This is a genomic window from Parahaliea mediterranea, assembly GCF_017255185.1.
Classification (GTDB): domain Bacteria; phylum Pseudomonadota; class Gammaproteobacteria; order Pseudomonadales; family Halieaceae; genus JAFKCZ01.
Window position 1 is genome coordinate 288,358 of record NZ_JAFKCZ010000006.1, and the last position, 115,343, is coordinate 403,700.

The following is a 115,343-nucleotide window of genomic DNA, read 5'->3' on the forward strand; positions in this document are numbered from 1 at the left end:
ATGCTGACCGTGCCCATGGCGATTACCGGCGGCTTGCTGGCCCTGTGGTATTTCGGCCAGACCCTCAACATTTTCTCCCAGATCGGCTTGATCATGCTCATCGGCCTGGTCACCAAGAACGGCATCCTGATTGTCGAGTTCGCCAACCAGCGGCGCGATGCCGGACTGAGTATCGCCGAGGCGGTGGAGGAAGCCGCCGCGGCCCGCTTCCGCCCCATCCTGATGACCACCCTGTCCACGGTGCTCGGCACCCTGCCGATCGCCCTGGCCCTGGGGGCCGGCGCCCAGAGCCGGGTGCCCCTCGGCCTGGCGGTCATCGGCGGCATGCTGCTGGGCTCGCTGTTATCGCTGTACGTGGTGCCGGCGGCCTATCGCTGGCTGGCGGCGCGGCGGCAGGCCGAGGAGCGGGCTGCCGTCATGGGTACCGAGCCGCCCGCCCCCTCCGCGAACTGAGCCGCGTTCAACTGTCTGTCTGCGGAGAAACGCCGTGGACAGGCAGGGTTGAACCGGAGGCCGGGTCGTCACCTGTCCACCTGGGGTAAGCTGCGGGAAGAAAATATCAACTGCAAACCGGAGACCCCCTCAATTCCTACCAGAAACTCCGACTCCGGTGGAGGAATTAGACCAACATTTTCGGCGCCAAAGAACATGCCATCACCTGCCATATTCCATTAGCTTGGCCACGATATCCTCGCTTTCGTCCAATAAGATAACCAAGACCAGGGGTGCAGTGACCATGGATAGCCGGGCAAAGAACACGTCATCGTTTCACGGCTACAAGATACTTGGCCTGGCGGTTTACAGCCAAATCGTTGCAATTGGCTGCTCTGTCTATATCTATGGGCTTTTCATCGAGCCCGTCAGTGAAACCTTCAACACATCCAGAGGCGCCATTGGCTGGGGACCGACCATCTTATTCCTGACTTCTTCCAGCCTGGCGCCGATTATCGGTAGATATCTGGATCGCGGCAAAGTCAGGCAGATGATGCTTCTGGGAAGCATCTTCATTGCGTCTGGATTATGTCTGCTTTCAGTCGCAACGTCCCTGGTGCAAATGGCGCTGATTCTATCGCTCATGGTTGGCGTGGGCGTTGGGTGCCTCGGACCGCTGCCCTGTTCCGCAATGGTGGTTAACTGGTTCAGAAAACGCCGCGGTTTTGCCCTGGGCCTTTCGGCAACTGGAGCTTCCCTTGGCGGATTTTTACTCCCCCCGCTCACCGCAATGCTGATTACCGACCTGGGATGGCAACAATGCCTTCTTGCGCTCGGGATCGCCATCGCACTTACCCTGATTCCTGCCGTGTGGTTCCTGTCGATCAACAAACCCGAAGATATCGGTCAACACCCCGATGGAGATAAAGAGGCCGTAACAACGCTAGCGAATGCGGCACCCGCGGCGGACATAGGCATCGGCAAGATAATTTCTTCCGCAAATTTCTGGTTTATTGGGCTGACGATAAGTTTGATTAACGGCACAGGCGCTTTCTGCGTCACCTACATGGTCCCCTTTGCCAGGGAACTTGGTGTCACAACCGAGTTCGGCGCTGTTCTGGTATCCGTATTGGCGGGCTGCTCTTTGACCGGAAAGTTTGTTTTTGGCTACCTCTGCGACAGAATCAGCCCCCAGCGGGTACTGATTAATGTCATTCTCGGCTTCATGTTGGGATGGACACTATTGATCATGGTCAATAGTGTGTTTGACGAAGCCACAAAGACGGGCTTGGTTATCGCCACAATGGTCATGGGTCTGTCACTAGGCGGGCTGCTACCGGGGTGGAACACGCTCGTAGCCAAGGTCTACAGCCAGGACATCTTCGCAAGAGTGCTGAGTTCCATGTACTTACTGTCAACTCCTTTTATTCTGTTACCTGGACCACTAGGTGGATATGGCTTTGACTACTACCAAAGTTATCTACCAATTTTCAAAGCGGGCTGGTTTGTGTTTCCACTTATGTTGATCCTGGCGTGTTTTATCAAAGTGCCGCGCAACGAGGTGCCAGCAGCAGCGACCGCCTGACCGTGCCGACATCAACCGAAACCGCTGGTGTAACGCTCGAAGCCGTGCTTTATATCGGCAGTGCTTTAATTCCAAACTGCTCTCTACTGGCGGGATCTGACTCAACTCTGGCCTGTATCGGCATGACGTCTATCTAGAGCTAATCCGCGGAAGACCTATAGTAAGCCTGTACGTATTTTCATCCGAAAGTCCGTTCACCAAAACATGATCCTGGAGACTCTCAATGCACTCACTAATACCGATTAAGCAAAATAAAAGGTCTTTAGTGGCAGTAGCCCTTTTATTTCCCCTCAGCCCGACGTCCTCTGCAATAGCCGCGCAACTTGAAGAAGTGGTTGTGACTGCGCAAAAGCGCGAATCAAACTTGCAGGAAACGCCAATTGCGATTTCAGCCTTCAACGCCAGCGCACTCAAGGAAATCGGCGTTACGAACTTTACCGACATCTCTGATTCCACGCCAAACCTGACTGTGTCCCCTATACCGGGACAAAACGGCACGATCGTCAGTATACGGGGCATTGCCGGAGCGGACCCTTCCTCGGCCATTGACCCAAAGGTCGGAACATACGTGGACGGTGTTTACATAGCCCGGAACACCGGCAACATTTTTGATCTGGACATCGAACGCATTGAAGTGCTGCGCGGTCCACAGGGAACGCTGTGGGGAAAAAATACCACGGGCGGCTCGATAAACATCACCACAGCCAAACCTTCGGGAGAGCTAGGTTTCAGCCAGGATCTAACCGTGGGTGAATACGGGTACATGAATAGCCGTACGCGCCTGGACTCACCCAGCCTCGACCTCGGTTCGCTGGGGTCTCTAGCTGGACGTCTCACGCTGATGCGCAAGGAGTATGATGGCTGGCAGAAGAGCGCAAACCGGAATCAATACCCGCTACCAAAACGCTTGGGCGAGATAGAGAGCGACTACGCTCGCATCGCAGTACAATGGTCACTGGGCGATTTCAGTGCCGATTACTCCTACGAGAAGATGGATCGGGACGGAACAGCCCATCAATCACAGCTGATAGGAGCGGACCCTGCGTTTGGCGTGGATGAATATGTATTCCGTGACAGGCAAGACCGTTTCGACCTCAACTCCGCCGGCAGGGATGGCACGGATGGCGATGGCCAAAACCTGACCCTGAGCTGGGAAATCGGTAATATCACGGTAAAATCGATCACCGGCTCCAGGCATACAGGCGTCCAGTATCAGCCCGACCATGACGGAAACCCGCTGGTCTCCACCGGCTTCCTGGTATATGGCCTGGCATCGTCGTATACCGGGGGAATGTACGATTTCAAAGGCGAGCGAAACCACAAACAATTCTCGGAAGAGATACAGGTCATCGGGTCGGCCATGGATTCTCGCCTGGATTTTACAGCGGGGCTGTACTACTTCACGGAAGAGTCCGATGAAGATACCGATTCCGCGATTTTTCGCTCTTCCGGTATTTTCATCGACCTCTCCAAGGCCTACGACATAGAGAACACTTCTCGCGCAGCCTATGGTCAGTTGAGTTACACGCCGGGTTTCGACGATAGCCGATGGACCTTTACCGCCGGTGCGCGGTACTCCGAGGACGAGAAAGAAGCGACAAAGACAATCCATAACGGCGTCCCCATTGATCCTGCGCTCTACGGCAAGAAGGATTGGGACAATATCAGCCTTGCGGCCACGGTTGAGTATAGCCTGAGTGACGACATCAATACTTATATGCGGATTGCCCAGGGATACAACGCGGGGGTATTCAACACACGGTCCAGCCAGGAAGAGACATTTTCCAATCCGGCGGACGAAGAAACCCTGATCACTTACGAGCTTGGCCTGAAAGCGGAGCTCGCTGATCGGCGTCTACGGATCAATGCCGCAACGTTCGCATCCAAATACGATGACCTGCAACAGCAGGTGTTCATCAACGGTTCAGAAAGCCTCGCCACCAACGTCGGAGAGGCCGAGTTCCTGGGCATTGAGCTGGAAACGACGTATATCGTAACAGACGCCATTTCACTGGGTTTCAATCTGGCTCACCTCGATTACGACATGAGTGGCTATATTGTTGACGGCGTCGATGTCTCCGGCCGGTCTACCCTGGGTTTCAGCCCCAAAAAGACCGGCGGTGCATTCGTGCGATACGAGAGACCCGTCGGCGAACTGGGGTTGCTTGGAATAAAATTTGATGTTGCCTATAAGGGCGATACCGCCTTCACCGCGATTGACTACAAGGATGTAATGGCCTCCAGCTACTCCATCCTGAACGGGCGTATTTCACTCAGCGAAATACATATCGGCCCCAGTGAAATGAGTGTAGCGCTGTGGGGTAAAAACCTGGCCGACAAGGAGTATCGCGTGTTTGGTGTCAATTTTGGTGAATTCCAAACCGGCGTTTTCGGGGCTCCACGCTCCTTTGGTGTCGATTTCACCCTGAACCTGTAAACCTCACTGAGGCGATGGCATCGACAGCAGGCCTGTCGATGCCACCTTCAAGCACATTCGTATGTCGCCCCCCTAAAGACAAACTGCGACTTTATACTTTTTACCACTAACTGAATTAACCGGAAAAATGCTCACCCCACCCTCCCGGCACAGCGCTGGCGAGGCCGCGCCACGCCTGCAAGGCGCGTGAAAGGCATAAAGTTCAACGACCGCCTGTACGCCCCATACAGCAGCGTAACCCTCTACTCAAACGGGCGGTTATAAATGGGGAATTACAGCTTAAATTATTCCAGTTAAAGCGGCGCTAAAAATTCCCCGGGCAACCCACATGCTTCAACTAACATACCGTCCAATACTACCGGCGTACCGTTTACGATAGTAGCCTTCACTCCTTTTGGCTTCGAGGCCCAGCGCCGCTGATTTCCGGGAAAGTCGTTTACAGGCTGCTTCCAGTCGGGCCCGATTGTGGCGTGATCGAAGATCACGATATCCGCAGCGTTACCCGGAGCCAGAACACCCCGATCGCGAAAACCCATCAGTGACGCAGGAACCAGTGATAATTCGCGCACTGCCTCTTCCAGCGTCCATTTCTCCCATTCGCGCACCCAGTACTTAAAAAAGTACGACGTCATTTCAGCGCCGTCATCGCGGCCCAGGTGCGCGCCAGCGTCGGAAGTGCCTACAATCATCTGCGGGTGTCGACTCGCGAGGCAAGTGGCCTCACGCCATTCTTCGTTTTCCGTGCGCCAGGTAAATTCTGTGCGCAGGCCGTCGGCAATGGCGACGTTCGCCAGCGCATCCATAGGCGCAATTCCTTTTTCCACGGCAATTTCGGCAATGGTCTTGTTCAGAAAATCCCGACTTTCCTGAGCTTCAACACCGGTCACAACCAGCATATCGAAAGCTGGGGGTGGGAGCAGGTCCAGGTCCCTCTCCTCCACCGCATGACGAATCTTATTTCTAAAATCAGTGCTATTGAGCATAGCCAAACGCTCTACCACTGATTCCGCCTCCGTAAAAAGTCGATGGAACTCGGGAACCCCCTCATACAGGGACGTACCATCTGCCAGATTGAATTTTCGATTGTAGGGCCGCGCCATGAGCATAGAGTAAACCGGTGCGCCCAATTCCCGCGCGCGATCCAGATAGGCTTTGGAACTAGGCCAGGTAGCGGTGGGCGCATCTACCTTGCTGCGAGCACCGAGGCCCTGAATGATGATGGGTACGCCGCTAGCGAGCCCGAGATCCATCAGAAAATCGCCATCCTCCGGGGTAAGGCCACCGATCGCGCTTTTTGGCAGGTACGATATACTGCCGCGGTTGCTGCGGCCCACGGCCTGGACTAGCGCGCGTAGCTCGTCATAACTGGAGAAGCGGCTCGGCACTGGCCGGTTGTCCATATCCATATCCGTAGGGCAATGACTCGACGATAGACCTGCGGCGCCAACCTCCATCGCTTCGCTTACAAGCGCCTGCATCTGTTCGATTTCATCCAAAGTCGCTTCCCGCTCGCTGGCCGCTTTTCCCATAACATAACGGCGAAGATTGGAATGTGATACGTAGCAGGCAGCATTGATGCCCAACTTGCCCTTGCGAGAGGCAACATATTCCGGAAACGTCTCAAAATCCCAGGGAATGGCGGCGAGCGCTTTGGGGTTCATCTCCTCAACACGCGCAAATATGGACACCACGAAATCGCGATCTTCTGGCCGAGTGGGAGCCAAACCAAAACCGCAGTTTCCCGTTACCACGGTTGTAACCCCGTGATAGCAAGAAGATGTAGCGTAAGGCTCGAAAGTCATCTGCGGGTCGTAGTGGGTGTGGATATCGATAAACCCTGGTGCTACGACATGACCCTCGGCATTGATAACCTGCTTCGCCTTTGCGCCGTCAAAACGGCCCACGCCAGCAATTCGGCCATCTTTGACCGCCACATCAACACGACGCCGCGCAGTGCCGGTACCGTCTACGACCATTCCATTACTTATTAGCAGATCGAACATTTTTCCCTCACTTAAGTGTTATTAATATTGAAAGACAATGCCCCTGCAGAGACAGACGATCACCGAGGTTATTGCAGCAATAATGTGATATCGACACCAAACGCCCGAGGATCACCAAAGGTGCCGGTCTGGAATTCGCCGAAATCGACGCCGAAGATGCGGTGCTCCTCATTGGTAAGATTGCGGCCCCAGAGGGCGAGACTGAATTCGAAATTCCCGGCATGCATATCGGAAAGCTCCATACGCGCGTTGTAAAGCGTGTAGCTGTCAGCTTCTGAGGACTCGAAATTAAGTGGCGCGAATGCAACCCTGCCCTTGTGAACGGTATCCAGTCTGGCACTCAACGTGCCAAAGCCATGTATAGGCGCCGTGAATTCGACAAACGCACTGGCGGATTTGTCCGCACTGAAAGGGAGAGTTGCCTGGTCGGACACATCTGTATCGTTGTTGATGAATTCCTTTATGTCGTAATCGAGATGGGCGTAATTGGCCCCCACTGTAAAGTATTCGCCCAGTATGACCAGTGCCTCGAGTTCAATGCCCGACAGCTCTGCATCACCAACATTGACCGCGGTACTATCACCGCCGACAAAGAGCAGTTGCTGCATATCACGATAGTCTGACAAAAAGGCGGCAAAGTTCAGCCTTAAACGGCGGTCCACCAATTCGGATTTGAGGCCCAGCTCATAGGAGGTTAGGGTTTCTTCCGCGGCGGGCGTGGAAAAAGTCGATGTCTGGCTGGAACGAATATTGAAGATACCTGCGTTGTAACCCTCGGCGATACGCACGTAGGTATTGACGGATTCACCGAGGCGATACTCGGCGACACCGGCCATACTGATGTTGTCCCAGTCCCTTTCACCGTGCAGTGCAGTTGCCAGGCCATTGTGGACCGTTTTATTCGCCTGTTTTACATCTTCCGAGTAGCGACCGCCCAGAGTCAGACGCAGGCGGCTATCCAGTACATCGGGCGTATAACTCAACTGGCCATAAACCGCCCGGGATTCGTTCTCCACTGTGTATACCTTGGAAAGGTCGGTGAACGCGTCGAAAGAAGCGAGGTACAGGATTGCCGTGGAATTCTCTCCACCTTTCTCTGTGAAGTAGTACAGCCCCCCGGTATATTCGACCCGGCCGGCGAGCGCGCTACCGACAACCTGGAATTCTTGCGAGAACTGTTCATGATCCCGGGTTCCGAGAAAATCATATATGCCACCAGTGTGTGGCGCGAGGCTTGAGAGAAGGACTGAAGTGAACTGCGCAGGAGTCCCATCAAGGTCTGGCTGAAAAAAGGTATCGCTCTCGCGTTTTCCGGTGATCGACTTGACGACCAGGTCTTCATCGATCTCCCAAGTCGCAGTCAGTGTGTGGCTTTTTCCCGACAAGCGATCGGCGCCAGCCGAGTCCAACTGAAATTTTTCCAGACGGCGGCTCGGCTCGGTGAATTCGGCCACGCCCAGCCCTGGAATCGCATGCAACATCTGATCTTGCCTTGCGGTACCACGGCGGTTGTAATCCTCGTAGCTGTAGTCCAGCGAGATGCTGTTGGAGAGTTCCCCGCGCAAGGCCAAACGCACGTACTCGCTGTCGATCTCACCGAGATCTTCCGGTCCGGCAACGAGCGAATTCACGCGATCAGCCCAGCCATCATAGCGCTTGGCAAGGTAGGTGAGACGACCGCTGAGTTGCCCGGCACCGCCCATGTCCATGGTGGGAGAGTCAAGCCGCGTGCGCGCATAACGGTAGCCAAATTTACCGATACCAATATCTTGCTCTAGCCCAAGCTGTCCGCCGGGTTTGGCTGTTGTGACGTTGATAGAGCCGCCGGTGGTGTTTTTGCCCCACAGCGTACCTTGGGGCCCCCTTAATACCTCGATGCGCTCCAGGTCCAACTCGAAGAGATTCCCCGTGCTGCGTGCGACGTAGACTCCGTCGATGTATAGACCCACCTTAGGATCGATGGCGGAGGACGGATCACCGGTGCCAATCCCGCGGATGCTGATGACCGTACCGTTTTGTCCCGGCATTGGAGCGATCACTACATTGGGTGTGTAGTCGCTGATGCTGGAAAATTCGGTAGTACCGATGGAGTCGAGTGCCGACTCGTTGTACGCGGATATCGCGATCGGAGTGTCCTGAAGACTGGATTCGCGTTTCTGGGCGGTAACAACCACCTCTTCCAAAACTGCCGCAGAAACTGTGCTCAACAGCAGCGTCTGCAGCCCAACAGTCATTAGCAGTTTGCGGAACATTGCAACTAATGGGAACTGCATGGTTCTCTCCTCGATGCCAGATTCCGTGATAAACCGAGTTGATGTTACTGAGTGCTGTCTAACTGGCTTAAGAGGCAAAGTGATTCGTTTGTTGCCAGAGGTGTGTCGATGCAGGTCAAGGCATGACATTCCGCCGTCTACTTTGACGACGGGCTGGCTTCGCGTAGCGCGCCCTTGAAGCCCCGCAAAGACTGGGCGAACGCTTCAGGCTGCTCCATCGCAGCAAAGTGGCCACCTTTTTCATGCTCGGACCAGAATATCAAATTGTAAGCTTCTTCCGCCCAGGCTCGCGGGGGCTTCATCACCTCGCGAGGAAAGCGTGCGCAACCGGTCGGCACGCTGACGTACGGCACATGCGGCGCTGGATTTTGGGTGTTGCAATCACGGTAAATACGCAGGCAAGACGCCACGCTCTCGCTGAACCACAGAAGGCTGATATTGGTCAGCAGCCGATCCCAGCTAACGGCGTTGCGAATTTCACCCTCACAATCGGTCCAGTCGTGAAACTTTTCGGTCAGCCAGGCGCAAAAGCCGACTGGGGAGTCGTGCAACCCATAACCCAGGGTTTGTGGCTTGGTGCTCTGGATTGCGTGATACCCCATTTTATCGGTGACAAATCCCTCGAGTTCGTCCCAGCCTGCGCGCTCAGGGGGGCTGAGCTTGTCGATATTTTGCAACTGTAGTTCCGTGGGAAACAGTATTTGCATGCTGAGATGAATACCCAGCAGGTGCGCCGGCGCCTCACCGGCGAGCTGTGTGGAGACCATGGCGCCGAAGTCGCCGCCCTGGACGATAAAACGCTCGTAGCCGAGTGCTCGCATTAGCTTTAGCCAGATCTTGGCGATATCGCGAACGTTGGTTCCAGCTTTACGCGGAGCGCTGGAATAGGCGAACCCCGGTAAAGATGGACAGACGACATGGAAAGCATCGGCTGAGCAGCCGCAGTATTTCTCCGGTTCTGTAAGTGGCTCAATAACGTCGAGAAACTCGACGATACTGCTTGGCCAACCGTGGGTCATAAGCAGGGGTGTGGCATCCTGGTGTGACGACCGCTGGTGAATGAAATGAATCCGAAAGTCGTCAATGGTCGCTCGGTATTGAGAAAAGCGATTGATCAGTGCCTCTTGTTGGCGCCAATTGAAGTGATGTCGCCAGTAATGCACTAACTCTCGAAGATACTCGCGCTCCGTTCCATATTGCCAACCCACGCCATCGAGTTGGTCGGGCCAACGGGTTTGGTCGATCCTGCGGCGCAGATCGTCGATACTGCCGTTAGCGACATCGATTCGAAAGGGGGTGATCTCCACAGAAAATTCTCCTGACGTCCAATGTATGCAACGAGCGATTATAGGTGAAGGGATGCCAGCTCAATGTGTCATTAGTGGACAATGTTATGTCAGCAGGCGCGTCTTTCTGGATGACGGCTTTACGTTGAGTTGACATAAGCCTAGTTTTGCCGGGGAGCAACGACCGAACATTTCCCGTGAAAGAGGCTTCTTTATGATCGAATTGTTACAGTGGCGAATCGGTGATACCCGTATAACGTGTATACCGGAAAGCTGTCAGTCCTACCCGCTAAAGAACATTATTCCTGACGCAAATGCGGACCGATTGGAGGTTCACCGCTCCTGGTTGGCGCCACATTTCCTCGAAGGACAAGATGGCCTTTTGATATCGGTACATGGCCTATTGGTTGAATCGCGGGGCAAGCGAATTCTGGTGGATACCTGCATTGGCCCGCATATGCCCGGTCACGAGAACAGCATCGTCTTCCTGAAAAATCTTGAGGCGGCCGGCTTTTCTCCCGGTGATATCGATGTTGTCATGTGCACTCATCTTCATTTCGACCATGTGGGTTGGAATACTACCCTAATCGATGGTCAGTGGGTGCCGACCTTCCCCAATGCTCGATATCTCTATGCCCGAAGGGAATGGGATCATTGGAACAACGCCCGGGACAAGGGTTTCGCCATGACCTTCGCAGAGTGTGTTTCACCCGTGATGGAAGCAGGGCTGGTGGATCTTATCGACATGGATCACGCTATCACCGAGGAGGTTCGCCTACTGCCGACACCGGGACACACACCAGGCCACGTTTCGGTATTGATTGATTCCAGGGGGGAACAAGCGATCATCACCGGTGATATGGTTTTTCATCCGGTGCAGTGGGCAGAAGTGAATTGGTTGACGGGCGGCGACGGAGACCGCGACCAAGCGGTCGAGACCCGGTGCCGGATACGTGATCGTTATGCAGACACCGGGGTATTGATCATCGGTACTCATTTCGCCTCGCCAACTGCCGGATATATCAGTAAAAATGGCGACGAAGGCTACTGGTTCAAGGTCTAAACTCAACAGGTTCTAACAGACTCTGCGCAAGCTCAACGCCGGGCTTAGTGGCGCCTAGTCGTTTCGCGTCAAGGCGCCGCCAGATCGCCACATATAGCAGGAATTCTCCGCTCCCGCCAAGGGCCTGTCACCTGGGTCGTCCATACCGTTTCGTATCCTGACAATCCACTGTTCTGCCAGTGCGCCGGCCACTTGAATATAACCAGGCGCGAGTTGCAGCAAGGCCTCGAGAAGCAACAGCCTATCGCTGTGATCGCGACATACTTCCCTGGCACGGCCAGCCAGGCCTGGCAGAATGGGGGTATCGAGAAGTTCACTTGCCCAGTCGTTGCGCGTTCTCCAGGCTGCCAGCATAGTATCGGCGTCTCGCCGGCGTACCGCGGCAAGCACCTCCCGCATTTTCAGGTTCTGCGTATCCACACTGGTGTAGAAACGAAGTCCGTTTTCCAATGCCAGTCGTTCAATATCGCCCCCCGCTTTTCCCTCCGGCTTCAGATATACGTCATTAATCTGAACGGCCAGTTCAATTTTCTGGTGAGCTGGTTGAAAACCGTCGAGTGTCATGTTGCTATGAAATGCAAACTCATTGGGTGATCGCTCCGCTGCATATCCCAGCTCGAATTCGAGCGCCCGAGGTATCACCGAGGCGACGTAATGAAACAAGGTCAGTAAATGAGAACAACCCCGCGGTCCGCCAAAGGTCTGTGACAACTTCCTGTTAAAATCCGCGTCTATCCGTACGCCCAGAAGGGCATCAAGATTACCCAGCGGATCGCGACAGGATTCTCCGGCGCTATGTTTTGTGGGTTCAAAGGCAACAACGTCCTGGCTTGACTGAACGGACTCGATGACATGACTGCCAGCACTGACATCGATCTCCAATCTCATATGGTGAATGATACCCGGTGGCTGCAGACTGAAACTCATTGGTGCCAAGCCGCTTTTTCGCAAATCAATGATTTCCCCGCGAAGACGCCAGCGTTCTTGTGGCGTCCAAATCAGCGAAACCGTTATTGAGCGGGTGTGTAATGGGTGACCGGAAATTGGTAGATACATAGTGCGCTGCGCTCCTCCAAGCGCCATTCCGACAGAATTTATTCACCAAAACGCGAGCGTTACCGCGCCATTATCCGAGCCTAATTCACTCACGCTGTACAAGCAGCCATACGACGAGTCGGCGGAAGCGGTCAGTAGCCGTTCAGGCGGCCAAAACGATCACGATGGTAGCTGCTATCGCCAAGAATCTGTATTGCAACCCTCGCTCTCTTGAGGAATAGCCCGATATCAAGTTCGTCGGTCACACCAATTCCCCCGTGCATTTGCACAGCTTCATTCGTAGCAAGCAGGGCGATATCATTCAGGCGTGCTTTTGCCAGACTGGCGAGAACCGAAATCGAACCTGGCGCACCATCCAGGGCCGCGAGGCCAGTGTCCACAACCGCTTTACACAGCTCTATTTCTGCAAACAAGTGCGCCGCGCGATGGCGCAATGCCTGGAAGCTTCCAATTTTCACGCCGAATTGCTCACGATCTCGCAAGTACTCAACAGTACGTTCGAAACATTCGCATATACCGCCCAACATTTCAGCGGCAAGAAGTATTCGTGCCGCATCCAGGGTCGGCTCGAGATACCGCCACGCATCATTCATTGAACCAACAAGGTCATCTTCACCAACGATTACATTATCGAAGTCCACACTTGAGTAGTCACGCGCATCAAGTAGATGCAGTTGCTTGCGTTCGACCCCTTTGCGGTCTATATCGACCAGAAAAACACTCAACCCTTTTGCGTCCCCCGGTTTACCCGAGGTGCGTGCAACCACCAGGAAATAATTCGCGCACTGGCCATCAACAACGAATGTCTTGGTACCATTCAGCACAAAATTACCGCCATCGGGCTGGGCGGTGAAAAGGGTTGCCAGCGGATCGTGATGCGGCCCTTCTTCGATTGCCAGTGCCAGGCAGGTGTCCCCGCACACCACACTGGGAAGAATGTCTCGTTTTTGCGTGTCTGATCCTGCACGAAGAAGATATTGCGCACCAAGGCAAACGGAGGCAAATAGGGGCGAAGCGAGCAGGGTACGGCCGGACTCTTTCATAATTGCCCCCAGACCCACATAACCGAAATCCAGGCCGCCGTACTCTTCCGGCAGTATGATACCTGACCACCCAAGGTCGCAGATCTGTTTCCAGTGCTGACGGGAGTAACACGGTGAAACGCTGTTGTCGCGCAGGTGCCTGAAGGCTGAGACCGGGCAGTTCGCCTGCAGAAACTGCCTTGCGCTGTCCTGCAGCATGATATGTTCGTCACTTGGTACTAAATGCTTCATTCACGGGGTCCTATTCTGGCAGATCAAGAACGCGCTTGGCGATCACATTGAGCTGGACTTCCGAGCTACCCCCTGCGATGGTAAGCGCTTTTGAGAAAGCCCATGTCCTCGGCTCCATGAGTTCATCGCTGTCAAATCCCGGGCCGCTCCAGCCCAGCCCCTGTGTACCCATCAGCGCCAGCTTCAACTCACCTCGCCGTTTATCGAGTTCCGTCGCGTAATACTTGAAGAAGGAGGTGGAATTTGGGTCTAGCCGGCCCTGCCCCGATTCTTCAAAGGCTTTCTGGTTTGACAAAGCCAGGGCCATGGCGTCCATTTCATACCTGACCAACTGTTCACGAAGGCCACTATTGGTCAGAACGCCGTTTTCCAGTGATAGGTAGCGTCTGGCGACTTCCCCCGGAGAGAACTTTGGACCAACAGCAATCTCCGATAGCTGCGACATTAGCGTTCTTTCGTGCTGCAGCAGGCGTTTGGCAACCGTCCATCCGCGGTTAAGATCACCTAACAGGTTATGCTTTTCAGCCCGGGCATTCTCAAAAAAGACCTGGCAGAAATCAGATTCGCCAGAAATCAGTTCGATTGGTCTCACTTCAATGCCGTTTTGTCGCATATCGATCAGCAAAAAGCTGATTCCCGCCTGCTTGGCCGCCTTTGGATCCGTGCGTACAAGGCAGAAAATCCAGTCGGCCCTATCGGCGTTTGATGTCCATAGTTTGGTACCGTTGACAACAAAATGATCGCCTTTGTCTTCCGCCCTGCACTGAATATTGGCTAAATCAGAGCCCGCCCCTGGTTCGCTGTAGCCCTGACACCAGCGTACCTCTCCGCGCGCAATCCTTGGCAGGTGTTCGCGCTTTTGCTGCTCGCTTCCGTACTCGAACAGCGCCGGGCCCAGCATGGCTATACCCTGCCCGGTAGCGAGCGGTGGCCTGCAACCGAGCCGTTTCATTTCAGTTTTGAGCACTTTTGCCTGACCGGGGGAGAGGCCGCCGCCGCCGTATTCCCTGGGCCAGTCCGGGACAGTCCAGCCCTTTTCCCGCATTCTCTCAAACCAGGTCCTGGCATCCTGGCTCGAGAAACATCCCTTGGAGCCACCCTGGTAGAGTTCCTCGGGGCCCGCTGGCTCGCGCTGCGAACGCGGGCAGTTATCTTCCAGCCAGGCAACTACTTCACGCCTGAACGCGTCTAATGGTTCCATATATATTCCTTTTGGGGCTAGCACTACGCCGGAACCCGGTCAACTATATAGCTCGCTTGTCTAAGGATTGCGCCAACTGGTGGCGTGGATAACGGTAGAGTCCGGTCAATTAGCCTTTTACGACGGGTGGCAACGCCATATCCCGTCGTTGGCTGGGCTTAGTCGACAAGCCTTTGCTTTCGCTTGCGCCGAAGAGGCGCCAAAACACCATATTCGAAGCCGGCTGTATCACTGGGATAGCACGATGAAATCGCCACTGGTCGCAGATTGTGTGCAGCGCTCAATTTCTTGCTTCAGCACTTTGCCCGAAGCGTTCCTGGGTAATGGCGTAGTTGCGAAATACCAGTGCTCTGGCACCTTGAAAGGGGCAAGCCCATCGCCGACCCAGCGAGCCAATGTATCCGTTAGCCGTTTCGGGTCGAATACTTCAGCATCACGTAGCACCACGCAGGCGCCCGGCACCTGTCCATGTATCGGGTGCTCAATTGCAATCACTGCTGATTCGATCACGTCTGGATGCGCATCCAACCGGTTCTCTATTTCTACCGGATATATATTTTCCGCAGACCGGAGGATCATGTCACGAGCCCGGGAGTTTACCCAGAGCAGACCACTCTCGATACGACCGACATCGCCAGTTGCCAACCAGCGCCGATCGTCAAATACTTCCTGTGTCGCCGCGGTATTATCCCAGTATTCCAGCATCGAGAAGGGACTACGAACCCATATCTGCCCATTCTTTCCTGGCGGACACTCACGCCCTTCAGTATCACGAATCTGCAGTTCATGAAGAATGTTTACCCGACCGGTTGCGCCGGGATTATCGATAAAGTCCTGGCCACCAAACCCCACTGGTACAGAGACGGTCTCGGTGGATCCGTATCCTATCGACGGAGTACACTGCGCATTGGGAAAACGCTCTCGCAATCCTTTAAGAACAAACTCACTGATCGGCGCGCCGCCGAAGGTAATCGACCTCAACGAACTACAGTCGAACTGGTCCAGCGCGTCGCACTCAAGCACCATCGGCCCCATGCCACCCAGCAGGGTCCAAGTTGTCACTCGTTCACGTTCAATAAGATGTAGCGCTTTCTCTGCTGAAAAACGACCGCGAAGCAGCACAACGGTATCTCCCATGGCATAGGAGAACAAAATGTGCCCAGCCAGGCCCGACATGTGGAAGAAAGGAGCCACGCCGAGGATCTTAGCAGGCTGCCGTGATTCGAGGGACAGTCCCGCTGCCTCCATTCCCCGTGCGACATTGAACTGATTGGTTTGTACAAAACCGAGTTCACCACGATGCGAAATCAAAACCGCCTTGGACCGCCCTGTGGTTCCACTGGTAAACAGAATGACGGCGGGGTCATCTTCATCAATTTCAACATCGGGTAGAGTCTTTGCTGACGGCACGTCCCATAGCGGACTTTCTTCCCAGTCGATGACGTGCGTATCCAACTTCAAGTCTCGCAGTCGATCAAGCCGTTTTCTGTCACCAAGTAACAGTTTCGGTTGACTGAGCCGCCATGCATGATCAAACTCCGCTTCGGTCCACCACCCGTTCATTGCAACTGCAACCGCTCCCAGGGCTGTTACAGACCAAAATGCAATGCACCATTCGACACGATTCTCGGCAAATATCGCAACGCGATCGCCCGAACCAATACCAAACTGCTGTGAAAGCATGCGGCTGTAGCCGCAAACCAATGCGTAGTGTTCCTCATAGGTAATCCGCACATCGCCATCAACCATGTATTCCCTGTCGCCAAAGGAGAGTCCGGACAAGAGGAGCTCGCGCAAGCTCTTTTTACGATTACGAAATTGCAGGAACTTATGTCCAAGTACCGTCTCTTCGACAAGCGAAAAAGGCCCATCTTCCGTCAGCAGTTGACTTTCAGGTTGGCTTTCCAAATGGGGCACGTTCCCGCCCTCCCGGCTATACATAGTTGTGGTGTAGGTCAGCTGGATTCCGCTATGGCCTTTGCGGAAGCATAATCGGGTTTGCCGCTCGGAGATCTGGGCAGCCTTTCTGTCACAACAATGGAACGCGGCACCTTGTATCCAGCTAAGTATTGACGGCAATGCCGTTGAATATCATCCAGACCTACAGAAACACCATCGCGTGGTTGAATAACAGCTACCACTTTGCTTCCCCAGCGCTCATCCTTCACACCCACAACCAGCGCATCGAATACCGAGTCATGGGATTTCAGGACGTTCTCAACCTCTTCTGGAAATATCTTCTCCCCGCCGCTATTTATACAGTTTGACCCCCTACCAAACAGCGTGATGCTTCCATCCCCTTCGATCTGAGCCGCATCGCCAGTGAGAAGCCAGCGCCTGCCTTCAACGTCGACAAATGTTTTTTCGGTCTTTTCCGGGTCGTTATAGTAGCCTATGGGAATGAAGCCTGACCGCGCAAAAATTCCATGCTCCCCCGGCTGTGCATGACGTAACACACCGGCATCTTCTTCAACGACAATTACATCCATAAATTCCGAGCGCTGTACATTTCCCAGGCTGGAGATTCCTTTCTGCGATCCGTTGTCGGCCCCCATCTGACCTGATTCTGAAGAGCCAAAACTGTTGATGATTCGAATGCCTGGGAAATACTTCCTGAAGGCGTCTTGTTTGGAGCGAGAAAAAACAGCACCGCCTGAACTCATACTGAAGATGGAGTCTAGCTTCCAGCGTCCGGGGTTTTGGTCCAGGGCGTCGATAAGCGGGATTGCCATGGCATCACCGACGATTTGAAGCGCATTGATTTTCTCGCGTTCGCAGATATCCCACACTTGATCTCCCACCAACGAGCGGTGGTGGTTGAGAACCAGTTTGTTACCTGCCAAAAGTTGTATGCAGGCATACCACCACGATGCGCCGTGCATCAGCGGCGCCAGGGCGATACCGTTCACCGGCTGGGGTGCGATTCTCGATATGATGTCCTCTGGCGATCGACAGATTCCCTGGGCAGAGAAATGGCCGCCCCCACCCAATGCAGCAAAAAACAGGTTTCGGTGGGTCCAGATCACGCCTTTGGGATTGCCGGTCGTACCGCCCGTATACAGTATAAACAGGTCGTTTTCGCTTCGCGGCGAAAAGTCACGTGTATCGCTCTGCGCACCCAGGGCACATTCGAATTCGTCAGCTTCAATACATTCGATCGGCTCATCGCTACCGTCATCGACCGAAACAAACGCCAGGGAGCGAACAAAGGTGTCGCTGATGTCCCTGATATACGGAGTGAACTGCCGGTGATAGATACAGGCTACTAGGTCCGCGTTATCAAATATGTAACGCAGCTCCTCATCGATGTAACGATAGTTAATATTAATTGGGACTGCACGTATCTTAAAACAAGCCAATACGGCTTCGAGATACTCGATGCAGTTGTACATATAAAGGCCGACGTTGTCGCCGTTTGACACGCCTTTCGTCTGTAAATAATGCGCCAGTTTTGTAGCCCGCCTGTCCAGGTCTCTGTAGCTGACTCGCTTTTCACCACATACCAAAGCTTCACGATCAGGCACATGGTCAGACACCGCCTCGATCATATCGGCAATATTGAACTCCATCGTCATACCACCTCCTGCGCCGCGATGCTTCCACCGTCTTCCGGACGCGTCGCCACTGCTATACAGACAACAACGAGCACGCCTGCCAGTACGCCTGTCCAAACCCCTTTCAGAATCGCGTATTGCAGAGGATCAACTCCGCTTGGGAACAGCACTGACAAAAGTGCCAGCATCGCACCACCGGCGATCGACGCGGAAAGAACCGCCATGACAATGGCACTTAACCACAATCGCGAAGGAAGCCAGGAAACCCCTGCACCGGGCTGAACCACAGGCAATTCGCCACGCTGTCGTTTGCGGTAATGAATCACCAGGTTGATCCAAGAAAACAGCCACGATAGCAAAAGCCCTGTGAGCAGTATGTCCCTCACATATCCGTGTTCGCCGGTGGCCGTCAGCAACTGTAGGTCATTTAGAATCCAGTAGGCCAATGTACCGTTGATGACAAGGTTTGCCAGGAAACTGATAAGCACTTGCTTTCTTATGTAACCCTTAATGGCACTCACAACGAGTTATCCCTTGCCATTTTCATCGAGAATATATCCATAGGCATTGTTGCTCGTACCTACGCCGCGAGCGTGATACTCGCTTTTCATTCTTTCAATTGTGTCCTTCTGCAGGGAATCGGCGCTACCGGCGGTATTGAGCCCGTACAGAGCAGCACCATTCAAGCCCAGAATGGCTGACTTGATATCGCCTTCCTCGTGGCCAAGCGGTGAGAACCCATGCTTTTTCTGCATATCGTCGGGAATTTCCAGGCGACGAAGCGCTTCTATCTGCCATTGCGGTGAACCATACCAAACCGAATCCGTACCCCAGATCACATGATCCGTACCCATCCCTTTGAGTAGCGTGCCCATGAATGCTGCGCAGAATCTCGGATTGGTTACAGCTGACTGGGCGAAGGAGGATCCAATTTCGCCATAGACATTGTTGACGCCGTATTTCTGCGGAATTTCCGCGAGATCCGAGACCCAGGGTATGTATCCGGTGCGCTCAAACTCCGCCATCTCTTTGTCCGGCGGTTCCAACCAGGGGCGCAACCCGGCATGGTAGATAACAAAGTTAATGTCCGGCCAGTCGAGCGCCGCCTTCGGCACGTCATCCACCGTGGCGTAAGGCCACAGATCCGACATCTCGGTCAGGTAATTTTTGGGCAGCAGTCCTTTATGAATACATATGGTTTTTATGCCTGACTTGACCATTTTCTCATAGAACGGATACATCAGCTTCTCATCGTCAAGACGATAAGGAAGGTTTTGTGGATGGAAGGGATTTCCCACTGTGTAACCTTTCCATGCATCCGGCTTCAGGGTCTCCACCATCTTGTCTACGTCATCGAGCCAGTCATCCTGACCAGGAATGATCACACTGTGGCATAACATGCGCTGGCTACCTGCCAGGCGATTCACCAGCTCCCGCGTCAAGGCCATCTGCTTGTTGGATATCAACAGACCGGAAAGATCCCCGGAAGTTGGCGCGCTGGACACCAGGCAGACCTTGGTATCACTATCCAGGTACACTTCCTTGATGAAGTTGTCGAACCGGTACCGGTCCAGTGTCAGCCCGATATCCTGGTACATATCCGGGTTCCAGTGCTCACCTGCATAGGAGGCGTAATCCAGCATGAACTCGGTGTCAAAATCTTCATGTACAAAATGCACCTGGTCATCGAACACAAACTGACTGGCCAGTCGTTTGCGGCGCTCTTCAGCAGCATCAAGGTCTGAGGCCTCAGCGGCTTGCACATCGAAAACCGGCCCATAAACGCTGTTCATCGCGACGAATGCAGCGGCCATGCCGCTGCTGCTCTTAAGAAACTTCCTGCGACTCATTCCATGCTTCAATGCCTGTTTTTCGGCCATCTCATTGATCAGGCTCTCCACTCGACGCTGCTCGTCGGTTCGCGGCAGTGGATCATACTCTCCATTGGAGATGGAGTGGGTTGGCACCGGTGTCTTATTCGCGAGTTTGCTTGCCTGCGCGAATTTACTACGCTGTTTTCGGCTGAAGAAATCACTCATGCTAGAACCGCCTCACTATGATGGCCCGTGGTGTATTGATCAATTGCGAGGGAACCGTACCGACTGCTTCGCGTGCCAAACAGCACACTTTGAGCTGTACCAAACAGGAATTCTTCCAGCAACACATCTTCAAGCCCAAGCGTGTGAGCCTCTTTTACGCACCGCTCTATGCTCAGTACAGGGTGGTCAGATGCGAACATGACCTTCCCGCGCCCGCGGGTTTTCATAAAGTGCAGCAGCGATTGCGGAAAATGACGTGGCGCATAAGCAGATGTCATCATGTACAGATTGCGATACTTGATCATCAGACGAATCGCAAAATCCCACCAGGGGTCTGCGCCGTGCTGCATGATCAGTTTCAACTCTTTGAAATGATGACAGACCTTGTCCAGATGCATGGGATTCTGGCATTCGCTGGGCATGGGTGGCCCGCAAATGCCGGTATTGATACCGACAGGGAGATCCAGTTCAACACACTTGGTATAGAGCGGATAGTACAGCGGGTCGTTTGGTGCAATACCGCTTTGAAACGGCGCTACACGAGCCATTGCGACCGGCACATCCCTTGCCAATGCCTCCAATTCCCAGAGACCGCGCATCCCGGCTGCCAGGTCAGGAACAACAGCCAGAAATATACGTTGTGGATATTTCTCCGAAAACTCCAAAATCCACTCTTTGGGTTCCTGGAGGTTATAGGTAACCAACGATTTTTCGACGTTGTACCGATCCATCTCGGCGATCAGTTCTTCTGGAGAGATGTTGCGGAAGAAACTGTCGTCGCCCTTGAAATAGTCGTTTTTGACTGCCTGCATATACGGGACGTCCGCGGCATCCCCCATATTGACGTTGACCCAGGGGTCTATGGATTTTTTATAGTTCACGGCCACCTCACATCAGAATCATGCACGGAATATCTCATGCTCCCGCGAGGAATGCTTGACGAAACCCGTCTAACTCGCCATGCAAATAAACTCAGCGTGGAAAAGCCGCCGGCAATCCCGCTAGCGCGGCATATGCAGCATACGCTCCGCGATAATGTTCTTCTGAATTTCGCTGGTACCACCTCCCAGCGAAACGCCAAACGACCACAGCATCCAGTGCGGCCAGCGCCCCAGCGAACCGCTCAAGCTGATTCTCGAAGTCTGAAGCAACTTCATCGCCAGCCTGCCGAGTTTTTTTGTCAGTTCCGAATAGTGCAACTTCAACATAGAACCTTCTGCGCCGGGAATTCCGGATTTCTGGATCCTGGAAATAGCCATAATGGTCATCGCCTGTAAAGATCTCACCTCGGCGGCCAGTACTGCCAACTCCTCCAGGTACCGCTCGCGCCTGTGGCCCGCGGGAAGCCTGGAACATACGTCCTCACGCAGTGCTTCCACCGCCTGCGCCAGCTCAATCTGCAAAGGCATGAAGGCAGAGCCCCGCTCAAACCCGAGCTGCCCCATCGCGACCCTCCAGCCGTTGTGCAGACCACCCACCACATTGGCGATGGGTACCCGAACATCGGAATAAAATACCTCATGCAGGTCATCGCCACCTGCCATATCCTGGATAGGCCGTATGGAAATCCCGGGAGTATCCATTTTCAGGATCAGCCAGGACAAGCCTTTGTGCCGCTGCGACCCCGGGTCACTGCGTACCAGTACTTGCTGATAGTCGGAAAACCGGGCAAAGCTCGTCCAGATCTTTTGACCGTTAATCACCAGACAGTCCCCGTCTACAACGGCCTTGGTTTGAATCGCCGCCAGGTCGGATCCGGCACCGGGCTCTGAAAATCCCTGGCACCATATGGCCTCTCCGCTTAGGATTGGCGGCAGATATTGCGATTTTTGTTCATCGGTACCGAACTCAATGATGGTAGGCCCGCCGAGGTTCAGGCCATTGAACCGAAACCCCTCGTCCGGTGCGCCCGCCCTGGTATATTCCTGAAGAAAAATCAATTGCTCAATCGCATCCATCCCGCGCCCGCCGAACTCTTTTGGCCACGCGATCCCAGCCCAACCGCCTTCGTATAACTTTTGCTGCCAGCTCAGGTCAAAGGCCTTTGCCTCTTCACTCGTTGAAGGCGGCCTTGGCTGCTCCGGGACGTGCTGGGATAGCCATTCTCGAACCTGCAAACGCAGTGCCAGCTGCTGTTCTGTAAAATCAATGTTCATTATTTTTTCCTCAACAGGCGACTACTGCCATAAACACCGGGTGATCAATACTAGACGAAACGGCCTGGTATCGGACATCGGCACTCGGAATCGAATGCCGCAAAGTTGTATCAACACTAGACAGGCACACCCGGCTTACCATCCAGGACCGATTTGGTTTACGCGACAATCGCCATTGCGGCAATGCGTATTCGCAGCGGTCTGACTTCCAGGCCGTTAGAGCCCGATTCGTACCGGCGCCCACGAGGGGAACCTAATTCGGCGGGTTGGACATCGCCCAACCCTCCGGTGGCTATTGACAATCATTACTGGCTTATTGGGCTGCTCGCAACCTCGCTTCGCGTAGCGCACTTCGACGGACTTTACCCGCATCGTTGCGAAGCGGACGGTTCACGTATTCAAAGCGATGAGGTATTTTATACGGTGTAATCAGCGCTTCCAGGTGTGACTTTAGAACTTGGTCGTCCACCGAGCCCGGCTCACAGTCCACGATAGCATGTATCAACTGCTCAGATTGTTCGTCGGGCAGGCCAATGACCGCACACGACCTTACCGTGGGATATTTCTCGATCGCCCCCTCTATTTCGGCGGGATAGATGTTGCGGCCATTCACGACGATCATATCGGCACGCCGATCAGCCAGGTAGAGGTAGCCCTCGTCATCCAGGTAGCCCATATCGCCAACCGATTCCCAGCCGTCCTCGGTCCTTCTCGATTCTGTACCCCGGTAGACATAGGTCGACCCCGGTCCGGAAACAGGCATAAAGTATATCTCGCCAATCTCGCCCGGGGGGCATTCCTTGTAGGCTTTATCAAGAATTTTAATGCGGCAATACGGTAGTGGCTTACCTACCGATCCCGGGTGCTGCAACCACTCATGTCCACTGATGAAGGTGCCCCCGATACGCTCACTGGGCCCATACGCCTCATGCATGACATCCGGCCCAAGCCACTCTATCCAGGCTCGCATCAACCACCTTGGCAACGGAGCACCACCACTGATTACCATTTCCAGGCTGGAAAGGTCATAGCGTAATCGAACGTCCTCGGGTAGATTCCAGATTCTTAACATCATCGTGGGAACCAGGGTGATTCTGTCCACACGATGCCGCTCAATGAGTTGGAGAAACTGTTCGGCATCAAAGCGCCGCATAAGAACTACTGTGCAACCGTTAAGAATCCCTTGCCATACCGCGGTGAAAGGCGTTGCGTGGTATAAGGGGCCAGGTACTACAGCGGCATCTCTAGCCTGAAACAAGGACAGTACACTGCCGGCGTCCAATTCAGCTCGATTGCTCGGGATTATCAGCTTCGGAACGCCAGTGCTGCCCCCCGACGCCAATGCCCGCTCGCCCCCGACTATCGGCAAATCCGGCAGAGGCTCATCAGGCCAATCTTCGCCTGGCTCAAAGTCCGTTGGTAGACAGGTATAGTCGAGGCCGCTGGCATTGTCAGCCACAATGAGCGCAGGCCTGGCCCGCTCGGCTAGCTGTATTAACTCAGCTTGAGGCATACTGGACGATATGGGATTGGGTAATGCACCCACTTTCCAACAAGCGAGTATCGCAACCAGCACCTCGATGCCATTTGGCATCGCAAGGGTTACGACGTCGTCGTACTTGACGCCAAGACCACGATATGCCTGCGCCATTCGCGTTGAGCGCCGGTCGAGATCAGCAATCGTTAGTTGTTGCTCTTCGACATAGATGGCAACACGTTCAGGTTCTTGCGCTGCCAGTTCGGCAATTACCTGAACGTATGGCTTTGCATTATCTGACTTCATACCCGCCATTCCCACCGATTACTAAAGCCACAGACACTCATATAGTCACCGACTAACAATAGATAGTATATTAGTGCTTGGAGCTAAACAGACACTAAATAATTCCATTAAAGCCAAATCAGATTCATAATTAACCAGCAAGAGACGTCAACCCAGTGCGGAATCCATGAATTTACAGCGCAGCGATTCAAAGAACAAAATCTCGTACTACCTCAAACGGATGGCTTATCGTGGCTTCAGCGAAAGTGAAGTTTTGGATGGTTGCAGTATCCGCAGCAGTGCTAATCCATCCGAGGGTTTTCGTGCTGCGCCTGATCAATACCGGAAGGTCATCAGCAATATGCTGAGACTTACCGGCTGCGAAAGCCTCGGACTTGAACTCGGCGCGGAAATTAAAGTCAGCGACCTCGGAGTTCTCGGCTATGCGACGCTGAGCAGCACCACCCTGGCTCAGGCACGTACGGTCATTCACCGCTACCATAACCTAAATGAATACCTCGTATTACCGCTGGATCATATACACGGCAACAAGTGGACCTGTGAACTGAAGGAAATGTTTCCTCTGGGCGGACTGATTCGCTTCGCCACCGAGGAGTTTATCACTCGCGCCATGGCGCTATCTTCTACCTTGACCGACAGGGAATTCCTGCCTCTTGAAGTTCATCTTCAGTATCCCGAACCAGCTTATGGCAGTAAGTACAGCAAGATTTTCGGCTGCCCGATCTATTTTGATCAACCCAAAACACTGATTCATTTCGACGCACGTCGACTCGACGACCCCATTGTGATGGCCGACGAAGACGTCTTTTCCCTGTGCGACCAACTCTGTAGCCAACTGATCAAACAACAGCAGCACTCCGATAAAATTTCGGAGCGCATACGCTACATTCTTCTTAATATGCCAGGAAGTTTCATCGGCCTGAATGAAATGGCGGAGAAACTGTCTATCAGCCCCAGGACCCTGGCGCGGCGCTTGCGAAGCGAGGGCATTACTTACCAGGAGCTTATCAATACGCTGCGCAAAGAATTGGCACTTGAATACCTTTCATGCACCGATCTTACGCCAAAAGAAATCAGCTACGCCCTGGGATTTTCAAATGTCAGCAACTTCAGGCGCGCTTTCAAGAGCTGGACCGGGAAGAAAGTCTCCGAGTATCGGCAAGAATAGTACTATTGTCGCAACACTGTCTTTTTCGGACACATCTTACTGATACCAGCGGCTTCGGATTATGCGAGCATTTAACTCAAGATAAGCAATGAAGCAGTCGCAATGAACTATCTGCCAGATTCAGACCAAGAACAGATAATCGCCGCCTTTCAGCAGGTACTGCAAAGTAAATTTCCATTATCGAGGCTAAATCCACAATCCGGCACTGCGCCTTCTGACCTCGCGCTTTGGCCAGATCTCGCGGAACTGGGGTGGCTGGCTATCTCCTCTGAAGAAGGAATAGGCGGATCAGGGCTGACTTTGGCAGAGGAGGCCTTGCTCTTCATCGAAGCGGGAAGACACCTGCTGTCACCCCACTTTTTAGCCGGTAGCCTTGCCCTGACGTTGCTTTGCAACTCAGATATGGATCAAGTCCGGCTCTCCATCGCCAGCGGCGAAAGCATTGTCTGCCCGCTGATTGGCAACGATTTAAACACATACAATGGCAATACCGTTTCCGGCTCGTTCTATGCACTGGATGCGGAGCGTTGTGCCTATGGCTTGGTTACCGGCACTGAAGGCAGCTGCCTGGTTGCAATGAGCGCAGGAAAAGTCACCGAAGAACGCGGTATTGACGAGAGCATACCGCTATTTCGTATCGATTTCGACGGTGTGCCCCCCGTGACCGCCAGCAACAATAGTTACGTGTTTTACCAGGCTGTGGTAATGGCCGCCGCCATGGCGACCGGTGTATCCGAACGCGCACTGGCGTTATCTGTTGACTATGCAAAAGAAAGACAGCAGTTCGGCAAGCCGATTGCCTCATTCCAGGCAATGAAGCACTATTGCGCCGAAATGGCGCTACGCAGCGAAGCTGCGCTATCCCTGGTGGTGCAAGCTGCCCTGGAATTGGAAAGTTCCGACAAAGCCGCGACTTATGACAGCCTTGCGGCCAAGTGGATGGCCTGTGAGGCCGCAAGAAAAAACGCAGAGCTGGCAATACAGATTCATGGTGCAATGGGGTTTACACAAGAGATGCCAGTCCACTACCTTTACAAACGTGCCCATATACTGGAAACCTTGTTTGCGGACCAGCAAATGCTGGTTGAGCAGCTTAGCGAACAGGCGTCTCCCTCAGTATGACCCCAGTGGATATGCCGGCGCCGCGATATCGCCTCGGCGCCTACATCCGTGTGACAGCCAAGGGGCGCACGCAGTGCTGGACAACAAGATTGTACAGTTGGAAGGCCACCCGACGGTAAAGGCGTTCAGACCAGCCGATTAGCACGACTTGCTCAAAACTCCGGTATCAGGCAGGAGTGAATGGACTCGTCTCCGGGTATCTCCCGCGCAAGCGTTTTGATCGCGAGTTCCGCGTCTTTCAGCGGGAAATTATGGGTATGCATCTCCTGAAGTGGATATCGCCTCGCTTCGATGGCACGAATGGCTGATCGGTAGCCACTGGAGGTCACACCACTCGCCCCCTGAATCGTCAGCTCCTTGCCAATAACTTCGTCGCTGACGAATCCGGGGATCTCCTTGGCGCCTTTCATACCAGCCAGGACAATACGCCCACCTCGACGAGCAAAGCGAATGGCATCCGTTACCGGACGGGTGGCATAGGGAGTCAAATCGATGACGACATCGACACCGCGGCCCTGGGTCAACTCCTTGACGCGGGATTTCGCATCTTCGTTTTCAACATCGATCGTGTGGCTCGCCCCAAACAGTTTTGCCAGTCGCAGCTTTTCCGCGTCGGCAGCCAGCCCCGTGACTATTATGTCACCAGCACCCGCTTCACGGGCCGCAATAACACTCGCCAGCCCACGCTGACCTGGCCCCATTATCAATACCGATTCTCCCAACTGTGTCCGCGGAAGCTCCACCGCCCAGCGAAATCCAGCTCCCAGCGGATTGAACATTACGGCTATCTCCGCGGGTAACGCCGGATCAACGGGATGTACGATGGAATTGGCGTCGATATACATGTACTGGGAATAGGCGCCCCACAGACCTGGCCTGTAAGTAAGCGGCAAAAAGGAATACACACGGATATCGCTACACTGCTGATACTGACCGCTGTAGCAGGTATGGCAATGGTGACAGGCAATCTGTGCTTCCACGGCTACCCGATCACCGACGTCAACCTTCCATCGGCGCGCCGCCTTGTCACCTATCGCGGCTATTGTACCCAGGGGTTCGTGGCCGGGAATCGCTGGATAGGGAACTGGCAACTGGCCTTCATACTGCTCGTAGTCGCTACCACAGATACCACAGGCTTCGATCTTTAGGATCGCGCTTTCATCGTCGATATCGGGTATCGGGACGTCGCGTGCCTCCAGCGTCCTGACGCCGGTTTGTACCATAGCAAACGAGGTTTTCGGGAGCATCTTTGCAAGCCTTCGTGGAGTTTCTATCCCGGATTATCCCGCATTTGCGTGCAGCCCGGAGAGTCAAAGCCCCCCATAAACGCCTGTCTTATCCATCCACTTTACCCGCCTCATTGCGACTTTCAGCAGCTTGGAAAGCCGCTGATTCAGGCGATGGCGCGCTGCGCCTGTCGATAGCCGGACAAACCCACCCAGGCCACAGAAGCCGCCAGAGGGTAAAATACGAGTGCCACCACTGCCATTGAATAGTGCAGTGAATAGTCGTCTTTGAATACATAGTCGGTAAAAAAGGCGATACAGCTACCACCCAGCGCCAAACCAAACAGGCTCGTGGCAAACAGGAATAACGCCGATACCTGCGCCCGCATCCGGTTGGGTGTAATCAGCTGGAGCGCCGCCAGACCTACGCCAGCATGGGCAAACTGGAAAAACTGCGCGATCGCAAATAACACCATGGACAGCCAAGCGCTTGGGACTAGCGCTGCTGCGATCGACGGCAGGGCAACCGCACTGGCAATCAAGGCCACCAAACGCAAGTTTGCATCGCCAAACCCCCTTCTTTCCAGCCAGCCGGCCATGGGAGCCCCGCAGATCGTTCCCAGACAACCGCCAACAATGAACACCAGGCCAAGAAACGTGCCGCTGGCGGATTTAGACATGCCGTGTGTGCGAAAGAAAAACTCTGGAAGCCAAATTGTTACCCCGTAGCCAACAATCGCCATCATCGACATGCTGCCTATGACTCCAAAATAAGCCCGACGATAAGTGCAAAGGTGTAACCAAACGGCAGTGACCGGCACCGGATCCCCGGTATCCAGGGCTGTTTGTTTTCTAGGGGGCTCCCTAACCATCAGCAACAAAAAAGCGATGATAAACCCCGGCAAGCCGACACTGACAAAAGTCATCTGCCAGGGTTTCAATACGACGCCAAGGGCGGGAACGGAAATGGCCCCAATCGATGCGTACCACTCATACAGCCAACCACCAATCATATAGGAGCCGCCGCTACCCAGTGCAATACCGGACGCATAGATTGAGGTCGCATACTTCAGGCGTTTCGGGGGAAAGTAGTCGCCGAATAACGAATAGGCCGCCGGAGACAGCGCAGCCTCACCGACACCCACGCCAGCGCGGGCCAGAAACAAACCGGCATGAGTCTTGGCGAGACCACAGACTCCCGTCATGCAGCTCCACAAAGCTATGCCAGAAACGATAATCCACTTTCTCGAAAAGCGGTCGGCCAACCAGGCGATGGGAAAACCGAGAAAGATATAGAACAGGGTGAAAGCCCAGCCATGCAAAATACTGAACTCGAAGTCAGTGAGGGAAAACTCCTCCCGAATTGGTCCCACCATGACTGCGAGAATGTTTCTGTCTACAAAGGACAGGATATAGGCGAACACCAGCAAGGCCAGGACATAGTTAGCGACCCTTGGGTTCGGATAAGTACTCTGCTGTTCCGAAGACACGGCGAGGTACTAGCGCTCAATGCCAAGAATGGCGACGGCACAGCCGGTTGGGAAACCGCCAATATTATGTGACAGCGCAAGGGTCGCGTCTCGACGAATGGATCTCTCACCCGCCCTTTTTTGAAGCTGAAGCACGTTCTCGACCATCATTCGGACACCACTGGCGCCTGTTGGGTGACCGAAAGCCTTCAAACCGCCATCCGTATTTACTGGCAATCCCCCGTCCAGTTCAAAGTAGCCGTCGTCGATGTAGTTTTTGGCTTCACCTTTTTCAATAAAGCCAAGATCTTCATAGGAAAGCAGCTCGGTCAGCGTGAAACAATCGTGTACTTGCGCCAGATGAATCTCCTTTGCGGGATTGCTCACTCCGGCCATGGCGTAGGCTTCGCGTGCGGCATTCTCGGTTGGTTTCCATCGACGGAAATCAAAGGTTGGATCTCTGTTCGGATCCGGTGCGCAGCCGCTGCCAATACCTTTGATGTATACAGGATTGTCCCTATACGAGCGCGCCTGATCCGCCCTGGTGAGAATAACTGCGGCGCAACCGTCGGTTTGCGCCGCGCAGTCGTAAAGACCAAAGGGCCAGGATATCATCCTGCCATTCATAGCCTCTTCTACGGAAATACGTTTCTTCAGAAAGGATTTTGGCGCGAGAGACCCATTATAATGATTTTTGACAGCGATCTTTGCCAGATGCTCTTTGCCGGCCCCATACTTTTCAAAATAGGGTTGTGCACATACGGCGAACCAACCAGCCGGTGTCGCCGGAAGCCCCCTGACATCTGAAATGTTCACTGTAGGACCGGAAACGCCTCGATCTTTTGGCTTGTCATAGCCAACCACCAGGACCGTTTCATACACACCCGCAGCAATAGACATGGCTGCGGCACGCACGGCTTCCGTTCCGGTCGCGCAATAATTCATAACCGATGTCAACGGCTTGTAGAGCTTCAGGGCTTCGGAGACTTCCACCGGCCCACTTTTACTGTATAGAGAACCACAGTAGATCGCGTCGATCTGCCCCGCCGGATCATTGATACTCGCATCGTCGTAGGCTTCGTAGACCGCGTCGACGATCATATCCTCCTCGCTGCGATCCCAGTTTTCACCGAACTGACAACAGCCAACCCCTACAATCGCTACCTTGTCTTTCAAACTCATACTGCCTGGCTCTCACGCTCATCAATCGGAACACATTTCCAGAAATAGTTTGGTCGCTTGCCCGCCCGGTGGATGCATCGAAATACGAACTTGAGTTGCATTCCACATCGCAGAGCGTCTTTTTCGCATTCAGCTACCTGGATATGCATCCGCGGGCCCCTGGACTTACCGCCGTCCACCGAGTGCCGTTCGACCTCAACGATTCCAGCGAGGGTCGGCGGTTCTGGTGCCGGGAAAAATGCATCCTTCGTATAAGTGAGCAATCTCGCAAAGTCTCTCGAATAGCAGACCTCTTCCCAGCTGTCCTTCTCGCCGCATTGGCCGCAGACTCTCCCTCGCGGAAACTGATGCGTATCGCAGCTTTTGCAACGCTGGCCAACCAGGCCCAGGTTCTCCTTTGCATTTCTATATTGGACTGTCGCGGATATCCCCTGGTAATCCGCATCAGCATATTCACTATGCTGTAAGCCCTTTGCCGACAGAAAATCCTGATAGCGCAGAACCGGCTTGCGGCGCTCGAGCGCTCTCGGAACCGTGGCGTGACTGGGTGGTGCGCTGACAAGCTCAAAAGCCAACACGTCGGCGCCGTCGCCATAGCTCGCCAGGAGTATCCGATCGCCTACATTCAATGACTCGAATGCGGCCACTAGCTGAAGCAGTGCTGCGCCGACACCGATATTTCCAACACGGCCGAAGAAGGGATCCTGAACGCACTCCTTTGCCACGTTCAGCTCAGACACTGCTGTCTTGTGGCTGCGCGGGTCCGGAGCGTAGAGACACACCCGGCTGAAGTCCTTCACTTCACAGCGGTATGACTCGCAGAACTCGCGCACGGCGCTCACCAGAACATGCTGATAGCCATGCTTCTTGATAAAGCGATCTTCCCAACTATGGAGATAGCGATCGCCGGATCGCCGCCAGACGTCCATCATCTCGTTATTGGTGCTACGAGACCCGCTCAGTGCGAGCTTCACGTCATCGGCTCCAATCAAGAGCGCGACAGCGCCATCTCCAAGATCAATCTCGCCCGGGGAACCTGGCGCCACAGCCCGTTCATCGGACGCAAGGACCAGCACCCTTTTCATCTCTCCGGATTTCACCGCCGCCACGGCATACTGAATTGCGGTCGTTCCGGCCCGCAATGACTGCGCTACATCCATTGTACTGACATGGCTGGGAAGATTGAGTGCGCGCGCGACAATACTGGCGCCCTGCTTTTCATCATAGGGCGAGGATGTGCTGGCAAGGATCAGTCCGTCTATGTCAGGCCACTGTGCGTAGGCCAGACATTGACGCGCTGCCTCCACAGCCATGGTGATACTGTCTTCGTCAAACCAGGCAACGGCTCTTTCCGGCGCCGCCGCATCGTTTCGGCCACCCCGAATGACCGGCAGCGAAAGCCGCCGGTAGGGAATGCAGCAGGCGGCCGTTTCCACACCCACCATCATGCTCAACTACCCTGCTCCGTGGCTGCCTGGGCAGCAATGGACTGGATGCCGTCATGAAAGGGATACGGCTTGCCAAGCACGCCGAAGGGGCCAAACTCCGCCGGCATGTGCTGCAGGAAATGCTTTCTGATATCCTCGATCTCCCAGCCGCCTTCGCGCGTCAGGGTCTTCCCATAATGCGGTTGCACCATGTGGGAAATGCGTTCGCCACCGGTACCGAATACCTGGCCGGATATCGCGTCAGCCTCATCGCTGCACAACCAGCATACCATCGGCCCGTTTGCCGCTGGATCAAAATACGGCATGTTATCCGCGTCTTTATACGTTGCCGACATGTGCGTGGTTGCCAGCGGACCAATGGCATTGACCCGAATCCCCTTCCTGGCCAGCTCAATTGCCCAGGTATAGGTCATCGAAGAGATAGCGCCCTTTGCGGCCGAATAGTTGGTCTGTCCGAAGTTGCCAAACTGCGCTCCCGAAGTCGTATTCAGGATGGCGCCACCATCGCCCTGCTCCACCATTTTTCTTGCCGCGTGCTGACTGCACCAGAATGTGCCCATAACATGCACACGCCATACGAGTTCAAAATCATCGTCATTGAGTTTCAGGAACGATTTGTCCCGTACAACACCGGCGTTGTTGATGAGAATGTCTATTCTTCCATAGTGTGCGCAGCAACTTTCAACCAACTCGGCACACCCTTCACGACTGCCAATATCAGCGTAGTTCGCCACAGCCCGGCCACCGCTTGAGACCAGTTGCTCGACAAGCAAATCCGCAGCTTCACGGTCTATGTCGTTGACCACCACAGACGCGCCGTTCTTAAGCAGGTGTTCGCAATGACCTTTTCCGATGCCCTTTCCGGCTCCGGTCACAACTGCTATTTTCCCTTCAAGTAACTTTCCCATCACCATCTCCACTCAATCATTGTAGGCAGCCCAGCGAGGGCTCCTTCGCTCTTCCATTGCGACCAACCCCTCCTGGGTGTCAGGGTGGCTTCTATGCTCAATGATCTCTCGCCATGTGCGATCCAAAGCCTCTGTCAATCCGGTTTCCTTGCTTCGCCAGATGGCCTTTTTACTCTTCGCAAGCGCGGCAGGCGAATGCCTGGCAATCTTTTCAGCCAGTTCCATCGCGCGAGTCATTAGATCCTGTTGGCCAACGACTTCGCCAATGAGCCCGCAACGCAGGGCATCTTCGGAGGACATTCTTTCCGAGCCACCCAGAAATGCCAGCCTGAATACAGAATCGAGAGGTATACGCCGGGCAAGACCGACGGGTTCCAGGCCGGCAATCAACCCAAGCTTCACGTGCGTGTCGAAGAAGGTGGCATGGTCGGCAGCGATAACGATGTCGCTGTCAGCAATGAAGTGAAATCCGCCACCACAAACCATGCCGTTTACCGCGGTTATTACTGGTTTCCAGCATTGTTGCTGCAGGGCGGTCATACGAAAGATTGGCGAGTCCTGCATACCGGTACAAAACACACTCTCGATCAGTTCCGGCGACACATTCGACAGATCCATGCCAGTACAAAAAGCCTTATCTCCAGCGGCACTGACAACGACGACCGCAACGGAATCATCTGACTTGATGTGGTTCCAAACGCGGTCCAGTTCGACCATCATCGTATGATTAAAGGCATTATGGGCTTCGGGACGATTCAACGTGACGACAGCCACCTTTTCTTGCTTCTCGTAGATGAGCGTCGCAAGCGATCCAAGGCCGCCAGACTGAGTATTCACCGTCAATCTCCCTTTATCGAGGTCAGGCTGCAAAAGGGTCGGCCGCCGCGATTGCACAGCCCTTGTCCAGGACCGAATGTGCAATTTCGGCTTCCAGCGCCCTGCTGTCCAGCCAGTTGAGTTGCTGCTGTTTGGCGCGCCGGAAATAGAGCTGGATATCGTATTCCATGGTGAAACCGATACCACCGTGTATCTGCTGCGCCTTTGCCGTAACAGCACGAGCCACTTTGCAGGCGAACAGCTTGGCGGCAGCCGCCAGGGTAGCGTGCGGCAGGCCCTGGTCATATGCCCAGGCGGCCTCCGCTACCAGTAATCGGGCTCCCTCGACTTCAGTAGAGCAGTCGGCGAGATAGTGCGATATCGACTGGAAAGCGGCAATTGGCTTGTCGAACTGCTCCCTGGTCTTGGCGTATTCGACCGTTATATCCAACGCTTTCTGCGCCAGTCCAACTGCGCGAGATGCATCCAGGATAATCGCCTCCAACAAAACCCCGTGCCAGGTACGCCATCCGGCACCACCAGTGGTGAGGCAAGCACTATCCGGAACGAACACATCACGCAGCATCACCTGATACTGTGTATCTGACGCCATGCTCAGCTCCTGATCCAGCGTTAACCCAGGCGCATCCGCGTCGACCAGGAACAGATCAATATCCTCCGGTTCGTCGCCAGTCCTTGCCAGTACGATCAATTTTTCCGAGGATCCGGCAAAAAATACATGGCGTTTGAGACCATTTAGCCTGACACCACCTTCCACTCTGGCCGCTTGACAGTTTACGCCGACCGGTTCATACCCCGAGTCCGGCTCCAGCCAGGCAATCGCCATCACAATATCGCCCCCGGCGATTCGAGAAAGCAGCTGCGCCGATTGCTCCGACTCACCGACTTCCTGTAGTAGTCTGGCTGCGAGAATGGCCGTCGTGAAGTGTGGGCATGGCGCCAGGCTCCTACCAAACTCTTCGTACATACTGACATTTTCCAGCATACCTATCGGATTACCGCCGTATTCCTCGGGTATCATGGTGCCAAGCAATCCGGAATCCGCCAGTACCGTCCACAGCTCGTCTTTGTAGCCCTTGGGATCATTCTCCATGGCACGTACCGCTTCGGTAGTCGAGTGGTCGCCACATATGCTGCGGACAAGATCGGCAATGGCTGACTGTTCTTCTGTGTGAGAAAGATTCATTGATTACCCCATTGATAGAAATTTGGATTCCACTGACTATGCTCCAGCGTCCAAAGATTGGTATCGGCTTGTACAGGCAGCGCAAGTGTGATCGCCGCACTGGTGGCTATTCCATCTTCAGTGGACACCAACACGGAAATACCAATCCAACCAACTGCGGAGTTCTGGATACGCTTGCCATTCACTTCACCGGCCAGAACCATTGTTGAACCGGGAAAAATCGATTGCTTCATCGAAAACTTCATTCTCCCGAGTCTCGCCGCCGGCCCGGCCCAACGTGTAACGTAGTGCTCAAGCCAGCCAGCCTGGGTCGGCGTGTTTAGGAATATGTCCCTAACACCATTACGCTCAACCGCAAATTTCTGGTCATGGTGCATTGGTCGCCAGTCGCGGCTCGCCACCGCGCCCAGAACAATATCGGTTGCGGTCACATCGAAACTCAATGGTGGCAGAGTGGTCCCGACATCGACATCGTCAAAGCGCCGGCACTCGAATCGCTGTTTAGTCATTGTTTTACATACCCGAATGCGGTGTAACTATCGCTGCCCAGAAACACCCCTTCCTCATTCTCTATCACGACATCCACAACCCAGAATCGCCCAATACCCAGCCGCGTTGTCTTGTAGTCGCTGATTGATTTCACAACCTGGTAAGTAAGAATACGTTCACCCACTCGAGCCGGGGCACCAAAAGTCAGCTCATTATCCGAAATGATGGCCTCGGGCAACTCCAGCAGCATTTTCAGATCGAAGTGCGCACGCAAAGCCAGTTGTGGTTCATCCGCACCCGGCTTCCAGTGGTGTGGCCTGAACCAGGTTGAAATCATGGAGGGCGGTGCGAATTGATAGCCTACCGTTTTCACTGCACAGTCTTCGCTCCAGTACAGCGGATTACCGTAGCGAACTGCCGCGCAAAAGTTTTCGATTGCTCCCTGCTCAACCGCGACGTCCCCAAACATCTCATACTGGCGTCGACCGATAAGTTCACTAACCTGAGGGGGCAGTTCATCCTTCCGGGCATTCATTGCAGCGTCCCTTCCTCAATCCAGGCGTCAATTTCGACAGACCCAGCTCCAACTTCCCGCAGAATCTCTCGAGCCTGGGAACGACCACGCTCAACCTCAACCTCCTCAATGGGTTCTGAACCGGCAATCATTGGGCCGAGCTGCTTGAACCTGGCTTCCGGGCCTACGGATACGTGGTTAAAGGTACCGCGCTCTAGCAGGTGGGGATCGGAAACCACTTCGTCGATACCTAAGACCGGCGCGACACAGGTGTCTCTGGAGCACAGCACTTTCACCCAGTGGAGCCGCGTTTCCGACGCAATGACCTTCGCTAGTTTTCCCCGCAGTTCTTCCTGAACTGAAAGGTCAAACTGTTGTTCCGTATATTCTGGCAAACCGAGTTCTACACACAGGTTGCGATAGAACTTCGACTCAATCGCACCAATGGATACGAATTTTTCATCAGCCGTACGATAGCAGCTGTACCAGGCGTATTTACCTGTCAGTAAATCGTTGCCTGCGCTTACTTGCTCTCCGGTTGCCAGATATTTGTCAATATGTAGTGACATCATCGAGAGCATGCCGTCCAGTACCGAAACATCCAGGTATTTCCCATCACCGGTAACCTGCCTGTTCAGCAATGCCGATTGAATTCCTATAACAGCCTGCATGCCGCCACCAGCACTATCTGCCACGGTAGCACCTGGTATAGCCGGTACCCCGTTGATGTCCCTGCCGCTACAGTCCAGAAAACCACTTACCGCGAGGTAGTTGATGTCGTGTCCAGCCCATTGGCTATATCGCCCCTGTTGTCCATATCCCGATACAGAACAGTACACCAGTGATGAATTGACCTTACAGAGCGATTCATAGTCCAACTCCAGTTTTTTCATTACCCCCGGGCGAAAGCTCTCTATCAACACATCGGCCTTTTCTATCAACAAGTGAAAGGCTCTCCTCCCGGAGATACTTTTCAAATCTATCCTCAGGTGCCGGACGAACCTTGACGCACCATAAGCGTAAGCCTCCGGTTCGATCTGCAGAGCGCCGCGGGATGTTGGCACACCAACCTGGATAACGGAATATCGGAGATCGGCGAGTATTTGCGCAGCCCTCGCCCCCGGCCCCACACTCGCCAGATTGATAACTGTGAGTTTTTTCGTCACGGCAGACCCTCAGAAGTTCTTTGGCAAACCAAGTTTTCGCCTGGCCAGAATATTTTTCTGGATCTCGGAGGAACCACCGCCAATAGTGTCGATCACGGTGTAGGTATAGGTACTTTCCGCTCGGCCTCTGAGCGGAGCGGTTTCGTTCCCAAGGCACAGCTGGCTTCCAGGACCGGCAATATCCATGGTCTTGTCTGCGACACGTTGAGAGAGTTCCGTTGCGTACAACTTATAGGCAGAGGCTTCGCTTGTCGGCGGCTTCCCGCCCGCCAGCGCTGCCGATACGAACTGAAGACCCAGCAATCGGGCAACCTCCCCCTCAACCACCGTATTGACAACCTGCTGACGAAGCACTGGATCATCTCTTAGCGCCTTTCCATCGCGCTCGCCTGTACGTACGAAATCCGTTAGTAGCTCGATACGATTCTTAATCGGGCTGAACGTAAACATGGTAAATCGCTCCAGATCCAACGCCTCCGAGATATATTGAAATCCCTTATTCATCTCCCCGACGCGGTACTCGTCAGATACTTTCACGTTGTCGAAGTAGACCATGTTGGTGCGTTCCTTGCCCATGGTCGGCATCGGATAGACCTTGAGCCCAGGGTCGTCCATGCGTATCAGGAAAAGTGTTATGCCGTTGTGCTTCGTTGAAGACGTGTCGGTTCTCGCGCCAACCCAGTACCAGTCGGCAAAGTGAGCGGATGTTGTAAACATCTTCTGCCCGTTCAGAATCCATTCGCTGCCATCTTTCTCGGCCTTTAAACGCATTGCTGCAGCATCGGATCCAGCACTTGGCTCGGAATAACCCACTGCAAATTCTATTTCCGCGCTAAGAATCTGTGGAAGGAATTCCTTTTTCAGCTTATCCGATCCGTGGCGCATTAGGGTTTTGCCGATGATTCCGATACCCTTGCCGATTTGCGGCGCCCCTACAGAGGAAAGCAGCTCATTCAATAGGTATTCATAGACGCCCTCGACTTCCTGGCCACCGTACTCCCTTGGCCAGGTCAGGCCAAGCCAGCCACGCTTCGCGAGCTTCTTCATGAATGCACGCCGTTCCGGCGTATCACAGATCTGGGCCATATTCTCCCGTGTGACGTCCATCACGTCGGGCGACCGATTTTCTTCAATGAAGGCTTTTACTTCTTTTACGAATTCGATCTCTTTCTCTGAAAAATGAAAATCCATCCCTGTCTGCGACCCCTTTCCGAACTATTGGCAGAAATCCTATCAAGCTCATGACACCTGAAACACCACCCATCAGTGTCCAGTCAAGACAGCCGAACATCCAGAAATGACATACTGGTGAATCCTGCTGATTACGCCTTTGCGTGGATACCTGCCAGCCCGCCACCATTGAAATACCAATGTCGTGATCGGACACCGTTTTTCCATCCGGGATAACGGCAACCTTCCTCGGCTGCTGCTAGAGTTGATCACTAACGCACCGGAGCGGGATTCGATGATCAAAGACAAAGCAGCGATTGCGGGCATTTCACAGTCCGCGTTTTCCAAGTCACTCGAACAAAGTGAGCTTCGCCTGGCCTGCCAGGTTGTCAGCGATGCGCTCTTGGATGCCGGGATCTCACCCGAAGAAGTCGATGGATTGGCGTCCTACACGATGGAGACGACCTCAGACTTCGAGCTGGCAAAAAATCTGGGTTTTGGAGAACTGTCTTTTTTTGCCCAAACACCTCATGGCGGCGGAGGCGGGCCGGCCACCATCGGACTACTGGCGATGGCTGTAGCAACGGGCCAATGCAAGGTTGGCGTTGCATGGCGGTCCAGGAAACGTGGAGCACCAGATTCCCGGGTATGGGCCAACCGGGCCGCCTCGGCCGGGCTGGTAACCGCCGCTAACTGGTCACGGCCCTGGGGCGTTTTGCGACCGGTAGACGAAATCGCTTTGTTAACTGCGCGCTACTTCCATGAGACCGGCGCAAGTAGAAATCACCTCGCCAAGGTGGCATTGAATGCTAGGGAGATGGCAAACAATAACCCGCTGGCGATGATGTATGACAAAGTACTAACTCGGGAGAAGTACTTTGACGCACGCTGGATATCGCAGCCGCTCTGCCTCTTCGACAACTGCCTGGAGTCTGATGGCGCGGCGGCTGTAGTGATCACCAGCACGGAGCGAGCCAGGGATTGCCGCCATCGTCCAGTCAAGATTCATGCCTATGGCCAGGGCCTTTCCAGACAGTCACACAGTATGATCGACTTTTTTTCTGAAAACCCTATGTACGGAAGTTCCGATAGTTGCGCGAGAATGCTCTATCAGCATTCGGACATCAAACCCGCCGATGTGGATGTGGCGCAGATCTACGATGCATTCACATCGCTGGTGTTATTCTCCCTGGAGGCCTATGGTTTTTGCAGCAAGGGCGAGGCCGCTTCGTACATCGATCAAAACGGGCTTGGCCTCAACAGTCCGATGCCAGTCAACACTGCGGGCGGAGGACTGTCCGAGGCCTATATACACGGTTTCAACTTAATCACAGAAGGCGTAAAGCAGCTTCGGGGGACGGCTTGCAACCAGGTGGATTCTGCAAGCACCTGTCTCGTTACCGGCGGCGGTTGCTCACCCACCAGTGCAATTATTCTCAGGAGTTAACATGGTCGACCAGCTACTATTACCGGAGATAGACGAAACAAACCGGCCATTCTGGCAGGGCTGCCGGGATGGTGTCTTACGAATTCAGCGCTGCACCGGTACAGGACGACTGATCCACCCGCCTCGGGTAATGAGTCCCTGGGACAACTCTGCCGAACTTGACTGGACCGAGGTCTCCGGCGAGGGCAGGATATGGTCAATTGTCAGCCCCCACCCCCCGCTTATCGCGCAGTTTTCCGCGCTCGCACCTTATAACGCCATACTCGTTGAGTTGATAGAAGACCCCCGGATCAGGCTGATAGGCAACCTCGTTGCTGCCGTCGATCAGCCAATCAATTCGGTAAGCCTCGACCGAGCTGCCATCGGCGACAGGGTACGCGTCGTATTCCAGGATGAAGCAGACGACTGGGTAATGCCGCGGTGGCAACTATGCTGAAGCAGGCGCTATCCCCCAGATGCCAGTTGACGCTTTAGTTCTTCCTTGAGCACTTTGCCACTCGCGTTCGTGGGCAAGCTGGTAAAAACCTCAACGCGCTCGGGGCACTCCTGGCGCCGCAAGCCGTTTGCAATGCAGAAATCCTCCAGCTCCGCCAGCCCTACCGGCCCCATATTGTTTGCCGGCACGACGCAGGCGCACGCCATTTCCCCCCGCTCCTCATCGGCCAGCCCTATAACCGAAACAGCATCGATAGCCGGGTGTCCGGAAATGACGTCCTCCACCCGTTTTGCCGATATGTTCTCACCCTTTCGTATGATGACATCCTTTATTCGTCCGGTGACTGACAGCCAACCATCGGCGTTCACACACCCTATATCACCGGTACGGAGGTAACCGTCGGCGTCAAAGGCGTCCGTATCGAGCGCCGAATCCACATAGCCAAGGCAAAGATGCGGCCCCTTTAGGCAGATCTCTCCTTCGTCATTGGGGCCCAGCTGCCGGCCGTCCCGATCAACAATCTTTACCAACATACCGGGCATTGGCCGTCCTTCGGTGGCGGCCAGCTGACGGTCCGGATCATGGAGGGTATTCATCGTTGCGATCGGACACTCAGTCATACCGTAGCCAGACACGTATCCGCGCCCACCCAGGATCTCCCGCACATCCCTGTGCAGGTTTGGTGGTTTGCTAGCCCCGCCGCCAGTGGTGCAACGCAAGCTGGCAAAAAGCGGCTGCTCGTCTAGCCGTTTTTGGTACCTGATGTATTCCTGTATAAAAACTGTTCCAGCCCCCGCCACTGTGACACCGGCAGCGGACATCGCAGGGAAAACCTTATCGGAGAATCGTTCCAACACAAAGCACGCACTGCCAGTCATGACCATACTGGCAAGCCAGATGATCCCCCCAATGTGGGTAAACGGGAATACCATTGGCACCACATCGGCCGCCGTCAGTTCCAGGCAGGCGTTCATTCCCATCGCCGTCGACAGTATGGCCCTATCCGCATGCCGCGCCCCCTTGGGATCGGATGTTGTGCCCGAGGTATAGAAAATCCATCGTTCGCCATCGCCCTCCTCGGTTCGCACCGGATTCTTCGTATCCATTTGCGCGCAGCCGATGTCCTCAAGGCTTGGAAGGAGTTCCCAACGTCGGCAGGCCCCTTCCGCGGCAACATCCTGCGCCAGGCCTGCGTAGTCGAAGCCGCCCCATTCATTCATCACTATCAGCAGGTCAACCCCGGCCTGTCGGCACATGAATGTGACTTCACGGTGACGCAGAATGGGAAGCATGGGTACCTGCACCGCGTTGATCTTGCACAGGGCAGCACATAGAAAGATTGATTCCACCCTTGTCGGTAGCTGCCAGGCGACGCGGGCTTCCTCGACAACACCCAGTGCCCTCAGCCAACCAGCGTACTTGCAAGCCTCCTGGTAGAACTCCTTGAAACTATAGCTTCTGCCAAACTCATCGACCAGAAACTGTTTTTCGGGTGTTAGCGAAACCCGGTTTTCTATATGTGACCATATGCTGGTTGGAACGCCTAGTTTATTCATCTTCTCGTCCGTATTACCGGTAGAGCAATGCCATGTTGTAGATCAACGATGGTCTGTCCATGCTTTTTACCTGAAACGCAACCTCAAAGGTCAGGAGCGTTCCGCTTTTTTTTGCTTCGACATCAAACAGCTTTTGCCTTGACCTGATATAGGACCCCGATGGCACCGGGTCCAGGAATCTTAAGCCACTTGATCCGTAGTTGACGACACTGGTGTGCCCTTTCACCGTAAAGTTTTGTGGCGGCCGGACCTGCGGCATGATCGCCAACAACAAAAACCCGTGGGCAATGGTGCAACCAAAGGGCGATTCCAGTTTCGCCCTCTCGGGATCAACATGAATCCACTGACTATCGCCAGATAACTCGGCGAATTGGTTGATAAGTTCCTGGCTAATCAAAAAATCGCCAGACCACTCACCGTAGTCGTCGCTAATTGCTCCTCTGAGTGTATCAATGTCCCGGAAATCAATCTCTGTCATTGTCGCCTCTATGCACTTCTTCTCATAAACCACTAACGTGGCGGACGGATATTGCTTGTGCTCGAGTATGACCCTGCGCCAAGGGATGTAAATACGCTTACTATCGAACGACGCTCGTTATACGTATGAAGACACAACATTGTCACTCCTTGAATCAACCGACGTTTTTACCCCACGCGGGATGAGGTAGAAACTTCAGATCGAGCATTCACAACTGCGTATGCCAATATATGAACTATCATGCAGGAGAAAACATGAACTTCGAAACACTACTGGTAGAGTCGATATCCGGAGTTACAACCGTTACCCTAAACCGCCCCGAAAAGCTGAATGCCTACACCGTTAAGATGGGCGAGGAGCTTGTAGATCTGTTTGAGATACTTCGCGACGACGATAGCTGCCGATCTATCGTATTGACCGGGAGCGGAAGGGGCTTCTGCGCCGGCGTGGATCTTTCGCAACTTCGGGAGCCGGGAAACGGCGAAGTATCGTTGCCAAAACTGGGCGAAGAGCGACTCGTTAAAGGCTATGCGGCAGACCTCTTTCACTACCCAAAGCCCCTGATCGCGGCATTCAACGGTGCGGCCATTGGCGTCGGTGTTACGATGACATTGCCTTTTGATGTACGCATTGCTTCCAGCAACGCAAAATTCGGGCTGCCTTTTGCCAGACTGGGGATAGTACCCGGGCTTGGCAGCACCTACCTTCTACCGCGCATTATCGGACCTTCGAATGCAAAGATGCTAGCCATGACGGGACGTACAATCGACGCCAGTACCGCGCTGAAACTTGGGCTGGTAGACCAGATCGTGGACAACAGCGACCTACTCGATACCGCACGTGAAATTGCAGGTGAAATGGGCCAGAGTAAAGACAGCATCATCCATGCCATTAAATCTGCAATAAATTTCGCGAGCGGACCAACCAGCATTGAGCAGGCCATTGCTTTTGAACACGAGAAGAATGCCCAGCGTTGAGAGGCCTATCTTCCGGCGATTACGCGGCACTCACTATCGACTGAAAAAGTAGTCAGAGTCATTGCCAATGGCCGGCAGATAATCCTGAACGATTTTCTGCCGGTAAAGCGTCTCACAGTCGCTTTCTGAGTAGCCGAGCTCAACGAGAATCTCTCGACTGTGCTGGCCCACTCGCGGGGCTGGCGACAGCTTACTGTACTCACCATGATCGCCTGTTCTTACCCAGGAAGGCAGCGGCAATACGAGAGACTTTCCACAGGGATGCTCAGTGTACCCGACAATGTCCAGACTGTCTGAACGGTAACGAAGCCCGGGGGCATTACCAACAGCTTCCAGGGGTGCTTCGTGACAAAGCTCGTCGATTGACATGACTCTGTGACACCCGATTCCATTCGTATTCAGTAAATCACTCCAGTAGCTTACGGATTGCCCGGCAAACAGGCTCTCAGTATCACTATGTTCATCCCCTCGCCGTACCAATTGCCACAGACGCGCGCTGTCCGAATTGCGCGCCCCAACATAAATCCAACCATCTGAGGCACGGTATAGACGCTGCCACTCACTTTCACCCAGAAGGAACTGACCGTCAGCTTCCTCCGCGGGGCTGGCGTCCGCTTGAGCCAGCATCTGTCCCAGCTGATAGTAGTTACAACCCCGCGCCAATGACGCAGTCGCAGCTCCTGTTACACCTTGAAATCGTTGCTGGTATAAAGCCGCCAGGGAAGCAAATGCGGCACTGAGGCCTCCCATAAGGTCACTGAACACTTCCATCAACTGCGCGGGGTTTTCAGCGGTCCCACAAGCGGCCTCCAGTCCACTGGTCATATTTGGGTTCGGATCATACCCGGGCATGGACTCCCACCCACCCGAATGGCTGGCACCAAAGGCGCTTATCTGGCAAACAATCAGGTCGGGATTGACACTGCGTAAGCTGTCCGTCGACACCCCGAGGCGGTCTGCAACATCATCTAGCCTGTTGTGAAGCAAAATTCCAGCCCGACGCACCATGCGATGGAATACCTCCTTTCCAGCTTCTGAGCGTATATCCATCACCATGCTCCGCTTTCCCTGATTCACCTCCAGAGTCCACTCCAGGTGCATGGGTAGATTGAAGCTTTTTGGCGGTTCAACGCGTATCACATCCGCGCCGTATTGCGCCAGTGTATATGCTGCGTTTGGTCCGGCCACAACATTGCACAAGTCCAAAACAACAAGGCCTTTCAGCCACTCGTGCTTGGGTGCGGCATCTTCGAAGCCGGGTTTTCCCTGCACAGGGCGCTGCCTATCAAGCGCGGCGAGTTGAGCAACAGCCTGCCTCACGGAAATTTCGCGCGGAGACCTGAAATGCGTATCCGGAGAAATGGGCCGCGGAGCCCCCTCTTCGTTCATTACATCAACAACCCGTCCTGGCATGCGCAGCACACCCGATGCGCCCTCTTGATCCACAAACATGCCGGCGCGCAGTAATTCCGGGATATTCATCCATTCGTGACGTTCACGTATATAGGAAAACGGCACACTGATGGCGCACATCCGCCGCTGCCACTCATCCGCATCGGCCTGCTCCACGCAGGATTGAATCATCTCAATCACTTCGCCATTGGATTCTCCGAGACTCCAGGCATCCCCCAGATTTTTTCCGTCCTGCGATGAGGTTTTCTCCCAGGGGCTACGGATGACATATCCGCGGTCCCGCAGTTCGCCAGTAAGATCGAGATCATCGAAGAAACGGCTGGCCATCTCCGGTTTGATTGGCATGAACTTTAACAGGCGCCCGTCCCTGGACCGGTACATCCTGGTCACAAAGTTATCCGGCGCTAGTCGGCGCACCTTGGCCAGCCTTTTTCCAGCAACATGCGACGTATCCGCAGGCTTGTAGATCAAATCCTGTAATACACCCGGCAGCTTATTGCTGCTCACCTTGTCTTCGGCGGAGCGAACCTCCGTACCATTGAAAACGAAGCTCCGGGTGCAGGTCGAGAGTCCCGCCGCGGCCAGGCATACTTCGATCCAGCGACCAGCCCCATTTTCACGGCGATCGAGGATGGCTGCCAATACAGCGGTAGCCGCATGCATCGCGCCAAACGCCGAACAAGGCGCCAGTTTCAGGTACTGGGGAGGAAACGCAAACTTTCGTCGCATTACATCCATTGTGTACAACGATGAGGCCGCACATAGCACACCCTCCCAGGCCTGCCATCCGGCGCGTTTTTTATCCTGCGATGAGAAGCCCGGCATCGATACATAAATCACGCGGGGATTTAGTACACGAACCGATGCCCAGTCCAACCCGAGTCGTTTCATCACCCCGGGCCTGTAACTCTCAAGAATCACGTCGACTTCCGGTATCAGCTCGCGTACCGCGGCTCGATCGGCAACATCTTTTAGATCGAGGAGAAGCAGTTGCTTGTTGCGGTTAAAGTATCTGTATTGCTGCTCGGGAAGCTCGGACTTGCCGGGCCTGGCAATCCGGATAACGGTTGCACCCTGATCTGCCAACAACATTGCCGCCATCGGCGCGGCATAATAGTGTCCCAGATCGAGGACTTTAAGACCGTTCAATGGCCCTTCCACAGCAGAATCCGTGGTCATACGGTTACCTGTTCAATTCATGGCGATTGATGGGTAGACACCGCAGCCGAACCAACACGGGCGGCTGACCGGCATGCTTTCAGTAAGGATGATAGGTCCGGTTTTCGAATTTCCAGGTTCCACCCTCATTGATATAGGCATCCAGGTAGTAACCGCCATTGGGATTCGTGTATTCTTTCGCCAGGCCACGTATTTCAACCGCGCATTTTCCAGTCGCCCTGGCGCCATTTACCACCACGCAATGATTATGGATGTAGGGTTTTGGGCGCAACGCAACCATATCGCTGTAAAAATCCCGCATGGCTGACTTACCTTCTACCTTGCCAAAACGCCCTTCCTCATCCTTGATTGAAACTTCGATGTAGGCCGTTTCTGCAAACAACTCCAGCAATCCGTCCAGGTCACCCGCTGCGACGGCATGGCAGTACCGCGCCGCCAGTTCCCTGATATTATCCTTGGCCTCGAGTACCGCCAGCCTAGACTCACTTGTCATGGTTTTCTCCGTGATCGATCCGTGCGAATGATCAAGAGACTAACAGCTACCAGGCGCAATTCAGTTGAAAAAAGAAGTTGGATTTATCTGGCATTTGAATTCATTTCCAGAGCCATGGCTCTCATGCCATGTTCAGCTGATACAAGGCTCCGCTTCAAATTGCCACTCTCGAGCTCCACCGAATACAGCTTCTTCGACTTTGACTCGACGTACATCGCGCGATATTCAGATGGCGCCATTCCAGTCCAACGCTTGAAACAGCGGGTAAATGCACTCGGGTCATCAAAACCCATGATAAAAGCACTTGTGGTAACGCTGAAATCTTCCCGCTTCAAGTAGGCCATTGCAGCTTCTTTGCGTGCATCATCCTTGATCTTCTGGTAGGTGGTTCCCTCCTTCTTCAACTTTCGTCGCAATGTGGACGCAGAGGTATGAAGCCGATCAATAATCTCCTCGAAGCTGGGTAGCGGCCGGGTAAAGTCTGAACCAATCAGATAGCGTATTTTCGCGGTGATAGAGTCATTATGATCCTCTGGTGCCAGTAGCAGCTCGTAGGGCGCGGTTTCAACAAAATCCATCAAGGCAAGTTCGGACTGTATCAGAGCTGCATCGAGATAGCTGGCGTCGAACACCACAGTATTGGCTTCCTGGCCGAAATGGATCGGGCATTCGAAGAGTCCCTGGTATGCCGAGAGGTTATCGCAGGGCCTGTGAACAAGATTGACGAACTCGAGACCTATGATTTGCCCGCACAGCCATGACCAGAATCGATGCAATATGTACATGTAATGCACGGTTTTGAACTCGGGCCTTTGATTCACTTCCGGGCCAGCGATGCTCACATATGCCAGACCACTATCAACCTGAAAAGTGATTCCCCATTCCTTTCTACCGTAAAGTGCATAGAATTCTTCGCTTCGTTCGAGCGCTTGCCCTAACGTGTTACAGTTGGCGATTACCCGGCAAAGCACCCTGAACCCGCCAACCGGGTCCTCCTTGCTACCGGGAAGACCACACCAGTGCTGCTGGGAAATATAAGCGACTTTCTGCAGCAGCCGACAATAGACATCGGTGGGAATCGAATCCTCGGGGGTTTTCAGCTCCTCCGCCTTGACCCCTATCGATGTCAGTAATTCGCTAACATCAGCGCCATGACTTCTTGCTGACTCGATGAGTTTTAATGCTTGAAACTTAGGTGTTATCGTTATCGGCATGACAGTCCTCCGTGTATCGAAAACCACATTGTCGTGGAGCCCTATCTCTGAGCTATCGCTATCGAAATAACCTGCCTTCCATGAGCGTAATAAATACCTCAACCGTTTCCTTCATCGATCCTTTCTTTCGACTCTCATAGCGCAACAACATACCCAAAAAAGCGCCAAAAAATGTCGAAGCGATGCTCTCGCTATCAACCTGATCGGGTAACTCGCCTCTGTGTTTTGCTTTCTCAAAAAGGTCCAACACCAATTCGTTCAGCGTTCCCGAGCGTTGCGCAAAAGTCTCCTGGAGTTCCGAGCTCCGTCCGACATCGATCATTGCGCCGGCCAGGAAATAGGTCATTTCCGGATGGCTTTCGTAGCTTGCCAGCGAGGTTCTCAATAGCGCAGTTATCTGTTCTCTGATATGGCTCTCTGCCCCCGCTGCCTGGTGGTATTGGGGCACCAATTCCTGATAGATTTCGTCAAACAGCGATATGTACAGCGTCTTCTTACTGTCAAAATATTGATAGATGGTAGCCGGTGTGACGCCGATGTCTTTCGCCACAATTTTCAGGGATGTAGCCTCGTAACCATTACGTGCAAACAGGCGCAAGGCGCTGGCACGGATGCGGGCAATGGTATCCTCGCCCCTACTACCCGCCGGGCGCCCCACACGAACGTTCTTTCTCTGCGCCATCGACGCCACCTCCTCCCCAAGCACCTATTGCCTTACTCCGCCGCTGATCAGGCGCCTGACCAACGCCGGTATTGACCAGCGATCTGCCGGGCAACCCCGCCCTTATATAACTAACCGTTCGGTTATTTAATGTCAAGCATCAATGCGTATGCAACGCCCATACAAAAAAGGGCGCCTTCGGGGCGCCCAATGCCGAATACGAGGGGTTACCTCGCCGGAGGTGAACTAGGCAAACTGCGACTCACGGGCATTAATGAAGAGGTAACAGCCTGAATCTTCTGGTATTTTTTCCAGGGGAGTATTGATCTGCTCGGCTGTAGGACCGTATTTCCTGGCCAAGGGACGGAGCTTTTCCAGGTCAAAGTTGTACAATTTTGCCGCATTTTCGGCAAAGATCTTACGCCGATCAGCTTCTTCGACATCCTTGAACGTCAGTTGCAAGGATTCAAGGTTATAGGGGAACGTGCCTTCGTAGTGGGGATAGTCATTTCCCCAACAGATCTGATCGACCGTAACCACATCATTGCCCTGAAGCTCATCGATACTCGGAAAACTGGCCCCGTAGTAGCAATTACGCTGCGCGTAGTAACTTGGCGGCTCTTTCAGCACCCAATCCTCCGCAGACAGCTCCACCTCACCCAGGGCACCTGAGGTCGCGCCGTAGTGGATCTTGTCAAGCAATGCCAATATGTCAGGAGCCCAGGAACAGCCCGACTCGGTGAGGATATACTTCAGTTTTGGGTAGCGCTCAAATACACCACTGAGAAGGAGATGGCTGTATCCACGTTTACCGAAATAGGCAACCTCCGACAGCCATGCCGCCTTGGCCACCGGCCCTTCTCCATAATTGGGCAAACCCTGTCCTGAGTGCTGGTTCATGACCAGCCCACAATCCTGAATCGCGGCAAAAAGCGGCTCCCAATCGGAGTGGTAGATGGGTTTCAGCCAGGTACAGTCATCGGGTATAAGCGGCAGTAACACCCCTCCCCTAAGGCCGGCCTTGGCAATCCACTCCACATCCTTTATTGCCTCGTCGATATCATTGGGAAGGATCAAGCCTACGCCCGCGCGACGGTCTGGATCCTCTTCGCAAAACTCCTTCAACCAGCGATTATGGGCCCTGATCCCCTGCAGGCAATACTCATAGTCTTCCGGACGTGGCGGCTGGGTGGTAATGATACTTTCACTAAAGAATGGCGGCAGCGTGTTAGGAAAAATAATTTCACCTACAACACCCTGGGCATTCTGCTCGGCATTCCGCAGCTCGCCGTCCCAGCTTTTACTTTTCTTTACCCCCACATGCTCACGAGACGGATTTTTGTATGTCCCTCTCCAATCGTCAAATGCCTTTCGATAGGCAGGATCGAGGTACTCCTTGTACTGGTTAATACTTGCCCCTGCGTGGCTGTCGGCAGTGATGAGTGTGTAGGGTTCTGTAGTCATGCATTTACTCCTGCGTTCCCAGTCTCCTGGCAACCTTTGTAGAACAGTCAATCGAAAATCTTGCGGAACTCGAGTCCCCAGGTCCTGGGTGAGGCCGGGGTTATGATGAAAGTACCAAGGGTGTCTGCCGCGGCCGAGCCACCTTCCTGATACTCTTCATCTGTGAAGTTGTTTACGTAAGCCGATACCGAAAAATCGCCGTTCGATGACAACCACGTTAGCCTGGCGTTGGCTACGGTACTTGATGGAGCTCCCGCCCTGGCATGATCGGCCTGGTACGCGGCCCAGGATCCGCTATCGATCCCGTAGTAAATTTCATCGGTGTAGCTCACATCAACACGGGGAACAAATGTTCCCAGATCGGTTGCGAGTTCATACTGAAAGGACAAATACGCCTTGCTCTCTGGAACAACCGAAAAGGCTTCCGAGCTACGATCAACGGGCACCTGATCTCCGCTCACGATAAGAGGTAGCATCTCCAGATCATTAAACTCGTCGTAGCTGTAGTTGTTGTAGCTGTAGCTCAACTGGATCATAAACTCCGGGGTAGGCAGCACCGACATCTCAAGCTCAACCCCCCTGATCGTCGCCTTACCGGCATTTGCCATGGACACCGCGGTATTGTTCATCCTGTCAGTGGCAATCTGCAGCAGCTGAATGTTGTCGTAGTCCATAAAATAGGCGGAGGCATTCACTCGAACACGACGCCCGAAGGCATCCAGCTTTACACCGAACTCAAGGTTTTCCAGTTCTTCAGGCTCGATAAACACCAAGCCGTCCGCACCCCGCGGCTCGAAGAAACCTGACTTAAAACCATTGCTCCAGGTGGTATAGAGCATCAAGCCATCCACGGACATGTCATCCATCCAGTCATCATAGAAGCTGTAGGACAGAGATGTCATTGGGGTGAATTTGTAAAACTTGATGCTGGCTTGTTCGTAGTTTGTATTGGCTCGATCCATTGGATAGTCAATAACACCATCCCCATCGGAATCGACAAACAACCCTGCCGCGGTGCCCGCGGGGTCCATCGCCCAGCCGCCAAAGAAAGGGTGAAGACCCGTACCAGGAGCGATCTCAGGCCCAATCAGGGGATGACTTTCCAAAATCGCGCTGACCGCCGCTTGGTCTGAGGTTGTAAAAGCAAGCTGTGTCTGTCGGCGCTCTTCCGTGTAGCGAAAACCAACTGTCCAGCTAAAATTGTCAGTCAGCTCATATACGCCCTGAAAGTATGCACCGAAGGTATCATTCTCCATATCAAACACCGACTCTGAAATCGGTCGTGAAAAGGAGCCGACAAACGGTAGCGTGCCGCCGGGGGGCGGCGCAGACGGGCGGACACCAGACCCCATAGCACCGAGACTGGTAGCATCCCACGCGATAATGCTGTTCTGGGTGATGAAGCTGTCATCCAGCTTCTCATTCATATAGAACAATCCAGTTGTGTAGCCCAAGCGTTCGCCGAATAGATCGCCGCTTAAACGAATTTCGGCGCTATAGGTTTCCCGATGACTGTCGTCAATGGTAAACGCCTCGAGAAGATCCGCCGGTCCGCCGTCAGAATCGCTGACCTGGTGCGGCCCTTCCAATGCATCCTGGTATCCGACAATTAGCTTCAGCGATTGGCCATCGCGAAATTCCCAGTCAAATGTAGAACCAGACTGAAGACTGTCGTACTCGTAATCATTATGGGCATCACCCAGGTTCATATTACCGGCGCCTACCGTATCGAGGGAGTTATCGAGACAATTCTCTTCCCATGCCCGGGGGTTGCTGGGGTCGGTATCGCCCGGATAGTTTAGATAGAGCGCTTCAACAAAAAGACCATTGACGTCGCTTATTCTACAGTTTCGCCCGGGTTGCTTTTCACGGGTCTCTCCCCAGTAGAGAAAGCTATCAAGTGTAAAGCTATCATCGGGATTCCATGCGGCCTGCGCGATCACAGCCTTGCGGTCATTGGAGGAATAGTGTTCGCCGTTTATGTCTTCGAGGAAACCGTCGTCCTCAATGCTGAACAGGGACAACCTCGTGCTCAAAGAGTCGGTAACCGGAAGATTCAAAGTCGCTCTACCTTTCAGCAACGAGTAGGATCCGACACCCAATTCAACTTCGAATTCTCTTTCTTCAGTGGGCTTCTGTAGTGTCAACAGCATGGCGCCGCCAGTGGTATTCTTTCCAAACAGGGAGCCTTGCGGACCGCGCACTACCTGAATACTGGCCAGGTCAGCGACATCAAAAAGCTGGCCATCGACACGGGGGATAAACACATCATTGAGATAGACCCCCACGCCGGGATCGACCCGGCTGAAGCCTGTTCGCTCACCAACTCCACGGATAAAAATCTGTGTGGTCGATGAGCGGCCAATCTGCAGGCTGGGGACACTTTTGCTCAGATCGCGCGTATTGGTGATTCCCTGCTCCAACATCTGGCTGGCGCTAATCGCCGATATTGCGACCGGCGTATCCTGCAGACTCTCGTCCCGGTGTCGCGCGGTAACAATAACTTCTTCCAGCGCTCCACTCGCACCCTGCTCAGCCAGGGCCTGAGGAGACCCGACAATAGAGGCAACCGCAATGCTGCTATATATGTATTTACGCTTCATTATTTGCCACCATTTTTATTTTTTTGATCCATTTGGCTAAAACACAATTACACTTCGCGCCATACTTTTTCCGCTTTCCATTTCCATGAATGCCGCAGGTGCCTCTTCCAGTGCAATGGTCTTGTTCACCATCTCATCGAGATTCAACTTACCGGCACGGTACAAGTTAAGGAGTCGCGGAAAATCCGCCTTCGGATTAGCATCGCCGTAAAAGCAGCCTTTCAAGGTCTTGGCGCTTGTAGATAACATCAGGGCGTTAAGGGAAATTGAATCACTCAGGGAACCAACCCCAACGATTATCGCTGTTCCACCACGACGCGTACTCTCATTTGCGGTTTCCATTAGTTTTGCGTTTCCGACCGCTTCAAAGGCATAGTCAACGCCACCATCGGTCAATTCACGAATGCTGGCCACCGCGTCTTCACGAACTCCATTGATGCCATGGGTAGCACCGAAACGCTTCGCCAGCTCCAGCTTGTCATCGCTAACATCCACGGCGATAATCTTCTCAGCCCCGGCGATACTTGCGCCCTGGATAACCGATATACCGACACCACCACAACCAAAAACAGCTACAGTCGAACCCGGTATGACGCTAGCGGTGTTTATGGCCGCGCCGACCCCGGTCATTACGCCACACCCGACCAGGGCTGCCTTTTCCAGCGGGATTGATTTGTCAATCTTGACCGCGCAGGCTGCGGGAATAACCGCGTATTCCGCCATACATCCAAGATACTGCATGACATCGAGGTCTTCCTCACCAGCATGTACCCTGGAAGTGCCATCCAACATCTTACCCATCTGCAGGCCCGACACACACAAGTGGGGGCGCTGGCTATCACACTCCCGGCATGCGCCGCACGCCGGAACGAACGACAGCACAACATGGTCACCCGGCTCGAAGCCACCCACTCCATCACCCACGGCCTCAACGATACCGGCGCCCTCGTGACCCAATACGATCGGCAACGACACCGGAAATTTTCCATTGATGATAGATAGGTCTGAGTGACACAGTCCGGCCGCTACCATTCTGATCTTTAGCTCCCCGGACTTTGGAGGATCGATATCCACCTCCTCTACCGACACCTCGTTTATCCCTCGACAGACCAGCGCTTTCATACCTTCTTTCCCTTGCCTTGTATGGTGCTGACATTAGTCCACCCTGCACAGCACTGACAGGTGAATTCGCGTCATATTCGCCCTGCATTTTCAGCCAGACACAATTGTCAAACCCGCATGATTGGTATTGCCATGTCATCTTGCATGAGCCGCTATTAACATCGAAGACTCAGATATATGTTTCAACTGAAAAGAGACGCTCAATGAAAACGGAATTGTGCAGGAAACTTGGAATCGATCTGCCCATATTTGCTTTCACACACTGCCGGGATGTGGTCGTGGAGGTTTCCAAAGCCGGCGGTATTGGTGTGTTCGGTGCCGTGGGGCTGTCACCCGAGATGCTAAAAGTTGAGCTCGACTGGATCGATGCACATATTGGGGATAAACCCTACGGGCTGGATATTGTCATTCCCGCCCGTTACGAGGGTCATGGCGAGATGGATCCCGAAAAACTGGAAGCGCAGCTGAAGTCCATGGTGCCGGACGGTCACTATGCCTTCGCCGATCAGCTGCTGGCCGAGCGCGGTGTACCCGAACTACCGGAACAGAATGGCGCCAGATTGCTGAGCTGGAATGAAGCTGTTGCCACGCAGATGGTCGATCTTGCCCTTGAGCGACCAAATTGTCGGCTGGTAGCCAATGCCCTCGGTACCCCGCCAAAAGCGATCGTCGATCGGATACAACAAAGTGGTCGCCTGGTCGGCGCGCTTTGTGGCAGGGTCAAACAGGTCAAGGCTCACCGCGACGCCGGACTGGATTTTATCATCGCACAAGGCGGCGAGGGTGGCGGCCACACCGGAGACATCGGTTCGATTGTATTCTGGCCGCAGGCTGTTGACGCGGCTGGAGACACACCGGTCCTGGCGGCGGGAGGAATCGGGTCCGGCCGCCAGATGCTCGCCGCAATGGCAATGGGCGTTCAAGGTGTCTGGACAGGTTCGCTGTGGCTCACGGTGGAAGAAGCACACGCGCAACCCGCACAGAAGCAATCCTACTTTGATGCCACTTCCGAGGATACGGTTCGATCCCGCTCCTGGACAGGAAAGCCCTGTCGTATGGTCAAGAATGCCTGGACGGAGGCTTGGGAGAACAAGGATACACCTGAGCCGTTACCCATGCCCCTGCAGGGTCTTGTTTCCTATAACGCCATGATTCGAACAGATAGGTATGCAGGCACGGGCGAATGCCAGGAAGTCGCATTCAATCCAGCCGGCCAGGTCATCGGGCAGATCAATCATGTTGAGTCATCCCGCAACCTGATCTCCCGCTTGTTAGTGGAATATGTCGAAGCGCTGGAACATGTGAACGCGATGAACGACTACTAACTACCTTCGACTCCCGCTACACCCTGATTGAATCAATAAGAACAAGTGATTACGAGGCAATTCCACTATGACGGTACAGAGCTACGACAGCTTATTCATCAACAATTCCTGGGTTCGCCCGAGCACCAAAGGAAGACTATCCGTCATAAACCCTGCGACTGAGTCGGCCATCGCTACGGTACCAGAAGCCTCCAAGGAAGATGTTGACGCCGCCGTTCTGGCAGCCAGAAATGCCTTTGATCACGGCCCCTGGCCGAGCATGACGGGTGAGCAAAGGGGGGATTGCATCAAGGAGTTGTCGCAGGCCCTGCAGCAAGATATTCCCGGCCTGGCCCAGCTGATCACCCAGGAAATGGGCAGCCCGATCACTTTTTCCATGCGGTCCCAGGCCTTCTCGCCGATCATTGTTCTCGACTACTACGCAGATTTGGCCAGAAAGCACGCGTTCGAAGTCAAACGCCCGGGTATGGTGAGCCCCGTGGTGTGCCGCAGCGAACCTGTTGGTGTTGTTGCCGCCATAACCCCCTGGAATGCGCCGCTCTTTACCATGATGCTAAAACTCGCCCCGGCACTGGCTGCAGGCTGCACAGTTGTTATAAAGCCTGCGCCCGAGACGCCGCTCGATGCATATCGACTGGCAGAGGCAATCGAAAAAACCTCTATACCACCTGGAGTGGTAAATATTATCCCCGCCGGCAGGGAAGTGGGTGAGTACCTTGTATCTCACAGGCAGGTAGACAAAGTTTCATTCACGGGGAGTGTCGTCGCCGGCAGCAAGATCGGATCCATTTGCGGTAGTCAGATCAAACGGTGTACGCTCGAGTTGGGAGGAAAATCCGCCGCCATTCTTTTGGACGATGTGGACCTCACCGCGACGATTCCACAACTGTTACCCGCCGCCCTGATGAATAATGGCCAGGCCTGCATTGCGCAGACACGCGTTTTGGCACCGGCCCGTCGATACCGCGAAATTGTAGACACCTTGACCGATGCGGTGGCGAATCTCCGGGTAGGCGACCCCCTTAATGAAACAACAGATATCGGCCCCCTGTTTGCCGAGCGGCAGCGAGAGCGCGTAGAAAGCTATATCGAGATCGGCAAGGCCGAAGGTGCGCGCGTGAGCACTGGCGGTAAGCGGCCCTCACACCTGGAAAAAGGCTGGTACGTGGAGCCGACGGTTTTTGTCGATGTGGACAACAGCATGCGCATCGCCCGGGAAGAAATTTTCGGGCCCGTGGTATCGGTCATCCCGTACGACAACGAAGAAAATGCCGTGGCAATTGCCAACGATTCCGACTATGGCCTCTCCGGCACGGTATGGACGCGGGACGCGGAAAAAGGCCTGGACATCGCCAGAAAGATTCGCACCGGTACCTACACTGTCAACGGCATGAGCATGGACTTCATGAGTCCTTTCGGAGGTTTCAAGCAGTCCGGTATCGGCCGCGAGCTTGGACAGGAGGGCCTGAACGCCTACTTCGAATACAAAACCATCAACATGCCGGCAGACTACAAAATTTGACTTGTGCACGGCACCGCCACCTCCCGTCACGTTGCTGCTTATCCATGGCTTGATGCCTGTACGCTAATTCGGTGTATCGCCGAGGTGCAGGGAAAAGAACTGAAGCAGCCTAGCGAGTAAAGCCCTGCGGGGCAATTCCATTCTCTATGTGGCGCCATGCGCTCAAAGGAAACCTACAATGTCGATTGAGTATCCTGAAAACACCCAGCGACCAACGCCGACACTCAGCGACCCTGAATCAGTCCGACACTCACTGGCAAACTGGCTCGGGAGCGAGCTGAACACGCCCGACATTCACCTGTCGCCGGTAGAGATGCCCGAGGGTAATGGCATGTCGAACATCACGGTGCTGTTTGACATCACCTACACCAGCGAGGGAAAGGAGCATCGACGACCAGTCGTAGGCAGGATTAAAGCCGACGGAGACAAACTGGTTTTCCCCGGGTACGACTTGTCAATGCAGTACCAGTTCATGAGGCTGCTTGAGTCTGTCGACAGCATACCCAGCCCTATCCTGATTGGCGAAGACTGCAGCGGAGCAGTTCTGGGCACGCCCTTCTACCTGATGGAAAAGACTCAGGGGCGCATCCCAACTGACAGCCCCTCGTATCACCAGCAGGGGTGGATGCGCGACTTATCCAGCCAGGCTCAGCGTTCCATGTGGATGAATGGTATCGATGCCATGTCGCGCATTCACAACCTGGATATCAACGATCCCGCATGGGCCAAGTTTATCAGGTCTCACGATTTTCCCAAGAATCTACAGCAGCAACTGCATTACTGGGAGGGCTACGCCGAGTGGGCTTTCCAGGGTTCGCCTCCAAACCCCGCTTGTCAACGTGCGCTGGCGTGGCTACGGCACCATGCGATTACAGAGCAGAAACTCACATTTTGTTGGGGTGATGCTCGGCTGCCAAACGTAATATACGATCAGTCTTCCTGCGATGTCGCGGCGCTACTGGATTGGGAGATGTTGACACTGGGTGATCCTGTCCAGGATCTCGCATGGTGGATCTATCTCGATGAACTGTTCAGTACAGGAACAGGACAGCATCGCCTTCCAGGTCTACCCGGTGTCGACGAGAGCGTTCAACGCTGGAAAGCGAATACCGGATTTGAGTGTGACCAACTGCATTACTATACCGTTTTCGCCGCGTTGCGCTTTGCCCTCATTTTCGCGCGTATCATGATCTGCATGGGGGCGAAGGATACCGCCACGGATAATTTTTCAAGCCAGTTGCTGGAACGAAAACTCGACTTGCCACAATAAAGCCAGAAGGTACAAAGGACTGAAAACGATGCTTTCCAAAATGGACGACTATCCCATACATCAAACCGCCGAGCCTATCATTCGCACGGCAAGCAGTGACAGAAATACCTATGATCGATACTGGTACAATGGCCACGACAAGGAAGGATCATACTACTTTGGTATCGCGCTGTGCCGCTACCCGAACCTGGGTATACAGGACTGCTCGCTCAGTATCTCCACTGGCGGAAAGCAGTACGCGTTCCATGGTTCGCGCCGGGCTCCACAGGAACCAACCGATCTGAGCGTCGGCCCGTTCTCAGTTGATATTATCGACCCAATGGGACGCCACCGAGTGGTTATAGAGGACAATGACACCGGTATAAGCTGTGATCTGTTGTTCACACCGGTCACCGCTCCCTGCGAAGAAGGTCGACAGACGTCGTATAACGAACGTCATGTCGTGATGGATGCCACCCGTCTGGACCAGTTCGGCTACTGGCAGGGCACTATCCGCTTTGACGGTAAGGTTTTGCAGATCGATCCAAGACAGAGCCTAGGACTCAAGGATCGCTCATGGGGAATCCGGCCGGTAGGCACGCCCTATACCGGGGGAGCTCCGCTCGATCCCAACAGGGTTATCCATTTCTTCTGGCTGCCGCTTAATTGGGGAAAGCGCTGCACGCTGGCCGGCGCGTTCGAGCACTCTGATGGCTATCAGTGGCACAATGACCAGGTTATTCTTCCCACATACGAGCATTTTGAAGCCCACCCTGCAGTGATCGATGCCGATATCCGCCATTGGCAGGGTACTATTGATCATGCCATCAGCTTTCGCCCTGGAACCCGGCAAGCCCAATCGGCCACCATATCGATGAGTGACCGAAGCGGTGAGCGCCTCGACATTTCGGTGGAGCCACTTCTGGTTCACTACATGAAAGGGCTTGGGTACCAGAATCCCGAGTGGGGACACGGGCGCTGGCATGGAGAGCTCGAAATCGGTGCCGAATACTGGGACCTGAGCACACTTGATACCCTGGCTTTTGAGAATCTCCACATTCAGCAAGTGGTCAAGGCGACATGTGGTAATGAAACAGCCTATGGGGTCTTTGAACAGTTCCACATGGGCCCATATGAGCCCTATGGATTTACACACCATGCAGATGGCTTTACTCCGTCACACGCCTCCTAGGCTATCATCAGGAAACGGGTGCGTATATGCCACTATACGCACCCGGTGAAACTCACTCGGCATCAAAAGCAATGCGCATCGATTTGATACCGTTGATAAAGTAGTCACGTACATATTCTACAGGTTCAGTAAAGCGAGGGTTTTTGAGTCGGGGAATGAATTCTTCAAACATTACTTTCATTTCGAGCCTCGCCAGATGCGAACCCAGGCAGAAATGCTGGCCGATACCAAAGGCCCTGTGCTCCTTGTAAAGATCCGGCATGGTTTCATAGCGGCGGATGTTGAAGCTCATTGGGTCATCGAATACACGCTCGTCGCGGTTTATTCCATGCCAGAACAGTACGACTTTGTCACCCTTCTTTAGCAGCTGCCCGCCCACCTCAACATCCTCTGTCACCATTCTCCGCATGGACATAAAGGCCGCGTTGTACCGCAAAACCTCTTCGCAGGCGAAGGGAATAAGATCGGGGCGCTCAACCAGCAACGCCAGCTGGTCTGGATTTTCCATCAGCAGACGCATGCCATGCGCGGTTACGGTTCGTGTGCTTTCATTGCCCGCCGCAATCAACATGAGGAAAAAGGCCGAAAACTCCTCCACCGTTAACTTTTCATCGTCAACCTGTCCATCCAGTAGAGCGCCGACGATGTTGTTTAGCGGAGTCTGGGCGTGCTGTTCGGCCAGCTTTGCCGCATACAGATACATGTTGGCTCCCGCATCCCGGGCAGCGGCCATATTATCGTCACCCTCACTCATGCTGTCATCTTCGTAGAAAAACATGGCATTGGTCCAGTCGAAGAACTGCTGGCGATCTTCAATGGGCACGCCGCAGAGTTCGAGGATCGCGATCAATGGAAGCTCGGCCGCGACGTCCCTAACAAACTCGCATTCGCCCTTGCCCGCGACCCTGTCAACGATCTCTTTTGCATATCGGCGAAAATTTGCTTCGTAGCGATCAACCGCAGAGGGAGTAAATGCGTTCCGAGCGATGCGGCGGAATTTGTTGTGTTTGGGCGGATCCATGTTGACGATCATCATCCGCTGCCGAACCATCGTTTCCTCGTCCAGCTCCATGGAGAAAGCCCCACGCTGCTCACTGGAGAACAGTTTCGGATTCTTACAGATATAGTCCACTTCATCCCGACCCTGAACAGCCCAGTAGGGAACGCCAGTGATAGGATCTTCGATTTTTACCACGGGGCCACCCTGATCGCGGATTGTCTTCATCACCTGGTGGTGATCACCAGTGAGATACAAATCAGGGTCGAGTAGGTTTGTATAGGGGCAATTGCTCATCTTTGATGCTCTCCATTCACGCAGCCGGAACCGATAGTCAGCCGGCCAACTCTAGAAAAACCGGCTTGGGGATATAAGCGGCCAGCCTCACGAGCGCTTGGGCTTGAAAAAAGGTTGTCCCGCGCTCGAACCGCCATCGATGATGAACTCCGATCCGGTACTGTAGGATGAAGCATCCGAAGCCAGGAAGGCGACCATCTGCGCGACTTCTTCAACTTCACCGATACGCGGCAGTGGAAGTGAACCGGCCACCATCGCTTGTTGCTTTTCATTCATTTGATCCCAGTTGACCATCGCTGTATTTATAATCCCTGGATGCACTGAATTCACTCTGATGCCGTATTGCCCCAACTCAATAGCGCCGGTTTTGGTCATTCCGCGAACCGCCCATTTAGTCGCGGAATAGCCGATACACTTGGTAACGCCGCGCAAGCCAGCCGTCGATGAGATATTGATGATCGAACCACCTCCAGCGGCTTTCATCGGCTCGACAACGTACTTTATGCCGTAGAAAACACCCAGCTGGTTTATCTGAAACATCCGGGTAAAGGCCTCGCCGCTTTCATCCTCGATGAACTCGCCTCCAGATATACCCGCGTTGTTCACCAGTACATCCAATCGGCCAAAGGTTTTTTCCGCCATGGCGACAGCGTCCTGCCAGTCGTTTTCACTGGTCACGTCCAGGTGGCAGCTACTCGCACTGTCACCCAGTGACCGGGCCACCGCCTCAGCTTCAGCCGACAGCACGTCGCCAATCAGTACTTTGGCCCCCAGCGATACGAACAATCTCGCTTCCGCCTCGCCTTGGCCCCGCGCTCCGCCGCTAATCAGTGCTACTTTGCCTTCCAGATCAATCACGCCCTTGAACCTCTGTCATCGAAATTTACCGATACGGTATTGCATCGCAAGCATTGCGGTTAGTTCCTAGCAAGCAACATAATCTTCCGGCGTGCGTGCAAATAACATGGCATTTCCAACCGATATCTGTGGTACATAGGTGAGGGGGACGGAAGAGCCGGTGGCAGCCACCAGCAAAGTGACGCACTGTATTGTCGCCGACGCGCCAGGAACATTGCCCCCTCGCAGTCGTCGGAGTACTTTTTCCCATCGCCAGTACCGGAGCACAAATGAACGCTCGCTACGCACTGCACAGATGATGTTATACGGATTACGGTCGCTTTGTGGCTGGCGGGGGAACGGAAGAGGTCCGCCTATTGCAGAGATCCCGTGCAGACATCAACAAAAATCGATGCTTTATCCACGCGAAATGACGATGGAAAAACGATCACCTTCGGTTTGACTATCAACGGCCAGCTCAAAACGTTGGACCAATTTTTCAACGAGAACCAAGCCAACACCAAACCGCTGCTCGTTTTGGTTGACAGGATCGACATTTTCCACGGCGTTGGAAAACAACACTCTTCTGCTATCAATTTCTATATCCCATCGCATCTGGCCACCATCTGCTTTGCCATGATGGATGACATTGTTGAGCAGATTTATAACGATCAACTCCAGCACTTCCGACGGAAGCGGCATCTCGCACGGCCGATGACAATTTATCCGGATATCGATGCCATGACTAACGGTAAGGGCCTCAAGGCTGCCCAGGGTATCCCTGACTGTTTGCTCCACATCGCTGTTACCGGAAAAGTCCTGGGTTGACGTCAGCCACAGCAGGCCGCTACTGATGCGTTGCATGCGGGTAACTGAGTTGGTCAATCGGGTAAAAGCCGACGTTGTAGGCAGACCGTCGTGTGTTTGACCTAACAATTCAAGCGAATGCGTCATGACTTGCAGGGGTGTGCGCAACTCGTGCGCCATACCCTGACTAAAAGCCACTTGCTGTTCCAATACCTCTGCCTTTTGCTCCAGCGCGTTGAGCAATTCGCAGGCAATTTGCTTTACATCCTGTTCGCGGATCTGGTTCAACTGCGCGGCGTCAACAGTTGAGTTTGGTTGCCGGTCAATAAACATCTGGCTAAGCTGTCTAAAGGGCTTTAACGCGTGTTTCGACGTGATCCTTGCCACCCATAGGGTAATTAGCAAGGCCGGCAACAGGATCACAAGTAAAATGAGGAAAATATCGTCCAGGGCGCGTTTGACGATGGGTATATCCGTACTATCCAGCAGTAAAAAACCGCCATCAACCACCCTATAGTGGTAGTGGCGTCCATCAGCGGTAAACTCTCCAAACGGCGTGTTCTCACCCAGCTCGACAGATAACACGGGCCAGGCAGGCTCGATGTTGAACCGGGTTAGATCCTCGACAAAGTCCATATTGGCAGGCAACGCACTATTACTGCCGATTTCCCGTTGCGCCTGTTTCAGCTGTTCCTGGTACACGGCATCCTCAAGCGAGTAGGTTACGAACAGGGTGGTAGCTGAAAACAATAGGAAAAGAGCAACGGTCAGTAGGGATATACTTGTTGTCAGGCGACGCTGCAGGGTCGGCCTGGCAGATGGCAAGAGCTTAGTCCAAGTCATCGACCTGCCTCTCCGGGGCAAATTTATAGCCAACACCCTTGACCGTATAGATGAACTTCTGGCCAAACTGGCCGGCGAGTTGCTTACGCAATTTATAGATATGCGCCCTCAAGGGGTCACTCTCCGGCGTATCCCCACCCCACAAGGCTTGATGTATAGACCTGGCCCTGACCGTCGCTGGCGCATGCTCCATCAGCAGCCTGAGTATCTCGAACCCCACCTGGTGCAGTTGCAAACTGCGGCCGTCAAAGTGGAGACTCATATCCTGATGATTAAGGGTGGCGCCCTCCGCCACCGTTTGTTGCGCCGTCGACGCAACAGTCCCGACCTTGGCCAGGTTGGCTTTGATACGTGCAGACAATTCAGCAAATGAATACGGTTTAATCAGGTAGTCCCACGCTCCGGAATCAAACCCTTCGAGGATGTCTTGCTCGTCGGCGCGCGCAGACATGATGATCACAGGTACCTGGGTCAGGCTGCCGGCCAACAGGGAGCGGCACACATCAAGCCCATCGACAAAGGGCAAATTCAGGTCAAGCAATATCAGCTGATAATCATTATCACTGAGCAGATTCAGTGCCTGCCTCCCGTTGTACGCGAAGTCCATCGTGTGACCTTGCACTTCGAGAAACTCGGCAATGCCCTGGGCAATATCGACATCGTCTTCGACAATCAATATCGTTGCCATCGTGTTAACTATTCTCCCGACCTTGTCACAGCTGATCAATCAGCTTGTATATCTGGGGAATCATCCACTTCTCCATCGCGATCCAACCATCTTCCACCTGAAACATAACCACGACCTGTAACTCCTCGGCCGGATCGGCCCAGAAAACCGTACCGCCCATGCCACCCCAGAAGAAGGTCCCTTGTGAGCGTGTCTCACCGCGAATTTCCTTGACACCCACGCCATAGCCAAACCCCACTCCATCATACACCCGGGGCAAAAAGTGTGTGTCCAGGCCCCGGGTATGCGAGCTTAGCATGGTGCGGGTCAGCGACGGGGATAGCACCTGATTGCCATTGAATTCACCATCATTGAGGAGCATTTGCACAAAATTCGCATAATCCTGGGCAGTAGAGACCAAACCACCGCCGCCAGATAGCAGGGTCGGCTTTCGCAGATACTCCGAGCTATTACCGTACTCTACAAACTCGATTTTATCCCTATCAAAGACATAGGCCTGCTCGAAGGTCCTGGCAGCGAATTCATACATATCCACCAACCGGTGCCGCTCGCCGCGCGGCACGAAAAAACCGGTATCCACCATGTTGAGTGGCGCGAACACATTTTCCCGCAGGTATTGATCCAGCGGCTGATGGGTCACAGCCTCGATGATGGCGCCCTGGATATCGCTGGCAATGCTGTACTCGAACTTGCTCCCGGGCGCAAACTTCAGGTCGATGCCGGACACATCATCCACCAGCTCGGCGAGCGTATTGTCTCTCGATAATGGATTGGCCAAAAGATAACGGATATCGACCCAGTTCTTTAATCCCCCGCCATAACCGAAACCCGCGGTATGCGTCAAAAGCTGATGCACGGTGATGACTTGTTGCTTGCCGTTAAACTCGAACACCTCGAAATCCGGCAAATAGCTGCGGATATCCGCGTCCAATGTCACCAAGCCCCGATCCACCAGCTGCAGCAACGCAACTGCCGTAAGCGGCTTCGTCATGGAAAAAATGCGGAAGATATCGTCAACCTCAAGCACTTCGGGCCTGTCAAGGTTCACCAATCCGAAAGCCCGATGCAATACCAGCTTGTTATGATGCCGAATGTGCACTACCGCGCCGGGAAGACCGTTTTCGCTGAGCAGGCGATTGAGATTGCCTTCGAAATCCCTTCTGGCATCGACGCTGGCGACAGACGTCATCGTGCTGACTGCGAGCATCAGCCCGGCGAGGTAATGGCGTATCTTTGCAGTGAACATTGTGGAGTCCCTTGTTTGCCCTGAGTTGATAGGCAGAGCTTAGGACAGCCGGAGTAAACTCAATGTGAATCGCGGGGCCGCTTGATCGCGTATCGGATCAATGGCGGCACGGTGCCTTTGACGGCCAGGCCTCCGGTAACCGGTAACCGGTAACCGGTAACCGGTAACCGGCGAGCTTCAGCAGGAACAACAGAATGCATACTCCAGGCCCCTGTTCGCGCTGCGTACCGCCCGCCCAACCATTTCGCCATAGGCGCTGTTTTGGCGCATTACCGCCCCAATTCATCCAGGGCCATGTTACTCACTCCGGACTTGATCCAGCAGAGGGATTGATCCTGATCGCAGGTATGGGTGATGAAACCGTCGAAATCGTAACGGTAGTAGAGTGTGTCGCCGACCACCTGGATACCGTTCACCGTGGAGTTTCTCGGTGTGTCCAGTTTCATCAGGGGCAACACCTCACCCGTGTCGGTCACCTCGTAGATCACCCCGTAGCCGTAGCTGACCTGGCTGTGGGTATCCGCCTGGCGATAGCCGGATTCACCGGCGAGCAGCAGGCGGCCGCCGTCGGTCAGCACGGCATCGCGCACCATGTCCTCGTCGTGCACATGGTAGAGCTGGGAGTGGGTGGTTTCACCGCTGTCACCGTCGATCCAGGCCAGGTAGCTGTCCCACTCGGTGGTGCCACCCGCCGCGCCGGCTTTCTCGTAACGCGTGGAGCCCGTCAGTAAAAGATCGCCCGAGCGCCAGAACATGCCCTCCAGGCTTTCACTGTGGCCCCGCAGGCCAGCCATGAAGATGCCCAGCGGCGCCCCATTGCCGGCGATCACGGCGACACCCACATCGGAGCCTTCGTTCACATCTTCCAGCGGCTGCTCGAAATGAGCGCTGTAAATCGCGACGTCATCGTCGAACAGCTCGAACGCCACCGCGACGGCACCGTCGTCGCGAATCGCCATCCGGCTGGTATTGGTGAGCTCCCCGCTCCACAACCAGCGATAGGCGGGCATTACCTGACGATCCCAGGCCACGGTGAGATCGTCATGAAAGCGGTACACCTTTACGCCATAGGTGTGCGCCAGCAGGAAGGGCACACCTTCATGTACCTGCAGGCGGGCGAGCTGATTGACGGAAAGCTGAGGCCGGCCGTTATGGCTCAGGTCCTCCGCCACCGTGCGCGTGGGTTCGTCACTGTTGGGCTCGTAGCTGTAGTAGAACAGCTCGTTGGCGGCAGGTACATCTTCCAGCCAGCGTCGCTGAAGCGCGTTGCCGGCCCCATCCAGTTGGGTAAGGCGCAGCTCGAACCAGTTGCCGTCCACGGGGCTGCCGCCGGTAAAATCACTGGGTATCGCTTCCAGCAGCAGTACCCGGCTGCTGTCCTGCATCGCCATATCGACAATCACCGCACCGGGATCCGGCCGGTAGCTGAACACCTCCTGGGCGTCCACGTGGCATCGCAGGCTTTGCGCCCAACCCGGCTGCCAATCCCGGGTGGTGTGCAGCCGGGGCCCGTCCTGCCCCGTCAATCGCTGGACGTGGCACCACAGGCCATCGCCATTCACCGCCAGATCGGTCACCTGGGACTGGTAGGCCTCCGCCAGTTCGAAGCCCACCCTGACATCCGCTGCCGGCGGTGCTATCGCGATATCCAGCAGGTCGCCGTTCGCCGGTGGCAGCGGCTCATCACCGGACAGCTCCGGTGGCGGGTGGACCGGCTTGTCGACAGGGGGGGAATCACTACCAGAGCCCGAACTGGAGCCAGAGCCACAGGCACTGAGCAAGCCGGCCATCAACAGGGCCGAAACCAGCTGCTTGATATCCAAAATCGTACTCCTTGATCAAAGACAAACCGGGGCCATTCCGCCATCGACATGAGGGATCGATAAAGCATTTGGAAGTCGACAAAACCCGGACAAAATTCGAGGTGTTCAAAAAACAGCCAGGGGCTGGCGCCGCGGTCCGTTTTCAAAACAATCCGCCACTTTCATACACAAGCCATCGGGGAGACAAGTGACAAATGTCACGCCCTGCGCTGAGCCGCAATACGCGGCGCTGGCGCTGAACCGCAAGCGAGTGGGCTTTTGCGGTGACGCCTTGCAAGCGGCGCCGCGGCGAGGATCTATCGCGGTTTCACGCCAGCCTGCTATAACTGGGTTAACCCACTGCGGAGCTCGCCACAATGCCACGGACCATCCTCAACACCGCGGCCATCCTCGCTGGACTGGTGCTGGCACTGCTGATTACCGCCATCGCCGGACTGTTGCTGTACCTTCAATACGGCGATCTCAATACCCAGCGTCCGCGCCTCGAATCCCTGGTCAGCCAAGCGACCGGCCGCCCCTTTCGCATCGAGGGCGAACTTGAACTGAAGCTCTGGCCGGAATTGTTCCTTTCGGTGGGCGGTCTCCAGCTGGCCAACGCCGAATGGGCCTCCGGGGAGCCCATGGCCCGCCTCGGACAGTTCGCCGTCAAAATCCGCCCCGGATCGCTACTCCTGGGGCCACTGGATATCCGCGAGCTACATTTGCGCGACCTTGACCTGCTGGTGGAAACCGGGCCCACGGGCGAGACGAACTGGGCACTTGCAACGCCGGATCCGGAGGAAGCACCGGATCCGCCCAGCCGTGACAGTGGCAATGGCGACCTCGCCGTGATCCTTCAGCGGGCGCAATTGAGCAACCTCAGGCTGAGGTACCCCGGGCCGGATAGCGAGACGCAATCCGCGATGATCCGCGATCTCTCACTGGTCAACACCGACGCCGATCGATTGCGTGTCGAGGGCCGGGGGACAGCGCTTGACATGCCACTGACCGTATCCGGCCAGGTCGACACACGAGACGGGGTGGTACAAACCGACGCTGTTCGCTACGAACTCGCCCTGGTACTGGGGGAAAGCCGGCTGGCCGTGGAGGGCACGCGGACACCCCCCGCAAGCGACTCCCCGGCACGGATGTCACTGGACCTGCGGATGGATGGTCTCCAGCCGCTGATGGATCGCCTCGCGGTCCCGCTGACCGTTCCCGGGCCATTGCAACTCGCTGTCCACGGCCGGGGCGAGGCCCAGCGGGCGGACATCGATATCGAGGGCCGCCTCGGCGCCATTACCCTCGATAGCGAAGCCAGGCGCTCCGGCGACAGCCTCGCAATCGACGGTAGTATCTCCACGCTGGCCCAGGCGGGCGCCCTGTTCGATATTCAGGGCCTACCCGCCGCCCCGCTAACGTGGTCCTCGACCCTGATACTGGAAAAAAACGCCCTGGATATCCGCGAGTTCTCGGCCACCACCGGACAATCACGGATCACGGCTACAGGCCATCTCGGCGACTCGAATGGGGGCTCTTCATTGAGCCTTGAGGCCAATGCCGCCGCGGCCGCGGAGCTGCTCGACACCCTGCCCCCCCTCCCCTTTACCGTCGCGGCGACACTGGCGCTACGCGAGGGCGAACTCAGCATCGCCCCCTTGGAAGCCCGACTCGGCGACAGCGACTTGACGGGTACGGTGCGGATTGGCCGGGGCGAGCGGGGATCGGTCGACATTCAGCTTCAGTCCCGGCGCATCGACCTGTCGCAACTGTCCGCGCACGACAAGACTCGCCCCGATACCGGGGGCAAAGCCCCGGAGGAAGCACCTGATACCGCCGCCGGCGAATCGTCGGCACCGCGCTACGTATTCACCGGGAAGCCGCTGCCCTTCTCGATGCTACAGAAAAATACCGCCGATTTTCACTGGGCCATCGACGAGCTGGCAACGCCCCTGGTGACCCTGGCGGCAATGGACCTCAGCGCCGGACTGCATGCCGGCAGGCTCGAGGCACAGGCAGCCTTCGAGGGCCCCGCTGGCGGGCTCGGGCGCAATTCCCTCGTGCTCGAGACCTCCGGCAATCGCGCCGAGCTGACCCTGCAAAACCGCCTCAGGGACCTGCGCATCAATGTCGCCTCGGGCAACGTCGAGCGGGTAAACGACATCCCCGCTCTCAACCTGACGCTCGACCTGGCCGCCTCCGGCTCCAGCCCCCGGGAGCTGGCCGCCGCCAGCGACGGCAAACTACTGCTCACCCTTGGGCCTGGCCAGTTGAACAACAGTGTGGTGGAGAAATTCTCGGGCGACCTGCTGGCGCAACTGGTGTCGGCCCTCGACCCCTTTGCCAGGACCCAGACGCACATGGCCTTCGAGTGCGGCGTCGCGGCGGCAACGATCGAAGGCGGAGAGGCCCTGCTGGATCCCCTGGCGTTTCAGTCGGAGAAACTGCAGGTCATCGCGGGCGGCTCGATCGACCTGAAAACCGAAGCGATCGATATCGAGTTCAATACCCGGCCGCGTTCGGGGGTCGGGGTCAGCGCCGATATGTTTGTCACGCCCTTCGTCTCGCTCAAGGGCACGCTATCGAAGCCCAGGGTGGGCATGAACGAATCGAGCACCCTGCTTACCGGCGGCGCCGCGGTGGCCACCGGAGGCCTGTCGCTGCTGTGGAAGGGTCTGTACGACCGCGCCGCCGGCAGCATTGATCATTGTCGGGACACCCTCGAAAAACATGCTCATCCGCCACTGGACGGAAAGTAGCCACAGCGGAAGGGCTGACAGTGGACGGCTGCCGGCACGGACACACTGGCCGTGACACCTGGAACGCGGTATCCAATAGTCAGACGTCGAATGTCAGGGCTGGCCGGGGCCAGTTGCCGGCCAGGTACAAGCACGCCCCATTGCGCGCATTTGCCGGTATGAATCACGACGGCGGCAACGAATGAGCCCGCCGGGAAGAACAGCTCCCCCCCCCATGATTACAAGCCAAACGGATTTTCTAGCATTGACTCACCATTAAGCGGCCTTTTATAATTTTTGCATAATAACTGGCCCCCTTATATGCATTCACATTCAAGGACGAATTCGAGGTCGAACGCCGCTTCGCGACCCCGCGAAAGACCTATGGCAGTGCCCACCAGGCCCGTTGGCAGCGTATCGCAACGCGCGATCTTTGTAGTATTGCAATGCGCGATACTGGCGGGTTTGCTTTGGATCACGGCGACCCTCCTCGGGATGCTGCTGCCACGTTTTGTCGCCCCCGCCACGGTCACGGTGCTGATCGCTACAATTTGCGGCTTTCAGGTTCTGTTTCAAGGGCTGCATCTGTTCCGAACGCTGGCGATGCGGCGGGCCGTAATCGATGGCATGCCCTCGCCGGAGGGCCTTCGTATCGCGATGGCCACGACCATCGTGCCAAGCCGGGAATTCTCCTTGCTCGAACAGAAGCTGGCGGCCATGGCCGCGGTATCCAGCAACGGCTGCATGCTCGACCACTGGGTCCTCGACGAGGAAGACGACCCACGGGTGCGTAAACTGGTTGCGGAATTTAATCAGCGCTACCGCGACAGCGGGACCCGGTTCTTCCATTTCACCAGGCACGGTGTGGCACGCTACAACGAAGCGCCGAAAGGAAGGCACTTCAGGACCTTCCAGGCGCGACAAAAGGGCGGCAACATCAACGCGTGGCTTGACGCGACGCGCTCCTCCCGATACGACCTGGTCACCTTTATCGACCTGGATCACTTTCCCGAGCCGGATTTTTACCGCGCGGTACTACCCTGCTTCGGCGACCCCGATGTCGCCTTCGTACAGGGGCCCGAAGTATTCCGCAACCGGGAAGAGAATTTCATCACCCGCGCGGCCAGCCACGAGCGCGACACCTTTTTCGGCCTCTTGCATCGCAGCTACTTCGGGCTGGGCATGCCTGTCATCGTCGGCGCCCATACCACCTTCCGGCGAACGGCCCTCGACGCTCTCGGGGGGTACTACCCGGTGCACTTGACCGAGGACTATCTGATAATGCTGCGCCTGCGCGCCCTGGGCCTGCGCGGCATCTACATCGATACGGTCATAGCGGTGGGCGAACTACCCTCGACCTGGAACGCGTTTCTCGGCCAGCAGCGGCGCTGGGCGTCCGGCGGACTGGACTTGTTGTTCCGCTATTTTCCGAAGCAATGGCGCCACTACTCGAACAAGGAGCGCCTGTTCGGCTTCATGCTGCTCAATTACTACATCTGGGGCACATTCTTCGTGCTCGGCAAGACCCTGTTGTTACTGATGCTCCTGGTCGGTGTGACCCTCGAGATTGGCCCCGTGATGCTGGCGGGGCTAGTCGCTTTCATCTTGGCGGCATTGATGGGCAACCATCTCTGGGAGCGGCAATTTTTCATTCAGCCGGAACGCCGCACCCATCTTGTTGAAAACGCGGTGATGAACCTTTTTCTCGGCCCACTCTACTGCCTGTCACTGTTCAGGGCGCTCATCGCGCCCAACACGCCCTTCGAAGTGACCGCCAAGAATCGCGGCGAACAGCAAGCGGGCGGGAGGTTCTCATTCCGCTGGCAGTGCACCGCCCTGCTGTGCGTCGAGGCTCTACTGTTTATTTTGGCGTGGCTGGTATCCGGCGGCGCTACCGAGGGCAAGGTCAACCTGGTCCAGGTGCCCCTGCTGTTGTCCCTGTTTGGCACACTGTACGTCCTGGCGAACTATCGCCGTCATGAGGCGTCTCCCGCGGGCCACGGCCAGGGAACCTCCGCCGACGACAATGCCAAAGCCCAAGTCCTGCACAACGAATTCTACCCACCGTCCGAACCCGAAAGAGGCCTCCTATGAATAATAATTTCAAACTTGTCGCGCTGACCGCGGCCCTGCTTGCGCTGCCGGCGCACGCGGCAGTGATCCAGGTCGAGCCCGGAGAGGTCGCCAGGTCGGTAAACGGTAAATGTTCGCTGCTCGAGGCCGTCGACAACGCCGAAAACCTCAATGGCACGGATGTTTCCGGAGGCGACTGTGCGGCCGGCGACAGCGGCGCGGATGTCATCGAGTTGTCGGCGAACGCCACGTACACGCTGACCGGCCCGGTATCTTTCCCTCAAACCGCCCTGCCTTGGATTCGGTCGACGGTCACAATCGACGGCAGTGGCTCGATCATTGAACGGGATCTCGCAGCCAGCGCTTTCCGCCTGTTCGTGGTGAATCCCGGGGGCCACCTCGAGATCCGCGATGCCACATTGCGCAACGGGTCCCTCACGTCAGGTCACGCGGGCGCCACGATCTGGAATCACGGTCAGTTGACGCTAAATGACGTGGTGATCGACAACAGCAGGAACACCTTAGGTCCGGGCGGCTCCATTCACAATACCGGACAAGCGGTACTCGAAGGGGTGGTCATTGAAAACAGCGAATCCCGCCATTCGGGGGGCGCCATCCACAATGACGGCAGCCTGACGCTGCGCGAGAGCACGATTCGCAACACACATTCGCAGGCAGCGGGCGGCGCGCTCGTCAACCGTGGCACACTGACGCTCGAGCGTTCACTGATCGAGGGAAGCAGCAGCACTGGCGCGGGAGGCGGCTTGGACAATGGCGGCAGTGGGTCCACCGCGCTGCGCAACAGCACGCTCAGCGGGAACACGTCAGACGGTCTGGGCGGCGGCGTGTTCGTTCGCGGGGGAACACTCGATGCAACCCAGGTCACCGTGGCCTACAATGCGGGCACACAGGCGCCGTCGCACGAGAACGCGGGCCAGGGAAGCGGCATTTACCGGCTGGGTATCGGCACGATAAACCTGAACAACACACTGCTGGCCGAACAGGTCGACGGCAACAACTGCGGTGGCCCAATGACGCACCAGGCGACCGTCGCGGACGACGCCAGCTGCACCGTCAGCGCCAGCACCGGGCCATTGATCACGGCGCTAGCCGACAATGGCGGGCGGACCCCCACGCACGCGCTGGCCGACCTCAGCGCGGCGATTGACGCCGGCAATAACGCTCTTGTCGGCGGCCTGGCGACGGACCAGCGCGGCACCGGTTTTGCGCGCATTCTGGGCACGCAGGTTGATGTTGGCGCCTACGAGTTCGGCGACACCGACGGTATCGACCCCAGCGGCGAGGACAGCGTGCCCAACCCCAGTGGCGGCGGCTTCGGCGATGGCAATGGCGACGGCATCCCGGACAAGCGGCAGAACCACGTGGCATCCTTCGGCACTGCGGTTGGAGAGGAGGTGGCGACCATCGCCATCAGCGGTGAAACTTCGCCGCTTGCGAATGTCTCATCACAGCCGGTACCCGGGGACGCACCGCCCAATGTTACCTTCCCATACGGCCTGTTCAGCTTCACGATAACCAACGTTGCGCCTGGCGCGACCAAGCAAGTCACGCTGTACGTGCCGTTCAACGCGGAAATCAATGGCTACTGGAAGAAAAACACCTCCGGCGACTGGGCCAATATCGCCACCGGTATCACGCGCGTGGGCAACAAGACCCGCATTGTGTTCCCGCTGACCGAGGGCGGCCCATACGATTTCGATGCCGACTCAACGACCATCACCGACCCGGGCGGCCCCGGAGTTTTGAGCACCGCGCCGACCGCGACGGCGCCCATTCCCACCCTGCCGCAGTGGGCGGCAATTATCCTGTCGATGATGCTGGCCGCGGCCGCGCTGACGGGAATACACTTCCGGCACGGGCGCTGAGCAAGTACAGTCCCCCTCATCCGCTGCTTCACACGGGTCGCCGCGACATGGCCAACTGCCTGCTCGCGGCGAGCCCCCGACAGACCTTTCGATCAGATAATCACCAGGTTTAGCGCTAGCCGGACGAAACAGGCAGGCGTAATCGCGCATATTGCTCCAACGCGCCACGGTTGACGCAGTCCTTTAAAGGGATACACTGCGCGCACCCCGGCGCTGTCTGGTTGCGGGCAGGACCGCAGTGTTTCGGCCCCCGCGGCGCCGTCCACGGCGAAGGCCACACGTTTAACCCCAACGTAACCTCAAAGCGAGAGTTAACACGGATCATGTCGAAGATGTCGCCGGCCGATACAGCGCGGCTCCTGCTGCTATCGTCGCTGTGGGGTTTCTCGTTCATTTTTATGCGCGTGGCGGCACCGGAGTTTGGACCGGTGGCCCTCATTGGCCTGCGCATGGGGCTCGGCGCGCTACTTTTGCTGCCGCTGCTGGCCAACCGCCGCCACCTGCGCCTGCTGCGGGCCAACCTCGGGCCGCTCATCGTGCTCGGGCTTACCACCGCCGCGCTGCCGTACTCGTTACTCGCCCTGGCTACCGTCCGCCTGGATGCGGGCTTTACCTCGTTGATCAACGCCGCGACCCCCATTGCCACGGCGCTCATCGGCGCGGCCTTTTTCGCCACGCCAATCCTGCGCCAGCAAGTCATCGGGCTCACCCTGGCCCTGGCTGGCGTGGCGCTATTGTCCCTGGGACGCCTGGATTTTTCCTCTGGCGGCGACGGCTGGTTCATCCTTGCCGCGCTCGGCGCCACGCTGTGCTACGGGGTCGGCGGCAACTACTCGCGCACCCGCCTGTCCCACCTGCCGAGCCGGGTACTGGCAGCCGGCAGCAGTGCCGCGGCGGCCGCTGTATTGCTACTACCGACCCTGCTGCTTTGGCCCGCCACGCCAGTCAGCGACACCGCCTGGGGCGCGGCCGTGGGCCTGGCGGCCCTGAGTACCGCCGGCGCGCTGCTGCTATACTTTCAGCTGCTATCCAGCGCTGGCGCCACGGCGGCCTCCACGGTCACCATGCTGGTGCCGGTGAGCGCCCTGGCCTGGGGCATGATACTGCTGGGGGAAAGCCTTTCACTGCAAGTACTCGCCGGCATGTTCGTAACCTTGCTTGGCACCGCCATTGCGACCGGGGTACTGCGGCTGCGGCCGCGAAGGACGCTGGCGAACAAGGCGGATTGATCGATGACGGGCACTCCCCCACTAAACCCACCGCGGCAATCGCGGCGCAAGTGGCTCGGACGTATATCCCCTGCCAGTCCCCGGGGAGTGTCGCTTTTGTGACAGTGCGCGGGCGTTCCCGGCACTAGAATCGAGGCCGCTTTCACAGTACTCCCGCAAGGGGGCAAGGAGGTCGCATGCTCACCGAACAAATACGCGGCGAAATCGCCAGCGGCATCTACCGCTGCTTTCAGCAGGGCGGGCAGCTTCCCCTGCTGAACACCACCTATCCGGATATGGAGATGGAAGACGCCTACCGGATACAGGAGCGGGTCGTCGGTTTCTTCAAGGATGCCGGGCGCAGGGTAAAAGGCTACAAGATCGGCTTGACCTCCAAGGCCATGCAGGAAATGGCCGGCACCAGCGAACCCGACTACAGCGCCATTCTGGACCACATGTTCCTGCCGGAAAGCAGTTCGACCCCACGGGCGGATTGGGCCAGCCCGCTGGTGGAAATCGAAATGGCCTTCGTCATGAAGCACAGGCTGTCCGGGCCCGGTGTCAATGTGGCGGAGGTAATACGCGCCACGGACTTCGTGTTGCCCGCCATCGAAATCGTCGACTTCCGGGTAGCGCCGGGGCCGGGCATGGATGTCAGGGACACCATCGCCGACCTCGCGGCGGTGGGGGGCGTGGTGCTCGGCGGCAACCCGCGAAAACTCGAGGATATCGACATCCGCAGCGTGCGCGGCGACCTGCTCATCAACGATGTGCCCCGGGAGTCCGGCTGTGCCGCCGAGGTGCTGGGGAACCCGTTGACCGCCGTCGCCTGGCTGGCAAACAAACTGGCCGATTTCGACATCACCTTCGAGCCCGGCGACGTGATCCTGTCCGGCTCGTTCCTGCGCGCGCTGCCGGTCGAGGCCGGCGACGACGTGGTGGCGCGGTTCGACAACGGTTTCGGCGACATCCGCCTGTCTTTCACCTGACTCACGCAGCTCGCGCGGGAGACCACGCTTTATGAAAAACCTCGCCCTCGACAAATGGCGCAACGGAGAGGCGTCAACTGGCGCCTGGTCCAATCTGCCCGACATCCATATCGCCGAAACCCTCTGCCGCATGCCCATCGACTGGATCTGCTTTGACCTGCAGCACGGCCTGATGGACTACTCGGACCTGCTGCGGCTGCTGCCGGCCGTCTGCGGGCTCCCGGTCACGCCGCTGGTGCGCGTGGCGGCCAACCAGCCCGACCAGATCGGCCGGGCGCTCGATGCCGGGGCACACGGGGTCATTGTCCCCATGGTCAACTCCGCCGGGGACGCGCTCGCCGCCGCCAGGGCCTGCCGCTACCCGCCCCTGGGTTGCCGCTCCTGCGGCCCCATGCGTGACGCCATGCTCGAGGGATTCGAATACCTGGCCACGGCCAACGGCGAAATCGCCTGCATTGCGATGATCGAGACCGAGGAGGGTCTGGCCAATGTCAAGGACATCGCCGCCACGCCGGGCATCGACGGCCTTTTTGTCGGCCCCATGGACCTGTGCTACGGGCTGGGTATCGCCCCCGGCGATTTCGCATCGCCCCGTTTCAAGGATGGCGTGGCGCGTATTCTCGCGGCTTGCCGGAGCAACGGCATTGCCGCGGGCATGTTCGGCTACTCCGCGGAGATGGCCGCGAGCAGCTTCGAACAGGGTTTCGACTTTGCCTCGGCGGGTACCGACATCAGTTTCCTGCGCACCGGCGCCGAGCAGGCCATCGCCACGGCGCGCAAAGGGCTGGCCGGGGCGCCGGACGAGGAAAGCAAGCAGTCCGTGTACTAGACTGAGTCGACCCCAGGCGGGCAATTTTCACTGACGATCGAACGGCTGATTAAAATAATGAACGTACCCATCTATCGCACCCTGCTACTGCTGTTGGCGCTGGGCATTGCACCCGGCGCTCTTGCGAAACCCATCACCGGCAAGCGTATCGTCGCCGCGGACGCCGAGCCCGGTAACTGGATGAGCCACGGACGTACCTACGGCGAGGAGCGCTATTCTCCCCTGTCCCAGGTCAACGACAGCAACGCGTCCGAGCTCGGCCTCGCCTGGGACTACAAATACGAGCTCGACCGGGTTGTCGAAGCGACACCGATTGTCGTCGATGGCGTCATGTACACCACGGGCGCCTACAGTATGGTGTACGCGCTGGATGCGACGACGGGCGAGGAGCTCTGGCGTTACGATCCCAAGGTATGGCGGGGCATCCAGGGCCGCGGCTGCTGTGACGCCGCCAACCGGGGCGTGGCGGTGTGGGGCGACAAGGTCTTTATCGGGGTGTACGACGGTCGCCTGGAGGCGCTCGACGCCGCCACGGGGGAACTGGAGTGGTCGGTCAACACCCTGATCGCCCCGGATCGCAACTATACGATCACCGGCGCGCCCCGCGTGGTCAAGGGCAAGGTCATCATTGGCAACGGCGGCGCCGAATTCGGGGTAAGAGGCTACGTGACCGCCTACGACGCCGAAACCGGCGAGCAGGCCTGGCGTTTCTTCACCGTGCCCGGCGACCCGGCCAAGGGCGATGAAACCGGGACCATCACCATGATTCGCAAGACCTGGCACGGCGACCAGTACTGGAAACAGGGCGGCGGCGGCACGGTCTGGGATTCCATGGCCTACGACCCGGAACTGGACCTGCTCTATATCGGCGTTGGCAACGCCTCTTACTGGAATCCCGAACTGCGCACCGCCGGCAAGGGCGACAACCTGTTCGTCTCTTCCATCGTGGCCCTGAGGCCCGGGGACGGCGAATACGTGTGGCACTACCAGACGACACCGGGCGATGCATGGGACTATACCGCCACCCAGCACATCATAGTTACCACGCTACCTATCGGCGGCAAACCGCGCCGCGTAGTCATGCAGGCACCCAAGAACGGCTTCTTCTATGTACTGGACGCCGCCACCGGTGAGTTTCTGTCCGCCGAAAAGTTCGGCGAGGTCAACTGGGCCAGGAAGATCGATCCGGAGACCGGCCGCCCCATTGTAAACTGGGAGGTGGCGGACTACTGGACGACGGACGAGCCCCGGATCATCTTCCCCGGGTCCCAGGGCGCCCACAACTGGTATCCGATGAGCTACAACCCTGAAACCGGGCTGGTCTACATCCCGCAACAGGTAACCATGGAGTACTTCGAGCCACTCGAAGAAGCACCGCCCACCCGCCCCGGCGTGCCCAATCTCGGCCTGGTGGTGCCCAAAGTGCCGGAAACACTCGAGGCCATTGAGCAGCTCGCCGAGGTCTACCGCGGCAAGCTGCTGGCATGGGACCCTGTCGAGCAAGAAGAGCGCTGGAGCCAACCCTACGAACATATCGCCAACGGCGGCACGCTGACTACCGCCGGGAACCTGGTATTCCAGGGTACGGCGGATGGCAGGATCCTGGCCTATGCGGCGGACAGTGGTGACAAATTGTGGGAACAGGCCGTTTCCAGTGGCGTGGTCGCCGCGCCCATCACCTACCGGGTGGATGGCGTGCAATACGTGGCCTTCAACGTGGGCTGGGGCGGCGCCTTCCCGATCACTTTTGGCGCGCTGGCCCACCGGACACGGGTAGTCCCCGACTCAAGGCTCTACGTGTTCAAGCTGGGCGGGAAGGCGCCAATGCCGCCGGTGCGTCGGCGTGAAATCACCCTGCCCTCGCCGCCGCCACTGAACGCCGATGCGGACACACTTGCCGAGGGCGAGGACCTGTTCGCCAAACACTGCGGCGTATGCCATGGCCTGTCGGCGATCAGCGCGGATATCATACCCGACCTGCGCTATCTCTCGCAGGACAGCCACGACGAGTTCCTGCCCATCATTTACGGCCTGCGCGCCAACAGGGGAATGCCGGCCTTTGCCGGCATCCTCGAACCGGAACAGGTGGAAAGCATACGCCAGTACATCATCCAGCGCAGTCACCACTGGCGCGAGCAGCTCATTGAGCGACAGAAGGCCGGCGCCGACTACAATGGCATTCGGCAGAGCGAACGATAGTCGCGCGCCCGCAACCGGCCTCGGGCCGGCTGGCCAGAGCCTGCTCCGCCAATCCGCGGCATTGCTTGCACATGCCGCGGCCTTTCCCGTTTATGTCTCCTCCTGGCGCTTCCCGTATGTGGCGGTGATCTGCTCCATGCCGGTCAGGTATTCATAGCCTTGCTCCAGGGAAGCGAGGTCGGTCACATAGATCCGACCGTATTCCAGGGTCAGCACACCGGCGCGTTTCAGTACCTGAAGCTCTTTGTTGATGCTCTGCCGCGTTGCCCCCAGCATGCAGCCCAGGTCTTCCTGCGAAAGTTTGATATAGAGCCGCCCCTCGCCCTCGTTGCAACCGTGGGTGTAGGCGAGCCGAAGCACCGCCCTCGCCACCCGCTGGTGTAGCGACAGGCTGATTTCCTCGTGCAGGGCGTACAGCGCGCGCAGGCGGCGGCAGAGTGTGAGAAGCAAAAGATCCTTCAACTCCGGAAACTGCAACGTGAGCTCTTCGAAGTGCTTTCTTGAGAGCACCCTCAACACGGAGTCCCTGGAGGCAATGGCATAACTCACCCGCGGCAAGTTGTCGACCATACCCATTTCACCGATGCAGTCCCCCGCCTGGAACTCGGCGGTGACGACTTCCCTGCCCTCCTCGGTAACATTGCAAAGCCGGACAGCGCCCTCCACGAGCTGGTATACCTCGTTCGATTCATCGCCCTGCCGATACACCGGCGAGCCAGCGGCAACGGATATCAATGTACTCAGGCGCTCGAACGCCTCCCTGCCCTCGGCGGGAAGCCCGCTGACGAAATCGTGCATCTGGGGAATAATGCGCACAACAGGATCTCCTGCACTGTGTAATTTATTGTCGATAAACCGACATAAAATCACCGGCTCCCTTATCATACTCGCTGACCTGCGATTTATCAGCATGACGCTGCCAGGCCAAAGCTCGAGGCCGACGTCTGTTCAGCCGAGCATCGCGGCCGGAAATCGCGCAAAGAAGGCGGGGGCGCTGGAGTGGCGTGGCGAGGCGAACCGGCATTACCCGCTGCGTGCCATGCCTTGAACCCGGAGATCATATGAGCGGTGCAGGTCGATCAAAACGTGCCAGACTGGATCGGTTTATTAGCCAGCAGGTCGGTATCAATCGACGGGACGTCCGCACACTGCTCGCCCGCGGCCGTATCGTTGTTGACGGAGAGCCGGCCCGTGCAATTAACCAGGTGATCAATCAGTTTACCTGCGTCACCCTTGACGGGCAGGTATTGCAGGATAAAACACCAATCTACCTGATGATGAACAAACCCGCGGGCGTGATCAGCGCCACACGGGATCCGCAACACCGCACTGTGGTTGAACTGCTGGGTGAAAATAGTGCCGCGGAATTGCACATTGCCGGCCGCCTGGACCTTAATTCCACCGGGTTGCTCCTTTTGACCAATGACGGTCGCTGGTCCCGTTGGCTATCGTCGCCCGAGCAACGCATCACCAAGCGATACCGCGTAGTCGTCGCCAATCCATTAACAACCGAGTACATCGACGCTTTTGCCCAGGGAATGTACTTCAGCTTTGAGGGCATCACCACGCGACCGGCAGCCCTTAGAATCCTGTCGGACTTCGAGGCGGAAGTTGAGTTGACCGAGGGCCGGTACCACCAGATCAAGCGTATGTTCGGCCGGTTTCGAAACCGGGTGTTGAAACTGCATCGCGTGGCGATTGGCGACGTGGAATTGGATAGGACCCTCGCCCCCGGCCAGAGTCGGGGACTGTGCGCCCGGGAGCTGGCGTTGCTGAATGGGGCTAACGCGCCATGAGGCGAAACGGATAGCATCACCGCTGTTTTCTGAATAGCCCACAAAGGAGCCAGCCGGCAAGCCAGGTCAAGCCCAGGGCTACATTGACCGCTATTTAGGTTATGTTATATCATTATATAACTTTGTGGCCGTTCGTAGCCCCAGTCCTTCTGCGGGCGGCGGCAAGCAACGCCTTTAACGACAATACCAACCCTCAATACGGTTCAAGTTTCCCTACAGGCCTCGCTATGAAACCCACTTCAGCTACTTTGTTTTCCGTGGCGGCACTGCCCGTGCTGACAATGGCCGCTCAAGCAGCGGAAATAGACTATTCGCGCCTCGAGACCATTGTGGTAACCGCGAGTCGACATGAAACCCGCCTGCTCGACGCTCCCGCGAGTATCAGTGTCGTGACCGGAGAAGAGCTCAGAATGCGCAACGCCGACGATCTGGCCGACGCACTAAGTTCTGAAGTGGGACTCAATATCAATTCCGTGGGACAGACCCGGCAGGGTATCAGTATTCGCGGCATGCCCGTTGAACACACCCTGTACCTGATCGACGGCCGCCGAATCAGCTCCAGTAACAGTGTTGTCGCGCACTCGGACTACGAGCTCAGCTGGCTTCCCGACTCGGCCATCGAGCGGGTCGAAGTGGTCCGCGGCCCCATGTCTTCACTGTATGGCGCGGATGCCCTCGGGGGTGTTATCAACGTGATCACCCGCAAACCCGGCACTGAATTCATCGCCGAGCTGAACAGCACCGCAACCCGGCTGGAGGGCTCTGCGGGGGGCGACAGCAACAAAACCTCGATTTATCTCAGCGGCCCTCTTGCCGGCGAAACCCTGGGCTTCAATCTCTCCGCTCAAACCTTCAACCGTGACAATCTGGAAGACATCGACAACCCTGGATCGTCGGAAATCGAAGAGCGCGACTCCAAGGCCGCCAAAGGCACTCTCTACTGGAGCCCCGCCGAAGGTCACGACCTGAACGCCAGTTACGGTTTCAACGATGATGAAAGGGACAGGGATGTTGCCACATCGCGCAGCAGCTACCGTTCCAGCGACGAAATTGACCGCCGGCAGGCTTCCCTGAGCTACCGCGGCCAGTGGGAGCAAAGCCACGCCGTGGTCAACGCCTACTACTCCGAACTGGAAGTGGTCAACCAGCGCACCAATGGCGTTGAGGCCACCCGCCCGCGCACCATAACCGACGAGGTGGTCGACGGACACTGGGCCACGAAAATTGGCAGTCAACACCTGCTCACCCTGGGCGGCCAGATCCGGGAAGAAACACTGGAAGACACCCTCGTCAGTGCCAACGCTGAAGCCTCCGCCACCCACAAAGGACTTTTCGTACAGGATGAGTGGAAGCCAACAGAAGCACTGCAGCTGGTCGCCGGCGTGGGCGTCGACAACCATGAAGAGTACGGCAGCGAATTCAACCCCCGCCTGTATGCGGTGTACGACCTCACTGCGGCGTGGGCGCTGAAAGGCGGCTACGGAGAAGGTTTCCGCGCGCCCTCCCTGACCGAGCTTTCACCCGGTTATGAAGTACTGGCCGCCGGCGGCCGCTTCTGGGTGGATGGCAACCCCGACCTGGAGCCGGAGCGCTCCTCGAGCTACGAGCTCGGGCTGGACTACAACAACACCCACTGGTTCGCGTCACTGCGCGTGTTCGAAAACCAGCTCGAAGACCTGGTGCAGTCCGTCTGCTACACGAACTGCGGGCAACGGGGTATCGAACGCCGGGCCTATCAGAACCTAGCAGAATCGAACATTCTGGGTGCCGAAATATCGCTACAGGGCGACCTGGTGGAATCACTGAGTTTTGCCGTTAACTACACCTATCTGGACACCGAGGACGAAGAAACAGGCGAAGACCTGCAGGATCGTCCCGAGTACATGACACGCCTCAACCTGAACTGGCGGCCACTGGCCAATACCCAGGTGCGCTGGCGTTCAGAGTTGAACGGCAAGCAATACGCCGGCGGTGGCGAATACATGCCAAGCTATGATCTGCACCACCTGGACGTAGCTGTCGACGTCGGCAGGTATCTCACCCTGTATCTGGGTGTTGAGAATATCTTCGATGAGCGCCTGGCTGACGAATCCGATCTGTATTCACTGGCGGAGCCCGGGCGCGAATTCCGACTCGGCTTCACTGCCGCACTCTAGGGCGATACGGTAGTGACCAGTTGTCTCAGGTACATGGGGCTTGTGCTGCTATTCACCCTCGGCGCAAGCGCGGTACAGGGCAGTAGTGAAAGTCCCCGGGTAGTGATTGTCAGCACCAGCTTCTTGCTGCCTGGCAAGATTCACTGGCTGCAGTCCCTGGCGAAGCCACTGGGGATAAATATCCGCAGTCACGCTGTCGACACCGAGCCGAGTGAAGCCCGCCGCGCTATCACTGGCGCGGCACTGGTGATACTGGACACCCCGCGGGGCAATGACCGTGCACGGGTCATGGAGTCGCTCCAGGAAACGCTGCAATCGGGCCCGACGCCTTGGATTGCCGTTGGCGGTGGCCGGCCCTTGAGCGGTGGGCTGGACGAAGCTACCGCCCGCAGTCTTTCCGCGTACTACGCGGCTGGCGGAGAAGACAACTTCCGGCACCTGATGCAGTTTATCGACGCCTGGCAGCGGGGAAAAGCCACCGCCGCCGTCCCCGCGCCGAAACCCCTACCGGCACAGGGCATCTACCATCCGGCTGCCGCCGAGTACTTCGCCAGCTGGGCTGAATACCAGGCCTGGGGACAGGGCGCAAAGGACGGAGAGGGCAAAGCCCGCTGGCCTGCCGATGCACCGGTGTTTGCCATTGCCATGTCCGACAGCGGCATTTCCAATGGCGAAACCGCCGTCTACGACCTCCTGATCGGAAAACTCGAGGCAGCCGGCGCGGCGCCACTGGTGTTCTGGAGTGATCGCAGACGGGAAAACGCACTGCTGGAGCTCGTTGCCCCGGCGCGCCCTGCCGCCCTGCTCAACACCACCCACATGGTTGGCGAAGCGCTCAAGGAAGAACTGTGGCAACTGAATATTCCACTGCTGACCGGGCTTAACTACCGGGATGGCGACAGCGACGCATGGCGCGCGTCATCACAGGGTCTGCCGGCCAGCTCCGCGGCAACGCTCATGGTGATCCCTGAAACCTGGGGCATGTCAGACCCGATGACCCTGAGCGCCGTCGAGAACGGCTCGCCAAAGCCCCTGCCCGAACAGGTCCAACTACTTGTAGAGGGCTTCATGGCCCGCGCCAGACTCCGCGACACGGCAGCGGCCGACAAGCGCGTCGCAGTGATGTTCTGGAACAGTCCGGCCGGCGAGAAAAATCTCTCCGCCTCCAATCTCAATGTGCCGCGCAGTATCGAAAACATCCTGTCAGCCTTTGCCGCCAAAGGCTACACAGTCGAAGCCCAGAGCGAAAGCACCATTATCGATACAGCGCAGCAGCTGCTATCGGCCTATTATCGCCCGGAACAGCTGGACGTTCTGCTGGAAAAGCAGCTCGCGCGAACACTGCCAGTCAAACGCTATCGCCAGTGGCTGCAGCAACAGCCCGCATCCGTGGCAACAGATTTGCAGGCCGCCTGGGGAGACCCGGCACGGCATTGGAGCGTGCGCGATATCGAGGGCGAAGCACACTTTGTGATTCCCATGGCTCGGCTGGGTAACGTGCTGTACCTGCCTCAGCCACCCCGCGCGGACCGACTCGGGGAAAGCACCCACGACCTGCTGGAGCCCCCCGGCCACTTCTATTTGGCCACTTACCTATTCCTGCGCCAGGAATTCGCTGCGCATGCCTTCATTCACCTGGGCACCCACGGCACCCAGGAATGGACTCCCGGCAAGGACCGCGGATTGTGGGCCTTCGATTACCCCAACCTGGCGGTAGGCCCCATACCGGTTTTTTACCCGTATATTCAGGATAATATCGGCGAGGCCATGCAGGCCAAACGCCGCGGGCGAGCTGTCACCATCAGCCACCAGACGCCGCCCTTCGCGCCCTCTGGCTTCTATGACGAACTGCTCGATATCCACGACCTGATGCACCAGTACCTGCAGCTGGAGGATGGCGCCCTGCGCGAGAGTACGCTGCAAAGCATGCTGGAGCAGGTAAAACACTTCGCGCTGCACAAGGACATGGGCTGGACGGACGAGCAGATCGCACAGACCCCCGCCGTGTTTGTTCCCGAGCTTCATGACCACCTGCACCGCCTTGCGCAGACCAGTACGCCGATCGGACTGCACAGCTTCGGTCAGGCCGCCGATGAGCGCTACCGCTTCGCTACCGTGATGCAGCAGCTTGGCGAGGACTACTACCGCGCGCTGGGCAGCGACATACAGGAACTGTTTGGCGACAGCTTCGAAACACTCTTTGACAGCGAGCCCTATCGCTACCTGCTGCCCTATTTGAGCGGAGAGAAGCAGCCCCAGGAAGCGCAAAGCGCCGAGCTGCGGGCGCTGATGCAGCGCGCCGTTGAGAGTAACGCAAGCCTGCTCGACACCCGGGAAATCGAAGCGTTGCTCGCCGGCCTCGACGGCGAGCTGGTGATGCCCGGAGGCGGTGGCGACCCGGTGCGCAACCCCGACACCACCAGCGGCACCAACCTGTACGCCATCGACCCGGAGAAAATCCCCAGCCCCCAGGCCTACGCGGCCGCCGAACATAGCTATGCACAGCTGGTCCAGGACTACCGCGACAATCACGATGGCGAGTGGCCTGACAAGTTGGCCTTTTCGCTGTGGTCTTCGGAAACCATCCGCACTTTGGGCCTGACCGAGGCGCAGATCATGCACGCCCTCGGCGTGCGACCGGTGTGGGATCGCGGTGGACGGGTCACCGGCCTGGAAATCATTCCCGCCGATGAGCTGCAGCGACCACGGGTGGATACCGTTATCCAGGTGACCAGTGTCTACAGGGATCAATTCGACGGCATCATGAAACGCCTGGCGCGGGTTATCGAAACCCTTAGTGAGCGCGAAGAACCCGGCAACCCACTGGCGTCGAATACCCAAAAGATAACGGCGGCACTGCGCGAGAAAGGACTTAGCGCCGGACTGGCCAGCCAGTACGCCAGTGCGCGTTTGTTCAGCAATCCGCCCGGAAGTTATGGCAGCGGCGTGACAGACGTCGCCATGAACTCCACCCAGTGGGAAGACGAGGCCATTGTGGCGGATACCTTTATCAACAGTCAGTCACACATCTACAGCCATCGCGACTGGGGCACCCCGGTTCAGGCATTGGGCCTGCTGGAGTCCCAGCTCGAGGGTGTGGACGCGGTACTGATGTCACGCTCGTCCAACCTTCATGGGCTGCTCTCCACCGATCACCCCTTCGAATACCTGGGTGGCCTCTCCGCCGCGGTGAAATCGGTAAGTGGCGAAAATCCGGCGTTGTATGTTGGCGACAACCGCGGCGCAATTCCCGCAATCACCGCCGCCAGCGCCTTTATGGGCAACGAGCTGCGTACCCGATACCAGAACCCCCAGTGGATAGAGGGAATGAAAGCCGAGGGCTATGCGGGCACCGTGTCCATACTGAAGGTGGTCAACAATCTCTTCGGCTGGCAGGTAATGGACACCAACATGGTACGTGAAGACCAGTGGCAGGCGATGCACGAAACCTACGTGATGGATCAGCGTGAACTGGGTCTGAATGCATGGTTCGAGGAACACAACGCCACCGCGCAGGCACAGCTTATCGAACGCATGGCAGAAGCCATCCGCAAGGGCTACTGGGATGCACCGGAAGCCACGCGGCGAGAGCTTATCGAGCGCTGGGATACGCTGGTCAACGAACTCGGCGCCATGCAAGGCGATGAAAAAACCGTGGAGTTTATCGAGGATCAGGCAGCGGGCTTCGGCATGATGCTCAATGCCGGCAGCGCTCCCCAGCAAGCCAGTAACGCCAGTGCGGGTGAAACCCAGACCGTGCGAGGCCAGGTACTCCAGGCGGTAGAGCCCTTGCCACAAGAGCGACCGGACCAATCCATGCTGCGGCTCGCCTGGGCACTACTGGCCCTGAGTTTTATCGGCGGAGCCATTCGCCGCCAGACTTGTATCCATAACCATCGACCCGAAACGCAATAGCCAAAGGCCGTAATCACCATGACATTGACACACAATCTGGAGACAGTGCTCTACCAGGTATCCGCGATTTTTCTCACCCCCGCTCTCGTGATCATCGCGCTGGCCTTGCTGTACACGCTTTATGCCAGCGGCGAACTACTCAGCGAAGCCTGGCGGCGGCACCGCAACCAGATCAGCACCGAGCTGAGCACCTACGCGCGGCAGGCTGGCATCAACAGCGACGATCTTGAGCTGTGGATCATGCACCGCCTTGAAATGCTGCGCCTGTGCTCTCGCGTAACCCCCCTCCTCGGCCTCGTCGCGACTCTGATACCCATGGGACCGGCACTCCTGGCGCTGTCAGAGAACGATACCGCGGCGATCGGCGAAAACATGGTTCTGGCCTTTTCCGGCGTGACCCTGGCGCTGATTGCAGCCAGCCTGAGTTTCTGGATTCTGAATGTGCGCCGCCGCTGGCTTTTCGCGGAGCTGCGTCAGATCGAGCGCGCCCAGGCAGCGACTGAAATGCAGGCGACGTAACATGGCTGGCCGATTCCTGGACCACGAAGATGACGACGATCCCATTCTCTCGGTAGTCAATCTGATCGACCTCTTCCTGGTCATCAGTGTCATCCTGCTGATAATTATCGCGCAGAACCCCCTCAACCCCTTCGCGAGCGACAATGTGATCGTGGTGGAAAACCCCGGCGAAGCGGACATGACCATCACCATCAAGGACGGCGAAGAGCTTACGCGCTACGAGAGCAATGGCGAAATCGGCGAGGGTGATGGCGTCAAAGCCGGTGTGACCTACCGCCTGCCCAATGGCAAAATGGTGTACGTGCCGGAATGAACAGGCATGCGCGGGCCTGCACTTGATGCCCAATCATTCGCCAGGCCGTATAAAACAGTGGGGCGATCCAGGGTCTCTCTTCACGGCACCGGCATGGCCTTAGTCAGGGTCGCTTTCGCCCCTCAGTCCAATGCCCGCCACTCGCGAATCGAGGTTGCAGGACGAATCTCCCAATTCTCACCATCGCGGCTGCGATAAGCCGCGTAGTTGGTGCAGCATCCCCCCGCACCCATCGCCTGGGTACCAATTTCAATCTGAATATACTCCCCGTCAAATTCAAGACGCTCTCTCACACAGTGCTGCGGCAAGGGGTAAGGCGCGGGCTTGAACAGGAGTTCCCAATTCCCCGGGGTACTTCCGATCTGCATGGATCTGTAAACCTTGCAGGCTTTGATTCCGAAAAGCACAGTTTCGTCATGACCCAGTTTCAATTCAGCAATCGGTGTCGTAAAGACCGGCGCCATCTTTGCTTCAAGTTTCGTGCTCGGATCAAGCGACGATCCTGTTTCTGTGCAGGCACTCACGGCGATTGCCATGCCGATCAAGGCAACAAGGGTAAACGTGGATTGCCATGAGAAAGGCTGCCACCCATGCAGTATCATTATTTCTTCGTCTCTATTGGTGATTATTCAGGGGGCAGAGCATCAGAACGCAGATTATATGAGTTGTTGGCAGACGCGTCGAACAGGAATTACCATAGGCAATATCGATATTGCGATCTACCGCGAAATATAGCTCGCAAATACGCCACTGTCGGCATGGCGTGAATGTCTACCTGACCGATCTTGGCTTTCGGGTGCTGCATCCACAGTTCAGCGATAGCGTACTCGCCGATTGTGGCGTGAACTATGACCGTTCGATTTTCCTATCCGTCAACACGGACGAGTCGCCACCGGTCATCCGGTTCTTTCGAATGAACTACACGGAAATGGCAAAGTTCTCAGTACAGGCCTATGCGCGCGGTGACGGCCCATCCGGCTCGCGCAACGCCATCATACATACGATGCGTAAGCTCGATAGAGAGTATAACGATACGGCTTTGCGCCAGATGATGGCAGTGTTCCTGAGCGAGCTTGAAGCGAATAAGGAGGTGAGGGTAAATGGCTGATGCAAGCAATAGGGAGTGTGGCGTGAGGTGCTACTTCAAACGCCTCTTTCCCGCCGCCGCTACTACGGCCGCATTCGCCGCGCTCGCACACGCCACGCTGGTGGCGATCGCGGCCCGCTCGATCGGCCCTGAACTTGTCTATATTGCAGTCTTCAGCTTTGTTGTGGCACTGGTCGTTGCCACGCTGGGCGGAGCAGTTCTTCTCGCCATTGCCGGGGCGCTGAAGTTAAAGCCGATCCCGTCCTTGCTTTTGTTTCTGGTGGCCATCCAGGCCGTATCGGTCGGGTTAGAGATGTATTTTTTCGAAAACAGCTTTAACGATATCTCCTGGCAATACGGCCTTATATCGGTCCCGGCATCATTGATCGCGTGGTATCAGTCAGTTTATTACTTACAAAAAGTTGGTTAAAGCTAACCTCACTGACTTGCCAAACCTCTCCAGTGGCCGGTATCGGCTTCACCTGGTGCGCGTCTTTCTTCCCTGCTTTCTGGTGCTGGGTATTCCCTATGGAAGCGCACCTTGACGCATCTTCTCCGGTAACCTGCACACTAAATTGAAGCGCATGAGACGCGATATGAGCCGATGGTAACGGCATCTACGCGTATATCAATATCCTGGTAGCCATGGAACCCATTGTCACAGATCGTAGAAATCGAATAAGTGCCGTCGCTGTTATCCAGATACGATGTCGATGCCAAACCAAAATCGATAGCAAGCCCGTCGAATGTGATCGTGTGGCCGCCATGGCCAACCAGAGAGTTGTCGGCTTGTCTTAGCGTGAGGGTAACGTCCATGAGAGTGTCGCCCTCTGTACCACTCAAGCTCGTTGGGGATATGGTAGAGCTGATAGCATCAACCAGCGTGAACTTCACGTTGGCGGTTTGTGTCAGCGTGTCGCTGCCTACCGTGGCCGAAATTTCATAAGTACCTGCTGCGGTTGCCGTTGCATTGGCTGAGTAGGTTCCATCCCCGTTATCGGTGATATTGTTAAAGCTGACGTTGGTGCTCGGGCTTGATTCAAGAGTCAGGGCGCCGCCGCTTGTTCCGTACGGAGCGCCATCCGCTTTTTTCAATGTAACGGAAACGACCGAATTCATGTTTGCTTTGAGTAACAGCGGCGATGCGGCGAGTTCTGATGTGCTGGCATCGAAGGGGCAGTCGAAGGCGGTAAAACAGCTCTCACCTGCGTCCAGTTGCATACCGCTTATGCATTCGTTGGCCGGAGAGGCAGACGGGCACGAAGGCGGTGCTGTGATGCCGTCGATTTCCAGTCTCACGCCCGAGGAGTTGTTTACTTCCATTGCGTCTTCCGTGATGACTACGGTGCCACCGTCGGGATTGCTGAGATAGACAATCAATCCCAGAGCTATAGCCGGAGCCGTCGTCGTAAGTGATGCAAGCGCCAACAGGCTGGACACAACGATAGCCCCCCATGCGGGAAACCGGGACAGTCCGTGAATGCGCATTTGCCTGTAGGCAAAAAATGAAATCGTGAGTACCAGCGCGACGATGATGTAGTCTGGCAGAGGGACCGGTTCTGCCGTTGCTGACGCTGTCGAATAGGAAATAGATCCCGTCAACGCTTGAGCAGATGCTGGAGCGGGTGTGTCAAGTAGACCCAGCAGCCCGCAGGACAGGTAAATTTTGATACGGTTAATATTCATGTTTCAGGTACTTCCCTGTTGGAGCTTCATAGCAGCCAGGAAAAATCCGGGGCTTTCCTGTGCTTTTGGAATGGCGTGGGTTCAGGCTAGCCGTGCGGGGATTAATGTGTTGACTCCTTGCCCCCCTGCTGAAGCCTCAATGCACTGCGTAATTTTGAACGAATCCTCGAATTGCCCCATGTTCCCGCCGGAATTAAACCGTCCCAAAAATTATTAAGCCAGAATACCCCAACATTCTAACCTGAGACAGAGGGTATTGCCGTGGTTGTGATTCAGGCCACAGACATTGTTTACTTCAGTTGTCAGCCATACTTCCGGCAATCGGCATCCCTGAACCTTTCTTTGTCATTAAGTTGGGCGCGGAGTCTAACTGATGAATGCGGCAGAGCGATGACGTTTAGATTATTTCACCTGTTACTGATACTCTGCTTCCCACAAGGTCAAAGGTTCGGCAGAGCACCATTGCCAGAATTTCTTCTCAACCAAGTCACTTGCCTCGGCAGCATCGCGCCCTTCAAACAAGCGCCAATTTTCCTCGGCTGATTTCAGTGCATATTGTCGTAGGTAACCGGTGATCCGCTCAAAGTCAGATGGCTCGAGAAAAAATATACTGCCATCCCGATAAGACTCCCAAGGCATCTGATCCTTAGGTTGCCGTTGATGGTTTTGGAAAAAGGCTTCGCTGTAGATGCTGGACGACCCGCCCGCAGACACACAGTCGTCCCAACGTTGGCAGCGAAAGAAATACTCGTCCTCAGCCTCAGCAGTGCCTGTTAGCTCTCGGTAGGGACAAGCTCTTTCCCACGGCTTATCGATCTTGGTTTCGGCCAAACCTTGGCGTGCAAGCTCTATCTCATGAGGCGTGGGAAAGCTGCCCATCAGCAATTGCGCTGGGTCGCCACTCTCGCTTGCTATCAAAATGGAGGTAGACCACAAAAGGAACATACCCAGTGCGACGCGGGTGTAAGCTAACATTGAGAACGATGGCATCAAGCGAAATGACATTCTACAACTCCCTGAAGGACTCGGTTATTTATCCAGAAACAGCAATAGACCATTTATACGAATGGCCCTTAAATTAATAACTTTAAAATTTTTCAACTAATGTCCTTGCTAAATATCCTGATCAAAAAGCCAATCACGCCACGTTCTGTACGCCCAGCCTTGCCGCGCACCAGAGCGTTCCTGACAGCGAAGAACAGGCCAGCCAGACCGCAGGCTACCCCCGCCCACCGAATGAGCCACACGTGTCTTTCCAGCAGTATTTCCAGTCCAACACGCCGCGGAGTATCAGGGCGATCAGCAAGGCTGCTGGCCATCCACGCAGGGACCATGAAATAGAAAACGGTGAATGTGATCGCACCCAGCACGAGTGCGCCCCATGGTGGCAGGCTAGCCGCTGTGGAGATCATTTCACCGACCAGCGCGCCGGGGGTATGCTTTCGCCTAAACCGCTTTCTGCGTGGCATTTGAAATCAACCCCAGTGCACTTGCGGCTTTACTTCAACCAACTCAATTCAACCCATACTTCGCGACAATCTCAGCGTCCAATTCGCCCGCTTCTAATGCACCGTCATGGCTATCCGCACTAAGTGCACAGCGCAATGAGACAAGCGGGTACTCAGAGCTGTATGTTTTACCGTCATCATTTGTATTGATCGAACTGACAATTCTTGAATCTTGCCCAGACACAACTATAAACGGGGCTCCAGCTGCTATAGCCAGCTTGGCACATTGCAACATGGCAAAGTCGTATGCGCGGTGCATTGGAGTATCCCCATCACCCTCAAAGGTCACAGCATACAGAGAGTCAGAAAGCCTCGCGTCTGAGTATCCACCGCGACATTCTGGCTTGAATTGGAGCTCCTCAGACAAAGTGCATTCTTTTTTTGTATGTAGCTGACCGGCGTCATTGCTTGATCAAGTGCGGAGCAGACCACCAAGTAAAATAGCACCAACCCCCAATTACTAGATGTCTGACGACGGCACAAACAGAAAAGTTACAATTCACCAATGCCCCCCTATGCTGGTTGAGGCAAGTTTATCTCAGGGGGTGCAATACTCAAAAGGCTACCTGGATGCTGTTAAGCGGGCACAAAATCAATAGTATGGGAAATGGTATGGGAGGTCAGAAACGAAAAAACCCAGCTACTTGATTTTAAACAAATAATTAGGGCTTGTGTAGCGGAGAGCGAGGGATTCGAATCTACTCAGAGTGAAAATGACGCCACTCCACGCCCTCGAGCGCATTTAAAATGAGTAAAAAAATGGGCTGGGCATGGGGAGGCATGAAAAGGCGCGCACGCGATCCCGTGGTGGTCCCAAAATTCAGCCCCGATGCCAGCCCCGCTGTACCCAGGCCTAATTCAGATGGGTACTGGCAAAGCCTTCAACCCGGACCGCCGTGAGCAAAAAAATCCGACGCATTCAAGCACTCCGTTAGTCGTGCGCACTTGATTATAGCCTTGTCGTAGTCACGATTTTCAAGGGCGACTCCCTGGCTGCAACCGACCATTGACACCCCAAAATACCGGTGCATAATTGGTGCATATTTACACCACCCGTTTCCGGAGGCTGCGAGATGTCCAGACAGAGTATTTCCTTCACGCCACCCAACGACGAATGGCTCCGAGCGCAGGTCGAGAGCAAAGAATTCTCGAGCAAGAGTGAGGTTATCAACGATCTCATCCGCAAGGCACGTGAGATCGAAACCATACGCGCCAGACTTATTCACGCGGAAAGTAGCCAATTCACCAGCCAGGGAAGAGCAGAGATACTTACCGAAGCCAAAGCTGAAGCGCGGCGCAATGGGGACCTATAGACTCACGGAAGATGCGAAGTCCGATTTAAAACGCATTTACGCGCGCGGGCTCCATGAGTATGGAGAAGAACAGGCGGATATCTATTTCAACGCGTTTTTTTGATCGATTCGAACAGCTAGCAGCGCAACCATTTTCATATCCAGCCGTGGACGACATCCGAGCCGGGTACCGGCGTAGCGTGTGCGGAATCGACAGCATCTATTATCGGGTTCAGGGCGAAACCGTGGAAATCATGGCCATTATTGGGCAGCAGGATCTGGATCAGTGGCTCTGACCAAAGCTTAGTATTCGGATATTGATCAACGCTGCAGGGAAACCCAACAAATTCAGTATCGGTTGCGACCAGGGTCATGTTACTGAGGCGGCAGGGGTAAGGTCGCCTGAAATTGAGCCTGCGCCTCTCCATCAACGATGGAATAGCCCAGTGCCACATACGCTTTTTCCCGACGCCCGAACATGCGCCCCAGTGTCGGCATGCTGGTATCGAGGTAGTCGTAGATCAGAGCCGTGTCCTTATCCACGAACTGCCGGTGGATCCGACCTGCATATTGCGCGAGCGAACCCTTCCAGGAGATCGGTAGGCACAAGAACAGGGTATCAAGCCGCGGGAGATCAAAGCCCTCCCCGATATACTTCCCCGTGGCTATGAGGACCTGGGTAGTGTCCAGAGCCGCCATCGCGGCGTTTCTCTCTTTGACACCCATCGCTCCTCTCAGTACCTGGCAGGAGATACCCCGCTCTTGAAGACTGTCCGCCAATAGCGAGGCGTGCTCTCGACGCTCAGTCAAAAGCAATGGGTTGCGTTTCTCCGATACCGCCGCGACTACGTCCCCAATGATCAACTGGTTACGCTCATCATCCAGTACCAGCCAACGATAGATGTCCGCAATATGCGGCCGACTCTCTGGAACGAGAAGTTCCTGTGGTGGCACGCGATGAACTCGGCGGACTACCACACGTTGCTCAAAAGTATGGCGTTGATCTTCTTTGACCGCGTACCGGATTGGACCGGCCAACATAAATATCAGCGATTGATGGCCATCCTGTCGTTGCGGCGTCGCTGTAACACCGACGAGGTACTTCGCTCGTGCCTCACTGAGCAGTGCCTCATACCTGGGAGCGGCAATGTGGTGGCATTCATCCACGATGATCTGGCCGTATTCAAACAGTCGCGGATCGACAGCGTTAGTTTTCCGGTCGAGCATACTCTGGTAGGTCGCAATATCGATCGCTCCACTGGGCTTTCGCTTGCCACCGCCAATGACTCCTATGTCGCAGCCTTCCAGGAACACCTCCAATCGCTCTTTCCACTGATCGAGAAGCTGCCGACTGTGGACCAGGATAAGCGTATTGACCTTACGTTTATGAATCAACCCGATAGCCGTCACAGTTTTACCAAATGCGGTCGGAGCATGCAGGACACCAGTTTCGTGCTTGGCGAGCAGCGATACCGCTTTCGTCTGTTCAGACCGGAGACTGCCCTTGAACTGCAGCCCCCGTAATCGCTTGCCACTCATCCGCTTGTCATCGATGGTTACCGTAATCTGATGTTCTGTGAGCAATTCCAGTACTTCGTCTAAGCATCCACGTGGCACGGACAGGTAACCCTGCTCGATCTTCGCGAGGCTGATAAAACGCGGTATACCCTGTGTGGAAAATCGTAGAGCCTGGGTTTTGAAAAACACCGGGTTGGAGAAACTCGCGAGGCGTTTCAGTCTTGCGAGTAACCCTTGTGGTAGCGTCTCCACCGGCAGGTATAGACGGTTCGCCAGCGTAACCTCAATGCTGTTGGGGCAACCGGTAATAGCGACTTTTGACTCCGGCAGCCCCTGCTCCCATGGCTTCGTATCGTGATCAGACGTGTCGGGGTCCTGCAGGCGGCGCAAACACTGCTCGATCTGTCCCGTGCCCATTTTCCTAACACCGGCAAGGTAGGCCCACTGGTCAACGATTGGCTCGAAGTGCGCATCGACGAATACCGAGTTCCCCATTTGCCGGGGCACCCGTTGCAAGGGAAGCGCGATCAGATTGCCGAACCCGGCCTCTGGCAGTGTATCCTGGTTAGGAAACAGACGATCATAGGACTCGAAGGAGAGGCCGGCATGTTGCTCCATCGCCCGGTCCAAAATTGCAAATCCCAATCGACGTGCCAGAACCGCCGGTACCGGCTGACTAAAGAACAGCCAGACATGGGCACCCTCACCGGAACGGGAACGTTCCACCGAACAAGGCACGCCATGTTCTTCACAGACGCGACAGAAGGCCTGTACCGTCTGTTGCCAGTCACTTTTGTCGAAATCCGCGACCAGAAACCAGGTGTGATCGTCGTGCAGCAGTGGATACACCCCGACCGTTTTCTTCCCGGACAAATGCGCGTAAAGCACACGATCATCCAAGGGCAGGAAAGCCTGGTGGCGACAGTCTCCACACTTGACTTTCGGTTTGTAGCAGATCCCCTGGCGCCACTCATTTTCGCAGGCCAGAGCATAACCTCGACGCCCCTGCCTGCTTTCCCAGCGCAGCGCGTGAACGTCGTCCCGCCCGCGGAACAAACTACGAAACAATGCAATTTTGTCGCCCGTTGACACCGGCACTTCGATGGCCGGCACCGTCCGATCGTTGACCCGTTCCATGGCAACAAGTTGCCGTTTGTGTTCTAGCAGCGACTGCCTTTCCAACTCGAGGGCCAGGAGTCTCGCTTCTATCGCCTCCAGTTCTGTATCGGCAGTAGCCACGTTAGCTTCAGGCGGATGACTGTCCAATCTTAATCCTCCAGCCGCAGAAATACTGATCTACTTATAGTTTAGAGCATAGCGGACATGTAATTTTAGGACCTCTTGCAATAGTACTAATATTCAGTACCATTTCCGAGATGAACAAACGACAGCGCCGTACTCTCACGAGGATATATTCCCGCCCTGTAAGCGGCTCGATTCCGTGGAAGGAGATCGAGTCCTTACTGCAGGCACTGGGCGCTGAAGTTGAAGTTGAAGAACGAGCTGGAAGCCGCGTAGCAGTGGTTTGGAAAGACGAGGTGCGGGTATTCCACAGGCCACACCCCAGTCCTGATACTGACAAAGGCGCTGTGGCAAGTGTAAAGAAATGGCTGGAAAGTCACGGGGTAACGCCATGATCAAAATGATGGAAGTAAATGGGTTTCGGGCAACAGTTGACTATGACCCGGATATCGAAATGTTTCGCGGTGAATTCGTTGGCCTCAACGGTGGCGCTGATTTTTACTCAGACAGCGTGAAGGGCCTGAAGCGGGAAGCTGAACGCTCCCTCAAGGAGTTTATAGCCGTCTGCAAGGAGCGAGGTCTGTCTGTGAAGAAGGACTACTCAGGCCGTTTCAATGTCCGGGTTGATCCGCAACTGCATGAAGAGGCTGTGCAGGTAGCCCGAGCTGCAGGAATCAGTCTGAATAAACTGGTGGAGATGGCGTTGGAGCACGAACTCAAAGACAGTGCTTGAGGTATGAACTCCTAGAACCAATGGATACCTGAAGATTGGGGCCGGAGCAATTCAAGCTACACAAGGTTCGCTTTGAGAACCCTCGACGCCGCTGGGAGAAGGCTTGTCTGCCAGAAGATGCGAACGACAGCAAGAGAACCGCTCTCCGCCTCTGACCTCAATAATGCGGTGCGGGATGCCGTCGAGTGAGAGTGTGCAGAAGGTAGCCGCACCCACTAAAAAAAGGGCCACCCCGTTGGGGTAGCCCTTTTCTTTTAGATGGCGGAGAGCGAGGGATTCGAAACTTCACAGGGCAAAGCTGGCGCCACCCCATGCCCTCCAATGCCCTCAAAATCAGAGAGTTAGAAAAATGGTGTGGGCATTGGAGGGCGTGAAAAGGCGTGCACGTGGTCCCATGGTGGTCCCAAACTAACTTTTCCACCTGGGGGCAAGGACCCGCCTGATTTAGATGTTCCAGGCCAACACTGATTGCTTCAAGGTACGTGACTTCGGCACCACGGATATTGGAGTCAAGTCAGTATGCTGTCGCCAGGCAAAGGAGAGCCTGCCCCTGTTTATGGGCATGCATTTGGCCAAGCCACCTACGAGCGCCATCAACCGGAGCAGACTCTTCTCTACCAACTCGTCGATGCGCACTACCCTGCCCTGGTGAGCCAACTGACCCAGCAGGGTAAATCCCTGCCCGAGCATGTTCACCAGGAATTCGAGGCCTACCTGAAGTGCGGCCGACTCGAACACGGTTTTCTGCGGGTGCGTTGCGACAAATGCCACTTCGAGCGGCTGGTGGCGTTTTCCTGCAAGAAGCGCGGATTCTGCCCCAGCTGTGGCGCCCGCCGCATGGCCGAGACTGCCGCCCTGCTGGCGGATAAAGTCTTCCCCGATGTGCCATTGCGCCAATGGGTCATCAGCTTCCCCTTCCCCCTGCGCTACCTGTTTGCTGCCCATCCCCACGCCATGGGCAAGGTGCTGGGCATCGTTTACCGGGCGATCTCCACCCATCTGACCCATAAGGCCGGATTCTCGCTCAAGGATGGCGCTACCGGAGCCGTCACGCTAATCCAGCGCTTCGGGTCCGCTCTCAACTTGAATATTCACTTTCACATCCTGTTCCTGGATGGCGTTTACGTCTATCGCGACAATAGGCCGCCCCGATTTCAACGCATCAAGGCACCGGACAAAGGCGAGCTGGAGGAGTTGGTTCAACTGATTAGCCTCCGCGTAGGTCGCTGCCTCGAGCGCCAGGGCTTACTGGAACAGGACACCGAGAACGCCTGGCTGGACCTCGAACCCGCCGAGGATACCGATGCCATGCCACAGATTCTAGGTAGTTCCATCTCCTACCGCATAGCCGTCGGCTCGCAGCAGGGACGTAAAGCGTTCATGATCCGTACCATCCGCCCCTTGGACCGGCCTGATCCCAGACTGGAGCGGGTGGCCAAGGCCAATTGCTTCTCTCTGCACGCCGGAGTCAGCTGTGAGGGACATCAGAGAGACAAGCGTGAACGCCTGTGTCGGTACATTTCCCGACCTGCCGTGGCAGTTCCCCGACTTTCACTGAGTTCTACGGGCAAGGTGGTCTACACCCTGAAGACACCGTACCGGGATGGAACGACACAGGTGGCCTTCGAACCAGTGGATTTCATTGCCCGTCTGGCTGCCCTGATACCCAAACCCCGTGTCAACCTCACTCGTTACCACGGCGTCCTGGCGCCGAACCACCGCTGTCGTGGGCTGGTCACACCAGCCAGGCGCGGGAAAGGCATCAAGTCTATCGCCAACACAGAAATCCGCACGGCCGCCGAGCGCCACGCCGCCATGACCTGGGCTCAGCGACTCAAGCGAGTATTCAACATAGACATCGAAGTCTGCAGCCGCTGCGGCGGACCTGTCAGAGTCATCGCCTGTATCGAAGATCAGGACGTCATCGATAGAATTCTGGCTCATCTTAAGAGAAAGGAGCAGAACACCCCCGCCCTGCCACACCTGGCACCACGGACCAGAGCACCACCTGAGACCTTGCCGCTTTTCGCTGGGAAGGACTCCAGCACAACAGCACTACACCAGCAAGGAAGCCAGTGAAAACCGCATGGCATAAGCTGTCGCGCGCACCCGTTCAGGAATGAACGGATTTGAATGGCATGCTCAACACCACGAACAGGGTTTTCGGGTCAATAACCGGGAACTTCGACAGATCAGCAGTTCCAGTCCATAGAATCAGCAGGGGTATCTTCTCTCAATAGGCAGTTAATATTTCCTATACTTAGCATAGCATCTTCATTGACCCAGCCATGGCGCGTAGGACGTGTGTCCAGGCCTCTGTGTTTTTAGCGGCTATTCGCGAGCGTCATCTTTCGAGAATGGGATCCAGCCTGTGAAACAGTGGGTTTTTATCATCCGGCGCCGTGCCCGCAGCGATCATGGAAAAGCGCAACTGCCTGCGATGCATGGCTTGTACAAACGCAACGTCATCCAGTGAGGGGTTCTCATCGATGTATTCCATGACCGCATGATCGGCAGAGCGTGCGTTCTCGTAGGTGCCACCTATCAATGCTTCTATATCGGCGATGCATGCTTTCTCAAACCACTCGCGATACTGCGAATAGTTGTGGAGGAAGTTCGGGATGCTGTGCATCAGCTCCCGCTCCCAGGGCTCGAATACCGATGAGGTGGGGAGGTTGTGGATATCGACCATCAGTTTTTGCAGGCCCGAGGACTCCCATTCATCAACGACCGGCTCGGGTAATTCGAGGTCGTAGTTCAACTCGATGCCCTTCAGCTCCGCAATCGCCTCGATTGCCCGGCGGGTGATACTTGCATATTCGAGTACCCCTTCGATCCAATTGCCGCCGTGCGCCTGCGAGCGCGTAAAGAACTTGGTGGCGACCCCGGAAAGCTGCAAAAAGGCGACGGTGTGGTAAGCCACCACCTCGAGATCTACCTTGCGCCCGCTGACTCGCTCGTACTCGCGGTACAGGGCGGGGATATCGCCCATGTTCTCGTAGGGGTGGCGGCCTCGGAAGCAGGCCAGGTCCCAATGGAAGTCGCCGATATCGGCGATCTCGAAATCGAGCAGCGCCAGGACATCCGTGCCTGAGGACATGAACTGGCCGGCGTCACCGGCGATGAATCGCACCTCGTTGCGGTGCCCCGGAACGTTGTTGCGCAGCCAGTGCTGCAAAAAGGCGAACGGGGGATCGACCTTGCCAGTGTGGGCGGCAGCCTGGTACATGCGTTCGACCGAGTGCAGGGCGATCTGCTGCGGTGTCTCCAGCTTCAGGGCCAGGGGCTTGATGTGGGAAAACTCGCTGACCGGCACGTCGTGAACCGCGGCCAGGTCCCCCATGTAGTTCAGCATGGCCTGCCAGCGATCATCACTCATGGACGTGGGGTTTTCGATGGCGGTATGCAGTAAGCCGGGGGCGCGATCTTCGGTATCTACCCAGTCCATGACAAAGGCAACGGGTGATTCCACCCAACCGTAGATATGGGGGATCTTGATGCCATGTCTCTCCAGCACCATCATGGCTTCCATCTCCAGGCGCAGCGATGCCACGCTTGATATGGGGCGGTTACCGCGCACCAGCACAGCACTTTCCTCGCCATCCGCTAGATAGGTGACTTTCCACTGGGGGCGCCAGCGTTCGAGGCGGGTAATGCTCTGCACTTCGCCGCCCAGTTCGGTGGCCACCCAGGCCCTGATACCTTCATGGGCCTGTTTCTCTGCATCCAACAGAGTCGATTCTTTATCGTTTGGCTGTGGGCTGGTCATCTTTGTCATGGCTCCCGGGTTTTGGCTGGCTTTTGCATCTTTGGGGCTAAGCGGCGCTATATAGGTCAGAATGCTCACTATAGTCGTAGGTCATTGACCAGAGAACCCGTTGAGGGTCAACTGTTGGATTCCGGGGCCGTCGCGATCTGCTCGCGTCTACCGACGAGCCAGAAAACGTCGACTCGGCCCCCGGCCTTCCGCTGCCACAACTGCGTCTATTTCTCGATACCGCGCAGCAGTATGTCGATAGCTAGGTCTACCTTGCGGCGGTCGTAGCGCGGCGTTGATCCCCTGGTGTCAGTGCGGGTCAGCATCGCGCCCTGCAGCTCGTGGAAGATCGCGGCCACCCTCGATGGGTCTACGTCGCGGATCTCCCCGGCGGCTATTCCCTTTTTGATGGTCCGGCTCAGCCGGGTACGCCAGCGCTGGTTGCGCCTCGCAAAGTCTGCCCGGTAGGTATCGAGGAGCCCCTCCTCACCGCTGGAGAACAGCAGCATGACGGGATTGCGCTCCATGAATTCAAAGGAGGCGAGAAAGAGTCGGCGCAATTCCTCGATCGAGTTCTCGTCGGCACCGGAGGCGCGGTATTCAGACAGGGTGGACCACTGGTTGAGGCAATCCTCAATGAGGGAGCTGAACAGGTTTTCCTTGCTGCCGAAGAAGTGAAAAACCAGGCCCTTGGAGACATTGGCCTGCGCTGCGATCTGCGCGACGTTGGTGTGCTTGTAGCCATGTGTCGCGAAACAGCTGCCAGCCGCCTGCAGCACTGCCAGTCGCCGCCTGATTGAGGCCTGTGTCCGCCGTGCCGCATAGTCAGTGGAGTTGTTCATAGATTGTGATCGCTCTGCGTTGATGTGGTGGGCCGCTCTGAATCCATCGCTCCCTTAATTGACCATAATGGGGTTATCTGGTCAATAACAAGGCCATACACTGCCGTCTTCTGTAACCAGCCCACAGTGCAACAGGTGAAACGGCGATGCGATTTTCTTTGAATATCGGGATGTGTGATCCCACCCACTATGGGCCGATGGCCCAGGAGGCTGAGTCGGCAGGCTACGACAGCATTGCCGTACCCGACAGCCTGACCTATCCGCGCCAGTCCGAAACCCTCTACCCCTACACGGATGATGGTGACCGTAGTTTCCTGGAAGGGGAGCCCTTCATGGAAACATTGATTGCCGTGACCCATATGGCCGCGGTGACGGAGAAAATCCACTTTTGCAGCTATGTCTACAAGCTGGCGATACGTCAGGCGGCCGTCGTGGCCAAGCAGGTCCAGAGCATCCAGGCGTTGAGCGGCCATCGCTTTGAGTTTGGCGTGGGTCTCAGTCCCTGGCCGGAGGACTATGCCGTCGCCGGTGTGCCCTGGGAAAAGCGGGGCAAGCGCCTGGACGAGCAGATCGCCATCCTGCAGGGCCTGGAAACAGGCGAGTATTTCGGACTGGATGGCGTTTGTCACAGTATGCCGGAGAACAAAATGTGTCCGGTGCCGGCGACGCCCACACCCATTTTCATTGGAGGGCACTCCGAGGCCGCACTGAAGCGTGCCGCCCGGGTGGGGGATGGCTGGGTGTGTGCCGGGGCCGATACCGACGAAGTGGCTGCCTACATTCAGCGAATCAATGAGCTGCGGGCTGAAAACGGTACTGCGGAGACGCCCTTCAAGTTCTGGACCACCGGCAACGACGCCTTTACCCGGGAGGGGATCGAGCGACTGGAGGCCGTCGGCGTTACTGACGTAGTCATCGGCTTTCGCGACCCCTTTGCCCGGCAACCGGACAGTTCACTGGAGGATAAAATCCGTATGCTCCAGTGGTATGCAAGTGAGTTTATCCGCTAGATGGCTTGGGCCGGGTAGACTGGCGATACGAGGGCTGCGGGTATGCGGCTGTTGGAGGTGACAATGAACGACTTACTGGAAATAGAAAAAATCAAACAGCTCAAGGCCCGCTACTTGAGGTGCCTGGATACGAATGACTGGGAAAGCTTCGCCGACAGCATGACACCGGATTGCCAGGGCCGCTACAACGGCGGCAAGCTGAGCTTTGACAGTCGCGCTGCGATTGTCACCTACATGCGAGAGAACTTGTCAGGCGACAAGGTCATCACCCTGCACCAGGGACACCAGCCGGAGATAGAAATAGTCGACGAGGGCACCGCCCGTGGCACCTGGTACCTGCAGGACCTGGTCATCGTGCTCGAAGCCGGCATCCGGCTTTACGGCTCGGCAATTTACAGTGATTTGTACCGTAAAGTGGATGGCGAATGGAAGATCGCAGAGACTGGCTACCAGCGCGTGTTCGAAGCGGTAGAGCCACTGGGTGAAGGACACAAAATTACCGAGAATATTTTTTCCCGGGGTGAAGAGGTTTAGCCTCGTTCGGGTATGGGCAATCGCAATCAAACAGCGCAATCCTTGGTAGACACAGTCTTGGCTCCGCGAGTTATCGAAGAACCGGATTCCATCGCTTGGGACGACACCGCCGATGTGGTCATTGTTGGTTTCGGTGGCGCCGGAGCAGCAGCGGCCATCCAGGCACGGGAGGAGGGCGCGAGTGTCCTGGCGCTGGAGCGCTTCCAGGGAGGCGGAGCTACCATGCTCAGCGGCGGCGTGATCTATAGCGGTGGTGGCACGCGGCAGCAACGGGAAGCGGGTATCGAGGATAGTCCGGAGAATATGTTCCGCTATCTGAAACTGGAAACCCAGGGCTGTGTTAGCGACACCCTGCTGCGGGAGTTCTGCGAGGGCAGCACCGGCGACCTCGAATGGCTGGAGAAGCACGGCCTTGAATTCCCGGGCAATGCGGCCCCGGAGAAAACTTCGTATCCGCGCAACCCCTATTTTCTATACTACTCGGGCAATGAGGGTACACCCGTCGCCATGGAACAGGCGGAAGCCGCACCCCGTGGACACCGCCACAGGGCCGCCGGCCAGGCTGGCACAGAGTTCTTCCTACGCCTGAAAGATGCCGCCCTTGCGCTGGGCGCCAGACTGGTCACGCAGACCCGCGTCCAGCGACTGGTGGTGGATGGCGAAGGTCGCGTGCTCGGTGTGGAGGCGTCGAGATTGCGCCAGGATTCCTGGGCGGCTCGCAAACACAAGTGGATCATGTGGTGCCTCACCCGGATGCACGCCTTCGGCATCGGGTTGATGCGCTCCCTGACGCCGTATTTCGAGCGGTTGGAGGCGAGCGTCAGTGAGCCCTATTGCGTGCGTGCCAGAGGGGGCGTGATCCTGGCCACCGGTGGCTTTATCGCCAACAAGCCGATGACCCGGGTACATATTCCCAAGTACGCCGGCACCATGCGCAACGGGACTCCCGGCTGCGATGGCTCGGGCATCCTGCTGGGCCAGAGCGTGGGTGGTAGCACCCGGATGATGGATCGGGCTTCTGCCTGGCGCTTTATCAACCCGCCGAAGGCCTTTGCCCAGGGCATTATCGTCAATGCCCGGGGCGAGCGTTACTGCAACGAGGGCGCTTACGGCGCCCAGATCGGCCACTACATGTGTGAGCACAACGACGGTAAGGGCTGGATCATCTTGGATGATCGGCTGTTTGCCGAGGCAAAGGGCCAGCTGCTGCCCTGGAAGGTGCTGCCTTTCCAGTCGATTCTGTACTACCAGACCATGTACACGGGAGGCCGAAAGGCCGATTCACTGGAGGCACTGGCGGCGGACATGGGCTTCGATCCGGAGATCCTTTCTAGAGAGGTCGCGGACTACAACCGGGCTGTTCGTGGTGAGGTGCCCGACCCACAGCGCAAGGGCGATGAGTTTCATCGGGAAATCGTCCAGGCGCCGTTCCACGCGCTGAACATCAGCAAGTCTGGGGCGAAGTTCCCCTTGGCAGTGCTCACGTTCGGCGGGCTGGCTGTGGATGAAAACACCAGTGGCGTTCAACGTGAAGACGGCTCGATTATCGATGGATTGTACGCGGTGGGCAGGGCCGCTGCCGGACTTCCCTCCAGTCACTACATGAGCGGCTTCGCCATCGCCGACTGTATCTTCACCGGGCGCAAGGTGGCCCGGGCTGCGGCCCGGTAGCACGCGCCAGCCCGATTGCTATACTGCTTTAACGACTTCCAGAGGCAGTATCCTGCATGAATAGCCACTCAATTCCCGGCGGGGTCGACTACGCCGAATTTCGCGAACACGAGGTTCGCAAAGTCCGCAAGGTCATGATCGACGGCAATCTCACGGAAGTGTAAGAAATATAAATGGGGTATTGGGAAGAAATCCACTCGCGCCACCCAGAGCCACCCAGATCTTTGACCCGAAGATGGCGCTCAATCATCCTTAATCATCTCGAAATCGCGCTCGTATCGGCTCCCTCACAGATCGTTTCCATCCATTCCCGGGCAGAAGCACACAAAAACCTATGCCAACTATTGTTCAGTGGCGTCCCTGCTGATTGAACTGTGAAAATGTGGATTCTGCTACCGTGTGCCCTTCCCCGCGAAAAGAGGCATTGTGGCAGGTGGGGCCCTGGTTGGTGGTACCAGGGGTGGCCGAGCAGGTGTATCCTGTTCCTTCATACTCAGGTGAGCCAGAATCCTGTCTATGATGTCCTGATCCTCAATACTGGCAATTACCCTGACAGTACCCCCGCAACGCACACAGTTCTCAACATCAATGTTGAAAACCCGTGCCAATCGTTGTGCCCAGGTCATCGCTACATGCAACTCAGCCGGTGATCTAACCTCAGCTTTGGCTGCAAGCTTTGCCTTCTTACCTCGGTGGGCCGGTGTGATCTCGGCCCGCAAGCGGTGATTGGGTGCCAGCACACCGTGGTACCGGGTGAGATTTACTCTGGGCTTGGGCACCAGGGCCGCCAATCGTGCAATGAAATCCACCGGCTCGAAGGCCACCTGTGTCGTTCCGTCCCGGTAAGGCGTCTTCAGGGTGTAGACCACCTTGCCGGTTGCGTTCAGTGAAAGGCGGGGAACTGCAACCGCCGGCCTGGCTATGTACCTGCACAGCCGCTCACGCTTGTCCTTTTGGTGTCCTTCGCAGCTCACCCCGGCGTGGAGGGAGAAGCCGTTGGCTTTGGCCACTCGTTCCAGTCCAGGGTCCGGCCTATCCAGTGGACGGATGGTGCGAATCATGAAGGCCTTTCGCCCCTGCTGAGGGCCGACTGCGATCCGGTAGGAGACGGAGCTGCCCAGAATCTGGGGCATGGCGTCGGTGTCTTCGGCGGGGTCGAGTTCCAGCCAGGCGCTCTCGGCATCCTGTTCCAGCAATCCCTGGCGCTCCAGGCATCGTCCTACACGTCGGCTAATTAGCTGAACGAGGTCCTCCAACTCACCCTTATCCGGCGCTCTGACTCGCCGAAACCAGGGAGATCTATTGTCGCGATAGACGTAGACGCCATCAAGGAACAGGGCGTGAAAGTGAATATTCAGGTTCAAGGCGCTGCCAAAGCGCTGGATCAGCGTGACCGCACCGGTGGCGGCATCTTTGAGTTGATACCCAGCCTTGTGTACCAGGTGGGTCGAGATCGCCCGGTAAACAATGCCCAGCACCTTGCCCATGGCTTGGGGGTAGGCCGCAAACAGATAGCGCAGGGGAAAGGGGAAACTGATAACCCACTGGCGAAGCGGGGCATCGGGGAACACCTCATCAGCCAGCAGGGCGGCAGTCTCGGCCATGCGACGTGCGCCGCAACTCGGGCAAAATCCCCGCTTCTTGCAGGAGAACGCCACCAGTCGCTCGAAGTGGCATTTGTCGCAGCGTACCCGGAGAAAGCCATGCTCGAGACGACCGCACTTCAGGTAGGCCTCGAATTCCCGGTGTACATGGTCAGGCAGAGATTTGCCCTGCTGGGCCAGTTGGTCCACCAGGGCAGGGTAGTGCGCCTCGACGAGCTGATAGAGCAGTGTCTGCTCGGGTTGATGGCGCTCGTATGTGGTGTGGCCAAATGCATGCCCATAAACAGGGGCAGGCTCTCCTTTGCCTGGCGACAGCATACCGGCTTGACTCCAACATCCGTGGTGCCGAAGTCACGTACCATGAAGCAATCGGTGCTGGCCGGGAACATCTAATCTGAGCGAAAGGACAGTCTCTTGCATCTTGCGCAATATGCAATATGCCTATTCACTACTCGCGCACTCAGAGGGAAAACTGGGAATTGATCAAAAGCATCAGGCACAAAGGGCTGAAAAAATTCTTCAACAGCGGTGGCGACGATACCCGGGGCATCAATTCCGACCATGAGGACAAGTTGCGTGACCAGTTGGCAGCCTTGGACTCCGCTACAGATATTGCGGATATGGATTTGCCGGGGTGGCGCCTGCACCCCTTGAAGGGCACCCAGACACCGCCCTTCGGCAGCCCCAACCCGCTGGACCTGTATCAGTACCTGGAAGACTACGAGAGCATGACCGGCGGCCAGGTGTTGGCGATCGCCCACAACGGCAACCTGTCCAACGGCATCATGTTCCCGGTGGACGCCCAGTATGACGGGCGCAAGCTGGACAAGAAGTACGTGGAAGCCCGCGCCAAGTGGGAGCCCCTGTATGAGATCACCCAGATCAAGGGCGACGGCGAGGCCCACCCCTTCCTCTCCCCGGACGACGAGTTCGCCGATTACGAAAACTGGGACAAGGGCAACCTCGACCTCTCCATTCCCAAGACCGAGGACATGCTGCAGTACGAGTACGCTCGGGAGGCCCTGAAAAATGGCCTGGTGCTGGAGCAGCGCCTGGGCACCAACCCCTACAAGTTCGGCCTCGTGGGTGCCACCGACAGCCACACCAGTCTCACCACCCCCGAGGAGGACAACTACTTCGGCAAGCACACCGGCTACGAACCTTCACCGGAACGCATGACCCATCCCTTCATGAAGACAGAGCACGGCGAACTGTTTGCCTGGCAGCAGGTAGCCTCCGGGCTACAGGCGGTGTACTCCCGGGAGAACACCCGCGAGAGCATCTGGGACGCCATGGAACGCAAGGAAACCTATGCAACTACCGGCACGCGCATGATGGTTCGCTTCTTTGGCGGCTGGGAGTTTGAAGAGAGCGACCTGAACAACCGCCAGCCCGCCTTCATAGGCTACGACAAGGGTGTGCCCATGGGTGGCGACCTCAAACCCACGAACGGCGCCGGGGCACCCAACTTCATGGTGTATGCCCTGCGCGACCCTGTGGGTGCAAACCTCGACCGTATCCAGATCGTGAAGGGCTGGACCGACAAGAGCGGCGAGACCCACGAGAAAGTCTACAACGTGGCCTGGTCCGGCGAGCGCAAGCCAGACAACAGGGGTAAGCTGCCCGCTGTGGGCAATACCGTGGACGTGGCCAATGCCAACTGGACCAATACCATTGGCGCCTCGGAGCTGGCAGCTATTTGGCAAGACCCGGACTTCGATCCCAAACAACGCGCGTTCTACTACGCACGGGTACTGGAGATCCCGACACCGCGCTGGGTGGTCTACGATGCTTTCCGCTTTGGCATTGATATCCCCGACGGTGCGACAACCACCGGGCAGGAGCGGGCCTATACCAGCCCGATCTGGTATACCCCATAAAAAAAGGCCCGCTATCTAGCGGGCCTTTTCCGTATTACTGCGGGGGTCTAGCTCCCTGTTGCTGCATCGCGCGCATCTGCATCATCTGCTGCATCTGCCCGATCATCTTGTCAATGCTGAAGCTGGCGGTGGCCTGGCGCGGCGGGAACTGGCGGAAAGTCATCAACCACTTACCGACTTCCTGCTGCACCGGCACGAACAGCCACAACTGGTCGCCGAAGAAGCGCGTATAAAGACCAGAGTCCAGTGAGGTCTCATAGGGATCCGAGCGCAGGTGAACCATGCGGGGGAAGTTCAGGGCTTCACGCTGCCCCGCCCAGCCATCCATCGACCAGCCGAAGTGAATCTTCCAGTCGTTCCAGCGGATGGCATTGAAGTTAGCGTTGTCGTCAAAGTAGTAGAGGGTGGTGCGCTTACCCGGCCCTTTGCCTGCCAACAGTTCCGTCTGGTCATAGCCGTCCAGGTGAACCTTGAAGGTCTTGTCGCCAGCGCGATGGCCCTTGAGCAACTTCTGTTTTACACCGGGCTCACCCGCCGCCGTCAACAGCGTGGGCATCCAATCCAGGTGCGAGAAGATATCGTTGATAACCGTACCCGGCTCAACCACACCCGGCCAACGAATCATCGCTGGAACACGGAAGCCGCCCTCCCAGGTGGAACCCTTTTCGCCACGGAAAGGCTCGACACCGGCGTCGGGGTAGGTACCGGTCTGGGAACCATTGTCGGTAGAGTAGACAACGATCGTGTCATCGCTAATGCCAAGCTCGTCGAGCTTATCCAGCAGCAGGCCCACGTGGTAGTCGTGTTCCATCAGGCCATCGGCGTACAGGCCATAACCCGACGCGCCATCCCACTTGGGCGCCAGGCGGGTCCACACATGCATGCGCGTGGCGTTGAACCAGACGAAGAATGGCTTGTCGTCCTTGTGCGCCTTCTCAATAAACTTGATCGCCGAATCAGTAAATTCCTGGTCGACCATTTCCATGCGCTTGCGCGTCAGCGGGCCGGTATCTTCAATCTTGCCGTCCGCATATGAGCGGATAACGCCGCGCGGTGCGAAACGATTGTGGAAAGCTGGATCCTTCGGGTAGAAGTACGTCTCAGGCTCTTCTTCAGCATTCAGGTGGTAGAGATTGCCGAAGAACTCATCGAAACCATGATTGGTGGGCAGGAACTCGTCCTTATCACCGAGGTGGTTCTTGCCAAACTGGCCGGTCACGTAACCATGCGGCTTGAGCAATTCAGCGATAGTAGGATCTTCCGCCTGCAGACCGATGTCAGCGCCAGGCATGCCCACCTTCAACAAGCCGGTGCGCAATGGGTGCTGGCCAGTGATAAACGCGGAGCGACCAGCAGTACAGCTTTGCTCCCCGTAGTAATCAGTGAACATCGCACCTTCATTGGCAATGCGGTCGATATTCGGGGTGCTGCCACCCAGCATACCCCGATGGTAGGCGCTGAGATTGGACCAGCCGATATCATCACCCCAGATCACCAGGATGTTGGGTTTATCCGCTGCCTGGCTTACCGCGGCGGCGCAGGATACCGCTACCGTCGCAGCCACCAGGCAGGCCCGGCGTATCGTGTGTACTAGGTTTTTCATTGTAATTACCTGTGTTGCTGTTGCTCTGTCAGAGAGACCTGGCGATCAGTTCTTTCATGATCTCGTTGGTCCCGCCGTATATTTTCTGCACCCGGCTGTCTGCATACATACGGGCAATGGGGTACTCCCACATATAGCCATAGCCACCGTGCAGCTGCAGGCACTCGTCGACAATGTCGCACTGCTTCTGGGTGCACCACCACTTGGCCATGGACGCCTCTTCGGCGTTCAACTCACCCTTGATGTGCTTGGCGATGCACTGGTCCACGAAGCTGCGGGCAATGGTTGTCTCGGTCTTGCACTCCGCCAGCTTGAAGCGGGTGTTCTGGAACTCGAACACGCTTTTGCCAAAGGCCTGGCGTTCGCGGGTGTACTCCACTGTCGCTTCCACCGCCATCTCGGCAATCGTGGCGCCGGCACAGGCGATACTCAGGCGCTCCTGGGGTAGTTGCATCATCAATTGCACAAAGCCCTGCCCCTCGGCGTCCCCGAGAAGATTCGCCGCGGGCACCCTCACCTCGTTGAAGAACAGCTCCGAGGTATCGGCATCCTTAAGCCCCACCTTCTCCAGGTTGCGACCGCGGGAAAAACCCTCCAGACCTTCGGTCTCAACCACGATCAGCGAGGTACCCCTGGCACCTGCCGCCGGGTCGGTCTTGGCCACAACAATAATCAACTCGGCGTGCTGCCCGTTGCTGATGAATGTCTTGGCGCCGTTAATAATATAGTCGTCACCGTCGCGCCTGGCAGTGGTTTTCACACCCTGCAGGTCGGAACCGGCGCCCGGTTCAGTCATCGCAACCGCACCGACAAGATCGCCACTGGCCATGGCCGGAAGCCATTTCTTTTTCTGCTCCTCATTACCATAGTTGAGGAGGTAGTGGGCCACAATCTGGCTGTGAACGGTGTTGCCGCCACCCACCGAAGCCGCGGCGCCGCCGCGGATCATCGCATCATAGATCACCGCCTCATGCGTATAGTCACCGCCCGCACCGCCATACTCCTCAGGGATGCTGGCGCAGAGCAGGCCGGCGGCCCCGGTGATACGCCAGGCCTCGCGGTCGCACATGCCCTGGGCCTCCCAGCGCTCGCGATGGGGCCCCAACTCCCGCTCAGTAAACCTGAGTGCACTCTCGTGCAGCAGGCGGAGTTCCTCGTTCATCCAGCTTGAATTCAATATCGACATCAACAACTCCTCAAACAGCTATCTTGTGCAAAATGGATTCCAGTTCATCGCGCGACACCCAGTGGGGCACGGGGTACTGCCGGCACTCCGCCATGCTGTCGTTGGCCACCGTCGGAATATCGGCCTGGGCAAATGCATCCAGCCGCGTGGCAAGTCCCAGCTCCGACAACAGGTCCCGGGTGGCCTGCACAAAGGCCTTCGCTCGCTCGGTATCTGACTGACCAGGCTTGCCAACGCCGATAATATCGGCAAGCTCTGCCAGGGCAGACGGGCTGTGCTCAAGATAACAATCGAGCACATTGGGAAGAACAATAGCATTGGCAATGCCGTGGGGTGTGCCGTAAAGCCCGCCGAACTGGTGCGCGATAGCGTGCACCATGCCAACACTGGCGTGGTTGATGGCCTGGCCGGCGTAATAAGAGGCGACTGACACCGCTTCGCGGGCCTCCATATCCTGGCCATCGTGATAGGCACGAGGCAGGTGCTCGAATAACAGGCGGGTAGCCGTACCGGACAGGCGCCGGACCTCATCATCGGACCATCGGCCGATATAGGTTTCTATGGCGTGAGTCAGGGCATCTGCTCCCGTTGCGGCAGTGACGCCACGTGGCATACCGGTAAGCAGAGCCGGGTCCAGCGACACCCCCAGGGGTACCAGCTTCATATCGGCGAGGAACCCCTTGCGGTGCGTCTGGGCATCTGAAATCACCGCCGCGAAGGTCGCTTCCGATCCCGTGCCGGACGTGGTGGGGATCGCAAATAGCGGCGCCAGCGCTTTACGTATCTTCAGGATACCCACCAGCGACTCCACCGGCCCATTGGTCTCGCTGGCAGCAATGCCCTTGGCAGCGTCAATAGAGGAACCGCCACCCAGGGCCAGCACCGAGTCACAGGCCTGGGCGCGAAACTGTGCCAGACCTTCCTCTACGATGGCTGTGGTCGGATCGGGCAATACACCAGCGTAGACAAACAGCTCGCCACCAGCGCCTTCAACAGCGGCGCGAATATTATCGGCCATACCCAGGTCGATCAGTACCTGGTCGGTCACCAACAGGATACGTCGGTGGCCCATGGCAACCATATGCCTTGCCAGTTGGCGCGAACTTCCTTCCCCGGCAAACAGCATCTGGGTTGGCACCGAGAGAAACTTCTGCACAATGCCTAATAGTCCTACGGTCAGCTTGTGCACCAGCCAGTGAAATAATCGCATCGCCTACAGCTCTCCCATGTTCAACAGAATGCGAGCCATTCTCTGCGAAGCACCTAAACCTTGTAATGGCTTGAAACACAGTGTTTTATAGCCCAAACTGTCAATCACACCCATACGCCATAAGTAATTGATTTATAAGGCATAAAAATCAATGGAGATATCCACGGTACCGGCTTTCCTGGTCAGGGCCCTGTTACAAGGGGCCGCTCTGCGCGGTTGTGACACCGACGCTGTCCTATGCCAACTGGCGCTCTCGCCAGAGGTTGTCAATGCCGATCGTGGCCGCATCCCGGCCGCTCAGTATTCGCAACTGGTTGATCAGCTCTCGGCAGAGTTGAACGACGAGTACTGCGGCCTGGTTGAACAGCCATCGCGCCCGGGCACATTTGCACTAATCTGCTATGCCTGTATCCACACGCCCACGCTCGGGGCCTTTATCGAACGGGCCGTACCCTTCCACTCAGTCACTACAGATTGCAGCGAGACTTCCGTTGAAGTGACCGATGGCACCGCGCACTATATTTTCACTCCGCGGGGCGAGGATTCAGAGCCCCAACGACTGCTGGTGATGTCGTTCCTGGCGATCATCCACCGCCTTGCGAGCTGGTTGATTGGCCAGAACATGCCCCTGGAAAGCGCCAGCCTGGCTCACCCGCGGCCTGAGCACGCGGCAACATACAACCTGCTGTTCCGCGCCCCGGTACGCTTTGACAGCGATCGAAACTGCATCAGCTTCAGCGCCAACTACCTGGCGGCGCCGGTGGTGCGCAATGAAGCCGAGTTGGAGCAATTCCTGCAGATGCCCGGCGCACAGCTTATGGCGAGCCCGGTCAACAGCAATAGCCACGTGGCCAAAGTAACCAACCTGATTAAACCCAGTGTGGCTGAGGAATTTCCCGACTTCGAATGGATTGCAGCGCAACTGCATACGACCACCGGCACTCTGCGCCGAAGACTCCGGGAGGAAGGCACTTCCTACCAGCAGCTCAAGGATGAGCTGCGCAGGGACACGGCCATCTACAACCTGAACCGTGGACGGATGAGCATCGAGGACGTGGCGGAAAGTATCGGCTTCTCAGAGCCAACGTCGTTCTTCCGCGCATTCAAGCGCTGGACAGGGGTGACACCACGCGCCTATACCGCGCGGCAAAAAAACGCCTAGGCCTTTTTGGTAAAGGCGGCCACTCGTTCTTTCATATCACTGCATGCACCTGGGCTGTTGGTGTATTCATAGTCCAGCCCCTCGTGCAGGCGCAACCCGTCTGTCGCTTCAATGATGCTCTTGCATACCTGGTGGCTGTGGCGCGAGTTCTTCGCCACCGCCAGCGCGTACGCGCGGGTTTGTGCCGCCAGGTCTGCTACCGGGAACACACGATCCACCAATCCAATCCGCAATGCCTCTTCAGCGCCGACACGCCTGGCGCTGAACATCATATCCTTGGCCCGCGCTGCACCAACCCGGCGCGGCAGGCGCTGGGTCATGCCCCAGACAGGGCTGAGCCCCCACTGGCTGTGGGTGTCAGCCAGCACGGTATTGTCATCGACGAAAATGAGATCGCATGCCAGGGCAAGCTCAAGTGCACCGGTAAAACAGTAGCGATGTACCTGGGCGATCGTAGGGACACACAGGCTTGCCAGCGCCTCAAGGACGGTGGCCTCGTACTGCGAGTGCTCTGTCTCACCGCCGGCTTCGATGTCCTTCAGATCGTGCCCCGAGGAAAAAGCCTTGCCCTCCCCGCACAGGATCACACACGCGACATCCTCACGTTTGCCAATATCAGCAACGGCCGCCTCCAGCGCCTGGAACAGGGCGTGGTTCAAGGCATTCATGGTTTCCGGACGATTAAGGGTGAGCGTGGCGACGCCCTCCTCGACACTGACCACCAGATTTTCACTCATTGAATTTCCTTCCATACGAACACAAGTTCTTCTCATCCTTTCATGGTCAACGCACATCGGTAAACACGCAATATCCGCAGCAATCAAAAAGGCTGCCCGCGGGAATCAAAATGCCGCCATGGCTCGCACACGCCTTGACACCCGGTGCACTGCAACGCAGATTCTCTGCCTGCAAATACTCGCGGAGAGAGGTCACCCATGCAGCCAGCCCCCAATGCCCCCGTCATCGTTGCCACCGCACAACACACCTGGCGGAATCCGGATCCCGGGCGAACGCCGCTGGACGCCCTGGAAGCCATCTCCCGGGAAGCACTGAACAACACCCATTACGACCAGGTGGCAGCGAACATCGATGCCATCGCCACGGTGCGCTTCATCATGGATACCGATCCCAATCTGGCGCCACTGTTGCCACGCAATCCCGGCAAGGTCATTGCGGAACGGTTGGGGCTCGACAACCCCCAGTGCTTCCAAACAGGCATCGGCGGCAACACACCCCAGTTCCTGGTAAACCATTTCGCCGACCGAGTGGCCAGTGGTGAGTTCAAAGCTGTGCTGATCAATGGCGCCGAGTTCATCAACAATTTCTTTAGTGCCATGCGTAGTGGCGCCGACATCAGTGGCTGGATTGGCGAACCCTGTGATGCCCCCACCATGATTGGCGGTGAAGATAAGGACGGGCTGAACGACGTCGAGAAAGCCCACGGTCTGTATGAGCCGATTAATACCTACCCCCTGTTCGAGAGCTCCCTGCGTCACAGCAACGCTGGAAATTCTGTCTCCGCTGAACTGTGTGCGAAAATGGCCGCGGTTGCAGCTGCCAATCAGTACGCCTGGCGCCAGGACGCTCCCGAGGCCGAAGACATCAGCGCGCCTTCAGCGCAGAACCGCTATATCGGCTACCCCTATACGAAGGCAATGAATGCCCTGCTGTCTGTTGATATGGCCGCCGCCGTCATCCTCACCAGCGCCGGACACGCCGCGGCCATGGGCATACCTGCCGAGCAGATAATCTACCTGCGCGGCGGCACAGACTTGAACGAGGTCTGGCATGTCAGCGAACGCCCCGAGTTACAGCGCGCCCCGGCGATCGGCAAAGCCGTTGCCGCCAGCCTGAACCAGGCCAACCTGGCGCTCGAGGACGTCAATCACTTCGACATCTACAGCTGCTTCCCCTGCGCTGTTGAAATTGCCTGTAACGAAATCGGGCTCGACCCGCTGGACCCGCGAGGCGTTACCGTGACCGGCGGCCTGCCTTTCTTCGGCGGCCCAGGTAACAACTACTCCCTGCACGCCATCGCCGAAATGGTGGAGCGACTGCGCCACGACGGCGGCCATGGCCTGGTGACCGCAAACGGCCTGTACCTGACCAAGCACTCGATAGGTGTGTATTCCGCCGAGGCCCCGGCACAACCCTGGGCCTCCATCGACGCCAGCGCACTGCAGGCAGAAGTGGATGCAACTCCACGCTGCCAATTGGCGCAGAACCCCGAGGGTCAAGTCACCGTCGAGGCGTTCACCGTCGCCTATGACAAGTCGGGGCCCAAACGGGGATACATCGTCGCCCGCAATGACAACAACCAGCGGGTACTGGCCAACGTCGAGGCCGACAGCGACACCCTGGGCCGCATGCTCGAAGCCGACATTGTCGGCCAGCGCGGAATGGTATCAGCTACCGAGGCAGGAAATATCTTCACGCTCTGATGGGTCAGTAAACCTGTTCGCCCGGGTCACTCCGCGCTGGCCGGGCCACGGATAACATGGGCGCCCTGATAAAAACCCGGGGAACCCAGTGTTATGACAAGTGTGTTGCCAGAGATCGAATGCGGACCACTGCAAGCCTTCTATGAGCGGGAAGAGCGTCACGCAGGCGATGTCTGCTTCGTGCAGCCCGGGCCTGATGGCCAGCTCGAATCGCTGACCTGGCACGACGTCGGCCAGCAGGCCAGGCGCATCGCCAGCTACCTGGATTCGCTGAACCTGGAACCTGGCAGCCGTGTGGCATTGATGTCCAGTAATTGCTGCCACTGGATTATCGCAGACATCGCCATCTGGATGGCCGGGCACATTTCGGTTCCCCTCTACCCCATTCTGGCTGAAGACACGGTGCGCAAGGTGCTCGAGCACAGTGACGCGCAGGTAATGTTCGTGGGCAAGCTGCAGGACTGGGACACCATCAGGGCCGGCATACCCGACCAGGTTGCACTGGTCAGCCTGCCCCTGGCTCCTCCCGCGATCGCCGCAGGCACCGTGCGCTGGGGCGATATTCTGCGGGAGCAGCTGCCCATGCCGGGCACGCCCGACCAGCCCCTGAATGCCCTCGCTACAATCATCTACACCTCGGGCACTACCGGCATGCCCAAAGGCGTCATGCACTCCTTCGCCAACCTGGCCACGGTGGGCCAGCTGACCGGCCAACTTTACGATACCCGGGAGGCAGATCGCATGCTGTCCTACCTGCCGCTGGCCCATGTTGCCGAGCGCGCGGCGGTGGAAATCAACCAGTTGTACAACGGGTTCCGGGTGTACTTCTCGCATTCCCTGGACACCTTTGCCGACGACCTGCGACGCGCCCGCCCTACCCT

General features: G+C 56.4%; 91 protein-coding genes (2 of these 91 only partly in view). 39 read left to right on the forward strand and 52 right to left on the reverse strand.

What is annotated here, in order from left to right; translation table 11 throughout:
* From JYP50_RS09850 to JYP50_RS09860, 3 genes are all read left to right on the forward strand, one after another.
* Positions 1-453 carry the 3' portion of an efflux RND transporter permease subunit gene (locus JYP50_RS09850; RefSeq protein ID WP_206560334.1) on the forward strand. It extends 2,649 nt beyond the left edge of the window, so the window shows 453 of its 3,102 coding nt (coding positions 2,650-3,102); its start codon lies off the left edge, out of view; its stop codon occupies positions 451-453.
* 283 nt (positions 454-736) lie between these two features.
* Positions 737-2,017 (forward strand): MFS transporter, encoded by a 1,281-nt coding sequence (locus JYP50_RS09855; protein ID WP_206560335.1) that lies wholly within the window; start codon positions 737-739, stop codon positions 2,015-2,017.
* A gap of 223 nt (positions 2,018-2,240) precedes the next feature.
* Positions 2,241-4,454 (forward strand): TonB-dependent receptor, encoded by a 2,214-nt coding sequence (locus tag JYP50_RS09860; protein ID WP_206560336.1) that lies wholly within the window; start codon positions 2,241-2,243, stop codon positions 4,452-4,454.
* Between the two features lie 293 nt (positions 4,455-4,747).
* On the opposite strand, the gene JYP50_RS09865 is transcribed toward JYP50_RS09860, so the two are convergent.
* From JYP50_RS09865 to JYP50_RS09875, 3 genes are all read right to left on the reverse strand, one after another.
* The gene (locus JYP50_RS09865; protein ID WP_206560337.1) at positions 4,748-6,457 is read right to left on the reverse strand and encodes an N-acyl-D-amino-acid deacylase family protein; all 1,710 of its coding nucleotides are present in this window, start codon (positions 6,455-6,457) and stop codon (positions 4,748-4,750) included.
* A gap of 68 nt (positions 6,458-6,525) precedes the next feature.
* Positions 6,526-8,730: a TonB-dependent receptor gene (locus tag JYP50_RS09870; RefSeq protein ID WP_206560338.1), complete on the reverse strand. Its 2,205-nt coding sequence runs from the start codon at positions 8,728-8,730 to the stop codon at positions 6,526-6,528.
* Between the two features lie 137 nt (positions 8,731-8,867).
* Positions 8,868-10,037 carry an alpha/beta fold hydrolase gene (locus JYP50_RS09875; RefSeq protein WP_206560339.1) on the reverse strand — a complete coding sequence of 390 codons (1,170 nt, stop codon included), beginning with the start codon at positions 10,035-10,037 and terminating at the stop codon, positions 8,868-8,870.
* Positions 10,038-10,230: 193 nt separating this feature from the next.
* Here JYP50_RS09875 and JYP50_RS09880 point away from each other — a divergent pair, with 193 nt between their 5' ends.
* A complete protein-coding gene (locus JYP50_RS09880; RefSeq protein ID WP_206560340.1) occupies positions 10,231-11,079 on the forward strand; it encodes an MBL fold metallo-hydrolase in 849 nt (282 codons plus the stop codon).
* 54 nt (positions 11,080-11,133) lie between these two features.
* Here JYP50_RS09880 and JYP50_RS09885 read toward each other — a convergent pair whose 3' ends face one another.
* The 10 genes from JYP50_RS09885 to JYP50_RS09930 all read right to left on the reverse strand — a co-directional run bounded on the left by JYP50_RS09885 (position 11,134) and on the right by JYP50_RS09930 (position 24,142).
* Positions 11,134-12,135 carry a DUF2889 domain-containing protein gene (locus tag JYP50_RS09885; RefSeq protein WP_206560341.1) on the reverse strand — a complete coding sequence of 334 codons (1,002 nt, stop codon included), beginning with the start codon at positions 12,133-12,135 and terminating at the stop codon, positions 11,134-11,136.
* Positions 12,136-12,266: 131 nt separating this feature from the next.
* A complete protein-coding gene (locus tag JYP50_RS09890; RefSeq protein WP_206560342.1) occupies positions 12,267-13,409 on the reverse strand; it encodes an acyl-CoA dehydrogenase family protein in 1,143 nt (380 codons plus the stop codon).
* 10 nt (positions 13,410-13,419) lie between these two features.
* Positions 13,420-14,610, reverse strand: a complete 1,191-nt coding sequence (locus tag JYP50_RS09895) for an acyl-CoA dehydrogenase family protein (protein WP_206560343.1) — start codon at positions 14,608-14,610, stop codon at positions 13,420-13,422.
* A gap of 228 nt (positions 14,611-14,838) precedes the next feature.
* On the reverse strand, positions 14,839-16,527 hold the full coding sequence (locus JYP50_RS09900; protein ID WP_206560344.1) for an AMP-binding protein: 1,689 nt from the start codon (positions 16,525-16,527) through the stop codon (positions 14,839-14,841).
* A 38-nt stretch (positions 16,528-16,565) separates the two neighbouring features.
* Positions 16,566-18,185 carry an acyl-CoA synthetase gene (locus JYP50_RS09905; protein WP_241263001.1) on the reverse strand — a complete coding sequence of 540 codons (1,620 nt, stop codon included), beginning with the start codon at positions 18,183-18,185 and terminating at the stop codon, positions 16,566-16,568.
* On the reverse strand, positions 18,182-18,685 hold the full coding sequence (locus JYP50_RS09910) for a hypothetical protein (protein WP_206560345.1): 504 nt from the start codon (positions 18,683-18,685) through the stop codon (positions 18,182-18,184). The genes JYP50_RS09905 and JYP50_RS09910 overlap by 4 nt, the downstream gene beginning before the upstream one ends.
* Positions 18,686-18,691: 6 nt before the next feature.
* Positions 18,692-20,203 carry an amidohydrolase family protein gene (locus JYP50_RS09915; RefSeq protein WP_206560346.1) on the reverse strand — a complete coding sequence of 504 codons (1,512 nt, stop codon included), beginning with the start codon at positions 20,201-20,203 and terminating at the stop codon, positions 18,692-18,694.
* Positions 20,200-21,084 carry an amidohydrolase family protein gene (locus JYP50_RS09920; protein WP_206560347.1) on the reverse strand — a complete coding sequence of 295 codons (885 nt, stop codon included), beginning with the start codon at positions 21,082-21,084 and terminating at the stop codon, positions 20,200-20,202. Before JYP50_RS09920 ends, JYP50_RS09915 begins: the two co-directional genes overlap by 4 nt.
* A 120-nt stretch (positions 21,085-21,204) precedes the next feature.
* A complete protein-coding gene (locus JYP50_RS09925; RefSeq protein ID WP_206560348.1) occupies positions 21,205-22,359 on the reverse strand; it encodes an acyl-CoA dehydrogenase family protein in 1,155 nt (384 codons plus the stop codon).
* Between the two features lie 313 nt (positions 22,360-22,672).
* The gene (locus JYP50_RS09930) at positions 22,673-24,142 is read right to left on the reverse strand and encodes an AMP-binding protein (protein WP_206560349.1); all 1,470 of its coding nucleotides are present in this window, start codon (positions 24,140-24,142) and stop codon (positions 22,673-22,675) included.
* A gap of 166 nt (positions 24,143-24,308) precedes the next feature.
* Between JYP50_RS09930 and JYP50_RS09935 the strand changes: the two genes are divergently transcribed.
* Entirely contained in the window at positions 24,309-25,310 is a 1,002-nt protein-coding gene (locus JYP50_RS09935; RefSeq protein ID WP_206560350.1) for an AraC family transcriptional regulator, read from the forward strand.
* A 102-nt stretch (positions 25,311-25,412) separates the two neighbouring features.
* Positions 25,413-26,432 (forward strand): acyl-CoA dehydrogenase family protein, encoded by a 1,020-nt coding sequence (locus JYP50_RS09940; RefSeq protein ID WP_206560351.1) that lies wholly within the window; start codon positions 25,413-25,415, stop codon positions 26,430-26,432.
* A 152-nt stretch (positions 26,433-26,584) separates the two neighbouring features.
* Here JYP50_RS09940 and JYP50_RS09945 read toward each other — a convergent pair whose 3' ends face one another.
* The 11 genes from JYP50_RS09945 to JYP50_RS09995 all read right to left on the reverse strand — a co-directional run bounded on the left by JYP50_RS09945 (position 26,585) and on the right by JYP50_RS09995 (position 38,048).
* The gene (locus JYP50_RS09945) at positions 26,585-27,679 is read right to left on the reverse strand and encodes a zinc-dependent alcohol dehydrogenase (RefSeq protein WP_206560352.1); all 1,095 of its coding nucleotides are present in this window, start codon (positions 27,677-27,679) and stop codon (positions 26,585-26,587) included.
* Positions 27,680-27,825: 146 nt separating this feature from the next.
* Complete coding sequence (locus JYP50_RS09950) at positions 27,826-29,148, reverse strand: MFS transporter (protein WP_206560353.1); 1,323 nt, start codon at positions 29,146-29,148, stop codon at positions 27,826-27,828.
* Positions 29,149-29,157: 9 nt separating this feature from the next.
* Entirely contained in the window at positions 29,158-30,309 is a 1,152-nt protein-coding gene (locus tag JYP50_RS09955) for a thiolase C-terminal domain-containing protein (RefSeq protein WP_206560354.1), read from the reverse strand.
* Positions 30,306-31,757 carry a zinc ribbon domain-containing protein gene (locus JYP50_RS09960; RefSeq protein ID WP_241263034.1) on the reverse strand — a complete coding sequence of 484 codons (1,452 nt, stop codon included), beginning with the start codon at positions 31,755-31,757 and terminating at the stop codon, positions 30,306-30,308. The genes JYP50_RS09955 and JYP50_RS09960 overlap by 4 nt, the downstream gene beginning before the upstream one ends.
* A gap of 2 nt (positions 31,758-31,759) precedes the next feature.
* Positions 31,760-32,665, reverse strand: coding sequence for an SDR family NAD(P)-dependent oxidoreductase (locus JYP50_RS09965; protein WP_206560356.1), 906 nt, complete (start codon positions 32,663-32,665; stop codon positions 31,760-31,762).
* A gap of 12 nt (positions 32,666-32,677) precedes the next feature.
* Entirely contained in the window at positions 32,678-33,502 is an 825-nt protein-coding gene (locus tag JYP50_RS09970; protein WP_206560357.1) for an enoyl-CoA hydratase-related protein, read from the reverse strand.
* Positions 33,503-33,524: 22 nt separating this feature from the next.
* The gene (locus tag JYP50_RS09975) at positions 33,525-34,688 is read right to left on the reverse strand and encodes an acyl-CoA dehydrogenase family protein (RefSeq protein ID WP_206560358.1); all 1,164 of its coding nucleotides are present in this window, start codon (positions 34,686-34,688) and stop codon (positions 33,525-33,527) included.
* Positions 34,685-35,197, reverse strand: a complete 513-nt coding sequence (locus tag JYP50_RS09980; protein WP_206560359.1) for a MaoC/PaaZ C-terminal domain-containing protein — start codon at positions 35,195-35,197, stop codon at positions 34,685-34,687. Before JYP50_RS09980 ends, JYP50_RS09975 begins: the two co-directional genes overlap by 4 nt.
* A complete protein-coding gene (locus JYP50_RS09985; protein WP_206560360.1) occupies positions 35,194-35,712 on the reverse strand; it encodes an FAS1-like dehydratase domain-containing protein in 519 nt (172 codons plus the stop codon). Before JYP50_RS09985 ends, JYP50_RS09980 begins: the two co-directional genes overlap by 4 nt.
* Complete coding sequence (locus JYP50_RS09990) at positions 35,709-36,857, reverse strand: CoA transferase (protein ID WP_206560361.1); 1,149 nt, start codon at positions 36,855-36,857, stop codon at positions 35,709-35,711. The genes JYP50_RS09985 and JYP50_RS09990 overlap by 4 nt, the downstream gene beginning before the upstream one ends.
* Positions 36,858-36,866: 9 nt before the next feature.
* Complete coding sequence (locus JYP50_RS09995) at positions 36,867-38,048, reverse strand: acyl-CoA dehydrogenase family protein (RefSeq protein ID WP_206560362.1); 1,182 nt, start codon at positions 38,046-38,048, stop codon at positions 36,867-36,869.
* A gap of 274 nt (positions 38,049-38,322) precedes the next feature.
* On the opposite strand from JYP50_RS09995, the gene JYP50_RS10000 reads away from it, so the two are divergent.
* Positions 38,323-39,474 (forward strand): thiolase C-terminal domain-containing protein, encoded by a 1,152-nt coding sequence (locus JYP50_RS10000; RefSeq protein ID WP_206560363.1) that lies wholly within the window; start codon positions 38,323-38,325, stop codon positions 39,472-39,474.
* A 1-nt stretch (position 39,475) separates the two neighbouring features.
* Positions 39,476-39,910: a Zn-ribbon domain-containing OB-fold protein gene (locus tag JYP50_RS10005; protein ID WP_206560364.1), complete on the forward strand. Its 435-nt coding sequence runs from the start codon at positions 39,476-39,478 to the stop codon at positions 39,908-39,910.
* An 8-nt stretch (positions 39,911-39,918) separates the two neighbouring features.
* Here JYP50_RS10005 and JYP50_RS10010 read toward each other — a convergent pair whose 3' ends face one another.
* Both JYP50_RS10010 and JYP50_RS10015 read right to left on the reverse strand, forming a co-directional pair.
* The gene (locus tag JYP50_RS10010) at positions 39,919-41,466 is read right to left on the reverse strand and encodes a class I adenylate-forming enzyme family protein (protein ID WP_206560365.1); all 1,548 of its coding nucleotides are present in this window, start codon (positions 41,464-41,466) and stop codon (positions 39,919-39,921) included.
* A 13-nt stretch (positions 41,467-41,479) separates the two neighbouring features.
* Positions 41,480-41,944 (reverse strand): MaoC family dehydratase, encoded by a 465-nt coding sequence (locus JYP50_RS10015; RefSeq protein ID WP_206560366.1) that lies wholly within the window; start codon positions 41,942-41,944, stop codon positions 41,480-41,482.
* Between the two features lie 254 nt (positions 41,945-42,198).
* Here JYP50_RS10015 and JYP50_RS10020 point away from each other — a divergent pair, with 254 nt between their 5' ends.
* On the forward strand, positions 42,199-42,921 hold the full coding sequence (locus JYP50_RS10020) for an enoyl-CoA hydratase/isomerase family protein (protein WP_206560367.1): 723 nt from the start codon (positions 42,199-42,201) through the stop codon (positions 42,919-42,921).
* A 33-nt stretch (positions 42,922-42,954) separates the two neighbouring features.
* Here JYP50_RS10020 and JYP50_RS10025 read toward each other — a convergent pair whose 3' ends face one another.
* The 7 genes from JYP50_RS10025 to JYP50_RS10055 all read right to left on the reverse strand — a co-directional run bounded on the left by JYP50_RS10025 (position 42,955) and on the right by JYP50_RS10055 (position 53,070).
* Positions 42,955-45,513, reverse strand: a complete 2,559-nt coding sequence (locus JYP50_RS10025; RefSeq protein ID WP_206560368.1) for a CoA transferase — start codon at positions 45,511-45,513, stop codon at positions 42,955-42,957.
* A 79-nt stretch (positions 45,514-45,592) separates the two neighbouring features.
* The gene (locus JYP50_RS10030) at positions 45,593-46,006 is read right to left on the reverse strand and encodes a nuclear transport factor 2 family protein (RefSeq protein WP_206560369.1); all 414 of its coding nucleotides are present in this window, start codon (positions 46,004-46,006) and stop codon (positions 45,593-45,595) included.
* 83 nt (positions 46,007-46,089) lie between these two features.
* Entirely contained in the window at positions 46,090-47,220 is a 1,131-nt protein-coding gene (locus JYP50_RS10035) for an AraC family transcriptional regulator (RefSeq protein ID WP_206560370.1), read from the reverse strand.
* A 58-nt stretch (positions 47,221-47,278) separates the two neighbouring features.
* A complete protein-coding gene (locus tag JYP50_RS10040) occupies positions 47,279-47,902 on the reverse strand; it encodes a TetR/AcrR family transcriptional regulator (protein WP_206560371.1) in 624 nt (207 codons plus the stop codon).
* A 225-nt stretch (positions 47,903-48,127) separates the two neighbouring features.
* Positions 48,128-49,345, reverse strand: coding sequence for an amidohydrolase family protein (locus JYP50_RS10045; RefSeq protein ID WP_206560372.1), 1,218 nt, complete (start codon positions 49,343-49,345; stop codon positions 48,128-48,130).
* Positions 49,346-49,392: 47 nt separating this feature from the next.
* A complete protein-coding gene (locus JYP50_RS10050) occupies positions 49,393-51,948 on the reverse strand; it encodes a TonB-dependent receptor (RefSeq protein WP_206560373.1) in 2,556 nt (851 codons plus the stop codon).
* Positions 51,949-51,984: 36 nt separating this feature from the next.
* The gene (locus tag JYP50_RS10055; RefSeq protein ID WP_206560374.1) at positions 51,985-53,070 is read right to left on the reverse strand and encodes a zinc-binding dehydrogenase; all 1,086 of its coding nucleotides are present in this window, start codon (positions 53,068-53,070) and stop codon (positions 51,985-51,987) included.
* Positions 53,071-53,273: 203 nt separating this feature from the next.
* On the opposite strand from JYP50_RS10055, the gene JYP50_RS10060 reads away from it, so the two are divergent.
* The 4 genes from JYP50_RS10060 (at position 53,274) to JYP50_RS10075 (ending at position 58,358) form a co-directional block, all read left to right on the forward strand.
* On the forward strand, positions 53,274-54,395 hold the full coding sequence (locus tag JYP50_RS10060; RefSeq protein WP_206560375.1) for a nitronate monooxygenase: 1,122 nt from the start codon (positions 53,274-53,276) through the stop codon (positions 54,393-54,395).
* A gap of 67 nt (positions 54,396-54,462) precedes the next feature.
* Positions 54,463-55,917, forward strand: a complete 1,455-nt coding sequence (locus JYP50_RS10065) for an aldehyde dehydrogenase (protein WP_206560376.1) — start codon at positions 54,463-54,465, stop codon at positions 55,915-55,917.
* A 178-nt stretch (positions 55,918-56,095) separates the two neighbouring features.
* Positions 56,096-57,187 (forward strand): phosphotransferase family protein, encoded by a 1,092-nt coding sequence (locus JYP50_RS10070; RefSeq protein WP_206560377.1) that lies wholly within the window; start codon positions 56,096-56,098, stop codon positions 57,185-57,187.
* Between the two features lie 40 nt (positions 57,188-57,227).
* Complete coding sequence (locus JYP50_RS10075) at positions 57,228-58,358, forward strand: hypothetical protein (RefSeq protein WP_206560378.1); 1,131 nt, start codon at positions 57,228-57,230, stop codon at positions 58,356-58,358.
* Positions 58,359-58,410: 52 nt separating this feature from the next.
* Here the strand turns inward: JYP50_RS10075 and JYP50_RS10080 are convergent, their stop codons facing one another.
* The 7 genes from JYP50_RS10080 to JYP50_RS10105 form a co-directional block, all read right to left on the reverse strand.
* Positions 58,411-59,652 carry a cytochrome P450 gene (locus tag JYP50_RS10080; RefSeq protein ID WP_206560379.1) on the reverse strand — a complete coding sequence of 414 codons (1,242 nt, stop codon included), beginning with the start codon at positions 59,650-59,652 and terminating at the stop codon, positions 58,411-58,413.
* Between the two features lie 87 nt (positions 59,653-59,739).
* Positions 59,740-60,510, reverse strand: coding sequence for a glucose 1-dehydrogenase (locus JYP50_RS10085; RefSeq protein WP_206560380.1), 771 nt, complete (start codon positions 60,508-60,510; stop codon positions 59,740-59,742).
* Between the two features lie 396 nt (positions 60,511-60,906).
* Positions 60,907-62,139: a sensor histidine kinase gene (locus JYP50_RS10090; protein ID WP_206560381.1), complete on the reverse strand. Its 1,233-nt coding sequence runs from the start codon at positions 62,137-62,139 to the stop codon at positions 60,907-60,909.
* Complete coding sequence (locus tag JYP50_RS10095) at positions 62,126-62,827, reverse strand: response regulator transcription factor (RefSeq protein ID WP_206560382.1); 702 nt, start codon at positions 62,825-62,827, stop codon at positions 62,126-62,128. Before JYP50_RS10095 ends, JYP50_RS10090 begins: the two co-directional genes overlap by 14 nt.
* A 25-nt stretch (positions 62,828-62,852) precedes the next feature.
* Complete coding sequence (locus JYP50_RS10100) at positions 62,853-64,073, reverse strand: serine hydrolase domain-containing protein (protein ID WP_206560383.1); 1,221 nt, start codon at positions 64,071-64,073, stop codon at positions 62,853-62,855.
* A 177-nt stretch (positions 64,074-64,250) separates the two neighbouring features.
* A complete protein-coding gene (locus JYP50_RS22255) occupies positions 64,251-64,343 on the reverse strand; it encodes a hypothetical protein (protein ID WP_431311298.1) in 93 nt (30 codons plus the stop codon).
* The gene (locus JYP50_RS10105) at positions 64,343-65,896 is read right to left on the reverse strand and encodes a hypothetical protein (RefSeq protein WP_206560384.1); all 1,554 of its coding nucleotides are present in this window, start codon (positions 65,894-65,896) and stop codon (positions 64,343-64,345) included. The genes JYP50_RS22255 and JYP50_RS10105 overlap by 1 nt, the downstream gene beginning before the upstream one ends.
* 356 nt (positions 65,897-66,252) lie before the next feature.
* Here JYP50_RS10105 and JYP50_RS10110 point away from each other — a divergent pair, with 356 nt between their 5' ends.
* The 7 genes from JYP50_RS10110 (at position 66,253) to JYP50_RS10140 (ending at position 77,797) form a co-directional block, all read left to right on the forward strand.
* A complete protein-coding gene (locus JYP50_RS10110; RefSeq protein ID WP_206560385.1) occupies positions 66,253-68,634 on the forward strand; it encodes an AsmA family protein in 2,382 nt (793 codons plus the stop codon).
* A gap of 363 nt (positions 68,635-68,997) precedes the next feature.
* A complete protein-coding gene (locus tag JYP50_RS10115; RefSeq protein ID WP_206560386.1) occupies positions 68,998-70,707 on the forward strand; it encodes a glycosyltransferase family 2 protein in 1,710 nt (569 codons plus the stop codon).
* Entirely contained in the window at positions 70,704-72,572 is a 1,869-nt protein-coding gene (locus tag JYP50_RS10120) for a choice-of-anchor Q domain-containing protein (RefSeq protein ID WP_206560387.1), read from the forward strand. The genes JYP50_RS10115 and JYP50_RS10120 overlap by 4 nt, the downstream gene beginning before the upstream one ends.
* A 323-nt stretch (positions 72,573-72,895) precedes the next feature.
* The gene (locus JYP50_RS10125; RefSeq protein ID WP_206560388.1) at positions 72,896-73,801 is read left to right on the forward strand and encodes a DMT family transporter; all 906 of its coding nucleotides are present in this window, start codon (positions 72,896-72,898) and stop codon (positions 73,799-73,801) included.
* Between the two features lie 176 nt (positions 73,802-73,977).
* Positions 73,978-74,769 carry a 2-keto-4-pentenoate hydratase gene (locus JYP50_RS10130; protein WP_206560389.1) on the forward strand — a complete coding sequence of 264 codons (792 nt, stop codon included), beginning with the start codon at positions 73,978-73,980 and terminating at the stop codon, positions 74,767-74,769.
* A gap of 31 nt (positions 74,770-74,800) precedes the next feature.
* The gene (locus JYP50_RS10135) at positions 74,801-75,598 is read left to right on the forward strand and encodes an HpcH/HpaI aldolase family protein (RefSeq protein WP_206560390.1); all 798 of its coding nucleotides are present in this window, start codon (positions 74,801-74,803) and stop codon (positions 75,596-75,598) included.
* 57 nt (positions 75,599-75,655) lie between these two features.
* A complete protein-coding gene (locus JYP50_RS10140) occupies positions 75,656-77,797 on the forward strand; it encodes a PQQ-dependent dehydrogenase, methanol/ethanol family (protein ID WP_206560391.1) in 2,142 nt (713 codons plus the stop codon).
* Positions 77,798-77,887: 90 nt separating this feature from the next.
* Here the strand turns inward: JYP50_RS10140 and JYP50_RS10145 are convergent, their stop codons facing one another.
* Positions 77,888-78,613, reverse strand: coding sequence for a cyclic nucleotide-binding domain-containing protein (locus JYP50_RS10145; protein WP_206560392.1), 726 nt, complete (start codon positions 78,611-78,613; stop codon positions 77,888-77,890).
* 245 nt (positions 78,614-78,858) lie between these two features.
* Between JYP50_RS10145 and JYP50_RS10150 the strand changes: the two genes are divergently transcribed.
* The 5 genes from JYP50_RS10150 to JYP50_RS10170 all read left to right on the forward strand — a co-directional run bounded on the left by JYP50_RS10150 (position 78,859) and on the right by JYP50_RS10170 (position 86,496).
* Positions 78,859-79,593 (forward strand): pseudouridine synthase, encoded by a 735-nt coding sequence (locus JYP50_RS10150; protein ID WP_206560393.1) that lies wholly within the window; start codon positions 78,859-78,861, stop codon positions 79,591-79,593.
* Positions 79,594-79,820: 227 nt separating this feature from the next.
* Positions 79,821-81,749 carry a TonB-dependent receptor domain-containing protein gene (locus JYP50_RS10155; RefSeq protein WP_206560394.1) on the forward strand — a complete coding sequence of 643 codons (1,929 nt, stop codon included), beginning with the start codon at positions 79,821-79,823 and terminating at the stop codon, positions 81,747-81,749.
* Positions 81,750-81,791: 42 nt separating this feature from the next.
* Positions 81,792-85,664: a cobaltochelatase subunit CobN gene (gene cobN / locus JYP50_RS10160; RefSeq protein ID WP_206560395.1), complete on the forward strand. Its 3,873-nt coding sequence runs from the start codon at positions 81,792-81,794 to the stop codon at positions 85,662-85,664.
* Positions 85,665-85,682: 18 nt separating this feature from the next.
* Complete coding sequence (locus JYP50_RS10165) at positions 85,683-86,183, forward strand: MotA/TolQ/ExbB proton channel family protein (RefSeq protein ID WP_206560396.1); 501 nt, start codon at positions 85,683-85,685, stop codon at positions 86,181-86,183.
* Between the two features lies 1 nt (position 86,184).
* Entirely contained in the window at positions 86,185-86,496 is a 312-nt protein-coding gene (locus JYP50_RS10170; RefSeq protein ID WP_206560397.1) for a DUF2149 domain-containing protein, read from the forward strand.
* A 122-nt stretch (positions 86,497-86,618) separates the two neighbouring features.
* Here the strand turns inward: JYP50_RS10170 and JYP50_RS10175 are convergent, their stop codons facing one another.
* Positions 86,619-87,098, reverse strand: coding sequence for a hypothetical protein (locus JYP50_RS10175; protein WP_206560398.1), 480 nt, complete (start codon positions 87,096-87,098; stop codon positions 86,619-86,621).
* A gap of 161 nt (positions 87,099-87,259) precedes the next feature.
* Between JYP50_RS10175 and JYP50_RS10180 the strand changes: the two genes are divergently transcribed.
* Entirely contained in the window at positions 87,260-87,604 is a 345-nt protein-coding gene (locus tag JYP50_RS10180; protein WP_206560399.1) for a hypothetical protein, read from the forward strand.
* Positions 87,597-88,013 (forward strand): hypothetical protein, encoded by a 417-nt coding sequence (locus JYP50_RS10185; protein ID WP_206560400.1) that lies wholly within the window; start codon positions 87,597-87,599, stop codon positions 88,011-88,013. Before JYP50_RS10180 ends, JYP50_RS10185 begins: the two co-directional genes overlap by 8 nt.
* A 140-nt stretch (positions 88,014-88,153) precedes the next feature.
* Here JYP50_RS10185 and JYP50_RS10190 read toward each other — a convergent pair whose 3' ends face one another.
* Positions 88,154-89,269: a midcut-by-XrtH protein gene (locus JYP50_RS10190; protein WP_206560401.1), complete on the reverse strand. Its 1,116-nt coding sequence runs from the start codon at positions 89,267-89,269 to the stop codon at positions 88,154-88,156.
* A gap of 414 nt (positions 89,270-89,683) precedes the next feature.
* Positions 89,684-90,274: a hypothetical protein gene (locus JYP50_RS10195; protein ID WP_206560402.1), complete on the reverse strand. Its 591-nt coding sequence runs from the start codon at positions 90,272-90,274 to the stop codon at positions 89,684-89,686.
* Between the two features lie 1,576 nt (positions 90,275-91,850).
* Here JYP50_RS10195 and JYP50_RS10200 point away from each other — a divergent pair.
* On the forward strand, positions 91,851-92,090 hold the full coding sequence (locus JYP50_RS10200; protein ID WP_206560403.1) for a ribbon-helix-helix domain-containing protein: 240 nt from the start codon (positions 91,851-91,853) through the stop codon (positions 92,088-92,090).
* Positions 92,091-92,143: 53 nt separating this feature from the next.
* Positions 92,144-92,365: a type II toxin-antitoxin system RelE/ParE family toxin gene (locus JYP50_RS10205; RefSeq protein WP_241263003.1), complete on the forward strand. Its 222-nt coding sequence runs from the start codon at positions 92,144-92,146 to the stop codon at positions 92,363-92,365.
* Positions 92,366-92,444: 79 nt separating this feature from the next.
* Here the strand turns inward: JYP50_RS10205 and JYP50_RS10210 are convergent, their stop codons facing one another.
* Positions 92,445-94,853, reverse strand: coding sequence for a TOTE conflict system archaeo-eukaryotic primase domain-containing protein (locus JYP50_RS10210; RefSeq protein ID WP_206560404.1), 2,409 nt, complete (start codon positions 94,851-94,853; stop codon positions 92,445-92,447).
* Positions 94,854-94,963: 110 nt separating this feature from the next.
* Here JYP50_RS10210 and JYP50_RS22260 point away from each other — a divergent pair, with 110 nt between their 5' ends.
* The 3 genes from JYP50_RS22260 (at position 94,964) to JYP50_RS10225 (ending at position 97,641) form a co-directional block, all read left to right on the forward strand.
* Positions 94,964-95,224: a type II toxin-antitoxin system HicA family toxin gene (locus JYP50_RS22260; protein WP_206560405.1), complete on the forward strand. Its 261-nt coding sequence runs from the start codon at positions 94,964-94,966 to the stop codon at positions 95,222-95,224.
* The gene (locus JYP50_RS10220; protein WP_206560406.1) at positions 95,221-95,562 is read left to right on the forward strand and encodes a type II toxin-antitoxin system HicB family antitoxin; all 342 of its coding nucleotides are present in this window, start codon (positions 95,221-95,223) and stop codon (positions 95,560-95,562) included. The genes JYP50_RS22260 and JYP50_RS10220 overlap by 4 nt, the downstream gene beginning before the upstream one ends.
* 519 nt (positions 95,563-96,081) lie before the next feature.
* A complete protein-coding gene (locus JYP50_RS10225) occupies positions 96,082-97,641 on the forward strand; it encodes a transposase (RefSeq protein WP_241263004.1) in 1,560 nt (519 codons plus the stop codon).
* Between the two features lie 265 nt (positions 97,642-97,906).
* Here the strand turns inward: JYP50_RS10225 and JYP50_RS10230 are convergent, their stop codons facing one another.
* Together JYP50_RS10230 and JYP50_RS10235 are read right to left on the reverse strand one after the other, a co-directional pair.
* On the reverse strand, positions 97,907-99,340 hold the full coding sequence (locus tag JYP50_RS10230; RefSeq protein ID WP_206560407.1) for a phosphotransferase family protein: 1,434 nt from the start codon (positions 99,338-99,340) through the stop codon (positions 97,907-97,909).
* Positions 99,341-99,546: 206 nt separating this feature from the next.
* Complete coding sequence (locus tag JYP50_RS10235; protein ID WP_206560408.1) at positions 99,547-100,161, reverse strand: TetR/AcrR family transcriptional regulator; 615 nt, start codon at positions 100,159-100,161, stop codon at positions 99,547-99,549.
* Positions 100,162-100,307: 146 nt separating this feature from the next.
* Here JYP50_RS10235 and JYP50_RS10240 point away from each other — a divergent pair, with 146 nt between their 5' ends.
* The 3 genes from JYP50_RS10240 to JYP50_RS10250 all read left to right on the forward strand — a co-directional run bounded on the left by JYP50_RS10240 (position 100,308) and on the right by JYP50_RS10250 (position 103,376).
* Entirely contained in the window at positions 100,308-101,171 is an 864-nt protein-coding gene (locus JYP50_RS10240) for a TIGR03619 family F420-dependent LLM class oxidoreductase (RefSeq protein WP_206560409.1), read from the forward strand.
* Positions 101,172-101,234: 63 nt separating this feature from the next.
* Positions 101,235-101,705, forward strand: coding sequence for a nuclear transport factor 2 family protein (locus tag JYP50_RS10245; protein WP_206560410.1), 471 nt, complete (start codon positions 101,235-101,237; stop codon positions 101,703-101,705).
* 12 nt (positions 101,706-101,717) lie between these two features.
* Positions 101,718-103,376, forward strand: a complete 1,659-nt coding sequence (locus tag JYP50_RS10250) for an FAD-binding protein (protein WP_206560411.1) — start codon at positions 101,718-101,720, stop codon at positions 103,374-103,376.
* A 392-nt stretch (positions 103,377-103,768) separates the two neighbouring features.
* On the opposite strand, the gene JYP50_RS10255 is transcribed toward JYP50_RS10250, so the two are convergent.
* Positions 103,769-105,298, reverse strand: a complete 1,530-nt coding sequence (locus JYP50_RS10255) for a transposase (RefSeq protein ID WP_241263005.1) — start codon at positions 105,296-105,298, stop codon at positions 103,769-103,771.
* A gap of 161 nt (positions 105,299-105,459) precedes the next feature.
* Between JYP50_RS10255 and JYP50_RS10260 the strand changes: the two genes are divergently transcribed.
* A complete protein-coding gene (locus tag JYP50_RS10260; protein ID WP_241263006.1) occupies positions 105,460-106,860 on the forward strand; it encodes a DUF3604 domain-containing protein in 1,401 nt (466 codons plus the stop codon).
* A gap of 34 nt (positions 106,861-106,894) precedes the next feature.
* Here JYP50_RS10260 and JYP50_RS10265 read toward each other — a convergent pair whose 3' ends face one another.
* Genes JYP50_RS10265 through JYP50_RS10275 form a run of 3 tightly spaced genes read right to left on the reverse strand, consistent with a single transcriptional unit; the run spans position 106,895 to position 110,859 of the window.
* On the reverse strand, positions 106,895-108,463 hold the full coding sequence (locus JYP50_RS10265) for an arylsulfatase (RefSeq protein ID WP_206560412.1): 1,569 nt from the start codon (positions 108,461-108,463) through the stop codon (positions 106,895-106,897).
* A 28-nt stretch (positions 108,464-108,491) separates the two neighbouring features.
* A complete protein-coding gene (locus JYP50_RS10270) occupies positions 108,492-109,649 on the reverse strand; it encodes an acyl-CoA dehydrogenase family protein (RefSeq protein WP_241263007.1) in 1,158 nt (385 codons plus the stop codon).
* A 10-nt stretch (positions 109,650-109,659) separates the two neighbouring features.
* Positions 109,660-110,859, reverse strand: coding sequence for an iron-containing alcohol dehydrogenase (locus JYP50_RS10275; RefSeq protein ID WP_206560413.1), 1,200 nt, complete (start codon positions 110,857-110,859; stop codon positions 109,660-109,662).
* 151 nt (positions 110,860-111,010) lie between these two features.
* Between JYP50_RS10275 and JYP50_RS10280 the strand changes: the two genes are divergently transcribed.
* Entirely contained in the window at positions 111,011-112,021 is a 1,011-nt protein-coding gene (locus JYP50_RS10280; protein WP_206560414.1) for an AraC family transcriptional regulator, read from the forward strand.
* Here JYP50_RS10280 and JYP50_RS10285 read toward each other — a convergent pair.
* A complete protein-coding gene (locus tag JYP50_RS10285) occupies positions 112,018-112,758 on the reverse strand; it encodes an enoyl-CoA hydratase/isomerase family protein (RefSeq protein ID WP_241263008.1) in 741 nt (246 codons plus the stop codon). The two genes, JYP50_RS10280 and JYP50_RS10285, sit on opposite strands and share 4 nt — an antisense overlap.
* Positions 112,759-112,956: 198 nt before the next feature.
* On the opposite strand from JYP50_RS10285, the gene JYP50_RS10290 reads away from it, so the two are divergent.
* Both JYP50_RS10290 and JYP50_RS10295 read left to right on the forward strand, forming a co-directional pair.
* A complete protein-coding gene (locus tag JYP50_RS10290) occupies positions 112,957-114,462 on the forward strand; it encodes an acetyl-CoA acetyltransferase (RefSeq protein ID WP_206560416.1) in 1,506 nt (501 codons plus the stop codon).
* A gap of 93 nt (positions 114,463-114,555) precedes the next feature.
* Positions 114,556-115,343: the beginning of an AMP-binding protein gene (locus JYP50_RS10295; RefSeq protein WP_206560417.1), read on the forward strand. 889 nt of this gene lie beyond the right edge of the window; the window shows 788 of its 1,677 coding nt (coding positions 1-788); its start codon is at positions 114,556-114,558; its stop codon lies off the right edge, out of view.

Bases quoted from the DNA above. Each gene is read 5' to 3' on its own strand.
- JYP50_RS09855 (WP_206560335.1), top strand. From the start codon at position 737: ATGGATAGCCGGGCAAAGAACACGTCATCGTTTCACGGCTACAAGATA.
- JYP50_RS09860 (WP_206560336.1), top strand. From the start codon at position 2,241: ATGCACTCACTAATACCGATTAAGCAAAATAAAAGGTCTTTAGTGGCA.
- JYP50_RS09865 (WP_206560337.1), bottom strand. From the start codon at position 6,457: ATGTTCGATCTGCTAATAAGTAATGGAATGGTCGTAGACGGTACCGGC.
- JYP50_RS09870 (WP_206560338.1), bottom strand. From the start codon at position 8,730: ATGCAGTTCCCATTAGTTGCAATGTTCCGCAAACTGCTAATGACTGTT.
- JYP50_RS09880 (WP_206560340.1), top strand. From the start codon at position 10,231: ATGATCGAATTGTTACAGTGGCGAATCGGTGATACCCGTATAACGTGT.
- JYP50_RS09885 (WP_206560341.1), bottom strand. From the start codon at position 12,135: ATGTATCTACCAATTTCCGGTCACCCATTACACACCCGCTCAATAACG.
- JYP50_RS09890 (WP_206560342.1), bottom strand. From the start codon at position 13,409: ATGAAGCATTTAGTACCAAGTGACGAACATATCATGCTGCAGGACAGC.
- JYP50_RS09895 (WP_206560343.1), bottom strand. From the start codon at position 14,610: ATGGAACCATTAGACGCGTTCAGGCGTGAAGTAGTTGCCTGGCTGGAA.
- JYP50_RS09905 (WP_241263001.1), bottom strand. From the start codon at position 18,185: ATGACGATGGAGTTCAATATTGCCGATATGATCGAGGCGGTGTCTGAC.
- JYP50_RS09915 (WP_206560346.1), bottom strand. From the start codon at position 20,203: ATGAGTGATTTCTTCAGCCGAAAACAGCGTAGTAAATTCGCGCAGGCA.
- JYP50_RS09925 (WP_206560348.1), bottom strand. From the start codon at position 22,359: ATGAACATTGATTTTACAGAACAGCAGCTGGCACTGCGTTTGCAGGTT.
- JYP50_RS09930 (WP_206560349.1), bottom strand. From the start codon at position 24,142: ATGAAGTCAGATAATGCAAAGCCATACGTTCAGGTAATTGCCGAACTG.
- JYP50_RS09935 (WP_206560350.1), top strand. From the start codon at position 24,309: ATGAATTTACAGCGCAGCGATTCAAAGAACAAAATCTCGTACTACCTC.
- JYP50_RS09940 (WP_206560351.1), top strand. From the start codon at position 25,413: ATGAACTATCTGCCAGATTCAGACCAAGAACAGATAATCGCCGCCTTT.
- JYP50_RS09945 (WP_206560352.1), bottom strand. From the start codon at position 27,679: ATGCTCCCGAAAACCTCGTTTGCTATGGTACAAACCGGCGTCAGGACG.
- JYP50_RS09955 (WP_206560354.1), bottom strand. From the start codon at position 30,309: ATGAGTTTGAAAGACAAGGTAGCGATTGTAGGGGTTGGCTGTTGTCAG.
- JYP50_RS09960 (WP_241263034.1), bottom strand. From the start codon at position 31,757: ATGATGGTGGGTGTGGAAACGGCCGCCTGCTGCATTCCCTACCGGCGG.
- JYP50_RS09965 (WP_206560356.1), bottom strand. From the start codon at position 32,665: ATGGGAAAGTTACTTGAAGGGAAAATAGCAGTTGTGACCGGAGCCGGA.
- JYP50_RS09975 (WP_206560358.1), bottom strand. From the start codon at position 34,688: ATGAATCTTTCTCACACAGAAGAACAGTCAGCCATTGCCGATCTTGTC.
- JYP50_RS09980 (WP_206560359.1), bottom strand. From the start codon at position 35,197: ATGACTAAACAGCGATTCGAGTGCCGGCGCTTTGACGATGTCGATGTC.
- JYP50_RS09985 (WP_206560360.1), bottom strand. From the start codon at position 35,712: ATGAATGCCCGGAAGGATGAACTGCCCCCTCAGGTTAGTGAACTTATC.
- JYP50_RS09995 (WP_206560362.1), bottom strand. From the start codon at position 38,048: ATGGATTTTCATTTTTCAGAGAAAGAGATCGAATTCGTAAAAGAAGTA.
- JYP50_RS10000 (WP_206560363.1), top strand. From the start codon at position 38,323: ATGATCAAAGACAAAGCAGCGATTGCGGGCATTTCACAGTCCGCGTTT.
- JYP50_RS10005 (WP_206560364.1), top strand. From the start codon at position 39,476: ATGGTCGACCAGCTACTATTACCGGAGATAGACGAAACAAACCGGCCA.
- JYP50_RS10010 (WP_206560365.1), bottom strand. From the start codon at position 41,466: ATGAATAAACTAGGCGTTCCAACCAGCATATGGTCACATATAGAAAAC.
- JYP50_RS10015 (WP_206560366.1), bottom strand. From the start codon at position 41,944: ATGACAGAGATTGATTTCCGGGACATTGATACACTCAGAGGAGCAATT.
- JYP50_RS10020 (WP_206560367.1), top strand. From the start codon at position 42,199: ATGAACTTCGAAACACTACTGGTAGAGTCGATATCCGGAGTTACAACC.
- JYP50_RS10025 (WP_206560368.1), bottom strand. From the start codon at position 45,513: ATGACCACGGATTCTGCTGTGGAAGGGCCATTGAACGGTCTTAAAGTC.
- JYP50_RS10030 (WP_206560369.1), bottom strand. From the start codon at position 46,006: ATGACAAGTGAGTCTAGGCTGGCGGTACTCGAGGCCAAGGATAATATC.
- JYP50_RS10035 (WP_206560370.1), bottom strand. From the start codon at position 47,220: ATGCCGATAACGATAACACCTAAGTTTCAAGCATTAAAACTCATCGAG.
- JYP50_RS10040 (WP_206560371.1), bottom strand. From the start codon at position 47,902: ATGGCGCAGAGAAAGAACGTTCGTGTGGGGCGCCCGGCGGGTAGTAGG.
- JYP50_RS10045 (WP_206560372.1), bottom strand. From the start codon at position 49,345: ATGACTACAGAACCCTACACACTCATCACTGCCGACAGCCACGCAGGG.
- JYP50_RS10050 (WP_206560373.1), bottom strand. From the start codon at position 51,948: ATGAAGCGTAAATACATATATAGCAGCATTGCGGTTGCCTCTATTGTC.
- JYP50_RS10055 (WP_206560374.1), bottom strand. From the start codon at position 53,070: ATGAAAGCGCTGGTCTGTCGAGGGATAAACGAGGTGTCGGTAGAGGAG.
- JYP50_RS10060 (WP_206560375.1), top strand. From the start codon at position 53,274: ATGAAAACGGAATTGTGCAGGAAACTTGGAATCGATCTGCCCATATTT.
- JYP50_RS10065 (WP_206560376.1), top strand. From the start codon at position 54,463: ATGACGGTACAGAGCTACGACAGCTTATTCATCAACAATTCCTGGGTT.
- JYP50_RS10070 (WP_206560377.1), top strand. From the start codon at position 56,096: ATGTCGATTGAGTATCCTGAAAACACCCAGCGACCAACGCCGACACTC.
- JYP50_RS10075 (WP_206560378.1), top strand. From the start codon at position 57,228: ATGGACGACTATCCCATACATCAAACCGCCGAGCCTATCATTCGCACG.
- JYP50_RS10080 (WP_206560379.1), bottom strand. From the start codon at position 59,652: ATGAGCAATTGCCCCTATACAAACCTACTCGACCCTGATTTGTATCTC.
- JYP50_RS10090 (WP_206560381.1), bottom strand. From the start codon at position 62,139: ATGACTTGGACTAAGCTCTTGCCATCTGCCAGGCCGACCCTGCAGCGT.
- JYP50_RS10095 (WP_206560382.1), bottom strand. From the start codon at position 62,827: ATGGCAACGATATTGATTGTCGAAGACGATGTCGATATTGCCCAGGGC.
- JYP50_RS10100 (WP_206560383.1), bottom strand. From the start codon at position 64,073: ATGTTCACTGCAAAGATACGCCATTACCTCGCCGGGCTGATGCTCGCA.
- JYP50_RS22255 (WP_431311298.1), bottom strand. From the start codon at position 64,343: ATGCGCCAAAACAGCGCCTATGGCGAAATGGTTGGGCGGGCGGTACGC.
- JYP50_RS10110 (WP_206560385.1), top strand. From the start codon at position 66,253: ATGCCACGGACCATCCTCAACACCGCGGCCATCCTCGCTGGACTGGTG.
- JYP50_RS10115 (WP_206560386.1), top strand. From the start codon at position 68,998: ATGGCAGTGCCCACCAGGCCCGTTGGCAGCGTATCGCAACGCGCGATC.
- JYP50_RS10120 (WP_206560387.1), top strand. From the start codon at position 70,704: ATGAATAATAATTTCAAACTTGTCGCGCTGACCGCGGCCCTGCTTGCG.
- JYP50_RS10125 (WP_206560388.1), top strand. From the start codon at position 72,896: ATGTCGAAGATGTCGCCGGCCGATACAGCGCGGCTCCTGCTGCTATCG.
- JYP50_RS10130 (WP_206560389.1), top strand. From the start codon at position 73,978: ATGCTCACCGAACAAATACGCGGCGAAATCGCCAGCGGCATCTACCGC.
- JYP50_RS10135 (WP_206560390.1), top strand. From the start codon at position 74,801: ATGAAAAACCTCGCCCTCGACAAATGGCGCAACGGAGAGGCGTCAACT.
- JYP50_RS10140 (WP_206560391.1), top strand. From the start codon at position 75,656: ATGAACGTACCCATCTATCGCACCCTGCTACTGCTGTTGGCGCTGGGC.
- JYP50_RS10150 (WP_206560393.1), top strand. From the start codon at position 78,859: ATGAGCGGTGCAGGTCGATCAAAACGTGCCAGACTGGATCGGTTTATT.
- JYP50_RS10155 (WP_206560394.1), top strand. From the start codon at position 79,821: ATGAAACCCACTTCAGCTACTTTGTTTTCCGTGGCGGCACTGCCCGTG.
- JYP50_RS10165 (WP_206560396.1), top strand. From the start codon at position 85,683: ATGACATTGACACACAATCTGGAGACAGTGCTCTACCAGGTATCCGCG.
- JYP50_RS10170 (WP_206560397.1), top strand. From the start codon at position 86,185: ATGGCTGGCCGATTCCTGGACCACGAAGATGACGACGATCCCATTCTC.
- JYP50_RS10175 (WP_206560398.1), bottom strand. From the start codon at position 87,098: ATGATACTGCATGGGTGGCAGCCTTTCTCATGGCAATCCACGTTTACC.
- JYP50_RS10185 (WP_206560400.1), top strand. From the start codon at position 87,597: ATGGCTGATGCAAGCAATAGGGAGTGTGGCGTGAGGTGCTACTTCAAA.
- JYP50_RS10190 (WP_206560401.1), bottom strand. From the start codon at position 89,269: ATGAATATTAACCGTATCAAAATTTACCTGTCCTGCGGGCTGCTGGGT.
- JYP50_RS10195 (WP_206560402.1), bottom strand. From the start codon at position 90,274: ATGTCATTTCGCTTGATGCCATCGTTCTCAATGTTAGCTTACACCCGC.
- JYP50_RS10200 (WP_206560403.1), top strand. From the start codon at position 91,851: ATGTCCAGACAGAGTATTTCCTTCACGCCACCCAACGACGAATGGCTC.
- JYP50_RS10205 (WP_241263003.1), top strand. From the start codon at position 92,144: ATGAGTATGGAGAAGAACAGGCGGATATCTATTTCAACGCGTTTTTTT.
- JYP50_RS22260 (WP_206560405.1), top strand. From the start codon at position 94,964: ATGAACAAACGACAGCGCCGTACTCTCACGAGGATATATTCCCGCCCT.
- JYP50_RS10220 (WP_206560406.1), top strand. From the start codon at position 95,221: ATGATCAAAATGATGGAAGTAAATGGGTTTCGGGCAACAGTTGACTAT.
- JYP50_RS10225 (WP_241263004.1), top strand. From the start codon at position 96,082: ATGCTGTCGCCAGGCAAAGGAGAGCCTGCCCCTGTTTATGGGCATGCA.
- JYP50_RS10230 (WP_206560407.1), bottom strand. From the start codon at position 99,340: ATGACAAAGATGACCAGCCCACAGCCAAACGATAAAGAATCGACTCTG.
- JYP50_RS10235 (WP_206560408.1), bottom strand. From the start codon at position 100,161: ATGAACAACTCCACTGACTATGCGGCACGGCGGACACAGGCCTCAATC.
- JYP50_RS10240 (WP_206560409.1), top strand. From the start codon at position 100,308: ATGCGATTTTCTTTGAATATCGGGATGTGTGATCCCACCCACTATGGG.
- JYP50_RS10245 (WP_206560410.1), top strand. From the start codon at position 101,235: ATGAACGACTTACTGGAAATAGAAAAAATCAAACAGCTCAAGGCCCGC.
- JYP50_RS10250 (WP_206560411.1), top strand. From the start codon at position 101,718: ATGGGCAATCGCAATCAAACAGCGCAATCCTTGGTAGACACAGTCTTG.
- JYP50_RS10255 (WP_241263005.1), bottom strand. From the start codon at position 105,298: ATGCTGTCGCCAGGCAAAGGAGAGCCTGCCCCTGTTTATGGGCATGCA.
- JYP50_RS10265 (WP_206560412.1), bottom strand. From the start codon at position 108,463: ATGAAAAACCTAGTACACACGATACGCCGGGCCTGCCTGGTGGCTGCG.
- JYP50_RS10270 (WP_241263007.1), bottom strand. From the start codon at position 109,649: ATGTCGATATTGAATTCAAGCTGGATGAACGAGGAACTCCGCCTGCTG.
- JYP50_RS10275 (WP_206560413.1), bottom strand. From the start codon at position 110,859: ATGCGATTATTTCACTGGCTGGTGCACAAGCTGACCGTAGGACTATTA.
- JYP50_RS10280 (WP_206560414.1), top strand. From the start codon at position 111,011: ATGGAGATATCCACGGTACCGGCTTTCCTGGTCAGGGCCCTGTTACAA.
- JYP50_RS10285 (WP_241263008.1), bottom strand. From the start codon at position 112,758: ATGAGTGAAAATCTGGTGGTCAGTGTCGAGGAGGGCGTCGCCACGCTC.
- JYP50_RS10290 (WP_206560416.1), top strand. From the start codon at position 112,957: ATGCAGCCAGCCCCCAATGCCCCCGTCATCGTTGCCACCGCACAACAC.